This is a genomic window from Neptunomonas marina (genome assembly GCF_004005935.1).
In the GTDB taxonomy this organism is placed as follows: domain Bacteria; phylum Pseudomonadota; class Gammaproteobacteria; order Pseudomonadales; family Balneatricaceae; genus Neptunomonas; species Neptunomonas marina.
In genome coordinates this window covers 228,566-342,263 of sequence record NZ_SACQ01000002.1, presented here as the reverse complement: position 1 = coordinate 342,263, position 113,698 = coordinate 228,566, and the positions used below count along the sequence as shown (strand labels likewise).

The following is a 113,698-nucleotide window of genomic DNA, read 5'->3' as shown; positions in this document are numbered from 1 at the left end:
GACTTTGGCGTGAGAATAGCGTTGCCTAGCGCACTTCCGAGTGAGATATCACCCATCGCAAAGCTCACCGTGCTGCCCTCTGGGTAGTAGAAACGGCCTTCATTATCAGTGTAACCGGTCATGTCGCCAGCAGTGTAGTAAAGCCCTTCTACCGGAGAGTCTAGGAAAACCCCCTCTTTTGTCAGTACTTCGTCAGTGGGTGGTGGAGCGTCATCACCCCCACCGCCACCACCACACGCAGTCAGAAGAGAGGCCACAACCACATAAGCGCCCGAGCGAAGTCCTATCATTACAATTCCTTAACCTGTTGATTTATTGCGTGCGGGCCTCGTCTGTATCGTTTGAGATAACCAGGCTGTTTGCAACGCGTTGCGAATATTGAACATTAGTTTAGAAGCTTTCTAGATAGGATGCATCTGCTGCGATCTATCACGATTTCATAACATAGTCAGTATATTTGGAACTATGTAACCCCGCGTCTATCTTCTATATATCGATTGCAGAATGGTGCTTGGTTACGAGCTTCCAACCAAGGCTAAAACTTTTTTGAAATTTTTTTTAAAAAAGTTGTAAGGAATCGTGACCGGGCGCGACTAACCCAATAAGAGAAGGAAATACGCAGGCTTTAAAAGAAAATAAAAAAATTTTCAAAAAAGCTGTAAGGATTCTGAAACCCAAACGACTAAGTGAATAAGAACCCAGTAAATGATGTGCTCATTCACTCAACGAACCGTGTAACTCAACTAAAATTTTAAGGTGACAACCATGAATAAGACAATCAAACCTATCGTAGCTTCTGTTGGTACAGCTTTTCTTCTTGGTGCGGCAGCTGCCTCTGTTCAAGCAGCAGAAAACCCATTCGGTGCTCAACAGCTGAGCACAGGTTACGAGCTAGCGGGTAGCCACAAAACTGAAGAAGGTAAGTGTGGTGAAGGTAAGTGCGGCGGCTCTAGCAGCAAGTCTGAAGAGGGTAAGTGCGGCGAAGGTAAGTGTGGCGGCGCTAAGAAGTCTGAAGAAGGCAAGTGCGGCGAAGGCAAGTGCGGTGGCTCTAGCAGCAAGTCTGAAGAAGGTAAGTGCGGCGAAGGTAAGTGCGGCGGCTCTAGCAAGTCTGAAGAAGGTAAGTGCGGCGAAGGCAAATGTGGTGGTACTAAAAAGCAAGGCTAATCGCTAATTAGCAGCTTTATGTTCTACCTACGGGCTCTACTTTAGAGCCCGTATTGTTAAGGGGGCTTCAATATGATGACACAAAGCTTAGAAGGTGCTGGCTTAGGCTTCCGGCGCTGCATGCTAAATGATCTTCCACCGCAGGGGGCTGATGGCCCGGCTTTTTTAGAAGTTGCACCGGAAAACTGGATGCGGATGGGTGGCCGTTTAGCGCGCCAGTTCAAAGACTTGACCGAACAGTATCAATTTGTAACGCACGGCTTGTCGTTATCTGTTGGAGGCCCTGAGCCCTTAGATCGAAACTTTTTATCCGATCTAAAGCAGTTTTTAGATAGCCATAACATCGATACCTACACCGAGCATCTGAGCTATTGTTCAGATGATGGGCATCTTTACGATTTGATGCCTATCCCGTTCACTCAAGAGGCTGTGCGCTACGTCGCTGAGCGGATTAAATCGGTGAGCGAACAGCTTGAGCGTCGATTGGCGGTTGAGAATGTCTCTTTTTATGCGATGCCTGCTCACGATATGACAGAGCTAGAGTTTTTGTTGGCAGTGCTTGAAGAGGCTGACTGCGACCTGCTCTTGGACGTAAATAACATCTACGTCAACAGTGTGAATCATCGCTTTGACGCGGCAGAGTTTTTAGCAGCGATACCCGGTGAGCGAATTCGCTATATCCATGTTGCAGGCCATTATGATGAAGCGTCTGACCTGATTGTTGATACCCATGGTGCTGATGTTATTGACCCTGTGTGGGCACTGCTCGAGCAAGCGTATCGACAGTTTGGTGCGGTTCCAACGCTGTTGGAGCGTGACTTCAATATCCCACCCATGGCTGAGTTGATGGAAGAGGTCCATAAAATTCAACGTATGCAAGCTGATGCGCCAAGTGTACCGGCCTACCAAGGAGCATCGAATGTCCTACGCCTCTGAAACTTCTGATTTTAAGGCGCTGCAGCGCCAGTTTGCCGCGCATATCCGTGATCCACAGGTCCCGGTGATTGAGGGCATTGAAGATCGGCGCATGAAGATCTATCGCGACCTGTTCTTCAACAATGTGAGCAACTTTACTACGACTGCATTTCCCGTTGCTTTTAGCATCATGGGTGAGACATGGTGGCACGCTGCCGTGCGGGATTTTCTGCGCGATTATCGTTGTGATAGCCCCTACTTTCACTCTATCAGCCAAGCCTTTTTAACCTTTTTGACGGAAGTGCGCGGCAGTACAGGTGATGAACCACCTTTCCTACACGAGCTAATGCACTACGAATGGGTGGAGTTGGCGCTCGAAATTTCAGAGAGCGATCCAAGTCAAACCGCATCAGAGCTTACCGCTGACCTCTTAACAGGGCACCCGGTACAGTCGCCACTGGCTTGGTCGTTAAGTTACCACTATCCGGTACAGCAGATCAGCGCTGATTATCAGCCATCGGAGGTACCAGATCAGCCAACATGGATGATGGTACATCGCGATGCTCAAGATCGCGTCAAGTTTACCGAGCTCAACGCACTGACCGCGCGTCTGCTCTATCTGTTAGATCAAGATGAACAGTTATCGGGCAGAGCGGCATTGGCGCAAATCGCAACAGAGTTGGGACAAGAGGACCCAACCGCCATTATTGAAGCAGGTGCGCAAATTTTAACCCAGTTTTACGACGCAGGAATCTTGTTAGGCGCTCGTCCACTCGAGGAATAAAACCTATGAACACAATAATAAATCTATATCGACATATCGACGCGGTGTTTGCACGGATTCGTGTGGCGGATGGTGTTGCGCCGCTACTGCTGCGCTTGTACTTGGCGCCCGTACTGATGCAAGCGGGCTATAATAAGCTGTCTCACTTTGAGGACACCGCAGCATGGTTTGGTAATCCCGATTGGGGATTGGGCTTACCTATGCCGGAGGTGATGACTGCGCTGGCGGCTGGCACCGAGTTCTTTGGTGGAATCGCACTGATCTTTGGTTTTGCAATCCGTTTGATTAGCATTCCCCTTATGGTGACGATGCTAGTGGCGGCGTTTGCGGTGCACTGGGAAAATGGTTGGTTAGCCATTGCCGATGCCAACAGCTGGTTAGCCAATGACCGTGTGCTTGAAGCGGCTGAGCGTTTGCAGCGTGGTAAAGAGATTCTAGAAGAGAATGGTAACTACAGTTGGTTAACCGGTCGTGGGTCGTTTGTGATCCTCAATAACGGTATTGAGTTTGCCATCACCTACTTCATTATGTTGCTCAGCTTATTCTTCACGGGAGCTGGGCGTTACTTTAGCGTCGATTACTGGTTGGCGCGTAAGTATATGGACAAGCATGACATTGCGGTCTTTATTGATAAAATACAAGGCTAGTAAGCAAATAGAACTTCCAAGCAGCGTAAGCTGTAAACAAAAAAAGCAGCCAATGGCTGCTTTTTTTATATCTTCAGGTTGGCGTTGCTACGGAACTGCGAAGCAGTTTAAATCGTTCGCAAAATGCACTAGGCCTTTGTAGCTGTCGCGAATGAAACGCTCAGTTTCCTCTTTGCGCTCAAGCGTACGTAACATGCGATGGGAGATCACTACCTCTGTCACAGACGCTGCGTTTGCAATCGTACCAATAACGGATGGTGGCATATGCAGCCGTCTTGCCACACCTCGCGCTGATTCTGGCACCGCATTGTGCGCAACCAGCAGATCGGCGTGCTGCGCGAGCTTCTCTAGTGTGCCGCTACGGCCACTCATATCCCCACTAAATACAATGGATTTACCGCCAATGTCAGCGCGCCATGCGATGGCTGGCAAGGGGCCGTGATTAACCCCCACGCCGGATAACTTGGCGCTCACCCCTTCCCAGACGGTCGTTGGTTGAGTGCTATTACTTGCTAGCTCGTGTGGGATGAGCGGGTAGGCGCCGTTTCCAGAAAGGTGATCACTCAGGTAGGGCCAAACCCCACTGCTCTCATTAAAGAGTCGCGTGACGAACTGTTCGGTTGACGGTAGCAAGTGATTTCCAGAGGGGCCTAAAACGGGCAAAGGTGCTGTTCGCGGTGAGAAAAAGCTCGCCTTCACCAGCGCGGGAAAGTCGCCACTGTGGTCAACATGAAAGTGAGTAAAGGCCACCGCCGATAGGTCTTCTATCTTCGCCTGTGCCTCTTCAAAACGCAGCAGGGCGCCTGAGCCAAAGTCGACTAGGATGCGTGCTTTGCCGTTGTGCCAAATTAAATAGCTGCTTGAGGCGCGTTGGTCACCAACCTCCGGACCGCCTGAACCTAAAACTTGCAACCAAACACCTTGGTCGCCACACGTGCTGGCAGCTGCGGGCAAACTGGCCGATAGTGCCAATGTGGCTAGCCATTTGATAGAACGCTTCGTCACGAATACTCCTTCGTTATCCATTGCAGGCTAACACAGAGCAAAAGGGGAGAGTTTCACAAAAGTTAATGCTTTCGATAGGGGATATTGCAGTACGCGGTGCCGCGTGCAGGCACGATACGGTGCTTTTTGAGAAACATCTTCAGTGAGTTCATCGATAGTTGAGCATTGGGGGTTGGGCCTAAAAATATATGCTCAACTTTCAAGGGTGCATCGCAAGGTATTTGTAGCGGAAACTCAAGAAATGGAACCAACATGGAGTTGCCCTCGCGATAGCGTATCGCCTGGTGGCTATAGTCGCTGATGATCGGCGACACAATACGCCACTCCGCTTCCTCTGCAAACGAGGGGTGCTTAAGCAGCGCGCCAATACGCAATAGCTCGTTTTCTACCTGCTCAAACACGTGCTCATAACAGGGTTCAGCTCGGCCACTGGTGCCTCTCTCCTGCTGGCTGGCTAGGTCTTCGATAATATCCACCATTTGATGGATTAAGTCCTGCTGGCGCTGAGGCTCATAAATACAGCGGCCCACCATAAAGCCACTCTGTTTGGCACATTGTAAAATATGGCTAGGATTGAAGCCGATGCTCACGCCTTTACCCAAAATGCTGTAGCCACGCCATTGGCTGAGTAAGTTGCCGTTTTCGCGAAATGAGCCTGTAAAGAGCAGGTGCCCATAGCTGACGCGCCCGCGCAGCCAGCCGGTTAACTGGCTGAGTAACGCTGGGTTGGGGTGGCCGAGTTGGATGCGCTCGTTGACCTCATCATTGATCAAGTTAACCATATGGTTGAGCTCGGCTGAGTCGTTCATATACCGGATATCGCTGGTCCAGAGCATGCGGCTCTCAACAATACCCATAAACCCACTAAAGGACGTGTAGTGATAGATGGTCTCTTTTGGGGCTTGAGAATACAGCTCGCGCGTCAACTGGTGCAGCATCGATAACTCCCACTCATATCCGGTGTTTCATCAGTAAAGCACAGATACAAAAAAGCCTCCAAAAGAGGAGGCTTCTTGGTAACGCTACACTCGCTTATTGCGCGCTGTCTAGCATGTGTTGGATAGCAGCTTTTAGCTCGTCATCGCTACAGTCAGCGCATGTACCTTTTGGTGGCATTGCGCCGATACCGCTGATTGCTGTTTCTAGCAATGCGTCTATACCTTTCGCGCCACGGTCAGTCCACTCGCTTGAACCATACTTAGGTGCGCCAGCAACGCCGATTGCGTGACATGCTGCACAGCTTGCGTTGTAGACGTCTGCGCCAGAGCGAGCACCGCCTGCAGCTGCTGCAGCAACCGCTACCGCGCCACCACAGGAATCATCGCCTTCTACACACACTTGGCTAAGTGGCTTAATGCGCTCAACAATTTTCTCTTCAGCTGTTGCCGCACCAACCGTTGTTGATAGCGCAACGCTCAAACCCAGAATGCTCAATACTGAAGCAGCTTTAGCAGTCAATTTCACAGTGGTGACCTCATACGGTTTCTGGTGATGCATGAAAAAATGCATCGTTATAATTAATTTGCGCAGAATTATACCGGCAAAAGCACGTAACGAAAATGGGGTTTATCTGCGCCTTAAGGTTTAGATCAAAAAACAGCCAACTATTTGCTCTGCTTACGCGCTTGATTAGCTTTCAGATTATGCTGAATATCCAAAACCTTCATAAGGTCTTCGTTCTATCTTGGCAAAAGCCTGATTCACCCGTATGATTGTCGCCCTGAAAACTTCCTGATTTTGCGCCTGTAGCTCAGCTGGATAGAGTAGCAGGTTCCGATCCTGTTGGTCGGGGGTTCGAATCCCTCCAGGCGCGCCATTTTTTACCCTAGCGATCTCCTTGTATTCCCAACCTTATCCATCTGAGCACAGGCGCACCCAAGAACCGTTTGCGGGGGCGTACTCACCGGTGGTCACAATATGGTCAAAGTGCCGGAGGATGGTGTTGTTGTGTTTGTAGACCCGCCTCCGGAGGAAACACTATTATTCTATACCGAAGTCATTAATGAACTGACGTTAAATGGGGGCGTGAAAACGGGTACTGAAATCGACTAATTAGTTGAAATCGCAGACCTTTCGTCATTGTCGTCCCCATTCCTTTCCACCCATTTCTACCAATCGAGACACGGCACGTCGAAAGGAAAATGCGAGATCATTGGCGCCCGATAACTGTGCCAGTGACACGCCGTTTAGACCCGTCGCCGACCACTCAAATTGCTCACCCTCTTTGGTGCAAATCATGGTCGTCGCAAAGGAACTCGAGTTTCCTCCCTTCTCACTTACAAATAGTTCTTCATTTCCATCACTACTGTCGATTTGCGCTTCAAAATCGACAAATAATTCATCGAGCGGGACTTTTGCCGCCAGTACTAACCGGGTGCGAGATTCATAACACACGTCAATGAGGGTCACGAATCGTCGTGCTTCGTCGAGGTGATTGGCATCTAATTGCGGTACACGGTCTATGATGAGGACCGGAAATCGGTCGCAGAGGGAAATATAATCGGCCGCGCCGAGCGGTTGGTAGCATAACTCGAAAAAATCAAACCAGGCGCATCGGTCATTCGATCGGGCGACCTGGACGGTGCGACCGAAGAGTACATCAATGACCTCGGCCTCAGTTCCAGATGCAGTGTCACCAAATATTTCTTTCAACAGCGCCTGTATGTTGTTGCTATTATTATCGCTTTGAACGTCATTGCTTGACCAAAAATAGGATTGACCATCCGCTCGAGCTTCGAGCCGATAATCCTTGGCGGAATCCTCCATGGAGATAATGTCGAACCTGTGTTTTAACATGTCTATGAATGGCAAAAAGAGGGATCGGTTAATGCCGCCCTCATACAACGCATCTGGGGCGCGATTCGAGGTGGCCACCACCACGACATTCAAATTCAATAACAATAAAAAAAGCCGTTTCAAAATCATGGCATCGGCTACGTCTGTTACTTGAAACTCATCGAAACAGAGAAGTTGGGCTTCATGTGCCAATTGTTGTGCAATGATGGGGAGCGCATCATCTGTTGGGTGTTTTTCTTTGTAAACAAAAATTCGATGATGGACGTCTAGCATGAATTCATGAAAGTGGACGCGGCGTTTGGTAATTTTTGCGTGTTTGAGGCTGTGGCCATCATGCTTACAGCAAGAATCATCATCAGGAACATTAACCGACGCGTAAAAGAGATCCATTAGAAAGCTCTTACCGACCCCGACCGGTCCATGAATGTAAATGCCTCGCGGTGGTGGACCAAAAGACCGCAAATGGAACCTCTCTCGAAGAGAGGAGTGAGCGGATGCCAAGGATCGCGCCAGTAACAGTAACGGCGGACTGCTGCTTGTAGAGCTATTTTTTGTCGGTTTGTTGGTGCGCACGGGTGCTAGCGGAAGCGAGGTTAAAGACTCGTGCAGAGCATCGAGCTTTGCCGCCAGAGCGAGTTGAGCGTCATCTCGTTGCACCTCCCTCGCATCCACCTTGCGTTCATACGCCGCTGTCACGGGGCCTGGCGGGAGGGACCTCCGATCGATGCGATGTTGTGCTGCCATATTCTTCATCACCGTCTTCATCAGATTGCTCTATTCTTGAGACTCGCCAACAACCTGTTTCTAAATTCGAAAGTATCAGTGATGCGGTCAACCAAATATTTGATTTGTTCGCGGTGACTCACTCGCCAGTCCTCCAGCTTGGTAAACGGACGTATACGCCTGTTGATACAGTCCAGATCAAAAGAGAAATGTCGCTTTTGGGTCGTTGTGAGACTTCGTGAGAGATACTGTGGGCATGTTGACCAACAGGCTGTAGTGACGATTGGCTTTCGATCCGGTTGGTCGGGGGTTCGAATCCCTCCAGGCGCGCCATTTTTTGGAACTTGTAAGTGTTTGTTATCGGAGTGTGCTACTCCATCCACCTGAGCCACAGGCACTGCGGAAGTGTTTGCAGGGCGCTGAGGAGTGGATGGTCACAGTGCCGGTATAGCTCAGTTGGTAGAGCAGTAGACTGTTAATCTATTGGTCGCTGGTTCGAGTCCAGCTCGAGGAGCCATCCTGATGCGGAGCGGTAGTTCAGTTGGTTAGAATACCTGCCTGTCACGCAGGGGGTCGCGGGTTCGAGTCCCGTCCGTTCCGCCACTTATCTTCATCGATTCTGTGAACCTCACACCTTAAAGCTACTAGTCAGGCTCCTTGTTCACTGATGAATCATATCCTGAGTTCTGCGCTGCAGAAAACGCAAGAGCCGGCGGGAGAAATCATCGGAAATCTTTTCTTAGTTAGACAAAAGAAGAATTCGGAGCTTTCTCTTTTGTTTTCATGGTGTTATGGCTTTTGTTCTATTTCTTGAACAAGTTTTCTTGCTTTAACGAGTTGATTTGTGTACCAAATTGATACAGATTTATATTGAATTCTGAATAACACCTCAGATAGAATCACGCAACTTAAAAAATACTTAGTGGGTTTGTGTTATGACATTTGACGACTTGATCGCTGAAGCAAACTCTTTGGAGGCTTCAGCCTCTCCGCTAGAAGTAGACTTTTACAAAGAATCTATCGAGACCAAGGAAGAGGCTTTCGAGGAAGAGATGCGCGCACAGGTTACAGACGAGGCATTTATGGCTCGTACGTACACTCTTTAACATCCCAAAATGGACTTAACAAAGCGACCTCTGAGGGTCGCTTTTTTGTAGCGATAAAACATGTTCCCATATCTTGTCTGTGAGTTTGCCAAAGAAACGTTAGGTAATTTGGTAAAGGAATGCTTTGGCTCAAATTTTCCAGATATTGTCAAAAAAGATCAGGTAAATTACATATTTAATTACCTGGGTGATTTAGATGCTGAGAGTATCCTTCTTGAGGCTGATTATGTCGATAAAGACTATTTAGAGGATTACTCAAACTATTACGTTAAGTGCTTTAATGGTTATGGGCCTAGATGTGCTCGCCTACATTTTTTTGATAAAAAGATTGATCATTCAGTTATTGATAAGGTTATCGATAGTAACTGTGAAGATAAAGTACGTCTTCTTCAAGAATCGTATTTAGGATTTATTGTAGTTAAGCCTCTTCCAAAAACTTTTATAGGGAAAACTTGTCTCAAGCAATACCCTGCATTTAAGGAAGAGGAAAACATAAGGTGTATCCTGTCAAAGCCGTATGAGGTGAACTTGTTTGGAGTGCGGCTGAGTATAGATTCGGTTGCTTTTCAAGAGCAAGACAGAGTTTTGTCAGCTTGTGCAACCACCGCTATTTGGTCTTCGTTGCATGCCCTTTCTTGGTCAAATGTTCGAGATATTCCTTCGTGTGGTGATATTACTGCGAATGCGATAAATCATGTTGCTGGATCTTCAAATCGTTTTCCTAATAACGGATTAACTAATAAACAAATTCTTCGGGCATTAGACGTAGAGGGCTTGAGACATCATCGTGTGGATGTGCACAACTTAAGCATTGATGTATTTATGCGATCTATTCGTTACCATCTTGATAGCGGACTGCCAATTATTCTAGGTGCTGAAATTTACTCGATTGGAGATGAGTTAAAGCATATCGGCGGGCATGCTGTATCGGTGCTGGGTTACAATCGCTCTGAAAACAGGCGGTCTCTTTACATTCATGATGACAGAGTAGGCCCTTTTGCCAGAGCTGCTATACAGCCCTTGTCTGATTTTGGTGAGATCAAAGATCATAAAGGACGAGATTGGTGCCTAGTTCTCCAAAGAAAAGATGATGAGGGTAACTGGGTTGAGCCTCATCAGATTATAATGCCTGAAAGTATCATAGTACCTTCACACAAGAAGAACCGTATTCCAGAATTTTACATTAGGAATACGTGTGATTGCATACTTTCCACATTTGATGCTTTCAAGAAAGCCCTTGAAAATAAAGGGAAAAGTGCCTCTCAGGAATTTGATTATTCAATTAAGATAGAACAGATCAGCGATATTAAAGAGCGGGTCATGCAAAGAAGTGTGGTGAATAAAAGGCAGGTATTGCTCAGCAGCTTGGCTAGGTTCCAGTGGGTTGCCAGCTTCACTGCAGACGGCAAGGCGGCTTTTGACATTCTCTTCGACGCAACAGATATTCCGCAGGGAGATGCCGTGTCGGCGTTCATAAAGTACGACGATAAAGCGTTTAGTTTTATTCGGAGTATCCTTTTGAGGCACAAGGATCATTCTGAGTTGGAAAATAGTTTCAACGGTAAAAACTTCTGTAACTCTTTGTTGTTAAGCTTAGCGCCCGCATCAGAAGATTATAATGCTTTTTTGGATGAAATGTATGGTGAGCTAAGGGCTCCAAAGTATATAAATAAGGAAGAGGCTCAGCTCTATAACAGTGAGGAGTTTGATGTTAAAAAGTACTACGGTTCGACTCAATCTTCATTGGAGAATGCTTTCGATATATCTGTCGGGGATAAATTGATTTGGGCTATCTCTCATGAGGGAGCGCTTCTCATTGGCCAAGAAGTAGAAGGGGAGTTAGGCCACCCTAGTATCACAGGGATGAAGCCGGCTAGGATTTCGGGCGAACTGTGTAAAGAGTCTGCCGGCTGGGTTATCAATGCAAAGTCGGGACGGTACAGTTCAAACTATCAAAATGCCAACACTCTACTTGAGAATGCATTGGTAAGGTTCCAAGAGATCTTTCCTAAGTCTTCTGAATGTATTAAACATAAACCGTACCACCCTAAGCCGCACTGAATACATTCTAAGACAAGTGACCGGCGGATCCTGAATAGGTCGACTAAAAATACGAAAGGGAGTCTGCAATCATACCGGCTGCCTTTCTGTTTGTTAGTTGCGTGGAAGTCTCTTTTGGGATGAGTGATCACATCCGATGTTCTTTCTGCAGTAAGATGTTTATCCAAGTCTCACAGCGGTCAGGGCGGCGATCTTCGGTTAACCATTGCTCCATGAGATGCACATTGCCCGTCTTGGCAATTACCTCTGCTATCAACCCCTCATTCATATCTGTGAAGTGACGGCTGATTTTTATATCAACAGATAGTCTCTATATTTGCACTGTCACAAGCGATATCGCAAATGTGATAATGTTAAGTTTTTCGAAGGATTTTATGTTTTGGGTTAGATAGAATGATTCGGGGGGAAGGTCACCTCCAGGCGCGCCATTTTTTAGATCCCATCCTTTTATCTCGTCACAACAAGGCGTATCTATTCGCTTATGAGCTCGCGCTGTTTGAAGCGTATGAACTACTCATCTTGGTATGTCGTACTACTGTTGTAAGACGAAACTCTTCTCTTAACCCTCAAATGCGAGGATAGGAATATGCTCAAGCTTCCTTTGCTTCTTAGTTTTGCTCTAATGTCATGCTCTCTCTCGATTAAAGCGTATGCCGGCGATGTAGTGAATTATCAGGTTAACGGTGCCGATTATGAGGGCTACTGGGTCAGCCCGGCCGATGATGCTCCGCTGGTGGTGCTGCTTCATGACTGGGATGGTCTGACCGACTACGAAATTAAACGTGCAGAGATGCTCGCGCAGGAGGGGTATGCTGTTTTCGCTGCTGACCTGTTCGGTGCGGGTATCCGCCCCACTGAAGTGGTTGATAAGCGCCAGCATACTGGCGAGCTCTATAAAGATCGCTCCAAAATGCGCAGCTTAATGAATGGTGCACTCGCAGTGGCTGAGTCGCGTGGCGGTAACGTTGATAATGCCGTTGTGATGGGCTATTGCTTTGGTGGTGCAGCAGCCTTAGAGATGGCGCGCTCAGGCGCGGATATGAAGGGTTTCGTTACCTTTCATGGTGGCTTGCAGACTCCGCCAGATCAGAGCTACGACATGGCCAAGGGGCGGTTTCAGATTCACCATGGTAGTGCTGACACCGCCATCACGATGGAGCAGTTTGCGGGGTTAGCCAAGGAGCTAGAAGCCGCTAGTCTCCCCCATGAGATGATCAGCTATGGAGGCGCTCCACACGCGTTTACTGTGCTGGGCTCCTCCCGTTACCGAGAGGATGCCGATAAAAAGTCGTGGCGTAGCTTTCTGAATTTTCTAGATGAAACAGTGAAGTAGTTGCGCGCATAGTCGCCACTTAGTCGAGCACCGTCCCTTTGCTTATCCGCTTAGCGGTACAATAGCCGCCTTTGTAGAGTTGTTGTAAGAGGGTGCTCGACGGTGGGAGTGATGAAAGGGCCATCAAGCGGTGTTTGGTTGATGGTTGCCGCGATGCTGATTTTGCCGGCGGTCGATGTCTTGGCAAAGTTGTTATCACAAGATCTGAGCCCCATTCAGATCAGTTTTTTGCGCGTCACTGTTCAAGCGGTGTTACTAATGATCGTAATGCGTAAACTCCCTCGTTTGCACTACCCGTGGCCGTTAACTCGGCGTCTGGTCATTTCCGCTTGCTTGGTAAATATGGCGATCACGGCGATGATTTGGGCGCTAGCTTATTTGCCAGTCGCGAATGCCGTCGCGCTATTTTTTGTTGAGCCGCTGCTCGTGATGTTGCTCTCAGCTGTTATTTTGAGAGAACCTTCGAGCTTGGTGAAGTATATGCTCGCCTTTACTGGGTTGGTCGGCGCTATGATTGTGATTCGGCCAAACTGGGTGATTTACGGTTGGCACACATTGCTGCCGGTATGCGCAGCATTGTGCTACGCACTGTATCTAGTGCAGATCCGCGCATTAGGGGGGCAAATTGCACCGGTGCCCCTGCAGGCTTATCTAAGTTTAGTGGGTGCAATTTTACTATTGTTGACGCTATTAATCGGCCAAGGTAGCGGTATCAAAGAGCTGAGCTGGCTATCAGTATCTGCGGCACACTGGCGTTATATCTTGGCGCTGGGGGCCGTATCGGCGTTGACATATTGGCTGATTAGTTGGGCTTTTACATTGAGTCAGGCAAGTGTGCTAGCGCCGTTTCGATATCTCGAAATCATTGGTGCGACTATGCTGGGCTATTGGGTGTTCGATGAGTATCCCGACGCACTCACTTGGGTGGGTTCAGGTGTTATTTTAGTGTCGGGCTTTGCAGTCATTTTTGTTGATCGGCATAGGGTTTCCGCGCCGACTCGTTCTTAGAAATGTAGCTATACAGCAGCAATAAAAACGAGCGCAAAAAATTATGCGAGAAACGCGATTAAATACTTGCAGTGGTTAAAGTTTTTCGCTTTAATACGCGCCCATCACGATGTGCCGGCATAGCTCAGTTGGTAGAGCAACTGACTTGTAATCAGTAGGTCCCGAGTTCGACTCTTGGTGCCGGCACCACCTCTCTTCTTCCTTCTTAATACTTGTCTTTTCAGTTACTCAAAGTCTGTATTTCTATTCTTCTGGTTTGTAGCGTGCAGCGCTAATAATAGCGATCAGGTGCAGAATGGCTGCGAAAACGGCAGGGATAATCAAAAAGTAAAGCGCGTAACCAACCGTGATCGATACGAAGAAAAATAGGGCCGCTAGCAACCTGCCTTGAATCAGATGCCCTAACCCTGGAATAAACACGTTACAAAGCGCAGCAATAACATTACCTGAGCTACCTTGTCCGCTCATAGTGGTCTCCCTAGAAATAACAGCTTCAAAGCGCCTAGACTAACAGTTCATACATGAAGCTTCCCTAAATCTTTCTTTATTTTTCTTTGACTTGAGTCCAAACAATTTTGTGCTGAAGGCGTAGCATCGTCTCTTTCTATTGATTCGGGAGGCGGCTATGTCAGGCCAGTTTGATGTCATTGTTATCGGTGCAGGGCCGGCAGGCCTGAGTTTTGCTCACTCGCTTTCCCACACAGAGTTATCGGTGCTACTGCTTGATCAAGTGCCACTATCCCAGTTACAAGCACCTGAAGAGGATGGCCGGGAGATTGCGCTGACCCACCTATCGCGCAACCTCATGCAGGCATCGGGCGCGTGGCAGCGCATTGATGAGGCAGAAATAGCGCCAATCAAGGCCGCTAAAGTCTTTGATGGTGACTCGCCAAAGAGCCTCGACTTCGAACGCCAAGATGACTCACTTGATGCTTTGGGTTATCTCGTACCGAATCATCTTATTCGTCAAGCTTGCTTTGAGAATCTTGAAGGGTGCAGCAACATTACGCTAAAAGCTGGCACGCGCGTAAAAGAGGTGCTTGCGGGTGATCAAGCGACGACAGTTATACTCGATAGCGGCGAGAAACTAAGTGCAGCGCTAGTTGTGGCTGCCGATACGCGCTTTTCAGAATCGCGCCGCCAGATGGGGTTGGCGGCTTCGATGCGAGATTTTTCGCGCGTGGCGATCGTTTGCCGGATGTCGCACACATGTTCACATGAGCAAACGGCCTTTGAATGCTTCCATTACGGGCGCACAACCGCCATTCTTCCGATGAATGGAAACTGCTCTTCGGTGGTGGTGACGGTGAACCGGAGACAGGCAGAGCAGTTCCTCAGCATGTCTGACGCCCGCTTTAGTAAAAACATTCAAGACCAGTTGCATGGGCAGCTTGGCGATATGACATTACTCGGTAAACGCCAATCCTATCCGTTGGTGGGTGTTCACGCCCATCAGTTCGTTACTGAGCGCTTTGCATTGATTGGGGATGCAGCGGTCGGTATGCACCCTGTAACAGCACACGGCTTTAATCTTGGATTGCGTGGGCAAGCGTTACTTGCCGAAAAAGTCGCGCAAGCACACGCGTGTGGCGAGGATATTGGCCAGCTCACACTTCTGAAAAGCTATGAGAAAGAGCAGATGCAGGTTTCTCGGGTGCTCTATCACGGTACAAATCTGGTGGTAGGTTTGTTCACCAATGAAAGTTTGCCGGGCCGACAACTGCGCAAGGCGGTGCTGGCTGCCGCTGAGCACTTACCCCCCGTCAAAAAACTGATCACTAATAGTTTAACAGACCGCGAATTGAAGCCGCTTGTGCCTCTACCTCCAATACCGGCAGCGCTGCCGCGTCCACGCTTACCTCGTTTATTTAGCGTGTAAAAACTAAAATATCTCCTTAAGAAATCGCTGATATTGGCGATATCTAAAGCGTCCTGCGGCCTAGCCATAGGGCGCTTGGGTCGAGTAAGCTAGGGTTCAGAGCTCCGGCTTAAGATCATAATAAGAGCGCGCTTTCTCGCGCATGGAGATTTTAGTGACAAGTTTAGACTCAATCCTCGATGGCGATCACCAGCTAGATGTGTTGATGGCGCGTCAGCCTATCTACTCGAAGAACCAAGATGTTGTTGCGTTTGAACTGCTGTTTCGCGGAGATGACCCGCACGCGATGTCGCCGCAAAAGGATGAAGTCGCTACCTTCGATGTGGTTATGAACACCTACGCGAGTGTTGTGGGTGATGGTGGTGAGCAGCGCTTACCATTCTATTTGAAGGTCACCGACAAGGTGCTGCTGTCGGGTACGCTTCCGGCTTTGCCGCCCGCCTTGTTTGCGCTGGAGTTGCTAGGGCGTTCGAATGTAACGCCTGAGTTAGCCGCAGCTCTGCAAGAGAAAGCAAAAGAGGGGTACAAGATAGTACTGGCTGACTATGATCCAAACGATGTGCGTTTGCAGCCATTGCTCAATATCGCTCATGTGGTGAAGCTAGATATCCAAGCGCTGGGCATGGCCCGCCTACCTGAGGTGATTCAAAAGCTGAGACCTCATAATTTGGATCTACTCGCAGATAAGGTCGAGACAAAAGAGGAGTTCAGGCAGTGTCTTGAGATGGGCTTCTCGCTTTATCAGGGTTTCTTTCTGAGTCGACCAGAGCCGATCAAAGGCAAGCGTATCGCGGGTAACAAAGTTTTATTGTTGCAGTTGTTAACCGAATTAGATCGAGAAACGGCAACAGGGGCCTCTTTAGAGCAGATTGCCGTGAACGACCCTGCGCTCACGTACAAAATCTTAAAGGTGGTGAATTCAGCTGCCTTCAAGGTGCCGCGTGAAGTTGAGTCTTTATCGCATGCGATTACGCTACTTGGGCTTGATCAGATCCGCCGCTGGATTTTGTTGTTTTTAACCACCGGTGTGAACGGTAGCCCGACTGAGTTGACCCGCAATATGCTGATCCGTGGGCGTATGTGTGAACTGATCGCAGAGCTATCAGGCTATCAAGGGGCGATGAACTACTTTATGGTTGGCCTCTTGTCGCAGTTGGATGCGTTGTTTGATATCGAAATGGCGGAGCTACTTGAGCAAGTGCCGCTGAACAGTGAAGTTAAAAACGCCCTGCTGCACTACACCGGCTCGTTAGGCGATACGCTGCGGGATGTTGAAAATTATGAACGAGGCCAGTTTGACCTGCTGATGGCGCGAATCCCGCGTAGCTATTATGAAGTCGCTTATCGCCATAGCTTGAACTGGTCTGACACCGTAATTAAAGCCCTGCGTGGCTGATTAAGGTGGCCATTATGCAATGGTTAGGAGAGCTTAGAATTGATCCGACTTGTGTCGAAACATGTGACGTTAATGGCGGTGTGTTTAGTTGTAGCAATTGTGCTCAGCGAAACACTGTTATTACCGCACCAAATCGATACGCAAGTTGAAGCTCGCCTAACCGAGATTCGCGATGACCTGCAACGCCTTTCAGTGGTTGAAGCGGCTCAGGACAGAGCGCTCCTAGCCCAATATGCGGAGGTCCTTAACCTCGCAGACCCTGATCACGTTTTCTTTTCCACCGATGCTTCAGCGGAAGCGCCGGCCTCAGAGGTGCTGCAACTTTACCCTTCTGAGTCCTCCTCCGCACTTGCGGCGAGTATTAAACTCCCCTCGTTGCGCGCCACAATTACAGCAGACCTGCGCAAACATAATCTCGGCTACTTAGCAGCGCTGTTTGTTGGTTTGCTGTTGGCAGGGTTACGTCGCTCACCATCTGAACAGCCCAAAGAAGAGGTTGAGTCGCGCTCTATCGCCCAGGCAGATGTGCCGATGATGGTTAGGCGCAGTGATGGAGCCTTCGCTTCGTGCCATGAGCTGGCTCAGTTTGGCTGTTGGGAGTGGTGTGCGCACAGTGGTATGTTCTGGTGCTCACCAAGTCTTGCGGCTGTTATGCGCAATACATTGGCTGAGCAAGTCGATCAAGAGACGTTTTTTCAGAGCCTTTACCCTGGGGATCGCACGATGGTGCTCAAGGCCGCTCAAGCTATGTTGCACGAAGGCTCGGAGGGGGAGATCGATTTTCGTGTATCAACGGCGTCTGGTGAATGCCGACATATTCACTTAGTTAGCCGTGTGCTGCGTGATGATGAGCAACGTGTCGTCAAAGTGGTAGGTACGTGCCAAGATATTACTGAGCGTAAAGCGGTTGAAGCACGGTTGCGTAAGCTCTCTAGCGCTATTGTCCAGAGCGGTTCAAGTATCATGATTATCGATATTCTGGGCGCTATCGAATACGTTAATCCCAAGTATAGTGAAGTGACCGGCTTTGCTCTTGAGGAGATTGAAGGTAAACAGCCAGACCTGCTCAGCCGCAAGTGGCTCAATAGTGAACGTTATGAGCTGCTTTGGAACACTATTATGAGTGGCAATAACTGGCGCGGTGAGCTGCAAAACCGGAACAAAGATGGCTCGCTGTTTTGGTCGCTTGCATCGATTTCGCCCGTTTATAGTGAGTACGATGAGCTCACCCACTTTGTCATTGTTTGTGAAGATGTCACTGAGCTGAAAGACGCGCACGCCCGTATGGAGCGTTTGGCGCTTTATGATGAGCTGACAGGGCTACCGAATCGACGCCTGTTCTTTAAAGAGCTCGCTGAGCTGTTTGATCCAACCACTGAAACTTCGACAGCGGCTGTTATGCTGCTGGATCTCGATTTCTTTAAGGCTATCAATGATACCCAAGGGCATGGCACTGGGGATCAGTTGTTAGTGGAGGTCGCAGAGCGGCTCGTTAGCTGTATCGGAGAGGGGGATATTGCAGCGCGCTTAGGTGGCGATGAATTTGCCATCTTGATTCGCAACGCGCACAACGTTAACCATATCGAGGCGGTGGCTGAGGCAATCTTAGACGCTATCGCAAAGCCCTACTATATCAATAGCTACGATATTCAAATCAGCACGAGTGTAGGGCTGGCTTGGCTGCCAAAAGATGCAGATACACCGGAAAGCCTTCTTAAGCACGCTGATCTTGCCATGTATCAGGCGAAGGAGAAGGGGCGTAATCAGTACCGCTTCTTCAATGAAAACCTGCACCGTCAGCTACAGACATATGTACAGTTTTCCCGAGAGATGCCGCGTGCTTTAGATGCCGGTGAGTTTATCCTGCAGTACCAACCCCAGCTTGATCTCACTAGCAGCAGAGTGGTGAGTGTTGAAGCATTGTTACGCTGGGAGCATCCGAATAAAGGTTTGGTCAGCCCTGATGCGTTTATCTCGGTGGCTGAGGAGACGGGCTTTATCGTCTCTTTGGGGCGTTGGGTGTTGGAAGAGGCCTGCCTGACGATTCGTGAGATGGCCGCGCTCGGTTTTGATGATGTGCGCGTTGCGATCAATCTGTCGTCGCGGCAATTTCGTGATCCACAGTTACTGAGTATGATTCAGCAGACCATTGCTGAGTTCGAGATTAATCCCGCCAATCTTGAGCTTGAGATCACCGAGTCTTTATTGATGCAGGATGTAGAGGTGGCGATTGAAACCTTGCAAGCTCTGCAACACTTAGGTGTCACTGTAGCGATTGATGATTTTGGTATTGGTTACTCCTCGTTCAATTATTTGAAAACCCTACCGGTCGATGTGTTGAAGATCGATCGTGAGTTCATTAAAGATATTCCCGACCATCAAGACGATATGGAGATCACGGCGGCGATTATCTCGATGGCACATCGCTTGAGTATGCGTGTTGTTGCTGAAGGCATCGAAACGAAAGCGCAGCATCAGTTCCTTGCTGAGCAAAGTTGTGATGTTGGCCAAGGCTTCCTCTTTAGCCAGCCGCTTAACTTCCCTGAGCTATTAAGCTTTCTCTGTCGGGAGCTGGGTGAAGAGTGATGTGGTTGCCGGAAAGTATCGTTTGGCTAGATGTCGGCTGGCTGATGATGTTAAGCGGCTTGACCTCCTTCATTACCGCCGCGCTGGGCATCGGCGGGGGTGTTCTTTTGCTTGCGGTGCTGTCGCAAATGCTGCCGCTCGCGGCATTAATTCCAGTGCATGGGTTGGTGCAGTTGGGCTCGAACGGTAATCGCGCTTGGATGACGCGCCGCCATGTTGATTGGCAGGTGGTTGGTTTGTTTTTGGGTGGGGCAGTTTTAGGGGCTGTGGCGGCCTCTTTTGTTGTTGTACAGCTGCCCCTTGACCTACTTCGAATCAGTGTGGCGCTATTTATTATCTACTTAGTGTGGGGGCCTAAGCCGGCAAAAGTATCCTTATCATCAACTCAGCTTTTTGCGGCAGGTGGGCTGACAACGCTGTTGTCTGCGTTTGTTGGTGCGACCGGGCCGCTTGTGGCGGCGGTTCTGCATCGCCGTAAGCTCTCTAAATTACAAACAGTGGCAACATTCGCAACCTGCATGTCTTTTCAACACCTCTTGAAAGGTGTGGTATTTAGCGTGGTTGGATTTGCTTTCAGTGAATGGTTGTGGGTGATTCTGCTGATGATTGCAGCCGGTGTGGTTGGTACATGGCTAGGCTTGAAAGTGTTGAATCGTATACCCGCCGCTATGTTCTCGTGGGTATTTCGTGGGGTGGTCACTTTGCTTGCGTTACGTTTACTCTATCAGGGGCTGACATAAAAAAGCCCGCTATCGCGGGCTTTGCAGATCTAGCACTTAGTCCAGCTGGCTAAGGTCGCGTACGGCACCCTTGTCCGCTGAGGTTGCGAGTTTCGCATAGGCTTTCAAAGCAGCAGAAACTTTACGAGGGCGAGCCTCCACAGGTTTCCAGCCTAGCTTATCCTGCTCCACTCGGCGTGCAGCTAGCTCTTCATCAGAGAGTAGTACATCAATGGTGCGGTTCGGGATATCGATGCGAATCATATCGCCATTGCGTACTAGGCCAATAGCGCCACCGGCTGCTGCTTCAGGCGATACGTGTCCGATCGATAGACCTGATGTACCACCAGAGAAACGGCCGTCGGTGAGCAGGGCGCACTCTTTGCCTAAGCCTTTCGACTTGATGTAAGAGGTTGGATATAACATCTCTTGCATACCTGGTCCGCCGCGCGGGCCTTCGTAACGTACGATGACAACATCACCTGCTTTGACCTTATCATCAAGGATATTGGCGACGGCTTCGTCCTGAGACTCGGTAATGTGCGCAGGGCCTTCAAATACCAGAATAGACTCATCCACCCCTGCTGATTTTACAACACAGCCATCCAAGGCAATGTTACCTTTGAGTACAGCAAGGCCTCCTTCAAGGGAGAAGGCGTTTTCGAGCGAGCGGATACAACCGTTTTGGCGATCACCATCCAGCGTTGGCCAGCGGCTTGCTTGGCTGAACGCTTGTTGAGTTGGAATGCCTCCAGGGCCTGCTTTGTAGAACTCCACGACTTCTGGTGACGGGTTACGCATGATATCCCACGCATCCAGCGCGTCTTTCATGGTCTCGGTATGTACCGTTGGCACGTCAGTGTGGAGTTTCCCAGCACGATCAAGCTCACCCAAAATACCCATGATGCCGCCGGCACGGTGTACATCTTCAATGTGGTATTGCTGGGTGTTTGGCGCGACTTTACACAGCTGCGGAACGGTACGAGACAGACGATCGATGTCGTTCATACCGAAGTCGATCTCAGCTTCTTGTGCGATAGCAAGCAAATGCAAGATGGTGTTGGTTGATCCGCCCATGGCGATATCTAGCGTGATGGCATTTTCAAACGCTTTGAAGCCGACAGAACGCGGTAGTACACGCTCGTCTTCCTGTTCGTAATAACGTTTTGCCATCTCAACGATACTGCGGCCAGCGCGCAGGAATAGTTGCTCGCGGTCTGCGTGAGTCGCCACAACGGTACCGTTACCCGGCAATGCTAAGCCAAGTGCTTCTGCGAGGCAGTTCATTGAGTTGGCGGTAAACATGCCCGAGCATGAACCACAGGTTGGGCATGCTGAGCGCTCCACGGCATCGACAAGCTCGTCAGACGCAGTAGGGTCAGCTGCTAGTACCATCGCATCCACGAGGTCTAGCTTGTGCTCGGATAACTTGGTTTTACCGGCTTCCATTGGGCCGCCGGAGACAAAAATAACCGGTATGTTTAGTCGCATTGCTGCCATCAGCATCCCCGGTGTGATTTTGTCACAGTTGGAGATGCAGACTAAGGCGTCCGCACAGTGAGCGTTCACCATATATTCTACAGAATCGGCAATAATATCGCGGGATGGCAGAGAATAGAGCATCCCGTCGTGACCCATGGCGATACCATCATCAACAGCAATTGTGTTGAACTCTTTGGCAACGCCACCCGCTTTTTCGATTTCACGAGCGACCAACTGCCCCATATCTTTTAGATGGACATGCCCAGGAACAAACTGGGTAAAGGAGTTAGCGATCGCGATGATAGGCTTGTGAAAGTCCTCGTCTTTCATGCCGGTGGCACGCCACAGTGCGCGCGCGCCTGCCATATTACGGCCGGCAGTAGAGGTTTTAGAGCGGTAAACTGGCATGAGTCAATCTCTCATTGGGTTCTGTTTCACGGAGATCCGAGTATACCAAAAATAACGGCGATGGGATGATCAACCCAAAGTGTTAGGTCAGGTGCCTTTACTTTCTGGCGTTGAAATGTGAATTTGAAGCCTCGCTAATGACTATGAGTATGAACATGACCGATCGAAAGGCAATTCGCCAAGATAAATGGCTACTGCGGCTAATGAAGGCTGGTTTACCTGTGGCGCTGATCTGTGTTGCGAGCTTGTGGGTGGGCCACCTTTATAATGATTCAGCCTTTGGGAAGCTGTTTCTAGTCACTTTGCCTATCGCATTGATTTTGGGTTTTGCCTACAACATCCGTTATGTAATGTTGCTGGCACGCGCTAAACGAGAAGCGTCGTCTGAATGAACGACCAGAGCGCCATACCGCTGAGTGCCCCCATTGCGCACATCATTGAGACGCATGCACAGCGCCTTCACGCCGCGGATGGTCAGGTGTTGGCTCGCGCAGGGCAGGACTGCCAAGGCTTTATGGTGGTGGTTACAGGCTGTATCCGTGTGTTCGCGCGCTCTAGCGCGGGGCGAGAGATCGATATGTATCGCATCCATCCTGGCGAAACCTGTGTATTAACCACGTCCTGTTTGATGGCGGGTGAAGGCTTTCCTGCAGAAGCCATTGCAGAGGAAGACACCGAGCTCTGGGTGCTGCCAGTGGTGCAGTTTCGTTCTTTAATGGATCAGAGTGACGTCTTTCGGCACTTTGTGTTTTCCAGCTACGGAAGCCGTCTAACACGCTTACTTCAGCTCGTTCAGTCGGTGGCATTCGATACTATTGAGCAACGCATAAACGAGTTTCTACTGGGTGAGTGTCGCCACGGATTGGTGATCAGTATGTCGCATCAACAGATAGCTGATGCGTTGGGCTCTGCGCGTGAGGTAATCTCTCGCCAGCTCAAAACTCTCGAAAAGAAAGGGGTTGTTGCGTTGGCGCGTGGTCAGGTGGTTATTCTTGATTATCACGCCTTGGTGGCAGCACATAAAAAAAGTAAAAATGCCGTGTGACTTGAGTCACTGAGAATGTGAGGCACCAGATGGATACTAAGTGCTGAATTCTTCCAGAAGGAGTTGAACCATGGAAAAGAATATCGGTACTGTCGATAAAATCATTCGTGTAGTAGTAGGCTTGGTGCTTATCGCTCTAGTGTTTGTTGGCCCACAAACCCCTTGGGGCTGGATTGGTGTGCCAGTGGTTTTGATAGCGCTATTTGGTTGGTGCCCGCTTTATAAAGTGCTCAACGTATCTACCTGCCGCCGCTGCGAGTAATTCGCGAAGGTGGTGTCTTTGAAAGCCACCACCTTTCCTCTTTGCCCTACGTTTATTAGCAGTTAATGTCTTCTATGGCGGACATTTTTACCCTCCCAATAGGCGTTTGTTAACCTTTTATTAACCCGCATCTTGTCAGTCTTAGCGCGCTATTTATCAGGTCCGTAGTTAAGAAGAGAAGTTTGTCTATCCCCTTCCTGACGCAGTTGCTACGATATGATCTATTAACGTCTTTAATTCAGGACGCGATAGCAAATACAGCCAAGGTGGCTTGTTAGTCAATATGGACGTGTTTGGTTCACAATGTCAGAGGAATCAGCGTCACGCTGGGTACTTAACCGTCAGCGTATGACCTGATATCGATCAGACAAGTATGGGTCTGATGATAGGAAATAGGAGAGCAGGATGAAGCTTTTAGTCGTAGAGGATGATGCAGATCTGCGTCGTCAGCTAGTAACTGGCCTTGAGTCGCGAGGCTATACAGTAGAAGAGACTGCAGATGGGCAAGAAGCGCTTTATCTGGGATCAGAATTTGCATACGACCTAGCCATTGTGGATTTAGGTTTGCCATCACTATCCGGTGTTGAGTTAATTCGAGAGTGGCGAGCAAACAAGCGTAATTTTCCTGTGTTGATCCTAACTGCGCGCAGCGATTGGCAAGACAAAGTGGAAGGCCTTGAAGCGGGCGCAGATGACTTCCTCGTGAAGCCGTTCCATATGGAAGAGCTCTCCGCGCGCCTGAACGCGCTATTGCGCCGTGCGGCAGGACATGCCAAGCCGGTACTGAACTTTGGGCCGCTCAGCTTGGATACAACAGGCCGCGTTGTCTCGTTCGAGTCGCGCCCTGTTAAGTTAACCAGCTACGAGTATCGTACTCTTGAGTATTTGATGCTGAACGCAGGTAAGACGGTTTCCAAAGCTGAATTAACAGAACACCTGTACCATCAAGACTTTGACCGCGACAGTAACGTCCTTGAAGTGTTTATTCGTCGTTTGCGCCAAAAGCTGGACCCTGATCAACAGCTACAGCCGATAACCACTGTTCGGGGCTTAGGCTACCGCTTCGATCTGCCTGCTTCCTAAAGCTTTGCTAATGAAAGCGGCGCTTTGCAGGCTGCCCACCTCTCTCAAGGCGCGACTCCTCGTAGCTTCCTTTATCTTGCTACCCCTGATGGTGGGGGTAGCAGGTGTTGCTCTGCAAAACTCGTTCTATGACAACCTCGAGCTCTCTTTAGAAGAGCGTATGCGGCTTAAAGTCTATCTGGTCATTAACGCAACAGCTGAAAATGACAAAGGGCGTTTGGCCGCAGTTTCGCTTAGTGCCGGTGTGGGTGAGCAGCTACCGATATATATCCATGATTACCAAGGTGAGCTGCAGTGGTCGAGTTCAGCAGCGCGGCCCTACGGTGACGGTTTATCCTATGCGTTGGCTGATCGACCGCTGGAGGTTGATCAAGTGCGCTTTGAGCATTGGCAAAACGAAGCGCTATTTATATATCAATATCCCGTTCAGTGGCGCGGTAAGGGGGCTGCCGGACGTTATCTCTTTACTATCGTGCAACCTGATTCAGAGCTGAAGTCTGCCATGACTGCATACAAGTTGCAGTTATGGGGGTGGTTGGTAGCGGTTATTCTGCTCTCGCTGGTCATTCAGGCAGTGATTACACGCTGGGCGTTAAGTCCTTTGCAAGCGATGGTGGATGATCTCGTCAATATTGAGCGCGGTTACGCCACGCGTTTGGCGGGTGAATATCCGAAAGAGGTACAGGGCGTAACAGATAGCTTGAACCACTTACTGCATGTGGAGCGCAAGCAGCGCGAGCGCTATCGCAATACGTTGGGTGATTTGGCGCACAGCTTGAAAACCCCACTCGCCGTTATTCGTGGAGCGGGTAATGAACAGCTGCCGCCAGAGGGTTATCGCTCGGTGGTGGATGAGCAGGTCCGCCGCATGGATCAAATTGTGCAATATCAGTTAGCGCGTGCTGTACGTAGCCAAAGTAAGAGCATGGCGCAGTCAACAACAGCCATTGCGCCGATGATCAAGCGGATCACCTCTGCGCTTGAGAAGGTCTATCGTGAAAAAGGTGTGCGCCTTGATCTGGACCTAGATGAATCGGCGGCTTATGCCGCAGACGAGCGCGATCTAATGGAGCTGCTAGGCAATATGCTTGAGAACGCCTTCAAGTATGGCCACTCTCATGTCAGTGTCACGCTGGCGACTAGCCAAGATGCAATTCAGCTTGATATCGAGGACGATGGCCTCGGTGTTTCACCCGAGATGCGTCAGGTGATTCTTGAGCGGGGAGCGCGTGTCGATACATCAGCGGCTCCCGGACAAGGTATCGGTTTGACCGTTGCTGTGGATATCTTGAGCAGTTATAACGGCCAGTTAGAGGTGGGCGAATCCTCGCTCGGGGGAGCGAGTTTCCGCATCACATTCCCGCTGGGCTAAAGTGGTTTACTGAACACTTTCGAGTTACGTTGGAAGTTATAGCGCGCCTGCTTTTCTCCCGGTAGCTGCTCCAGTGAGGTTTCGGTAAAACCGTGCTCAATAAACCAATGCGCGGTGCGCGTGGTGAGTACAAACAGAGATGAGAGTCCCATCTCGCGTGCCCGAGCTTCGATAGCGCCAAGCAGCAGTTCGCCACGGTCGCCTCCACGGTACTCGGGCGATATCGCTACACATGCCAACTCAGCTGCGCGCTCTTCCTGAAATGGATAGAGCGCAGCACAGCCAATCACAACGCTATCGCGCTCAACCACAAAGAAGTTATCAATTTCAGCCTCAAGCAGTTCACGTGAGCGGCGCACCAAGGCCCCGCGCTCCTCTAACGGTTTGATCAGCTCGATAATGCCGTTGATATCGCTACCTTCTGCCTCGCGCACTTTCTCGTAGGACTCCTGCACAACCATGGTGCCTGAACCATCGCGAGTAAACAGTTCGGCTAGCAACGCGCCATCATCCTGATAGCTGATTAAGTGGCTGCGGGGAACCCCACCTGAGCAAGCTTGTGTGGCCATTAATAGCAGGCGTGCGAGTTCGGTATGGCTCTGCGTTGGATCGTCGAGCTGCGCAAGATATTGGTTGAGGAAGCGCTCTGCCGTGCGCACCAGCAACTCGCTACGGGTGCTGCCTTGGCTGTCGATAATACCGCTCTGTGCACCAAACAGAATGAGTTTGTCAGCTTGCAAAGCGATAGCGGTTTGCGATGCAACCTCTTCCACCGGTAAGTTGAAAATCTCGCCTGTGGTGGAGTAACCAAGATTCGAGAGCAGTACGATATTGCCAAGGTCAAGTTGCTGGCGAATACCGTTATGGTCGATTTTGCGTACTTCACCGGTGTGGCAGAGATCGACTCCATCTTGCACACCCAATGGGCGTCCTTTGACGTAATTACCTGATGAAACGCGCAGCTCGGCACCGTGCATCGGTGTGTTGATCAGCCCCATTGAGAGTTTTGATTCAATCTTCGTGCGCAACACGCCAATCGCCTCGATAACCGAGGCGAGTGTCTCGCTATCGGTGACGCGGAGGTGGTGGTGCAGTTGCGAATCAACCCCTTTCTCGTCCAAGCGTTCTTGGATTTGTGGGCGTGCACCATGAATCAATACGAGTCGTACGCCAAGGCTGTTCAGCAGTGCGATATCGTGAATAATATTTTCGAAATTGGCGTGGTCGATCGCTTCACCGCCTAACATCACTACAAAGGTTTTGCCCCGATGTGCGTTGATGTAGGGGGATGAGTGACGGAACCATCCAACATAGTCTGTACTCGAGTCAGACACTTAGGAACTCTCCTTGTGCGGCGCTAGGCAGTAACGTTGGATTAGCTGCTGGAGTAGGTCAATGGTCGGTTGTATCTGATCAAAGGCGAGATACTCGTCCGGCTGGTGGGCTTGGTCGATACTGCCAGGGCCCAGCACAATCGTCTCCATGCCTAGCGATTGTAAAAACGGCGCTTCGGTTGCAAACGCCACGGCCTTCGATGCTTGGCCGGTTAATCGTTCTGCCGTGGCCACTAAATCAGCGGTTTTTGCCGTCTCGAAGGAGGGGACGCCGGGAAATAGCGGCTCGTGCGTTAATTCAACACCGAACTGATCCGCGATAGGCGCGAGGCGCTTATCAACCTCTTCGCGCAGGTTGGCAATATTCATGCCCGGTAGCGGGCGTAAATCATACTCTAGATCGCACTGGCCACAAATTCGGTTTGGGTTATCTCCGCCATGCACACAACCGAGGTTGAGCGTCGGTACGGAAACATCGAACGCGCTGTTCTGATGATTCTCTTGTAGCTCTTGGCGAAATGAGAGTAGCGTTCCAAGCGCACTATGCATGGCATCGAGCGCGCTTGCACCGAGAGCAGGATTCGACGAGTGCCCGGCACGGCCTTTGATGCGCAGCGATTCCATCATGATGCCTTTATGCATCCGCACGGGTGTCAGGCTAGTGGGTTCTCCGACCACAGCATACCGAGCGCGCGGATAGCCACTGTTTGCCAGCGCCCGAGCACCTGACATTGAGCTTTCTTCATCGGCGGTTGCCAAGATGATGAGCGGTGCGTTGAGATCGCGGGTGTCGAGGGCTTTAATAGCTTCGATCGCAAGGGCGAAAAACGCTTTCATATCGCAGCTACCCAAGCCGTAGAAGCGCTGATCGCGCTCGGTCAGCGTGAATGGATCACTCTGCCAAAGTTCAGCGTTGAAGGGGACGGTATCGGTATGGCCGGCTAATACGAGGCCGCCATCGCCGCTGCCGCGTGTGGCAACCAGATTGGCTTTACCCGGATAGTCAGGTACCGGGAGTACCTCGCACTGGAAGCCTAACGGTTCTAACCAACTTGCCAGCAGCTCAATAACACCGAGATTGCTTTGGTCCCATTCGGGCAGGGTGCAACTAACGGAAGGCTCACCGATAAGGCGAGTCATCATCTCTAATAAGGTGGGCGTTTGCATAAGCGAAAACCTGCACGTTAGTTATTCATCACTATTGTGCAGGCTTTCGAGGGAGAGGTCGAGGTTAGGTGAACATGCCTTTAAACATAAAGAAGAACATGATCGCCAGAATCGCGCCTGCTGGTAGTGTAACGATCCAAGAAGCGAAGATCGTACCGACAACACGTAGGTTTAATGCTGCTAAACCGCGAGCAATACCAACACCCAAAACTGCACCCACAAGCGTGTGTGTTGTCGAAATGGGTAAGCCTGTTCCTGAGGCCACGACCACTGTTGTGGCTGCTGCCAATGTCGCGGCGAAACCACGGCTCGGTGTTAGCTCAGTAATGTTGTTACCCACCGTTGCGATAACCTTGTGGCCATACATAACGAGGCCAGCCACGATACCTGCACCACCTAGCAGCAGAATCCATGCTGGCATTACCGATTTCTGTACAACTTCACCCCCAGAGTTAACCACACCGACAATCGCTGCTAATGGACCAACCGCGTTCGCCACATCGTTTGAGCCGTGCGCAAATGCCATGGCACATGCGGTGAACATCATCAGGACGCCAAATACTTTCTCAACGCTGGCGAAGTGGTAATCTTTATCGGCTTCTGGGTCGGCTTTCACTTTCTTGAGCATCGCAATACCCAGCATCATTGTAAGCGCCGCCACGCCAACAGAGATCAGAGCGCTCATGCCCCATGACAGATCAAGACCGATATGCTTCAAACCCTTGGTGAAGGTCACCATGGAAACAATGAAACCTACCAAGAAGATGTACATTGGTACGTAGCGCTTCGCGTTTTCGAATGGGTTAGCCGTGTCCAAAATCAAGCGTTGGACGCTTCGGAAGAGGAAGAAGGCTATAAAGCCTGCCGTGACCGGCGAGACCACCCAGCTCGCAACAATCTTAGATACCTTACCCCAGTTAACCGCATCGACTGATATACCAACTGCTGCGAAGCCGACGATAGCACCGACGATCGAGTGCGTTGTCGATACTGGCCAGCCAAAGTGTGTAGCGACCAAGAGCCAAATACCCGCTGCCAACAAGGCTGACATCATGCCGAACACCAGTAGTTCTGGATTGCCTGACAAAATGCCGGGATCGATAATCCCTTTACGGATCGTCGAGGTAACCGCCCCACCCGCTAGATAGGCACCGGCAAACTCGAAGAGAATCGCGATCATGATCGCTTGTTTAAGGGTCAGGGCTTTGGAGCCGACGGAGGTGCCCATGGCGTTTGCCACATCGTTTGCACCAACACCCCAAGCCATGAAAAAGCCAAAGATACAGGCCAAAATAACGATAATATCGCCGTACTGCGCAATAATACTCATGATTATGCCTTTCGTAAGTTAGAAATTTAGCGAGCTAGCAACAGCTGTAGACGGCTGCCGACTTGTTGAGCGCGGTCGGCAAGGTCGCCGATCCAGTTGATTACCTTGTACAAGAACATGGCATCAATCGGGTGCAATTGGCGCTCAATTTCAAACAGTTGGGAGCGGATCTCGCGCTCAAGCTCATCGTTCTTGTGCTCAAGCTCGTCCAGCTCAATGATCATATTTTCAACAATCTCGACCTCACGACCGCGGAAGCCAGTACCCACCAGCTCATCCAGTTCATTGAGGGATTTGAGGGCTTGCTCAGAGGTGGCAAGAGCAGAGCGAACAAAAGCGAGCATCTGCGGTTGGATAGGCTCTGGAATCGGCATTTCGCGGCCTAGCATGATGCCGGAAATATCTTTTGCGCGATTCGCTATCTTGTCTTGCATGCGCAATAGTTCTAAAAGGTCCGAACGTGGTACCGGTAGGAACACGCTGTTGGGCAAGTTTTGACGAACATCCTTTTTCAGTGCGTCTGCTTCGCCTTCCAAAACCGCGATGCGGTGCTGAATGTCCTTGGCTTTTGTCCAGTCATCAGCGATAACTGCTTCGAAGAATGGCAGTAGCTCACGAGCGCAAGTATTTGCTTTCGCAATATGCTCTTGCATCGGTTTGAAAGGTGAGCGGGCGAACATTTGCAAAATAGGATTATTGGTAACCATAACCTTGGGCCTAATTGAAATTTTTTCGGGCGCAAGTATAAAAGCCGGTGTCATTTATTTGTAGCGAAAATGACATGAAAAGGTAAAAAAAGTGTCATTTGTTGCGTCGAATCAGTCTGTTTTGTTGTAATAAAAATGTAATAAATCGCGACTGTATATGATGCGTAAATGAGAGCGATATACATTGTAAATCATATGGCTTTTGAGCCACTTTTTGACGTTGGGGAAGCGTGTGGCGACTGAAACTGAATTGAAAATGCTGGTTCCTGAAGAGGATATCGAAAGACTAAAAAGCGAGTTGAGCGATATGGCAGGAACCGCAGGCGAGCATAAAATGCTGCAAAACCAGTACTACGACACCCCTTCGCTTACATTAAGTGGTGCCAAGGTCGCGTTGCGGATTCGCCGTGATGGTGAGGCTTTTATCCAAACCTTCAAAACCCAAGGGCGCAGCATCAACGGACTGCACCAGCGTCAAGAATGGGAGTGGGCACTGGCAACACCACAGTTGGACCTGCAAAAGCTCACTGAAGTGGAGTGGCCTGAGGCGTTAGATAAAACCCAACTACAAGATCAGCTACTTGCTATTTTCAGTACTGATTTTACGCGCACCCTTTGGGATATTCAGTGGCAAGGAAGTGAGTTAGAGGTGGTGATCGATCAAGGCTGTGTTGTGTTTGAGGACCCAGACACTGAGCAGCGCTACCAAGAGCCCATTTGCGAAGTGGAGATTGAACTCAAGCGCGGTGCTGAAGCAGCCATCAACAGTTTTGCCCAGCAGTTGCAACAGCAGATCCCCTCCTTGGTGCCCAGCGATATAAGCAAAGCTCAGCGTGGCTATCGGCTTTTCGATTGTGCTCGCAACGGCTGATAAAGATCATCCCCACGGGCGGCAACCTTTGATAAGCTGAGACAAAATCGATTGAGCGGATGGAGTCTTAAATGTTGCAGCCCGATTACAGCCAATTTCCTGCTGAACTGCATGACCTTCTCAAACAACAGCTAACGCGCTTGGAAGACCACCATGAGCTGATCGCGGCGGCGCTCGATGATGCGCTGCTACCCGAGCTGTATCAGGTTTTGATTGGCAGTGACTTTGTGACCGAGCAACTGCAACGTCGCCCGGAGTTTCTCACCGAACTCACGGCTCGAAACGCGTTAACCGAACCCTACACGGCCGCAACGTATCGGGCGCTTATCCAAGATGCCACCCAAACGCTCAGCAGTGCTGAAGCGCTGATGCCGGTGCTGCGCCGCTTGCGTCAGCAAGAGCAGATCCGTTTGATCTGGCGCGATCTCACGCGGCGTGCTGATATGGCAAGTACCACTCAAGAGCTGAGTTGGATGGCTGACGCGTTTATCGATGTCACACTGGAGCATCTCTATCGGTTCCATTGTGAGCGCTTTGGTACACCGCACGGGCCTGCTGATGAACAGGGCGAGCGCCAACCGCAGCGGATGGTTGTGATCGGGATGGGCAAGCTCGGTGCCAATGAGTTGAACCTCTCCTCCGATATCGATTTGATGTTCTGCTTCCCTGAAAATGGCGAGACAGTGGGCGGGCGAAAGTGTCTGGCTAACCAAGACTTTTTCATCCGCCTTGGACAAAAGCTGATTCAAACACTCGATACTCTCAATGGCGAGGGATTCGTCTTCCGCGTGGATATGCGATTACGCCCGTTTGGCTCTGCAAGCCCCTTAGCGATCAGCTTTGCGGCGATGGAGCACTACTATCAAGATCAAGGCCGTGACTGGGAACGCTACGCCATGATCAAAGCGCGTATTGTCGCTGGTGATCAAGAGAAAGGGGCTGAACTGCTCAAAGAGCTACGCCCGTTTGTGTATCGCAAATATATCGATTTCAGCGCGTTTGAGTCACTGCGCGATATGAAAGAGATGATCAACCGCGAAGTGCGCCGCAAAGGTCTGGAAGACAACGTCAAACTCGGCTCTGGCGGTATTCGTGAGGTGGAGTTTATCGCACAAGCTTTTCAGCTAATCCGCGGCGGACGTGATCTGCGGCTGCAGCAGCGTGAGTTGCGCAATATTCTTCCGCTCCTACCTGAAACGGTGGGTATGCCCGAACATGCAGTCACCGAACTGTTGGATGCATACACCTTTTTGCGTAACACCGAACACGCCATTCAAGCGCTCGCTGATAAGCAAACTCAGGAGCTACCGCAGGATGAACTTGGCCGAGCACGGCTGGCATTTGTGATGGGCTTTTCTGATTGGCAGGCCTTTGTAAATGAATTAGACGCGCAGCGTGACGCTGTGCGTCGCCACTTTGCGGATGTCATTGCGCCGGCTGAAGAAAGCACCGGTGATGAGGCGAGTACCAATAACTGGCTAACCGTCTGGACCGATGAGCTATCCGACGAAGAGGGCGCTGCGGTGATGGCGGAGCAAGGCTTCGATGACCCAGCACGCGCGTTTAAGCTGATTAACGATCTGAAGCACTCGCGCACAGTACAGATGCTGCAGCAAACCGGTCTTGAGCGCTTAAAAGCGGTGTTACCGCAGCTACTTGAACAGATCTCTGCGGTGGATAACGCCACCGAAACCTTGAGCCGCGTCTTAACGCTGGTGCAAGCGGTGTTGCGCCGCTCGGCATATCTGGTGTTGCTCGCGGAGAATCCCGCTGCGATTCAGCAACTTATCAAGCTATGTTCGTCATCGGTGTGGTTTGCTGATCAGTTGGCGAAAAAGCCAGTGCTGCTCGATGAGCTGATTGACCCACGCACCCTCTACACACCGCCGGACAAAGCCCAGCTTGAAGCGGAGCTGCGTCAGCAGTTGCTGAGGATTCCACAAGAGGATACTGAGCAACTGATGGAGGCGCTGCGTTACTTCAAAAGCGCCCATATGCTGCGGGTTGCGGCCTCAGACATTACCGGTGTACTGCCGCTGATGAAGGTGAGTGATTACCTCACATGGCTGGCGGAGGCGATTCTGAAAAGCGTTTTGGAGATCGCTTGGGGCTTGATGGTTGAAAAGCATGGCCGCCCGCTCAAAAGCGCAGGTACTCCCAGCGAGCTGGATTTTATTGTTGTTGGCTACGGCAAGCTCGGTGGCATTGAGCTGTCTTATGGCTCGGATCTGGATCTGGTCTTTATCCACGACTGCGACCCGAACCTCTTTACCGACGGTGAAAAGTCCATCGCCAACTCAGTGTTCTTCACCCGCTTAGGGCAACGCATCATCCATATTCTGAACACCTTTACCGCCGGCGGTCAGCTTTATGAGGTAGATATGCGCCTGCGGCCTTCCGGTAACTCGGGGTTGTTGGTGTCATCGTTGAGTGCCTTTGAAGAATATCAGCATAAGGAAGCTTGGACATGGGAGCATCAAGCGTTGGTAAGAGCACGCGTTGTGGCAGGTCCAAGCCAGTTGGCTGAGGACTTTGAGGCCGTGCGTGCACGTGTGTTAGCGAAAACACGGGAACTGCCAGCGCTGCAACAAGCGGTGGTTGAGATGCGCGAAAAAATGCGTGAGCATCTAGGGACATCGGAGCATGAGGCTCAGTCTGAGGGCTTGTTCCATTTGAAACAGGATCAAGGCGGTATCGTAGACATTGAGTTCTTAGTGCAGTACCAAGTGTTGGCTCATGCCATCAGCTACCCAAGTTTGTATCGCTACTCGGATAACATTCGTATTTTGGATGCCTGTGAAGGGGAGGGGTTACTGAGCGCAGCAGAAGCGGAGCAGCTGCGTGAAGCCTATAAGGCGTATCGTGCGACTGGCCATCGATTGTCGTTGCAAGAGCAGTCAAGTGTGATCAAAGAAGCGGAGATGCGCGAGCTGCGCGACCAAGTTAGAACGATCTGGCAACGCGTGATGCAAACGAGCCATTAAGGCGCAACGCTGAAATAAAAAACCACCTGCATAGAGGTGGTTTTTTTTGCGATCAAAGATGCTTAGATCGATGTAAGCCAGCCGTGCTTATCTTCAGCTTGGCCCCACTGAATCGCATTCAAAGCTTGGCGCAGTTTCACTGTGGTTTCACCCACACCGCCGTTGCCGACTTTGTATTCTTGGCCTTTGTGGATCAATGTACCCACCGGTGTTAATACCGCAGCTGTGCCGGATAGTGCTGCTTCACAGCCCGGTTTAGCAGCGCGCTCGAGTAGTTCGTCTACTGTGAGCTGGCGTTCAGACACCTTCATACCTAAATCTTTTGCGATCGTCAGGATTGAGTCACGCGTCACGCCGTGCAGGAAGCTCTCATCGAGTGCTTTGGTGATCACTTCGTCGCCGTCGATCAGTAGGAAGTTCGCTGCGCCTGTTTCTTGCACATCACCGCCTGGGCAGAACAGTACTTGATCAGCCTGTAGCTCTTTCTTCGCCTTTAAAATAGGGTTCAACGCGCTGGCGTAGTTACCACCGCTTTTGATCATTCCCATGTGTGGTGCACAGCGCATGCCGGTATCGTCTAGCAGCAGGCGCAAGGTGGTGTCGCCACCAGAGAAGTAATCCCCGACAGGAGAGAGCAAAATGTATTGGCACGAGGTTAGCGATGGCGCAGCTGCTTTACCGATGGCAGGCTCCGTACCGAAGTGCGTTGGGCGGATATACATAGAACCCGGTGGCTCAGGTACATCAGCGGCGAAGTGCTTGACGATATCAAGGATCATCGCTTCAGTTTGTGCCGGATCGATCGCAGGCAACGATAGCAGCTCGCTACTTTGAGCAAAGCGGGCAATATTACGATCCATACGGAAAATTTTGATGGAACCGTCTTGATGGCGGAAAGCTTTTAAGCCCTCGAAGCAGGTGCTGGAGTAGTGAAGAACATGCGCTCCGGGGTGAAGCTGGATGCTGTCGCTTGCGACGCGCTCAGCTGTGCTCCAACCTTCGCCGTCAAACCAAGAGATCGACATCTCTGGCATAAAAACAGTACCAAATGCTGCCATGCGGGTTACCTCAAAAAACTAACAGTTAGGTGAGTCAACCAATAAGCAGAGTGGGTGGAACAGGGTCCGTATAACACGTGTTGGCGACTCGGGATATGGCTCAGATTGTAATACAGTGGGGCGGTAAAAGGGAATGCGCAAACCGCCTGAAAGCGTTTGGTAATTGGGAGTTTCGCCATACTCTAGTATGATGAAACGCTTGATATTTTGCTTTTCACTCAGCTTTGGAATCCCTTGTGTCAGATATTTGCATCATCAGCGATGGTAAGCCCGGACATGTGAATCAGTCGCTTGGCTTGGTGGATGCATTGCGCCGCGCTGCGCCACAGCTTTCGTGCACTGAGCATACGATCTTGAGTTGGCGCGCTATCTTTGCCCTTATCGCGGCCCGAGTTACCGGTAAACAGCACGCATTCAGCCATGTAAAGCTGGTGGTGGGCACGGGGCGCCGCACGCATCTATCTTTACTGGCGCTGCAATGGATAGTGGGTTGCAAAGCGGTGGTATTGATGCGCCCTTCGCTACCGAGCGCTTGGTTTAGTGCCGCTATTATCCCAGAGCATGATCAGCCGCCGGAGCTACCCAACACGTTAGCTACATTGGGCGCCTTAAACCGGATGCAACCGGGCACCAAGCAGGTTGATCAAGGCTTGATACTTGTGGGTGGGCCATCGAAGCACTTTGACTGGAGTGATGACCATATCTGGCAGCAGATTGATAGTTTATTAGAGGACACCACACAGCAGTGGTTGCTGACCACATCGCGGCGCACGCCCGAGAGTTTTTTACAGCGCGCAGCAGATTATCCGCAGCTGTGTGTGATGCCGTTTGAAAATACCTCGCGGCACTGGCTGCCTGAACAATTAGCCAGTGCCAGTGCGTGTTGGGTAACCGAAGATAGTATCTCGATGGTGTATGAAGCGCTGAGTGCCGGTTGTGAAACGGGCGTATTCGAGTTGCCAATCAAATCTGGAGGTTCGCGTGTAACACGCGGACTGGCGCGCTTGAAGGCTTCAATGCGCGTGATGACATTAACGCAGCGCCAGCGATCCACCGATGCTCCCTTGGCAGAAGCCGATCGCGCAGCCGCTTGGATTATGAAAAAGGGCTGGCTATGAAAGTGGTACAAGTCCTTCCCGACCTTGATGGCGGTGGTGTCGAGAAAGGGACGCTGGAGGTGGCACAAGCACTTGTGGCCGCGGGTCACGAATCGGTTGTTGTCTCTGCAGGCGGGCGGCTCGTGGCGCCGCTGGAAGCCGCAGGAAGCCGCCACTATCGCTGGGATTTGGGGCGTAAATCATTACTGACTTTTCGGCATATCTGGGCGGTACGCCGTTGGCTGCAGAAAGAGCAACCGGATATTTTGCATCTACGCTCGCGTATGCCTGCTTGGGTGATGTGGCTTGCGTGGCGTGGGCTGCCATCTGGAAGCCGCCCCCATTTAGTGACCACAGTGCATGGGCTGTACTCAGTTTCGGCATATAGCGCAATCATGACCCGCGGCGAGCGTGTCATTGCCGTTTCTGACACCATTGCAGACTATATTCGCACGAGCTACCCCCAAACACCGGACCAGAAGATCACGCGGATTTTCCGAGGTGTCGACCCTGCTGACTTTCCCTATCAATACCAACCCAGCGAGAGTTGGCTGGCGCAATACCATCAGGACTTTCCGCAGTTAGCAGGCCGTAAAGTATTGATGTTACCGGGGCGTTTAACGCGCTTAAAAGGGCATCATGATTTTATTGAGCTTATCGTACGGCTGCGTGATAAAGGTGAGCCCGTGGCTGGGCTTATTGTGGGTGGAGAGGATCCAAAACGGCAAGCCTATGCCCAAGAGCTGCGCCAGCTTGTGGCAGATAAAGGGCTTGAAGAGGTGCTATTTTTTACCGGAGCACGTGCTGATATTCGGGAACTCTACAGCTGCACTGATGTGGTGCTCTCGCTATCGACCAAGCCTGAAGCGTTCGGCCGCACCGTCGCGGAAGCGCTCACTCAAGGTGTGCCGGTGGTTGGCTATGATCATGGTGGCGTTGGTGAAATTCTGCGTGCGTTATATCCGCAGGGTTTGTCTCCGTTGAGCGATCTGGATGCGCTCGAAGCCAACGTGACCGCGCTGCTCGATACACCGGTAGCGCCAAAACCTAATCAACACTTTCTCAAAGCTGAGATGCTGCAAAGCACACTCGCACTCTACAAGGAACTCGTGACATGAAGATACTGATGTTCTTAGCGTCTAGCCTAGATGGCGGCGCGGAGAAAGTGGTGGCAGATCTCAGTAATGAGTTGGCGCGGCAAGGGGTATCGGTAACGGTTGCTGCGTTTACTGGCAGTCGATGGTTAGCACGGCTGTCGGATCAGGTAGCTGTTGTGCGCCTGCCGGCCAGTGAGTCAGCTTATAATCCGCGGCTCTACTTCAAACTGCGCCAAACCATTGCCCAGTTGCAACCGGACGTTGTGCACAGCCATGGCGCGAAAGCATCAAAGATTATTGCGCGATTGGGTCGTGTGGTGCGTTTTACGCAGGTCGCAACCAAGCACAACTCCCGTAAGGGCAGGGTTTTTAACCGCTTACCCTACGTCACTGCCGTATCGGGTAAGGTCCAGCAGTCCATTACTCAGCCTGCACGGGTGATCTTTAACGGTACTCATATTGATCCAGCGCTGCGGCCGCGAATACTCAGTGAGCAGGTTCGACTGCTGGCGGTTGGGCGGTTAGATCCCATAAAGCGTTTTGATCAATTAATTGAGGCGATGTCCCATCTGCCGGAGCACGTAAGTCTTGATGTGGTCGGGGATGGGCCGCAGCGGCAGGCGCTTGCGGCACTGGTTGATCAGCTATCGCTTGGGGAGCGCGTACAGTTATTGGGGCAGCAAAACGATGTGCCACGGCGTATGACACAAGCGCACGCTGTGGTGATCGCATCACGCAGCGAGGGTTACAGCCTCGTCATGGCTGAAGCGCTTTTTTATGGCAATGTGTTGTTATCGACTGAGGTGGGTGCAGCGCCCGAGATACTGCCGGCGAAGTTTTTGATCTGCGAGGGTGCGTTGGTCGAAAAACTGACAGATATGATCACTCATCACGCGGACTATCGTGCTGCGTTTCGCCAGTTTGCCGATGCCAATGCTGAGACCTTTACGTGGCCACGCATCGCCCATCAGTATCAAGAGTTTTACCAAGCTGCCTTAGCGGGTAATATCGGCGCATGATCTATCTACTTCTTATTATTCTGTTTTTGGTTGGCCTTTACCTGTCGGCCCATTACAACTGGTGGCGCCCTTCTGTGGATGCGCTGGCGCCGCGGGTGCTGATGTATCACAGCGTGCAGGAGCAGCCTGGCGATACGCCTGCGGAGCTTGTGGTAACACCGCAGCGCTTTGCTGAGCAGATCGATTACCTGATCGGTAAGGGCTATCAGTTTTGTACAGTCAGTGAGTTGATAGCCGTGCCTGAGGCCGCGCACAAGCGCGTTGCGCTAACCTTCGATGATGGTTTTCGCGATAACTATCAGGTGATGTTTCCTATTTTGAAAGCTAAGGGTGCGAAGGCAACAATCTATCTTGCGCCAGAGATGGAGCAGATCGAGAAACTTAGCGCAGATGAAATACGTGAAATGGATGCTTCTGGTCTGGTGGAGTTTGGCGCCCACACCATGACCCATATTAATGTCAGCCAGACCCCTTTAGAGCAAGCAGAGGCTGAAATTTTGGCATCTAAGCGTTGGGTTGAAGCGCTGCTGAAAAAGCCATGTGATGCCTTTGCTTACCCGTATGGTCGCTTTAACGATGCGAATGTCGAGCAGGTGAAGAGGGCTGGGTTTACCTCCGCTGTGACCGTTAAAAAGGGGATTGAGCCACTGACAGACTACCATCGCATTAAGCGCGTTTCAGTGCTGCGTAGTACCAATCGTTGGCAGTTTGCCATCGCATTAGCTAAAGGGCGATATCGCGTATGATCAGTGTATTTTTGGTGGTACAAAACGAAGAAAAAAATATCGCACGCGCGCTGGAAAGCGTTAAAGATTTTGCTGAAATTGTGATTGTTGATAGTGGCAGCACGGATAAAACCCTCGAAATTGCACGCCGCTATACCGACCGTATTTACCATCAGGCATGGCTGGGCATGGCGCGCCAAAAAGCGTTTGCGAAAGAGCTCTGTACCCACGAATGGGTGCTTAATCTCGATGGGGATGAGGAGCTGACGCCAGCACTGCGTGAAGAGATTCAAACGCTGGTGGCGCAGAATCAGTTTGTGGGGGCATCGTTACCTTTTCAGGAGTATTTCCTCGGCCGCAAAATTCACCCGAAAACAAAGCAGAATCGCCACCTACGTCTGTTCCGCAAAAGCTTGGGCGAATATGGCCACGAGCGCGACCACGAAAGCCTAACGATTAATGGACCCATCGCGAAGTTGAAGGCGCCGGTGAACCATTATGGTGAGTTTTCGATCGCGGTTAAGGTGGACAAGATCAACCGCTATTCCACCAGCAAAGCGTTGGATAAGTTCGAAGCGGGTAAGTCGAGCAGTTTAGCGAAGCTGTTGTTGGTGTTTCCGGTGATGTTCTTTAAGTCTTACGTACTGAGGCGAAACTACTTAAACGGTCGGCGCGGCTTTATTGGAAGTGTGGTGAACGCTTTCTATGCCTTCCTAAAAGAAGCCAAGCTCTACGAGCAAAACGTGGCCCGCGATACGGAGTCCAAATAGCGCTGTGAATATCGCTGTTGTATTGGTGGCGTTGGCGGTGTTCGCTCAGCCGTTTGGGGTGAGCTTTGAACTACCGACACTTATTATGGCGTTGCTAGGGATCTATGACCTGGCAACAAACCGCGAGCGCCTTCGCCAGCGCAGCAGTTTGCATATCTTTAGCGCCTTTTTTCTCTGTTTCTGGCTACCTGCCGCAATATCGCTACTTGACGCTACTTATCTTGAGAAAGGGGCTAAAACCGTTATTAGCATGTGGCGGTTCTACTTTGCCGGTGTATTCGTTATTTCACGCCTAAACAGTGCTGAGAGCCATGCGCAGCTTGCCAAGTGGTTAGCTATCATTTTGCTATTTTGGGTGGCGGATGCGTGGTTTCAGTTCGCGGTGGGGGTCGATATCTTCGGCCAAGCTTCCGCAGATCCAGGGCGCATCAGCAGTGTGTTCGGTGAAGACCCTATGTTTGGTTGGATGATGATTCCATTCACCACGGTTTTGCTGTGGTGGGCGCAGCGCCAATTTGGGTTGGCTGCGCTTTATCTTTTGGTCCCTGTGTTGGTGCTCTCGTACTTTATTAGCGGCAATCGTGGCGCGGTGGTCTCGCTGGTTTGGATGGTGCTGGCGGGTGTGGTGATGCTGCATGTCTGGCGCTTCAGGTTGCCAAAAGCCTTAATGGTTAGCTCGATCCTTGTCTGTGGGTTGGCGGGTGCGCTCGTTGTGCAAAATGATGCGGTCCAGCAGCGTATTGGGCACTCGCTGAAATCGACAGAGGGCTCATTCGCGGCTTGGGATGAGGCCAGCTCCTACCGGTTGACGCTCTGGGCGACCTCGCTACGGATGATTCAAGACAACCCCATTAACGGTGTGGGGGTGCGCGGTTTTCGTTACGCATACCCGAGTTACGCGCAACAGGGTGACTTCTTTCTTCATACGGATACCAAACGTGGCCAGCCTGCTGGGGCGTTCCACGCACACCAGATTGTTCTGGAAGCGCTAACCGATATGGGTCTGATTGGTCTGATTGGCTTGCTGGTGGCATTTGCGCTGCTTGCTGAACGCCTGAAAGCGATTCTTGCGGCTCGTAACTATCTGGCTGGCGCCTATTTTATCGGCGCGGTTGGGGTGTTGTTTCCGCTCAATACCGGAATATCGATCTACAGCAGCTACTGGGGGCAAGCGGTATGGCTACTTGTGGCGCTGCTCTTTGCCGCATCATTTAGCCAAGCCTTGGCTAAGCCATCTGCTGCAGACGGTTAGTCGGTTTTGCGGTAGAGGTAGTTTTTGCCTTTTGGGTGCGTTTTAAAGCGGCGGTGAACCCACATATATTGGCAAGGGTCTTTACGAATGGCCCGTTCGATTTCGGCGTTAATACGGCTTGCATCAGCCATCTCATCTCCACTTGGAAAGTCCTCTATGATCGGAAAAAATTCCAACTCATAGCCCTTATTATCTGGGTTGCGGTGCTGAGAGAACATCAAAATAGGTGAGTTGTTGAGCTTCACCAAGCGTGACGTGGCGGTGATTGTTGCGGCATCTTGGCCAAAAAATGGCGCATAAACGGAGTATTTTGGCCCAAAGTCCTGATCCGGCGCATACCAGACCACACGGTTCTTGCGCAGCGCACGTAGCACCTGACGTAGGTTCTCGCGTTCAATGGTGCCAAGGTGGTTCCCACGTCCCTCACGGATCATTTTATCCATCAGAGGGTTATTGTGCTGGCGGTACATCACGTCGGCTTCGAAGTAACGTGAGAAGAGACGCCCACCAAGGTCAAGCGTTGAAAAATGCCCACCTAACAGAATAACTCCGCGCCCTTGTGCTAGGGCTGCTTTCAGGTGCTGCTCGCCTTTGAGGGTGATCGGCATATCCAGTTTGCTGTCCGGCGCCCACCAACTCATACTGCTCTCAAAGAGGCCTATCGCGTTGTGGATAAAGGTTTGTTTAACCCATGCTTGGCGCTCGGTATCCGATAGCTCTGGAAAGCACAAACGTAAGTTCACATCCGTAATGTGACGGCGGCTGGCGAATAGGTGGTACATCACTATGCCGAGCCAGCGCCCAAGCGTGATCTGCCAGCTGTAGGGTAATTTACAAATGAGCTTCAGTAACCCCATGCCCATCCACGTTGGCCAGTAACGTGGTGCTAAAAAACTCGGCTCGGGGGCTTGATTGGAACTCATTGGGGCCTCATCTAGGGGAATAACAGTCACGTCATTAACGTCGAGCATCGCGCTGAGATTATCAGCTCAGGCTCAAAAGTGAGTATAATTGACCATTTTTAAGGAAACAGCAATTCATGAAGCCGACGAGCGATGACAGCGACGCGGGCCAAGGTTGGTCTGTTTACAAACGGCTACTGACCTATTCTGCAGCCTATTGGCCGGCTTTTTTAGTCTCTTTTGTCGGCTTCGCGATCTATGGTGCGACGCAGTTTCTAGCAGGTAAGTGGTTAGAATCGGTTATTGATGCCGTTAAAGAGGGCGCGCTGGATCAACGGTTATGGCTGGCGCTGGCGGTGCTGGTCATCTACGCGGGCCGCGGTATTGGCTCGTTCCTTGGTAATTACAGCATCAACTATGTTGCGCGCTTTGTAATCCACCACCTGCGTACGCAACTGTTTGATCGTATGTTGCTGCTCCCCGCGGATTATTATCATCACCACACCTCGGGTGAGATGCTGGCACAGCTGACATTCAATATCGAACAAGTGACTGTGGCAGCCACCGACTCTGTCAAAGTGTTCCTGCGCGAAGGCCTCACGGTGGTGGCGCTACTGGGTTACCTTTTTTACACCAACTGGAAACTCACGCTGATCTTTATTGCGGTGGCGCCACTGTTGGGCGTGGTTATTAGCGTTGCCTCGAAGCGGATGCGCAAACTTGGCCATCGTATCCAGAAGTCGGTGGGAGATATTACCAGTGCTGCATCTGAGTCGATCAAAGGCTATCAGGTGGTGCGTGTATACGGCGGCACCGAGTTCGAGCGTGACCGTTTCCATAAAGCCAGTGATCTCAACCGTCGCCAGTACATGAAGTTGGTAGTCGCTGAGTCGATCAATACGCCGGTGGTACAGTTTTTGGTGGCGATGGCGCTAGCGACGCTGATGTATATCGCGATGTCGCCTGCGGTGATGGGAAGTATGACCACCGGAGAGTTTGTAGCATTTATCACCGTTGCGGGCATGATCACCAAACCACTGCGGATGCTGACCGAGATTAACGCGACGATGCAGAAAGGGCTGGCAGCAGCGAACGCCGTTTTCACCACGATGGATCAAACCGCTGAGCAAGACCATGGCTCGTTGGCGCCGACGCAGGTATCTGGTGAGCTGTGTTTCTCGGATGTGACGTACCAGTATCCAGAAGCGTCGGTGGCATCGTTACAGCACTTCTCCCTCCAGTTACACAAAGGGCAAACGGTCGCATTAGTGGGGCGCTCCGGTAGCGGTAAATCCACGGTGGCAGGGTTGATACCGCGCTTTAATGACGGCTGGCAAGGCGAAATTTTACTCGATGGGCAGCCGCTACAGGATTACAGTCTTGCGGCATTGCGCCAACAGATCGCTATTGTGAGTCAGCATGTGGTGCTGTTTAACGGCACCATTGCTGAGAATATCGCGTACGGAGCGCAAGCCAATGCGACACTTGCCGAGATCGAATCCGCAGCGCGTGCCGCCCATGTGATGGAGTTTGCGGAGCGCTTGCCTGATGGTTTGCAAACTCAGGTGGGTGAGAGCGGCGTGCTGCTCTCGGGCGGACAGCGCCAGCGCATCGCCATTGCGCGTGCCATCTTGAAAGATGCACCGATTCTTATCTTGGACGAAGCAACATCGGCGCTCGATACTGAATCTGAGCGCCATATTCAGGCGGCGTTGAACACCGTGATGCAAAATCGTACCACGCTGGTGATCGCTCATCGTCTCTCGACCATCGAGAATGCAGACCTGATCGTCGTGATGGATCAAGGTCACATCGTTGAGCAGGGCACACATGATGCGTTGATCAACCGTAAACAACACTACGCCAGCTTGTATAACATGCAGCGAAATGAGGAGTCGGATGGCTAACGTCCTGCGTTTTATCTACAGCGTTATTTTTACGCTACTTATTCCGGTTTTATTGGTACGTTTGTTTTGGAAAAGTACCAAGGTAAAAGGTTATCGAGCGCGTTGGTGGCAGCGTTTTGGTTTTGTGCCGCGCATTGAAGGGCGTCCTTTGTGGGTTCATGCGGTATCTGTGGGCGAAACCATGGCGATAGCGCCACTGGTGGAGCGTTTGCTGCAAGAAAACCCAGAGCTTCCTATTGTGATGACCAGCATGACACCAACAGGTGCTGACCGGGTGCGTGCCCTCTTTGGTGATCGCGTTCAGCATCTCTATTGTCCATACGACCTGCCGTTTGTGATTCGGTTATTCCTTGCGCGCGTGCAGCCGCGTGGTTGTATGGTGGTGGAAACGGAACTGTGGCCCAATATGATCGCCGGTTGTAAGCATGGCGGCGTCCCTCTGTTGATCGCCAATGCGCGGCTATCGGAGCGCTCGGCAAAAGGCTATGCGCGCTTTGGCCGTCTAAGCCAACAGATGCTCAACGATATCGCATTGCTAGTGGCACAGCACCCAACGGATGCACAGCGCTTTCTCTCTTTGGGGATGGCGCCATCTAAAGTCATTGTATCCGGCAGTATCAAATTCGATATTGATATTACCGATGCACAGCGCCGTGTTGCGCGCCAGCTAAAAGCTACGTTGGGCGGGCGCCCTGTGGTTGCGTTATTGAGCAGTCACGCTAATGAAGAGAAACAATTTCTGGAGGCGATGAAGCCGCTGTGGCAGCAGCATGAAGATGCCATCGCGATGGTTATTCCGCGTCATCCTGAACGTTTTGTCGAAGTTACGCGCATGGCTAAAGAGCTGGGCGAGCAACCCGTGCTGCGCTCGAGTGGCGATGAGTTTAGCCGCGATCATCGCGTGTATATCGCGGATACCATGGGTGAGATGTTAACGCTATGTGGCGCTGCTGATGTGGCGGTGATGGGGGGAAGCTTTGTGCCGGTAGGTGGCCATAACCCTCTAGAGCCTGCTCTGATGCGTGTTCCCGTTGTGATTGGGCCTCACCATCATAACTTTGCCGCTATCACCCAAGGTTTGGTGGATGCGGGCGGTGCCGTGTGTGCAAGCGATATGGCCGAGGCGGTGGCTCAGAGTGCAAGCTGGCTTGCGCAGGAGCATGTACGAGAAACGGCGGGTGATGCAGGCTGCTGCTTTGCTGAATCGCAAAAAGGCGCGTTGAACCGCCTATTGCAAGCGGTTCGTGCACGGCTGCTCGCTTAGCTTAAAACACGAAGTCGAGCGTTTCTCCGGCTTGTTCAGTGAAGGCATCTCCAAAGATCTTTTTGAGAGGTGCCTGATCACTATCACGTAACCACCCCTCCCCTTCAACATAGTCAAAATGGAAACCACCCCCGCGTGTTGCTAACCACAGCTGTTTCACAGGTGTTTGACGTGTGAAGATGATCTGCGAGCCGTTTTCACATTTGATGGTTAAAACTCCACCGCTGATCAGGTAGTCGAGATCGGTCTCGGCATCATCTAGGCACTCTTCAATTTGGGTGAGTGTCTCATCAACTAGGTTGTTAAATTCTGTTTCAGTCATCAATTTGGCCCATAGTTTCATTAGCGGACGAAGGCGTGTGAGTATATCAGGTTTTACGTGGTACTCATCCGACCGGTTTCATGGGTATAATTTGCGCATAATTCACCGATTAGAGAACTGTATTGTGAAATTGAGCTGGTTGATTTTGTGCGCAGGTATGTTGCTGGTATCCGGTTGTGGCCAGAAAGGCCCCCTATATCTGCCTGATGAGTCTACGCAGAGCGAAACAGAGCAAACACAATAAGTTCGTATTTGAGGCAAAAGATGGACAGTTTTGAGTACCGCAATGGCCGTTTGCATTGCGAAGATGTAGCGCTTGAGCGTATCGCTGACGAGTTCGGCACCCCGGTTTATGTATACTCCCGCGATGCACTAGAGCGTGCCTATTTGAGTTATGCGACCGCCCTTGAAGGGCACAACGCGCTGATCTGCTATGCAGTGAAAGCCAATAGCAACTTAGCGGTTTTGAACGTGCTGGCGCGTCTAGGTGCAGGGTTCGATATTGTATCGCTGGGTGAGCTTGAGCGGGTACTGCGTGCCGGTGGTGATCCAAGCAAAGTGGTGTTCTCGGGCGTGGGTAAGCAAGCTCACGAGATCCGCCGTGCCCTTGATGTGGGTATTCACTGCTTCAACATTGAGTCTGAAGCTGAGCTTGAGCGTGTGAATCAAGTGGCTGGCGAGCACGGCAGTGTTGCAGATATCTCTTTCCGTGTGAATCCAGATGTTGATGCGGGTACGCATCCCTATATCTCGACCGGCCTGAAAGAGAACAAGTTCGGTATTGCTATTGCCGATGCGCAGCGTATCTATCAGCGCGCGGCGCAGATGGAGCACGTCAATGTGGTGGGCATGGACTGCCATATCGGTAGCCAACTAACGGAAGTTGCACCCTTTATGGATGCACTGGATCGCCTGTTGGCATTGGTGGATCGCCTTGCCGAGCAAGGTATTGCCTTGCGCCATTTGGATATGGGCGGTGGCTTGGGTGTGTGCTACACCGATGAACAACCACCATCGGCACAAAGCTATATCGAAGCGGTGCTTGAGAAGATGTCTGGGCGCGAGCTTGGCCTGATCTTTGAGCCGGGCCGCTCAATTGCTGCTAATGCCGGTGTCATGCTGACACAGGTTGAGTTTTTGAAGCTCAACGAAGGCAAGAGCTTCGCAATTGTTGACGGTGCAATGAATGACCTGATTCGTCCCTCTCTGTATAGCGCGTATCAAGAGATCATCCCTTGCTCAGTGCGCGAAGCGGGCGAGACGCGTAGCTATGATGTTGTTGGCCCAGTATGTGAGACTGGCGATTTCCTTGGTAAAGATCGTGATCTCAATATCGAAGCCGGTGACTTGCTAGCAGTATGCTCCGCGGGTGCGTACGGCTTTGTGATGGCATCCAACTACAATACACGCCTGCGTGCAGCTGAGGTCATGGTTGATGACAATCAGGTTTTTGAGGTGCGTGCACGCGAAACCTATCAGGATTTGATGCGCGGCGAAAAGCTGCTGCCTGCTGAGTAAGGGGGCTACATGCTTGTTCGCTTTACCAAAATGCATGGCTTAGGTAATGACTTTGTTGTTATCGACCTCGTTACGCAACGTATCAAAATCACGCCAGAGATCGTTAAGAAATTAGGTGATCGTAATTTTGGTGTGGGTTTTGACCAGATGCTGTTAGTTGAGCCGCCTAGTGATCCCGATGTGGACTTTCGCTACCGGATCTTTAATGCTGATGGCTCTGAAGTTGAAAATTGCGGCAATGGCGCGCGCTGTTTTGCCCGCTTTGTCCGCGATAAGCGCCTCAGCAGCAAAGATGAGATCGCGGTTGAAACGGCCAACGGCAAAGCGGTATTGAAACTGCGTGAGCAGCGCATGGTTGAGGTTGATATGGGCGCGCCGGTGTTGGAACCGGCTCAGGTGCCTTTTGTGGCGGAGCAGTTTGCAGCGACTTATCCCATCGATGTGGATAATCAAACCTTAGATATCACGGCCGTGTCGATGGGTAACCCACATGGTGTGCTCGTGGTTGATGATGTGGATAACGCACCGGTGGATAAACTCGGTGCATTGCTAGAGCCCCATGAACGCTTCCCAGCTAAAGCGAATATCGGCTTCCTAGAAGTGATCTCGCGCCGCGAAGCAAAGCTACGTGTTTTTGAGCGCGGAGTCGGTGAAACGAAAGCGTGCGGTACCGGCGCGTGTGCTGCGATGGTGGCAGGCCGTTTGCGTGGCCTACTAGACGAAACGGTCACGCTACACCTGTTGGGCGGTGATCTTGAAATTAGCTGGTCGGGCGAGGCGCACGACGCCGTCATCATGACCGGTCCAGCAACCACAGTATTTGAAGGACAGATCTTCCTATGAGTGATACTCAGCAACCCGCGAATGGAGTCAGCGCCAAACAGGTTGCTGATTATCTCGCTAGCCATCCCGACTTCTTTAATGATCATCAAACGTTGTTAGAGGTACTGCATGTACCTCACGACAGCGGACCTGCGACCTCCTTGGTTGAGCGCCAAGCCACGATGCTGCGCGACCGGAACCAACAGCTGACGATCAACCTCTCGGACCTACTCGAGATCGCCCGTCACAATGATATGCAGCTACAAAAAACGGAGCGTATGGTGCTGTCATTGTTGGATGCACTAACGCTTGATGAGCTGATGGTGGCGTTGGAAGAGAGCCTTTGCCAAGACTTTGCGGGTGACCATATTGCCGTGTTGCTGTTCAATGATCGCTCGCTAGATGTGAATAACTTACGCGTGCTGCCCCGTGATACAGCGGGAGTGATCGAGCCTTTGATCAAGAGTAACTTCCCCACCTGTGGACAGTTACAACCGATCGAGAACCGCTTCCTATTCACTGATAATGCACCTGAGGTCGGCTCAGCAGCAGTGGTGCCGCTGGTGAAAGGTGAAACTATCGGTGTACTGGCGATTGGCAGTACCAACCCTAGCTACTTTCATAGCAGCTTAGGGACGATGTTCCTAAGTTATGTGGGCGAGGTATTGAGCCGCGTTGTCAGCCGCATCTTGCATGAGGAGCTATCTTAAACGATGCTCAACCAGCGCTTCTTCGATTTACTAAATGAGTCGGTGCAGGCGTTTTTGCAGTTCTTAGCTACTGAACGTGGCTTAGCAGCCAACACCTGCGCAAGTTATGGGCGTGATCTCGATAAGTTCTGCGCCTTTATCGCCGATTGGCGTCTTGCCGCTTGGCAAGAGGTAGAGGATAAACACATTCGCGGCTTCGTTGCTGAATTACATCGTGACGAACTCGCGGCTAAAAGTATCCAGCGCCATCTCTCGGCAATTCGCACCTTCTACCAGTTCCTCATTGCTGAAAAGTGTGTCACGCACAACCCCGCAGCTGGGGTAAAAGCGCCGAAAGCCCAGCGCCATTTGCCCCAAACGCTCGATGTGGATCAGCTTAACGGCCTGCTATCGTTTGCAGTTACGGATGCGCTATCGGCACGCGATAAAGCGATGCTAGAACTGGTGTATTCGTCAGGGTTGCGGGTATCTGAGTTAGTGAGCCTTAACCTCTACGATATCGACTTTCCTGGTGCTAGCTTAGTGGTTACCGGCAAGGGCAATAAAACGCGTATGTTACCCATTGGGCGCGTTGCATTAGAGGCGCTGCGTGTGTGGGTGAAGTACCGTGCGCAATCGGCACCGCTGGATGAGGAGGCGTTGTTTCTCTCTAAGCAGGGGCGACGCTTAAGTACGCGCAGCGTACAGCAGCGGTTTGATTACTGGGCAAAGCGTATGCATACCGAAGGGAAGGTTTATCCACATAGGCTCAGACATAGTTTTGCCAGCCATATGTTGGAGTCCAGCGGAGACTTACGAGCCGTACAAGAGTTGCTGGGCCACGAAGATATATCCACAACGCAAGTTTATACACATCTCGACTTCCAGCATCTTATGTCGGTGTATGAATCTGCGCATCCACGAGCAAAGAAGCAAGATGATTAAGTGCATCACTTTCGATCTAGATGACACCTTATGGGCGGTTGATCCCGTTGTTAAAGCAGCAAATCAGACGTTATTCGATTGGCTCTACGAGAACGCTCCGCTATTTCATCAGCAATTTACGCTGCGTGATCTCGGCACGTTGCGCCAGCAAGCGTTGGCGGCAGAGCCAGAGATTAGTTATAGCGTCACGCGTATTCGCAAGGCGGTATTGAAGCTAGGCCTGACCCAAGCGGGCTATCCCGAGCAACAAGTGGCAGAGCTGAGCGATGCGGCGTTCGATGTGTTTTTACGTGCCCGTCAGAATGTAGTCTTTTTCGAGCATGCACTTAAAGCGCTCGCTGATTTAAAAACCGCAGGATACCAGTTAGGTGCGATCACCAATGGCAATGCAGATATCCACAGCACCGGGCTATCATCCTATTTAGACTTCCAGTTTAGTGCGGATCACGTGGGTGTGGAAAAGCCTGATGCGAAGATATTCACAGCGATGCTGAACCACACAAAGCTCAAACCGGAAAATGTTATCCACATTGGTGATAATCCACAGCATGATGTACTGGGTGCCAAAAGCGCCGGATTATGGGGTGTGTGGGTAAATCTTTATCAACAGCCGTGGCGCGAAAATGTGGCCCCAGATGCAACGGTCACGAGCTTAGATCAGCTGGTGGGCGCTGTGGATAAAATAGCCGCATGCAAGCGCGCGCGTTTATAACGGCTCATCTAAAAACTACTCGTCTAAGAAGAGTCCCAGCAAGTCGTTTAAGAACAGCTGGCCTTGCGGTGTGGCTTGCAGCCTGTGGGGATGCAACAGACCTTTCTCTCTGGCTTGTTGGAGTACCGCGGCCATCACCTCAATAGGCTGCCCGGTGCGTTCATGAAAGCGCTCTGTTGGTACGCCATCAATAAGGCGTAGTGCGTTCATCATAAACTCAAAGGGTAACTCGTCGGGTGCGAGGATGCGGCTACCGCCGAGTGGATCGATATGAGTCATGTAAGCTTTTGGTGAGCGCTGCTTCCAGCGGCGGTGGATCTCGTGGGTGCTAAGGTCCGTGACCTTGCCGTGTGCACCGGCACCGATACCGATGTAATCACCAAACTCCCAGTAGTTCAGATTGTGGCGAGCCCGCGCCGTTGGTGCTTTGGCGTACGCCGAGACTTCGTATTGTGTGAAGCCTGCTGCGTGGATACGCGCTTGCCCTTGTTGCTGTATCTCCCAAAGGGCATCGTCTTCTGGGATCTGCGGAGGGCGCTGGTAGAACTCAGTATTCGGCTCAATCGTTAGCTGGTACCAAGAGAGGTGGTCAGGCCCCAGTGCGAGGCCTTGCTCGAGGTCCGCCAGTGCTTGCTGTGGTGTTTGATCGGGCAAGCCATGCATAAGATCGATATTCAGGCGCTTAAAGCCTAACTGGTGAGCGGCGGCAATCGCCCGCTCTGCCTCTTGGCCGCTATGGATGCGTCCCAGTGCTTTTAAGTGGTGAGTGTTGAAACTCTGTACCCCAATAGAAAGCCGGTTGACGCCAGCCGCTAAAAAGCCCGCGAATTTATCTTGTTCGAAGGTGCCGGGGTTCGCTTCCATCGTAATCTCGATATCGCTGGCGAACGGTACGATACGGTTGGCGCTATCGAGCAGTTTGGCGATGCTTTGCGCTGAAAACAGGCTAGGTGTACCGCCTCCAATAAAGATCGATTGGATCTCGCGGCCCTGTGCCCAGCGTGCCTCGTGGCGCAGATCTGCCAAAACTGTATCGATATATGTGGCTTCAGGCAGCTCATCGCGGACGGCGTGGGAGTTGAAATCACAATAGGGGCATTTACGCACACACCATGGGATGTGTACGTAAAGAGAGAGCGGTATGGACATGGCGGTTATCGTAGGTACTGGCCGATCTGATCGATGAACTGCGCAACCGCTTGGCCGCGGTGGCTAATGGCGTGCTTCTCAGCGGGTGTGAGCTGAGCGGCGGTTTTATCGAGTTCAGGCAATCGAAACAGTGGGTCGTAGCCAAAGCCGTTATCACCCTCTGGCGCGGTACCGATAAAACCCTCGAGTGTGCCTTGGCAGATCAGCGGCATGGGATCGTCTTTATGGCGCATAAACACCAGTACACAACGATAGCGTGCACTGCGCTCTTCGTGCGGTAACCCTTCCAGCGAGCGCAGCAGCTTAGCGTTGTTGTCGCCATCGCCACTGCCCTCGTTGGTGAGTCGCGCAAAACGCGCCGAATAGATACCGGGTGCGCCGTTCAGCGCGTCAACTTCAAGGCCTGAGTCGTCTGCTAGCGCAGGCAGACCTGTCGCTTCGCAAGCATGACGGGCCTTGAGGATGGCGTTCTCAACAAAGGTCAGGCCTGTTTCATCGGCATCGCTGACGTCAAATGCCCGCTGGGGTTTGACCGTAAAGGCGAACTCGCTCAGGATCTCGCCAAACTCCTGTAGTTTACCGGCATTACCGCTGGCCAAGACTATGGTTTTACTCATCGTTAGTCCGTATAAAATTTTTGATCAAAGCGAATTTTTACGTCCGACTTCGCACCCTCTGGGCGCACATCCAAGGTGACATGGAGCACCTCTTCATTGCCGAAGTTAAAGCTGCCGATGTAGTACAGGGCGTCGCCCTCTTTTATGGGTTTGAAAGCGAGTGTTTGTGATTGCTGGATCAAGTTTTGTACTTTTCCAGAGATCGTTGCTGGAATCGCCTTTTGCCCTGCGTCGGTTTTCTCAAATACGGCAACATTGAGCATCGCGCTATAGCGGCTACGCTTGAGACCGTGGCGTTGTGCAACCTCTGGTGCGACCACGGTGCTGTTGAATGCGTTGTAGTGAACGATGTATTTATCGTTCTCTAGCAACTGTTCTGCCATTGCCATCGGCGCAAACGCCATTAGCAGTAGTAGTGAACGTAGTATTTTCATGGAACACCCCCTAGGTATTAGCGTGTGATGCGATAGATCGCGATCTCACCGAGCATATTGGGCCATAAATTGGTCCACCAACTATGTTGATGCGCATTATCGACAACAGTTCGATTTAGGATGTCGATATTACGCTCAACACAGAGACGCTCGAAGTCTTTAAAGGTACAAAAATGGATATTCGGTGTGTCGTACCATGTGTAGGGTAGAAACTTGGAAACCGGCATTAAACCGCGAAAAGCAAGGTAGCCTCGCGCCCGCCAGTGGCCGAAGTTTGGGAAGGTGACGATACACTCCTTACCGATACGCAGCATCTCGTCGATGGTTTGATCAGGACGGTGCATCACCTGCAGGGCCTGCGTCATAACAACGGTATCGAAGCTGTTATCCTCAATGGAGGCGAGGCCTTCGTCGATATCCTTCTCGATGACATTCACGCCTTTGCGGATGCACGCGGTGATATTGTCGTGATCGTTTTCGATGCCGTACCCCGTGACTTGGCGATGTTCGGTCAGGTGGCGCAGCAGCTCACCGTCACCGCAACCGAGATCGAGGAGGCGAGTATGGGGTTGGATCCACTCTTGGATAATCTCAAGATCGGCGCGCATTACACATCTCCTGTTGTCGAGCGAGGAATATCATCAGCGATACGTTGCATGTAGGCGCGGAAGGTATCCATATAACGAGGAATAGGGATCAAAAAGGCATCATGCCCCTGAGGTGAGTCGACCTCGGCGTAGCAAACGGATTGGTCTGCCTTAACGAGCGCGTCGACAATTTCGCGCGACCGTTCAGGCGAAAAGCGCCAGTCCGTGGAGAAGGAGATGATCATGAATTTTGCTTGCGCACGTTGCAGCGCGGTTGCCAGATCATCGCCGTACTCTGCCGCAGGATCAAAGTAGTCGAGCGCTTTGGTCATCAACAGGTAGGTGTTGGCGTCGAAGGCGGTAGAGAAGCGCTCGCCCTGATATTGTAAATAGGATTCCACCTCAAACTGCGGATTGAAGTCGAAGCTAAGTTTGCCGGCTTTCATCTCACGGCCAAACTTCTCGCGCATCCCGTCATCGGAAAGGTAGGTGATGTGGCCCACCATCCGTGCCAGCATCAAGCCCGTTTTTGGTACATCACCTTGCGCATAGTAGTGCCCATCGTGAAAAGCAGGGTCTTTAGAGATCGCCTGACGTGCGACCTCATTAAACGCGATATTCTGTGCCGATAACTTGGGCGCTGAGGCGATCACAACACAGTGGCGCAGACGTTCAGGGAAGCGGATCGACCACTCGAGCGCTTGCATGCCGCCCAAACTACCGCCAATCACCGCAGCCCACTGTTGGACACCGAGTCTATCGGCTAGGCGGGCTTGGCTCTCAACCCAATCTGGTACCGTCATCAGTGGGAAGTCGGGGCCAAAGGGTTCACCTGTTGCGGGGTTGATCTCTTGCGGTCCGCTTGAGCCGTGACAGCCGCCTAAATTGTTCAGCCCAACCACAAAGAATTTGTTGGTATCGATCGGTTTGCCCGGGCCTACTGCAGAGTCCCACCAGCCCGGTTTGCGGTCGCCTTCGTAAAAGCCCGCCACATGATGGTGGCCCGTTAATGCATGGCAGATCAGTACGGCGTTTGAGGCATCGGCGTTGAGTTCACCGTAGGTTTCTACCATTAAGGTGTAGCGCTCTAGTGTGCGGCCACAGGCGAGCTCTAACGGGGTATCAAATTCAAGTTGTTGTGGCGCTACTAAGCCAACGGAATCTTCAGGGTAAGTCGACATTGTTTGGTGCTCCGAAAGTTACAAAGTTATGGGGCTTGTATAACGGTGAGCATCACATCTCGTAGAGAAGCAGCACGAGCCAGAAGAGCTTGGCAAGACGGTGGTTTAAGTCGCGTGCGAACAATGTGGGTAAACTCCAATAGTTTAAGGGCCAAGATGAAGGCTTTGGCGTAGCCCGCACACCAACCGGTGTCGGTATGCGTCGAGTATGGAGGTATTCTAAAAGATGTCCCGCGGCCTTTCCAACTATGGATGACCCTATCTAAGCGGTATCGAAGACCAAGGTATTAGATAATAGCGAGGAGAGGGCTCTCCTCGCTATTGAGTATTAAATCACGAAAGGTGCCAGTTGCGCCTGAATGATCTGAATCGCCAAGAAGATCAAAATAGGTGAGAGATCTAGGCCGCCAAGAGGTGGAATCACTTTCTGCGCTAACTTAAACAGAGGCTCGGTGAGCTGCTGGATAATTTGCGGCGCTGGGTGATAACTGCCAGGTGCCACCCAGCTAATAATGACGGAGGCTAAAACCGCCCAGAAGTAGAGTGTCAGCACACTGTTGAGCAGACTTGCAGCCGTGACGACCAGCAAGGTGATGATATCTACTTGAATACTGCCCTGATGCATCGCAATCAAAGCCATGCTCAAACCAAACTTGAGGACAAACGCGAGTACCAGCGGTGAAATATCCATCCGCCCAATTTTGGGCAGTAGACGCTGCAACGGCGCTAGGGGCACGGCTGTCAGGCGAACCACAGACTGGGAGATCGGGTTGTAATAGTCGGCACGCGCTAACTGCAAGAGAAAGCGGAACGTAAGAATAAAGATGTACAGATCTCCAAGGGTGCGGAGAATCAATGCTAGCGGATCTTGTTCCATAGTCAGGACCAGTCCTTTCGTAAGGTTAATATCATCAGCAGTATAGTGGCTTTATTGGGGCGATGGCACCGCCAATCAAGCCTCGCCTAACTCCTTGGCCATCTCCTCAGAGCGGGCATAGCAAGCTTGCATCGCTGTCTCGACGTCGGCTTCCAGCTGATTCGCTTGAAACGAAAGAATCGCTTGCTCGGTTGTGCCGTTCGGTGATGTCACGCGGCGGCGTAGCTCTGCTGGCGGCACATCGCTTTGGAACGCCATCTCTGCTGCACCCCGCGCAGTTTGCAGCGTCAGCTGTGTGGCTACTTCGGGGGTGAGTCCCATCTTTGTACCCGCAGCGATCATCGCTTCCATAAAGAGGAAGTAGTACGCAGGGCCTGAGCCTGAGACAGCGGTAATGGCGTGTAACTGCTCTTCATCATCCACCCAGAGTGCAATCCCCGTCGCGCTAATGACTTTCTCAGCTTGAGCTTTCTGCTCCGCTGTAACCGCGCTATTCGCACACAGACCATTCGCCCCCATCTGCACAAGGGCAGGGGTGTTGGGCATGCAGCGTACAATAGCGTGTTCGCCGCCTAACCACTGGTTGATACTGTCTGATGTAATACCGGCGGCCACAGAGATAAATAGAGGGCGGTTTTGCGCTGCGCTAGCGGCAAGATCAGTACAGACCGGCTTAAGTATTTGTGGCTTAACGGCGAGCACCACGATATCAACCTGCGCGACGGCTTGGTTGTTGTCGGTGGTGACCTGTAAGCCTTGATCAGCCAAATCTTGGAGCCGTTCGGCTTCCGGTTCACATGCCCAAATTTTCTCTGCCGGATAACCATTGTTGAGCAGGCCGCCGATAATAGCGCGGGCCATGTTACCTGCACCGATAAAAGCAAGTGTTGGAAATTGAGTCACGATAGTGTCCTTATGTTGGTTCGTTGCAGGTGTTAGTTATTCGCATAGTTACGCGGGCCAAATAACGCTGTACCGATACGGACGATGGTCGCACCTTGCGCGACCGCTTCCTCCATATCGCCAGACATCCCCATCGATAGGGTGTCTAGGTCAGGCACCTGTGTTTTAGCCGCTTGAAATAGCTGTTGCATCGCATGAAGAGCTGCTCGCTGCTCGGCTGGATCATCCGTGGCAGCAGGGATCGCCATCAAGCCGCGTAGTCTAATACCGGGTAATGCTTTGACTGCATCAATCAGCGCGGGTAGCTCGCTAGGCAGGCAGCCGGATTTACTTTCCTCTTCGCTGATATTCACCTGAAGACAGATATTCAGCGGCGCCGCGTCTGCTGGGCGTTGCTCCGATAGCCGCCGAGCGATCTTCTCCCGATCAACGCTGTGCACCCAAGCGAAACGCTCAGCAATGGGACGCGTCTTATTGGATTGAATGGGGCCGATAAAGTGCCAGACAATCGCTTGATCGTTGAGCGCATCGATTTTATCGAGCGCTTCTTGCAAGTAGTTCTCGCCAAAATCCCGCTGGCCAAGCTGATGCAGTGCGAGCACCTCTGCGGATGATCGCGTCTTACTGACGGCAAGCAGCAACACCTCATCAGGAGAGCGGTGCGCTTGTGTCGCTGCCTGCTCAATCTGCTGGCAAACATGCCGATACTTCTCTGCTATGCTAGTCATATGTTTTTACACTGGTTAGTCACAATAGGTTCTCCTATTCTGAAGTAACTGCCGACTTAAAGTAAGCCCTGAGTATTTGCATTATGGATATTACAGAACTCCTCTCTTTTACAGTTCAGCAGGGAGCATCCGACCTGCATATCACCGCAGGTATGCCACCGATGATTCGTGTTGATGGCGATGTACGCCGTATCAAGTTGCCAGCGCTAGAGCACAAGCAGGTGCACTCGCTGATCTACGACATCATGAACGACAAAACCCGAAAAGATTTTGAAGATACGTTAGAGGCTGACTTTTCGTTTGAAGTACCGGGGCTGGCGCGTTTTCGTGTAAACGCATTTAACCAAAACCGCGGAGCCGCTGCCGTTTTCCGTACCATTCCAAGCAAGGTGCTCTCTATGGAGCAGTTGGGGATGGGCAAGGTGTTTCAGGATCTCTCTTTGAAACCGCGCGGCTTAGTGCTGGTAACAGGGCCAACCGGCTCGGGTAAAAGTACCACGTTGGCGGCTATGATCGACTTTATCAATGATAACCGCTCAGACCACATTCTCACGATTGAAGACCCGATTGAATTTGTTCACGAGAGTAAAAAATGCCTTGTGAACCAGCGGGAGGTGCACCGCGATACCCAGAGCTTCTCTAATGCATTGCGCTCGGCGTTGCGTGAAGACCCTGACGTGATCCTCGTCGGTGAGATGCGTGACTTAGAAACCATTAGCCTCGCGCTAACGGCAGCCGAAACCGGTCACCTTGTTTTTGGCACGTTGCACACCACATCGGCGGCTAAAACCATTGACCGTATTATCGATGTATTCCCAGCAGCCGAGAAAGATATGGTGCGCTCGATGTTATCAGAGTCACTACAGGGCGTTATTTCACAGACGCTGCTGAAGAAAGTGGGCGGTGGCCGTTGTGCGGCGCACGAGATTATGTGCGGTACCCCTGCTATTCGAAACCTAATTCGTGAAGATAAAGTCGCCCAGATGTACTCGGCGATTCAGACCGGTGCAGCCTTTGGTATGAAAACCCTTGATCAGTCCCTGACCGAACTACTGCAAAAGGGTATGATCACCAAAGAAGCGGCTCGCGAAAAAGCGAAGAACCCGCAAGGTTTCTAACGATAACAACGCAGTCGAGCTGGCGATGAGGAGAGTATAACAGTGGAGTTTACCCAGCTACTGAAAGTGATGGTGGAGCGCGGAGCGTCTGACCTATTTATAACCGCAGGTGCTCGCCCTAGCATCAAAGTCGATGGCACGTTAAAGCCATTAACCAAAGAGCCGCTTAAACCGTCTCAGGCACGTTCCTTGGTTTATTCAACCATGAACGATAAGCAGATCGCCGAGTACGAAGCGACGAATGAGTGTAATTTCGCCATCAGTGCCCCAGGGCTTGGTCGTTTCCGTGTGAGCGCCTATTTGCAGCGTAACTCTGCTGGCATGGTGCTGCGTCGGATCAATATGACGATTCCGGGCTTTGAGGAGCTCAACCTGCCACCGGTGATGAAAGATCTGGCCATGACCAAGCGTGGCTTAATCCTGTTCGTAGGGGGAACCTCAACGGGTAAATCCACCTCGTTGGCATCGTTGATCGATTATCGTAACCGCAACAGTCGCGGCCACATCATCACCATCGAAGACCCAATCGAGTATATCCACGAGCACAAAGAGTCGATCATCACGCAGCGTGAGGTCGGCTTGGATACCGACTCCTTCGAGGTGGCGTTGCGTAACACGTTGCGACAAGCCCCCGACGTTATCTTGATGGGTGAAATTCGAACACGTGAGCTGATGGGGTACGGCTTAACCTTTGCCGAAACTGGCCACCTATGTTTGGCGACGTTGCACGCTAACAATGCCAACCAAGCATTGGACCGGATTATCAGCTTCTTCCCGCCTGAGCATCATGACCAGCTCTGGATGGAGTTGTCGCTCAACCTGAAAGCCATTGTTGCACAACAGCTATTACCTACCACCGATGGTAAAGGGCGCCGTGCTGCAATCGAGGTGATGATCTGTACGCCGTTGATCCAAGATCTTATCCGTAAGGGTGAGGTGCATGAGATCAAGGACGTGATTAAGAAATCAACGAACTTGGGTATGCAAACCTTCGATCAGGCGCTGTTTGAGTTGTATAAAGAGGGTGCGATAACTTACGAAACGGCGCTGGCTCATGCGGATTCTGCGAACGATCTACGCTTGATGATCAAGCTGAGCGCAGAGACCAACCCTGAGTTAGCGAAAGGCTTTGAGTCTTCGGATAGCCTCTTCCTGCAAGATGAAGAGGATAGCTTGAACATTGAGGGCGATTTAGATATCCACAAAATGTAACAAGCTTGAATGTAAAAAGCCGCCTCATCAGGCGGCTTTTTTAGTGCGGTTCACGGCGTGTTTTTTAACAGCTAGCGATGGTATTACGCGTTGAGCTGATAAACTTCGCGGCCAGCCACCCACGTGCTCGTAACGCGGCCTTTGAGGGTCATACCCAAGAACGGTGTGTTCTTACCGGTTGAGCGCAAAGTCTCTGGCAGTACTTCCCATTGTGCCTCCGGATCAAAGATACAAAGGTCCGCTACCTCACCCACTGCTAGAGAGCCAGCAGCCAGTCCCAATATATTCGCAGGGCCTGCCGTTAGCTTTTCAACGAGCTGTGGCAGTGTAATGAGCTCCTGCTCCACCAGTAATAGGCCAAGCGGCAACAACGTTTCAAGGCCAGAAATACCCGGTTCTGTCGCGGCAAAGGGGGCTTGTTTGGCAGCTGGGTCATGTGGCTGGTGGTCTGAGCAGATGGCTTGAATACCATCATTCAGCAGTGCATGGCGTAAGCCTGCTCGGTCGAGCTGACCGCGCAAGGGTGGAATGACATGGAACATGCTGTTGAAACCATCAACGTTCTCATCTGAAAGTAACAGATGATGAATCGCAACATCTGCGGTGACATTCAGGCCGCGATTACGCGCATCCATCACCATACGTACCGAGCGCTCACACGATAGTTGGCCAAAATGTGCGCGCACATCGGTCTGCTCAACGAGCAGCAGGCAGCGGGCGACCTCGATGGTCTCGGCGGTTTCTGGGATACCTGCCAAGCCCAAGCGCGTGCAGGTGGTATCGTCATGCATACAGCCGTTAGCGGCGAGCTGAGCATCTTGAGGTTGGAAGATCACCAGAAAGTCATGAGTGCTGGCGTACTCTAGGCAGCGCATCAATGTCAGACTACTAGGAATTGCAGCGCGTGCATTTGTGAACGCCACACAGCCAGAACGATGCAGCGCATGCATGGGGGCCAGTTGCTCGCCTTCGAGCCCTTTCGTGAGTGCGCCCATGGGTAATACGTTGGCTAAGCCCGTGGCTTGGGCGCGGTCAACAATGAGTTCAGCGACCGCAGGGTTGTCCACGACGGGGCTGGTAGTTGGTGGGGTGAGTAACGTGGTGATGCCACCTGCCACCGCAGCGGCTGACTCGGAGCTAATTGTGCCTTTCTGGGTATAGCCCGGCTCGCGAACATGCGCGGCCATATCGATCAGGCCGGGTGTCACCACCAGACCTGTGGCATCGATGCGCTGGGTGATCTCGCCGGCTGGTGGTTGGCCAATGGCGACAACTTTTCCGTCTTGTAGGTAGATCGAGGTGACCTCGTCACGTTGCTGTTTAGGGTCGATCAGGCGGCCATTTTCGATTGCGACGATCATTGTGCAGCCTCCATACGGTTGTTCTTCTCGGCCACTTGTCCGCTCATCGCCATCGACATCACAGCCATACGCACAGCGATACCGTTGGTAACTTGATCAAGAATCAATGAGCGTGGCCCGTCTGCTACGGACGACTCAATCTCTACACCGCGGTTGATTGGGCCGGGGTGCATCACCACCGCATCGGGTTTAGCGAGCTTGAGTTTCTCTTCGGTCAAACCGTAAAGGCGGTAGAATTCCGATTCGCTCGGCAGCAGAGCACTTTTCATACGCTCTTTTTGCAGACGCAGCATCATCACAACATCGCAGTCTTTGAGGCCTTCATTCATATCGGTATAGACCTTCACGCCTAGCATTTCGATATGACGTGGGAGCAGCGTTTTGGGTGCGATAAGACGGACCTCAGCGGCCCCTAAGGTGCGCAGGGCATGGATTTGGGAGCGCGCAACGCGTGAGTGCAAAATATCGCCAACGATGGCCACCACCAGCGGCTCGAACGCGCCTTTGTGGCGGCGAATGGTCATCATATCCAGCATCGCTTGGGTCGGATGCGCGTGGCGTCCGTCGCCGGCGTTGATCACCGCAACATCGGGAGAAACATGCTGGGCGATAAAGTGTTGTGCACCGCTGTCGGAGTGGCGCACGACAAACATATCGGAATGCATCGCTTCTAGGGTTTGCAGGGTGTCCTTGAGCGTTTCGCCTTTGGATGTCGAGGAGGTGCTGATATTAAGATTCAACACGTCGGCTGAGAGGCGTTTCGCCGCCAACTCAAAGGTACTTAAGGTGCGCGTACTGGCCTCAAAAAAGAGGTTTACGACAGTTTTACCACGCAGCAGCGGGACTTTCTTAACCTGCTGCTCACTCATATCGATAAAGGAGTCGGCGGTGTCCAAGATCTCTGTTAGGAGTGCTTTAGATAAACCTTCGGTAGTAATAAAGTGCTTCAGCTGCCCATTGCTGTTGAGCTGAATACGGTTGGGGTCTTGTGGCTCAAACATAATCGCTCCAGCGGTTAGCTCGTTTTGGTGCTGATCTCGAGAGTTAGTGGGTTAGGGCCGTTGAGTTTGACCTGCTGGTCGGTATCCAGTGTCAGCACACCGCCGTTCACATCAGCTTGAATCGGTAACTGACGGCGTTGCAAGTCAACCAAGGTTACCAGCGTAACAGACGCTGGACGGCCATAATCGAACAGCTCATTTAGGGCCGCTCGTATGGTGCGGCCACTCATGATCACATCATCGACCAAGATGATGTCACGGCCTTCGGTAGCACAAGGGAGTTGTGAGGGCTGAACACTCGGATTGAGTCCGATCTGCGAAAAATCATCACGATAGAACGAGATGTCTAGCGTACCCAGCGGGCTTTGAATATCCAGCGCTTGATGTAACTGCTCGGCGATCCAAACGCCGCCGGTGCGGATGCCAATAATGAATGGGTCCTCGATTTGGCGATGTTTCATTAGTACCGAGAGCTCGGCTGTCATCTTTTCAAGTAGTGACTCGACGTTAAGCGTGCCCGTTACCATAGAGGTCCTCCAAACGGGTGTGGCTGGGGATACGTTGTTCATCCGTAAACCAGCTATCTAGAATGATTTGTGCAGCCAGACCATCAACCGACTCATCGCGAAAGTTATCACTGCCGCCGTGCGCAAAATGGATCTCTTTGGCCTCTGCGGATGAGAGCCGCTCATCGACAAGAAAGCAGTCACAGCGGTAGCGGTCTTGGATACGGTTGGCAAATTTACGAGCACGCCGTGCCATTTCGCTGATGGTGCCATCCATATTTAGGGGGATGCCGACCACTAATGTGTCGGGTTGCCACTCGGCAATGACCCGATCAAGGGCCTGCCAGTCAGGGATGCCATCTTTTGCAGAAATTGGGGCCAGCGCAGTAGAGGTGCGAGTTAATGTCTGGCCTGTGGCGATACCAATACGGCGCGTACCAAAGTCAAAGGCCAGCACTTGTTGGCTGGTTGATGTCATTAGGGGTGTCTTGCGTTGTGATCAGGCGCGGCCAGATTGTGCCGTAAGCTGATTCAGGTTAAAGCCCATTCCAGCAGCAGCGGCTTGCATGCGCTCCTCTGCTGGCAGGGAGAACATTATATCTGAATTCGCAGGACAGCTTAACCAAACGTTATCACTAATTTCTTGCTCCAACTGGCCCGGCCCCCAACCGGCATAACCGAGCGCAATAAGCGCATCGGCTTGGCTTGTTTGGCCAATGGCTTCAAGGATATCCAGCGAGGTCGTCAGAAAGAGGTTGTCAGTGATCGCATGTGTGGCAAGCCACGGGTTACCAAGAAACTCACGGTGTAGCACGAAACCGCGATCACTCTGCACAGGTCCACCGGCATATACGGGAATTTCCGCCGCTTGAGGGTTTTCGGGTAGGTCGAGATGACTCAGCATGGCATCTAAGTGCATCTGCATCGGGCGGTTGATCACCAACCCCATAGCACCGTATTCGCTATGGTCACAAATATAGATAATGGACTGCGCGAATGCATCGTCATCTAAATGGGGCATAGAGATAAGAAATTGGTCGCGCAAACTGGTCTGACTTCTCGACATGACAAAACCACACGTGGAAAGATACTGACACTCTATTTCTAGTACAACTGTGCCGTATTCTCAAATTCTAGCGTGCGAATAATTTCTAGCATATCGGTGGTTTTGCGCATCTCTACCGAGAACGGCTGGAAGGGCGCTGCGAGTTGGACAATCCGTATTGCGGCATCATCTAAGATACGATTTCCTGATGTTCCGAGCACTTCTACTTTCTGCAAAGCGCCATCAGGCGTGATAACGACCAACAAGCGTAGACGGCCTTTGAGATCGCGTTTACGGGCTTCCTCTGGGTAGTAGAGGTTGCCGACTTGTTCGATACGGCGGCGCCAGTTATCCAGGTAAGCGGCATCGCTAGAGGCGGCTGTTGAAACTGAGGTTAAGCGGCGAATGCGCGGCTTTTTTGCGAGCTCTTGCTGGCGAAAATCGATCTGTGCCTCAAGGTTGGCGATCTCTAGGCTGCGAGCAAGCAGCGAGGTTGATTGGCCTGCCGCCGGTGTTGCTGTTGCGGTTTTAGGCTTATCTTCGCGCTTTTTAGCGACTTTCTGCGTTGCTTTTTTACTGCTAATCACCTCTTTCTTAGCTCGTTTGGGCGCTACTTCTTGGCTTTTTTGCGCCACCTCTGCAATCGGCTTTGGCGGTGTTGGAGGGAGTGGTTGATTCGTTGGAACCGCCGCAGCGGCCGCTTGGTTGCGGATACGATTGTCGGTGAAGTTGGAGGCCTCTGTGGTAGAGAGCGTACGGGCTTCCTCTTCCGTGCCGCTACCCAGTTGATTATGTTGCGCCAGAAAATCAGACTTCTCCGGCGCCTGCTCCGACTTGTGCTGCGCTAACGTAACCTCGACTGTTTGGGTCGGAGGCGATTTTTGCTCCTGCCCAAACGTAATCGAGAAGATAGCGACGCCATGCAACGCAATAGCAAAAAAGAGCGTATAGCCCAGCCGATCCATGGTTGAGAGCGCACCTGCTACTAATGAGCTTGCGTTGCTTTGATACACCTTAGCGTGGCTTCCATGCTGATTCGATTGCATCCATCAACTGCATACCGATATCTAAGCCGAACTGGTTATCAAGCTCGCGAATACAGGTCGGGCTGGTGACATTGATTTCAGTAAGATAATCGCCGATCACATCCAGACCCACGAAAAAGAGCCCTTTTTCGCGCAGTGTTGGACCGACTTGTTCGCAAATCCAGCGATCACGATCTGTTAGTGGGCGGCCCTCACCACGGCCACCTGCGGCTAGGTTACCGCGCGTTTCACCCTGTGCAGGTATACGCGCCAAGGCATAGGGTAGTGGCTCACCGTTGATCATCAAAATACGCTTGTCGCCATCGATGATCTCAGGCAGATATTTCTGCGCCATAATTGTCTCTTCACCATAGCGCGTGAGCGTTTCAATAATAACACCTAAATTAACGCCATTAGGTTGGATGCGGAAGATCTGACTACCGCCCATCCCGTCCAGTGGTTTGAAGATGACATCGCTATGCTCGGCGTGGAACTCGCGTAACAGGTCTTCTCGGCGGGTGACGAGCACCGGCGGGCAGCATTGCGGGAACTCAGTTGCAAACAGCTTTTCATTGCAGTCACGTAGTTGCTGCGTTGGATTGACCAGCATGACACCGTCGCGCTCTGCCATGGCGAGCAGTTGGGTGGTGTAGAGGAACTCGCGGTCGAACGGTGGATCTTTACGCATCAAGATAACGTCCAGATCCGCCAATGGACGGCGCTGGTAGTCGCCCCGCTCAAACCATTGCTCTGGGTCCATCGCGACTGAGAGGGGGGCCATATCGGCTTGTACAACACCATCACGGGAGAACAGGTGCTGAGGCTCCATATACCAGATATCCCAGCCTTTACGCTGTGCAGCCCAAAGCATAGCCAGTGAGCTGTCTTTCTTGAAACTGATCTGATCGATCGGGTCCATCACGATGCCGATTTTCAATGTCATTACTTATTGTCCTCTATGATCGGATAAGGACCGGGTGTCAGCCGGCGTGACCCAAGTCGCCCCACATATATTGCAGGATTGCTTGAGCGGCTACAGGAGCCGTTTCTGTTCTCATTACTCTGGGGCCAAAGGCGACCGGTTTAAAGCCTGCAGCGATCGCTTGTTCCACTTCTGCTTCGGTTAAACCGCCTTCTGGGCCAACCAGCAGCGCGACACTTTGGGGTGCATCAAGCGCGGCCAAGGGTTGTTCGGTGTGATGATGCAACACGAGTTTTAGTTCCGCATCACACTGTTGCACCCAGTCGGTTAGCAGACACGGTGCTGCAATCTCTGGAATCTCATTGCGTAGCGATTGCTCGCATGCGCTGATCGCTACCTGTTGCCAGTGCTGAATTCGTTTTCCTTGGCGTTCTGCTGAGAGTTTCACCTCGCTACGCTCGGTAAAAAGCGGCGTCATCGAGGTCATGCCCATCTCAGTGGATTTTTGCACAGCATAGTCCATTCGCTCACCGCGTGAGAGCGCCTGACCAATATGCACTTTGAGGGCACTGGAGCGCGATAGCTGAGTCACTTCACGCACCTGTACGTTGGCGGAGCGTTTAGCAACGTCAACTAGCTCACATAAGTGTTCATTGCCTTGGCCATCAAATAGGGTGATCAGTTCGCCGCTTTTCATACGTAGTACGCGGCACACGTGTTGGACAACATCGTCACTCAGTGACACGGTTTCGCCGCAGGCAAAGTGTTCGGGCTGATAAAAGCGGGGTATACGCATGGGATCTTCTGAGGTTAAAAAATGACATTATGCCATCTTAGTCGACCTCGACAACGATATTTTGGTCTTCCAACATCTGTTCAAATTTATCCACCGGCAGTGGCTTGCTGAGAAAGAAACCTTGGACGATATCGCAGTTCATATGGCGCAGTTGGCTGAGTTGCTCCAGTGTCTCGACACCCTCGGCGACAACCTCGAAGCCTAAACCATGAGCCATATGGATAATCGCTTCAACGATCTTTTGATCACCGATATTTTCATCAAGCTCGTCGATGAAAGAGCGGTCAATTTTGACTTTATTGATTGCTAGATTACGAATGCGGCTCAAGGATGAGTAACCGGTACCGAAGTCGTCGATGGACAGGCTGATGTGGCGAGCCTTGAGTTGCTCTATCTTCTCTTGGAGTACCTCGATTGATTCGATGAGTACTCCTTCGGTGAGCTCTAGTTCCAGCGCGTGTGCAGGGAAGTTGTAGGGCTCGATAGCGCTATCGATCACTTCGCGCAGGTCGCTGCGGGTAAACGTAATTCCCGATAGGTTGATCGCGAGTGTTGGTGCGTCTAAGCCATCCTGACGCCACGTATCGAGCTGCTTGGCAGCTGCGGCGATAACCCATTTGTCGAGCCGTGATACAAGCCCGCTCTGTTCCGCAAAGGTGATAAAACTGGCTGGTGAAACAAAGCCTCTACGCGGGTGCTGCCAGCGCAACAGCACCTCTGCTGAAACGAGCTTGTTAGTTTTTAAGTCAAACAGCGGTTGAAAGACAAGGTGAAACTGGTCCTGCTCAATGGCTTCTTGGATATCTTTCCACATCGCTAAACGCTCATCGACCGCAAGCGTTTTAAGCTGCTCAAACAGCATGTAGTCCAGTTCAAGCCTACGTGCTTCACTGAGTGCCTCTTCAGCATGGCTGATGAGCAGTAGCTCTTGGTCGCCATCATTGGGTGATATGCTAATCCCGATACGCGAGTTAAATGCCAGTGATTGGCTATCGGCTTGTGGATCCATAATGGATTGTTGGATCGCAGCCGTTAAATTGCGCAGCTCTTCATTGGTCGAAAAGCGCGGGCGCACCACAGCAAAGCTATCATCGCCGTGACGGGCAACGAGGTCGTCGGATGCGACGCTTTGGCATAGGCGCTCTGAGATATTAGTGACAACTGCGCGGCTGGCGTTGGCCTCCCACTGGGATAAGATATCGCGTAGCAACGGAACTTTGATAACGAGAATAGCCGTGCGGTCGCCAGGGTGGTTGTTTTTCAAGATATGTGAGAGCTGATCACCGAGCGCTTTGCGGCTGAGCAGTTGTGTGGTGGGATCGAAAGCTTCTAAGTATTTGGCGTATTCTTGCGCATCTTTGAGCTCTCTATTTTCGTGGCTTTGCTCTTGGAAGTGGGCTAGAGCACGGGCGATGGTGCCGAACTCATCTCGGCGCATCGTATCGGTAATTAAAATATCGAGGTTGCCACTGGCGAGCTGATCAATCTGCTTAACGGTTCGGTGGGCCGGTAGGCTGATACTACGTGCGATAACGCCAGATAAGATAAAGGTAAAAATCGCTGTGATCGCTAGCAGAGTGACATACAGCGTATGCTGGTCATTGAGCATCCCTTCGATATCTTCAGTGAAGTAGCCGCTGCCAATGACCCAATCGGTGCCTGCTACGTGCATGGCATAGCTGAGTTTATCGGTGGGTTGGCTATCGCCCGGTCTGAGCCACTGATACGTCCAGTAACCGTTCCCTTCGCTGGCGGCTTTGCTGATCATCTCTTTTAACAGCGAGGTATCGATGGAGTCTGACAGCGAACTTAAGGGTTGGCCTTCGATATCGGGGCGCAGCGGGTGGGAGATGCTGATGCCTTGGCTGGTAAAGAGGTAGAGGTAGTTACCTTCGCCGTAACGGAAACCTTTGATTAGATCGCTGGCTAACTGCATCTGTTCTGCTGGGGAGATGTCGTTACGTTCGGCGACGCTTTGCAGCTGATTGGCGGTGCCGGTAACCACGCTGCGCAGCACCTCTTTGCGTGATTCATAGAGCGCGTCTTTGAAAAACTGCTGCGACAACAGGTGAATCACAGAGACACTCACCAGCAGCACCGAAACAAGCAGGAACAGTTTCGAGTGTATGCTGAAGTTCTCTAAGTTGGGCAAAAGGCGTTTTGGTGAAATCACACTACAAACTTCCGGCATATCCTTTGCGCGACGGATCGTAAAGTTAATTAAGTAATTTATATTTATAGTGAAAGTTTGATTTTTTACCAAAAAAAAAGCGCCTAAAGGCGCTTTTTTTCATACGAGCGTTTTAACTAGAGACCTGCGTCAGCTTTTAACGCTTCGACTTTATCGGTGCGCTCCCATGTGAAGGCTGTGAAGGTGTCATCACCGACAGTCATCTCATATGGCTGGCGGCCAAAGTGGCCGTACGCTGCCGTTGCTTTATACATTGGGTGCAACAGATCAAGCATACGAGTGATCGCGTGAGGGCGCAGATCAAAGTGGCGCTTAACAAGCTCAATGATCTTCTCATCGGAAATCTTGCCGGTACCGAACGTGTTGATAGAAACAGAGGTCGGTTCAGCAACGCCAATAGCATAAGACACCTGGATTTCACAACGATCAGCTAGACCCGCAGCCACGACGTTTTTCGCAACATAGCGGCCTGCGTAAGCGGCGGAGCGGTCAACTTTCGATGGGTCTTTACCCGAGAACGCACCACCACCGTGACGAGCCATACCGCCGTAGGTATCAACAATAATCTTACGACCCGTCAGGCCGCAGTCACCGACAGGTCCGCCGATCACGAAGTTGCCTGTTGGGTTGATGTGGAATTTGGTTTCGTTTGTGATCCACTGTGCTGGGATCACATGTTTGATGATCAGCTCCATAACAGCTTCGCGCAGATCGGCTTGCGATACATCAGGGTTGTGCTGCGTCGAAAGAACGATCGCATCAATACCAGCAGGTTGGCCGTTTTCGTAGCGGAAAGTGACCTGTGACTTCGCATCTGGACGCAACCATGGCAGCAAGCCTGATTTGCGCGCTTCAGCTTGGCGCTCAACAAGACGGTGAGCGTAGGTGATCGGTGCAGGCATCAGCACGTCTGTTTCGTTGGACGCATAACCGAACATCAAACCTTGGTCACCAGCACCCTGATCTTCTGGCTTAGAGCGATCAACGCCTTGGGCGATATCGATAGATTGCTTACCGATAATATTGATTACGCCACAGGTATCGCCATCGTAACCTACCTCAGATGAGGTATAACCGATATCGTTGATAACAGTACGTACCAAATCTTCAAGGTCTACCCAAGCCGATGTGGAGATCTCACCGGATACAACTGCTACACCCGTTTTTACCAAGGTTTCACAAGCAACACGTGCATATTTATCTTCGCTGATAATGGCATCTAGCACAGCATCGGAAATTTGGTCGGCGATTTTATCCGGGTGCCCTTCGGACACGGACTCAGAAGTAAATAGGCTGTATTCGCTCATCGCGTGTAAATACCCTCTTAAAGAATCGATATTAAGGAAGCCAGAGATAGGTTTTCGTACGGGCGAAGTGTCTCTGAAGTATTGAAGTAGCCAGCTATTCTAGCCTTGTTGCCGCACTATTGCATGAAATTCGATGGCCGGTTAGATGAAAATTTACGCGTAAAACATGAAATTCGTTCACTTTTACGTGAATTATCGGTTTTTTATTGAAGCAGAGGCCTATCTGCGCGAAAATTGCGCGCAGTTTTTCCTTCCTTTTTTACCGGTGCTGGCGGGTATCAAAAATGATGCTGACCAGCCTAGAACTAATTGGGTTTTTCCCAGGAGTTGATTGAATGTCCTCTCGCAGAGAACTAGCGAATGCTATTCGTGCACTAAGTATGGATGCGGTTCAAAAAGCAAAATCGGGCCACCCTGGCGCGCCTATGGGTATGGCGGATATCGCCGAGGTGCTGTGGAACGATTTTATGAAGCACAATCCGACGAACCCGCAGTGGTTCGATCGTGACCGCTTCGTTCTATCCAACGGCCACGGATCTATGCTGATCTACTCTTTGCTGCACCTAACAGGCTACGACGTTTCGATCGACGATCTTAAAAACTTCCGCCAGTTACACTCTAAAACGGCAGGTCACCCTGAATACGGCTACTGCCCAGGTGTTGAAACAACCACTGGTCCGCTAGGCCAAGGTATCTCCAACGCCGTTGGTTTTGCGGTCGCTGAAAAAACGCTTGCAGCGCAGTTCAACCGTGAAGGCCACGAGATCATCAACCACTTCACTTACGCATTCTTAGGTGATGGTTGCATGATGGAAGGCATCTCACACGAGGTGTGTTCACTGGCAGGTACGTTGGGTCTTGGTAAACTGATCGCGTTCTGGGATGACAATGGCATCTCCATCGATGGTGAAGTTGAAGGCTGGTACACCGATGACAACGTGAAGCGCTTCGAGTCTTACGGCTGGCAAGTGATTCCAAATATCGACGGCCACAACCCTGATCAGATCCGTGCGGCTATTGAACAAGCGCAAGCGAACACAGAGCAGCCAACGCTGATCTGCTGTAAGACGATCATCGGCTTTGGCTCGCCAAACAAGGAAGGTAAAGAGGACTGCCACGGCGCACCACTGGGCGACGACGAGATCGCTTTAACACGTGAGCGTCTGGGTTGGAACCACGGTGCCTTTGAAGTACCAGAAGATATCTATGCTGACTGGGATGCTAAGAACGCGGGTTCTGTCTCTGAAAACGAATGGAATGAGCGTCTCGCAGCGTATCGCGCGGCTCATCCTGAGCTTGCTGCTGAACTGCTGCGCCGTATCTCTGGTGATCTGCCAGCGGATTTCAGCGAGAAAGCAGACGCTTGGATCGCAGAAGTCGCTGAGAAAGGTGAAACTATCGCCTCGCGTAAAGCGTCACAAAACGCGATCAACGCTTACGCACCGATGCTACCAGAGCTGCTTGGCGGTTCTGCTGACTTGGCGGGTTCTAACCTAACGCTATGGTCGGGTGCGAAGGGCATCTCTAAAGATGATGCATCTGGTAACTACCTATTCTACGGGGTTCGTGAGTTTGGTATGTCTGCCATCATGAACGGTATTGCGTTGCACGGTGGCTTCGTTCCTTACGGCGCTACGTTCCTTGTCTTCATGGAGTACGCGCGCAACGCTCTGCGTATGGCCGCTTTGATGAAGCAACAAGCGATCCATGTATACACGCACGACTCAATCGGTCTGGGTGAAGATGGTCCTACGCATCAACCTGTTGAGCAGGTTGCTAACCTACGCCATACACCAAACATGAGCACATGGCGCCCATGTGACGCTGTGGAGTCTGCAGTGGCATGGAAAGCGGCGTTGGAGCGTAAAGACGGCCCAACAGCGATGGTATTCTCTCGTCAAGGTTTACCGCATCAAGCACGCAGCGCGGAGCAGATCGCTAACATCCAGCGCGGTGGTTATATCTTACAAGATACGGATGGTCAGCCTGATGCCATTCTTATCGCGACAGGTTCTGAAGTGGGCCTTGCGATGGATGCGGCGAAAGCGCTGGCGGCAGACGGTATCAAAGCACGTGTTGTGTCGATGCCAGAGACGGGTCTGTTCGACAAGCAAGATGCTGCATACCGTGAGTCGGTGCTGCCAGCGGCTGTTACTGCTCGTGTGGCGGTTGAAGCGCTGCAAGCAGACTTCTGGTACAAGTATGTTGGCCTGAATGGCGCTATCGTTGGTATGACAACCTTCGGTGAGTCTGCGCCTGCTGGCGAGCTGTTTAAGCACTTTGGCTTCACGGTCGACAATGTTGTCGATACGGTTAAGTCAGTACTTTAATGTCACCCTCGGAGCCGCATCTCTTTGCGGCTCCTGCGTTTTAGCGTAATCACTCATATGACCTATCGTGTTGCAATCAATGGATATGGCCGTATCGGGCAGTGTGTCTTACGGGCAATCTATGAATCCGGTTTGCATAAGCAGCTGCAGGTTGTAGCGCTTAACGAACTATCAGATATCGATACTGTTACCTATCTGACGCGTTACGACACCACCCATGGCCGCTTCCCTTTGCCGGTTGAGAATGACTCTAAACACCTCTTAATTGGAGAGGATCGCATCCGAGTCATCAATCAATCGGACCCGTCGCAGTTGCCGTGGGGGGAGCTTGATGTTGATATGGTCTTTGAGTGCTCTGGCTCTTTCAGCGACCGTGAAACGGCTCAATTGCACTTGGACTCTGGCGCGCAACGGTTGTTGTTTTCACAGCCCGCCAAGCCTGATGTCGATGCCACGATTATTACCGGTTTGAACAGCCACCTGTTACGTCCAGACATGACAATCGTTTCAGCGGCGTCTTGTACGACCAACTGTATCGTACCTGTGCTGGACCTGTTGCACCGCCAATATGGCATCGTTCATGGGCTAACAACGACGATTCACTCGGCGATGAATGACCAGCCGGTGATCGATAGCTATCACCAAACCGACTTGCGTCTGACGCGCAGTGCTCTGCAGTCAATCATCCCTGTTGATACGGGACTTGATAAGGGAATTGATCGTCTTTTGCCTGAGTTATCAGGACGCTTTGAGTGTCTGCACCTGCGGGTTCCGACAATCAACGTCTCAGCGATGGATGTCAGTTTACAGGTTGAGCAATCCGCAAGTATCGATGAGGTTAATAGCCTATTAAAACAGGCTGCGCATAATGAGCTGAAAGGACTATTGGGGTATACCGACGAGCCACACGCTTCAGTAGACTTTAACCGCGATTCGCGCTCAGGGATCGTTGATGGTACCCAAACACGCGTCAGCGGTGGCAAGATGATCAAACTACTTTGCTGGTTTGATAACGAGTGGGGCTTTGCAAATCGTATGCTTGATGTGGCACGCGATTGGTTGGCGAGCAGCCAGCCGAAGAACTGAATTTTTGAATTATCAACTTACAGAGTAGGACACGCCAAATGAGTGTATTAAAGATGACAGATCTGGATCTGAGCGGTAAGCGCGTTTTGATCCGCGAAGATCTGAATGTTCCCGTAAAAGATGGTCAGGTAACATCGGATGCCCGCATCCGCGCATCTTTACCAACTATTGAGTTTGCCCTAAAAGCGGGTGCAAAAGTGATGGTAATGTCTCATTTGGGCCGTCCGACAGAAGGCGAGTATGAAGAAAAATTCTCTCTGGCACCTGTAGCGAGCCACCTAGGTAAGTTGCTTGGCCGTGAGGTACCACTGGTTAAAGATTGGCTAGAGGGTGGCTTCGATGTGGCAGAAGGTGAACTCGTGTTGCTTGAGAACGTGCGCTTTAACGCAGGCGAGAAGAAAGACGATGCTGAGCTTTCTCAAAAAATGGCAGCGTTATGTGATGTGTATGTGATGGACGCGTTTGGCACGGCGCACCGTGCACAGGCCTCTACACATGGTGTTGGTAAGTTAGCGCCAGTTGCTTGCGCGGGCCCTCTGTTAGCAGGTGAGCTTGACGCGCTAGCAAAAGCATTGCAAACGCCTGCTAAGCCAATGACTGCAATTGTCGGTGGCTCAAAGGTTTCTACCAAGCTGACTGTATTAGAAGCGCTATCCGACAAGGTTGATCAACTGATTGTCGGCGGTGGTATCGCTAACACATTCCTTGCAGCAGCAGGCAAGCCTGTAGGTAAGTCACTCTACGAAGCTGACCTTATCCCGCAAGCTAAAGCGTTGATGGAGAAGGTGAACGTGCCAATCCCAACGGATGTTGTTGTGGCGACGGCGTTTGCTGAAGACGCAGAAGCGACGATCAAGGCGGCGGATGATGTGTCTGAAGACGACATGATTCTGGACATCGGCCCTGATTCGGCGGCTGCGCTGGCGGCACTATTGCAAGACGCGGGCACGATCATCTGGAATGGTCCGGTTGGTGTGTTTGAGTTTGACCAGTTTGGTGAAGGTACGAAAGCCCTGTCTATGGCGATTGCAGAGAACCAAGGTTTCTCGATTGCTGGTGGTGGTGACACGTTAGCAGCAGTGGATAAGTATGAAATTGCTGATCGTGTATCCTACATCTCAACAGGCGGCGGCGCTTTCCTAGAGTTTGTTGAAGGAAAAACACTGCCAGCGGTTGCGATGCTCGAGGCACGCGCTGCACAATAACCGGGCGGGTTAAAGAGTTGTACAGATCGCCTAGTTGCGCGTTTATGCACAGTGTACTAGGCGGTTAGATATCAGATTCGACTCAGCCATGCTGGGTCACTTTTTTGAAAACTTAAAATAACAGGGCAAAATAATGGCTTTGATCTCAATGCGTCAGTTGCTGGATCATGCAGCTGAACACGGCTATGGCATTCCAGCTTTTAACGTAAACAATCTTGAGCAGATGCGTGCCATCATGGAAGCGGCTGACAAGACTAACTCACCTGTTATTGTTCAAGCATCTGCAGGTGCACGTAAATACGCAGGCTCTAACTTCCTGCGTCACATGATCTTGGCATCGATTGCTGAGTTCCCGCACATTCCTGTTTGTATGCACCAAGACCACGGTACATCTCCGGCAGTTAACCAGCGCTCAATCGCAATGGGCTTCTCATCCGTTATGATGGATGGTTCATTGATGGAAGATGGAAAAACACCATCATCTTACGAGTATAACGTTGATGTTACGCGCCGTACGGTTGAAATGGCACATGCATGCGGTGTTTCTGTTGAAGGTGAACTAGGGTGCTTAGGCTCACTGGAAACAGGGCAAGCGGGTGAAGAGGATGGTATCGGTGCAGAGGGCATCTTGTCCCACGACCAGATGCTAACTGACCCAGATGAAGCGGCAGACTTTGTCTCGAAAACGAATGTGGATGCACTCGCAATCGCGTGTGGTACTTCGCACGGTGCTTACAAGTTTACGCGCCCACCAACAGGTGACATCTTGGCGATCGACCGTATCAAAGCGATCCACGATCGTATCCCGAACACTCACTTGGTGATGCACGGATCCTCTTCTGTTCCACAGGAGTGGTTGGCTGTGATCAATGAGTTTGGCGGTGAAATTCCAGAAACGTACGGTGTGCCCGTTGAGCAGATCGTTGAAGGTATTAAGTACGGTGTGCGTAAGGTTAACATCGATACGGATCTGCGTTTGGCATCGACAGGTGCTGTGCGTCGTTTCATGGCGGAAAACCCAGCTGAGTTTGATCCACGTAAATACTTGAAGAAGACTATCGAAGCGATGAGTGAAATCTGTATCGCTCGCTACGAAGCGTTTGGTACAGCAGGTCACGCATCGTCTATCAAGGTGATCTCTCTTGAAGCGATGGCTGATCGATATACAGCTGGCGAGCTAGACGCAAAAATTGCCTGATCTAGTGTGTTGATTTTAAACAAAACCGCCTTTATGGGCGGTTTTTTTTTGGCGCTAGCTCTCCCTATTTATGGGGAGTTACACTAAACTGAAAGTACGTTGTTCAAACAGAGACATGATTATGAGAACAATCAGCTATCTGGCTGTTTGCGTCTTACTGTTGAGCAACCCCGTCGCTGCAGATGAACTACCGCGACCGCTAGGGACGGTTATTTTAACGCTAACAGGACAGCTCACGCTTGGTAACTCTCACAACGGGGTTGAGCTTGATATGGCGTTGCTTCAGGCGTTGCCTACCCACCGCATAGAGACGGAAACGCCTTGGACTGAGGGTAAGGTTGCTTATCTGGGCGTTTTGCTCAGTGACTTGTTGCGTTGGGCTGGGGGTGAGGATGCTAGGAAGGTTAAGCTGGTTGCCCTGAACAACTACTCTGCTACCGTCCCTATCCAAGAAATCCGGTCCTATCCTGTCTTAGTGGCTTTCAAAGCTGATGGGAAAATGATGCGCGTGCGTGACAAAGGCCCTATCTGGGTGATCTATCCGCTCAGCGATTACCCAGAGCTAGATACGCCGAAGATCCACAGCCATATGGTTTGGCAGTTACGGCATATCGAGGTGCGCTAATGCGCTCCCCGTTAGTGCGCCTTCTGCCCCTATTGATCATTGTGGTCGTGTTTGCTGTCTCCTCTGTGGTGAGCTTACAACGCAACTCCGAAGCGTCCCAACTCATAGCGATCTCAATGAAAAACGGTGCATGGAGTGCCACTGAACTTGAGAGCGAAATGCAGCATTTCTTGTATTCGTTGGAGCTATTGCCTGCTGGCTTACGCAACTGGATGGATGTAAAGCTACGTTATGATCTTTTTTGGTCGCGTGTGCGGGTGCTATCGAAGGGGGAGGAGAATCAGGAGTTTCGTACACGAGCCCATGTTCAGTCGGTGTTGGACGTGCTAGAGGCACTTTTCGAGAAATATGATACTTACTTTAAGCAAGCAGTAGCGCCAAAGCCTGAGATTCTCGAAGCCACCTATGATGATTTCTCAGAGCTGCTCCCTGTGATTCGAGAGATTAATGTCCAAAGCTTTAATGGCGAAAGTACGTTTCTACGCTTAGAGCGCATTCAAAGCTTGCACCAAGAGATCAGCGTTTTTCTCTTGGGTTTATTAAGCAGCGGTACGGCTCTGATCCTCTTTATTGCTCGCCAGAGTGCTAGAAACCGTCGACTGGCTTTACATGACTCCTTAACAGGGTTGCCGAACCGAAGTTACTTCAATGAACAGCTTACAAGTGCGGAGGCGCGCGCTTTTCGGTCGAGTACACGCATGGCGATACATGTTGTGGACGTGAATGATTTTAAGTTAGTAAATGATCAATATGGCCATGCAACAGGAGATCAGTTGCTGATAGAGGTGGCTAATCGTTTATCTCACTGTGTGCGTCGCTCTGATACTGTTGCGCGGATAGGAGGGGATGAGTTTGCCATTATTCAAGAGGACTTGGAGGGGGCAGAGGCCGTTGCTCAGCTCGGTGAGCGTATCTGTAGCGAGATGCAGGCTCCTATCACGATAGGCCATGAAAGCCTTCATATTGCGGTTAGTGTTGGAGCGAGTATTTACCCGGATGATGCGGCCAATGCAGCGCAAGTGATCGTTAATGCTGATCAGGCGATGTATCAGGCGAAACTACGAAAAACGCTGCGCTTCCAGTTCTTCGACCGCTCTATCAATGATCGGTTGGTGCGCAAGCAGATGCTGGTTGCTGATTTTAGCTCTGCGCTAGAAAATGGTGAGCTAACTTTGCTTTATCAACCTATCGTTGCACTGAGCACCCAGCAGGTGAAGGGGGTTGATGGGCAGGTTTATTGGTATCACCCTGTGTTTGGACGCTTAGAGGCAGAGGAGGTGAGCCAAATAGCTGAGTATGCAGGGCTCGCTCATGCTTATATTGAGTGGCTAATGAGCACGGCCTGTGAGGCGTGCGCCTCTTGGTATTGCTCAGGTTTAGCACTGGCACCGATATATATCGACGTTACACCGCTTTGCTATATCGACAGTCATTTAGCACAGACGGTTGAACACGCTTTACGCTCCTCACAGCTACCCAGCGAGGGTTTGGTGATAAAAGTCTCAGAAGCGGTTGTCGTTAAACATCTCAATGCAGCACGAACAGCATCTGCTAGCTTAGATCGGTTAGGTGTTGGGATAGCGTTGGATAAATTTGGCTCGGGCTTTGCCTCGATTAAGCATCTGCATGAGCTGCCGATTCAGCTACTGAAGGTTGATCGAAGCCTAACCCATGCTATTCAGCGTGATACGCGACTTCTTTATGTGATAGCGCAGCTGTTGGCAGGTTTGAACCTTAAAGGCGTTGTAGAGGGGGTTGAGGCTGAATCGGAGTGTGCGGCGTTAGTGGGCTTGGGTTTTGCTTGGGGGCAAGGTAGTTTGTTCTGTAAACCTGTCGAGCTTTCTGCACTAATTTACTTTCTCGGCGGCAGCTTACCGCAATCCCGCTAAATTAATGATGAGTTCATCGCACTCTACTTAATGTCCTAACAGAAAATAATCTGGAGACGTTACCATGGATCTACTTAAAGTTGCATCAGACCTCTTTTTACAACAGCTTGAGGGCCAAGGCTTAGACGCGGATGCGGTCTCTTCTGCGCTTGGTCAATTGCTAGGAAGTGGCGACGGTAATATTGATCTAAGCGGCTTGTTAGAGCAGTTCAACAGCGGGGGCTTGGCGTCCGTTGCGCAGTCGTTGTTGCAAGGCGGAGCGGGCGAAGGTTTTTCTGTCGAGCAGTTAACTCAAGTGTTCGGTGAGAACTCCCTGAGCGATTTTGCTGCCAATATAGGGCTTGATAGTGCGGACTCTACCCCGGCGCTTGGCCAAATGCTGCCACAGCTGCTTAATGAAGGTGGAGCAGATGGTTTGTTGGATGCGGTCGGTGGCGTGGAAGGCCTTGCGGGTATGGCCTCGAAACTATTTCGTTAGTCTCCTTGTCCATTTGTGCGGTATTAAGCGTGAACGCTGTTATCTGGCTTAAATAGTCGGATAATCCACCTATCGGTCGCCTTTATGACCGGTCATTAGGCCTCCAAAAGAGGCCTATGATTCATTCTTACACCAATAGGTCACAAGCCTGTTGGTCGGAATAGTAGGTATCAAATGAACCGTACTCATTACTGGCTCTCCTTGCTTGAGGGCTGTTTTCTTGTTGCGCTGGGTGTGCATGTGCTGAGCGCGTCACAGCTACTTATTAGTGGCACAGCGGGCGTGGGCATCTTACTACAGCCGCTATCTGGGCTATCGTTTGGGCAGCTCTTTTTCGTGTTGAATTTACCATTCTGCCTACTTGCATGGCGTTATCTAGGTGCCGCTTTTACGCTGCGTACTGGTATTTGTGTCACGCTACTGGCCATCTTTTCTGAGGTGCTGGCCCGTTATGCGTTCATCGATGTGGCTCCAGTGGTCGCCGCTATTATTGGCGGTACCCTGATTGGTTTTGGGTTGATGGTGTTGCTGCGTCAGCAGGCTTCGTTAGGCGGAATCAACGTGCTCGCTGTTTTCTTGCAAGAGCACTTTGGTATTCATCCTGGAAAGACGTTGTTTGTCAGCGATTTGCTATTGGGCGCATGTGCACTACTAGTGATGCCGCCCACACAGGTCATGCTATCTGTAGTTGCTTTTGTTTTGATGAGCCAAGTCGTCGGGCGTTATCATCAGTCAGTTGCACAGGCGGGCAGCGAGGCATAAAAAAAGCAGGCAAAGCCTGCTTTAGTTACGACGACCTGTGCTGCTTAGAGCGGAGTCACCTGGTCTGCCTGAGGGCCTTTCTGGCCTTCGACCTCAACAAAAGATACTGATTGACCTTCTACGAGGGTTTTGCGGCCTTGACCGACAATTGAACGGAAGTGAACGAACAGATCCGCACCGCTGTCACGCTTGATGAATCCGTAGCCTTTTTCGTCATTGAACCACTTAACGGTTCCTGTTTGTGTATCAGACACGATATAGCACTCTTTCTTATTGAACGTTGGTTTCCCACTCTTTACTAGCAGCAAGGAGCTTTGCGTCACTGCACCCAAGCAAGCAAAGCGGCTGGAGCAGGTATCATCTGAAAGAGTCGTGCTACTTCAACGCAAAGAACTTGATCGTGGATACAGATCAGTTTTGAGTGTATCCATTCAACCGACACAACGCAAAAAAAAAACGCCGTTTTTTTGAAAAAACGGCGAATGTTACTATCTTGTCATCTTAATGTCTAGCGCTAGGGCAAAAAGCCCTGTGCCAAAATAACTTAAACTTTGAACCGCTTCACGAGTGTGTCGAGATCGCCTGCTAGTCGCGATAGCTCCGAACTTGAAGCAAGTATTTGCTCAGTCCCTGTCGCTGAGGAGTTAGAGGCATCGTTAATAGACACAAGTGATTGGTTTATATCCTCTGCCACGGCACTTTGCTCTTCAGAAGCGCTAGCGATCTGTGAGTTCATGTCGGTAATGCTGGACACTGCTTGCTGAATTGAGTTGAGTGCATCACCTGCAGAGGTGGCTTGCTCCCCTGTGGCTTCTGCACGCTGGCGGCTTTGTTCCATCGCTTGCACGGCTGCTTTTGTGCCCACCTGTAGGCGTTCTATAGCTTGTTGGATCTCTGCGGTCGACTGCTGCGTACGCTGAGCAAGTGTCCGAACTTCGTCAGCAACAACCGCGAAGCCACGTCCTTGGTCGCCAGCACGAGCGGCCTCAATCGCGGCGTTTAAGGCGAGCAAATTAGTTTGTTCGGCAATTCCCTGTATGACCTCGATTATGGAACCGATGTTGGTGCTGTCAGTTTCGACAGAAAGAATTTTATCGGAAACTTTCTGTACTTCGTTGATGAGCTCATTGGTGGCAGAGACGGCGCTCGCTACGATAGTGTTGCCCTCCATCGCCTGATGAAGCGTGTCTTGTGCCGCTTGATCTGCTAACTCTGCACTCTTGGCGACCTCGGTGACGGTAGCCGCCATTTCATTCATCGCTGCGGCAACTTGCTCGACCTCTTGGTTTTGGTAGTTGATGCTCGCTTGGGCGTTGGCGCTGACACCGTTTAGCTCAATAGCTGAGTTAGATAACTGCTTGGATGATGTATTGATCTGAGTAACCACCTGGCGCATTTGCGCGATCATATGGTTAAAGCTTTCGGTGATTGACGCGAGTTCATCCTTACCCAAAACAGGGACGGTTTGAGTTAAGTCGGAGTTGTCGCGAACGCTTTCCATCGCGTTCTTCAGATTATCCAAAGGCTCTCGAATAGAGCGATAAACCCAGAACGCGAAAACAGCCATAGCGGAGATTAAAATGACGATCAGTACGCCGGTTGTGATCTTCTCTGAGTTGTAGCGGTCATGAAGCTCTTCAATAGATGCATGAGTATAGGTTGTTTGTAGATTGAACAGTTCCGTGATCTTCTCGCTGATAGGGTCAATGGTTTCATAGAGTGGGCCATCGAACGCTTGCAGCTTATTGGCGGTTGAACCTTGAATATTGCGCAAAGCAGCGGAAAACTCGGCTATCGATTGGTTAGCGGGTTTGAACAGCTGCTCAGCTTCTTTAATTAGGCGTTTTTCATCGCTGTTAGGATGATCTACCTCTAAGTAGCTGCGCCAGTTTTCCTGAATATTGCGAGCGGCGGAGTTGATGTTACTGAGAGCATCAGTGGCTGAAATTAAGCCGGAGTTGGCTTTATTCGCCGTATCGATCACCAGAACGGCGTAATCATCGGCGATGAGTTTTAGTTTCTGTATCGGAATGATACGGTCTTTATATACCTTATCCATGCCGTCATTGGCGTCTTTAAGCGCTACCATGCTGTTTGTTACCATAAAAATTAGAGCAACAATTGGAAGAATAGAAAGCAAAAGGAGTTTTGAGCGAATGCTCAAAGAAGATAGCAGCATAGGGCGTCACCTCAAGAACGACTAAAGCTTAAAGGGCATACATGCCTTTTTCGGCTGTTTTTTACGGGAATGTAATGGCTAAAAATCAGGGAAGGTATTTAGCTATTTTCAAGTATAGACGGACTTTGATATATCGGTGGCGGGTTATGTAATACTTTAGCCCCCTTTTGGTGCACTCGGCCTTCAAGGCTGGCTAGCTGTGCTTCGGCAAGCGAGCAAACGTGTCAGGGATGGGAGCATTGAGTTTTAGCGTGAGGAGCTCGTCTGCACGCGTTTTACCCAGTGTTAAGGCCGCGATAGGGATACCCCATTCATGAGCCCGTTTACAGAAACGGTAGCCAGAGTAAACCATCAGCGAGGAGCCTATGACGAGCAAAGCACTGGCGTCTTTGAGGTGCTGCAAGCTCGTTTCAACAGTATGACGTGGCACATTGTCACCAAAGAACACCACGTCAGGTTTTAGAATACCCCCGCACTCTGGGCAGTCGGATATGATGAAACTGTCAAAATCAACGCCCTCTAAATCGGCATCACCATCCGGTGCCGCAGTTGCTGAGAACGCCAGAAAGCTGGGGTTAGCATATGCCATCATCTGATGCGCTGCGTTTCTAGAAAGGCTGTGGTGGCATTGAGTACAGATAACGCGGTCAGAGCGGCCATGTAAGTCGATCACCGCTTGGTGGCCAGCTTGTTGATGGAGGCCATCGACGTTCTGCGTGACTAGTAGGTCGATGTGACCTTGTTTCTCCCACTCAACTAGATGCTTATGTGCCACGTTAGGCTTAGCATCCCGCATGATTGGCCAGCCGACTAAGCTGCGTGCCCAGAAACGTTGTCGAGTTGCGCGTTGTGACATGAAGTCATGGTGCTGGACTGGCTGCTTGCGTTTCCACTCGGCATTATGATCGCGGTAATCTGGAATACCCGACGCCGTGCTGATACCCGCACCAGTGAGCACCACAAGTTGCGGGTGCTGTTCAATAAATAGCTGCAGTTTCTCAGCCGCTTCACAAGGTTGCTGGTTTTGATTCATGTAATGTTGATTCAACGGTATCCACTAGCTCCAACGATAATAACAGCCAGTCTACGCCAATTTCGTTTTGTATGCCGGGCGTTACGAAGTGCAGATGCTTGTTCGGATCGAAAACCGCGAGTAGCTCTCGGTTACCATCATGGGCTTCGCGCCACTGCTGAAACGTATAGTCACTGGTCAGTTGGGTTGTACGGATTGCTGCGCCTTTAGCGATCAGTTTGGCAAGCTGTTGAAAACCCAATGCGTGTTCGCCAATTACCTGACCTTGGCGTTTCTCGGCAACTTCGGCACGTTCCTGCAGGCTACCGTTGCGTTCGGTTTTGATACTAAAGATAAAACGCTCAGCAAATTCGCTTTTAAAATGTAAACAGGCCAAAGCGTTGGTCTCATGCTGCGGTGTTGCCGCCAAAACATAGCGAAAGCGGCCCAATGCTAGATGTTCCTCGATGTGCCCTGACAGTGGGTTACCTAGTAGAGTGCTAAGGCCTTCCATGCGCGCTGCGCGAATATTGTCATAATGAGGATCAACCAGCGTACAGGCGATATCGTGTTTTTCCAGTGCTTTAGCGATCGCGCGGGCCACTAAATTGGCACCAATAATTAACACACCGCGCGGCTCTGGTTCCGTGACACCCAGCCGTGTTGCAAGAAAGCGTGCTGTGGCGCTCTGGAAAATAACGGTGCCGATAATAATAGAGAAGGCTAGCGCCGTAAGCAGCTGCGCCTCTTCATAACCGGCTTGCTCGAGCTTTAACGCAAATAACGCCGACACCGCTGCCGCGATGATTCCACGCGGGCCAACCCAAGCGATCACAGCTTTTTCTTGCCAAGAGAGATCGCTACCCAGCGCACAAGCAAATACCACTAGCGGGCGAATAATGAACTGGATACAGGCTAGTAGCATCAGGGCAGGAATGCCCAGCTCTAACAAAGCTTGCAGATCCATGCGGGCGGCTAAAATAATAAAGAGTGCTGAAATTAACAGCACAGTGAGGTGTTCTTTAAACGTAAGTATCTCTGCAACATGCACGCCGCGTGCGTTTGCGAGCCAAATGCCCATCACCGTTACAGCCAACAGACCGGATTCGTGCGCGACTTGGTTTGCGAGCGTAAAGGTAATTAACACTACCGATAACGTCCCAAACGCGTGTAGATACTCCGGTAGCCAATAGCGCCGCAACGCTACGGTCATTGCAGCTGCTGCCACAACGCCGAAGACTGTCCCTACCAGGGCGATCTCGCCAAACAATAGTAAGTGGGAGGGCAGTGATGCTTCCATATGGCCTGACGCGATCCATTCATAGATCACTACGGCCATCAGCGCTCCAACAGGATCAATAAGAATGCCTTCCCAGCGGAGTGTGTTTGCAATGCGCTCTGTTGCGCGCAGGGTGCGTAGCATAGGCACAATTACGGTTGGTCCGGTCACCACAACTAAAGCCCCAAAAAGTGCTGACAAGGGTGGCGACAGGCCGATGAGTGTATGTGTTGCAAATGCGATCAATCCCCATGTGAGCACTGCTCCGATCGAAACCAAGCGCCACACGACACCGCCCACATCACGTGTTTGATTGAAATGCAGCGTTAGACTGCCCTCAAATAAGATAATGGCGATAGCCAGTGAAACAAAAGGGAATAGTAAGTCACCTAACAATTGGTCGGGGTTCAAAATACCGCTGACAGGACCTGCGAGAATACCGGCGAGCAAAAGAAAGACGATTGCTGGGAGTTTGACTCGCCATGCGAGCCATTGGCAACCTAGCCCCGCCAACGCAATCAGGGCGATCATAAGAGTGTCTGAAATCGACATAGCACATTCCTTCCTAGAATAAGCAGCGCTTTAACGCGGTGCCTCCCCTACACAAAGAAGGCTGGCAATAGAATCGTTAAACTAATTCTGCTTGTTTGGGTTTATTTGCGTTAAGCGTACTCGTGCAGCTTGCCCAGACACGATTCTTCCCTTGAGTTTTTGCGGTATACAGCATTTGGTCCACATGCATCATAACTTCACGTGTACTTAGGGAGGGCGTATCTACCACGACAATTCCAATGCTGGTGGTTACGCTCACGGTATCGCCGCTATCGAGGTCGACGCGCATGGTTGCTACTTCGGAGCGTACGCGTTCAAGAATCGATGTCGCTTGTTGTAAATTGGTATGGGGTAACAGAATCGCAAATTCCTCACCGCCTAGGCGGCCAATGATGTCGGGTCCGCGTGTCAGTTGATTGCAACGACTCGCGAATGAAATCAATACTTTATCGCCTGCGGGGTGGCCAAAGCGGTCGTTGATACGTTTGAAGTTATCTAAGTCCAGCATCGCGATAGCGAAATGGTTACCCTCTGGACCGTTGCGCAAGTGGCGTAACTCAAGTTTCAGGTTGCGATAAAACTCGCCACGATTAATGAGGCCGGTTAAAGAATCGGTCACAGCCATCATCTTCAATGCTTGCGTGCGCTGCTCAACACGTGCTTCTAACATGCTGTGTTGTGAACGTAGTTCTTGAGATAGCTTTTGTCGCTCACGATAGAGAAAAAATAGGGCCGTGGAGGCGAGTATAAATCCAACGGAGAGCCAACTTGATGTGCTGTCTGCCGCGTGAGCTACGACCGGTTTGGCTGAAATAAGCTGCGCGTTGAGTGGTAGTTGGGCGCGATCAATTTCATGTTCTGCGAGCGCCTCAGCATCGAAACGGTAGCGATTAGGCAAAATAACAGTGCTAAAACGTTTTTTTCCAGCTTCCAGTGAAGCGAGTGTCTTTTTCATAGCCAAATATGCAGATTCTCTGGCATTGAAAAGATCGCCTCCTATCACCCCTGTGCCTAATAACGGATCGATAATGGCATACATGGGCAGCGATGTTTTATCCAACACTTGCTTCGCTATCGCGGGCGTGTTGTAGGCAAGCCCAGCGGGTGAGCGCAGGTAAGTGGTGATGAGAATGGCGGCATCGTCAGGCTGATTCGCAAGGGCATCAATAAAAGCCTGAGGCTCCAATGGAGGTAACACCTCAATCTCAAGCTGAGGATACTGCTCATGCGCTAAACGTAGCGCGTTTTCGCGCAGCCAGTTGGCGGTATGGCCTGCCCCGCCTGCAATCACAACTTTCTTCACATCGGGATGAAGGGATTGAATGAGTGCCACATTGTTCTGCAAAAGGTTGCGCTTCACAACATAAGAGAAGGGTTCAACAGGAGCAATGCGTTGGTGATCTGTGCCGACAACGACCACAAGCTTATCTTCGAGCAGGTGAGATGTATTGTGGATGAGCATCTGCTCAGCAGTATCTGGCTCCATGAAAACAGCGGATAGGGGGGTGTCTCGATATTTGTCGATCAGATAGCTATGCAGCTGCGCGGGTGTAAAGCGAGATTCGAGGCGCTTTGTGTCGAGATATTCAAAGTAGAACTCGACGGGAACGTCTGATTCTTGTTGGGCATCACGTAAGCCGCTAATCAGTGCTTGTGTCCAGTACAGATCGATGCGGTAGGCGAGTAAAACTAAGATGTGGCGTGATGTCTCTGTTGAGCTAGCTAAGGCTACTGGGCTCGAAATAGCACACATAAGTGCCAAACTGATTAAAAAGTGGCGCAAAAAGTGCCCTTTCATGACTTGTCCCTCTCAAAGCTTGGGAGTTCCCACCCCTATTGTATACCTTCCAAGCTTGTGCGTGTTGCTTAGCGTCAAACCCTCCTAGGGAAACTAAGGGGTTGCACGGCGAATGTAACGAACTTTCTGATAGTTTTTTGTTATCAGTTGTAGAAATTATTTTTAATTGGACACTCGCCAGCTCACCAGTGCACTCTATGTTGATCATAAAAGATCATATTTTAGACGGTTTAGAGGCACTGCTATGGATGCAAATATCTCCCCTTATGAACTTCGCCAAGCGATTCGACGTGGTGACTTCACCACTAACACATCAGGCTACGCGCAGGGCTTTGTGCAGGGCAACCTAGCGATTATGCCAAAGGAGTGGGCCAACGAGTTCTTGCAGTTTTGCCAACTAAACCCGAAACCTTGTCCGATTGTCGGTATGTCAGCGTCCCCTGGCGATTACATGATTAACACGCTGGGTAAAGATATCGATATCCGCACAGATATTCCCAAATATCGGGTCTATCGTGATGGCCAACTGACAGAAGAGGTTGCAGATATCACCTCACTGTGGACGGACGATATGGTGGCTTTCGTACTGGGCTGTTCCTTCTCGTTTGAAGAGGCACTGATTGCTGATGGCCTAGAGGTGCGCAATATCACTGAGGGTGTGAACGTGCCTATGTACCGCACCAATATCGAGTGCCAGTCGGCAGGCCGATTCAGCGGCACCACCGTGGTGAGTATGCGCCCAATGAAACCAAAAGATGCGATCCGCGCGATCCAGATCTGCACGCGCTTCCCATCCGTTCACGGTGCACCCTTGCACTTTGGCGACCCTGCTGAGATTGGTATCAGCGATATCGCCACGCCTGATTTTGGTGATGCCGTCACCATCCATCCGGGTGAAGTCCCTGTCTTTTGGGCATGTGGTGTCACGCCACAGGTAGCGATCGAAGCTGCACGTCCGCCGCTGTGTATTACCCACAGCCCAGGCCACATGTTGGTTTCAGATGTTCCTAACAGCCGCTTGGCCATTCTTTAAACCGATTGCAGGAGAACGACGATGTCACTGAAGCTAAATTGTGACCTAGGTGAAAGCTTTGGCTCTTGGAAAATGGGCATGGATGAGGCGGTGATGCCGCATATCGATCAGGCGAATATCGCGTGTGGCTTTCATGCCGGCGACCCGCTGGTATTGCAAAAGACGCTGACACTAGCAAAAACGCATGGCGTTACGGTAGGCGCGCATCCCGGCTATCCTGATCTTGTTGGGTTTGGGCGTCGCTCTATGAATGCCACACCAGCTGAGATCAAAGCCATGATGCATTATCAGATGGCTGCAGTTGATGGCATGGCGGCGATTCAGGGACTTGAGCTGAGCTACGTAAAGCCCCATGGCGCGCTCTACAACGACATGATGAAAGATAGCAACGTGCGCCGCGCAATTATGGAAGCTGTCGCAAGCTACCATAAACCGGTTGTATTGATGTTACAGGGAACACCTGAAGCGGAAACCCATCGCGCAGAAGCGGCGGAGTTTGGTCTAACGCTTTGGTTTGAAGCTTTTGCTGACCGCTGCTACGACGACGATGGCAAGTTGCTGGCGCGTACCCGCGAAGGCGCGGTGCACAGTCGCGATAAGATGCTCGCGCAGGTTAAACAGCTGAAAGAGAGCGGCACCGTAACCAGCGTGAGCGGCCATACGCTCAACCTGCACGCGGATACGTTGTGCGTCCACGGAGACAACCTTGAGGGTGTTCAAGCGATTGCTGAAATCCGTGCGCTGATCAACGGAGAAGCAAGCTGATGCGTGTTGAAATCGCGGGCGAAAACGCCCTGATTATCTACTTTGGTGAGCAAACTGACCCGCGTATCTCCGCCCAAGTCCAGCAGGCCGAGCGTCTGCTGCGTCGCCAACTTGGCGGCGATTTGATCGATATGGTTGCCTCTTACGCCTCATTGCTGGTGATCTATGACCCGCTACGTACCGACCATTTTGCTGTACGCAGTGCAATCCGCCAAGTGGTGGATGGGCTTGAGGAACACGATGCACAAGCGGGGCAAGTGGTTGCGCTACCCGTTTACTACAGCGAAGAGTCAGGCCCTGATCTGGCGGACTTGGCCAAGAGTGCTGGGCTTTCCGTGGAGGAGGTGATCCAGATCCATAGCAGCCAAGAGTACCGTGTCTACGCCATTGGCTTTGCGCCGGGCTTTGCTTACCTAGGTGAAGTTGATCCGCGTATCGCCGCACCGCGGCTCAGCACGCCGCGCCTCAAAGTGCCCCGTGGCGCAGTGGCGATCGCTGACCAGCAAACTGCGGTTTACCCAGCGGTATCACCCGGCGGCTGGAACTTAATTGGTCTATGCCCAACACCTATGTTTAATCCTGATGCCGATCCAACCATGCCTGTGCAAGTGGGCGATCGGGTGACGTTCCGCCCGATTGAGCGGGAAGAATTTATCGCATTGGGAGGTGAGCTATGAGTGGATTTAACGTTGTTCAACCGGGCTTGCTGACACTAATACAAGACGCAGGACGCTTTGGCTACCATGGTATCGGCCTGACAACGGGCGGCCCGCTGGACCGTGAAGCGTTCTTCTGGGCAAACCGCTTGTGCGAAAACGCGTTGGAAGCAACGGCCTTAGAGGTCAGCTTTGGTGGTTTAGTACTCGAAGCGCAGGTTGATACCCGTATCGCGGTAACGGGCGCGCAGATGCCCCTGAAAATCGCGGGCCAAGAAGCGGCTGCGTGGGAAACACACGCCGTTAAAGCGGGCGATAAGATCGAGCTGGGGTTTGCCACCGCAGGCTCGCGCGCCTACTTAGCCGTTGCTGGTGGGTTCAATGTTGCAGCCCAGTTTGGTAGTACAGCGACCGTGACCCGTGAGGGTATTGGCGGCTTAGCCGGTGAAAAAATACAACAAGGCGATCAGTTACTGTGTGCGGCCAGTGGCAGTGAGCCTCGCTGGCAGGTGCCGGTGGCAGCGCGCCCGAACTACGGTAAGTTCGCTGAGCTGCGGGTGATCTTGGGATATCAACAAGCCAGCTTTGACTCTGTTCAGCAAGCACTGTTCTTCAGCAGCGAATACACCTTATCTGACCGTGCCGATCGCATGGGCTTTCGCCTTGAAGGACAACCGGTGAAATCAACATTGGATGGCATTCTCTCAGAAGGTATCTGCCACGGAGCGATTCAGATTCCAGCGGATGGCCAACCGATCGTGCTACTCAACGACCGCCAAACGATTGGTGGCTATCCCAAAATCGGCTCTGTGATCGCACGCGATACGGCGCGCCTTGCGCAACTGATGCCGGGTGCAAAAGTGATGTTTACGCAGATCAGCATGGAAGAGGCACACAACATCAACTGCCTTGAAACACGCCGCTTTATGACAACCGAACTTGTGGCGCTGCACTAACCGAACTGAATAATAACGCGCGCCAGCGCGGGTGGAGATAAACGTGAATAATAAATTGATTGATGCTGCACTGAGTAAGCAGATTGAAGATGCGCTTGTTGCACGCAATCTACGTGGTATGAAGACGGTACAGCCAGCGTTACAGAGCGGCTACTATCAGCGTGCTGCGCGTGTTTTGAATAAGTGTAAAGGCCACGTGCTGATTGGTACTGGGTTTCCCGTGGTGGATACCTTTGAAACCGATGGGCCGGTGGGTGCTATTGCGCTATACAACGCACTCGAGAAGCTGGGTGCAACGCCGGTACTTGTGTGCGGGCCGCCGGTGTCTCAAGCGCTAGCGAAGGATTTCCGTGTTCACGAAATCCGTGTTGGTGAACACCAAGAGCGCGCACTGGAAGCGTTTCAGGCGCTGTATCGCTATCATCCTGATGCGATTGTCTCGATCGAGCGTCCGGGTCAGGCTGCGGATGGCGGTTACTATAATATGCGTGGTGAATCGATCAGCCCTCGTACTGCATGTTTCGACACCTTTGTTAACCATGCCAAGTGTCCAACGATTGCGATTGGCGATGGTGGTAACGAGATCGGCATGGGTAACATCTCCGAAGCACTAAAAGATCTGGATATCGTCTCTTCGGCAACACAGGTGGATGAGCTGCTGATCGCGGATGTTTCCAACTGGGGTGCTTATGGCATCTTGGCGTATCTAAGCATCTGGAATGAGTGTGACCTGCTAGCCGATGTGAAGCCTCTAGAAATCCTTGAGTACCTATCAAATCTGGGTAGCGTTGATGGCGTCACGCGCTTGAATGAACTCACCGAAGATGGCCTCGACCCTAAAGAGGGTGAGGCGGTGCTACTCGAATTACGTCAACTGATCGGTATGGCTTAAGCGAGCGATACATCAATGATCGAACGGCCGCTTTCTGCCAGCAATCGCGGTAGAATGCGGTCGTCATCCAGCCGCCAGCTGTAGCAAAAACTCAGCTCTGGCGGTGTTTCTTCTGTCTTTATCATCACCAAACGGCCTTGCTCCAGCGGCTTTTTCACTAGCGGCTCTGGCAAGAACGTCACTCCCAAGCCTTGTTCCGCCATCATCAACAACCCTGCAACTGCGCTGCATGTGTGCACCACCGGTGGCTCCTCACACTTGCTAAATAGCTGTTGTAGGTAATGCCACGGATGGGTGTCGCGTGGGAAGCTCAAAATAGGGAAAGTTGCGAGCGTATCCAGTGTCAGGTGTTGTTGCTGACCCACCAGCGAAGGAGCGGCAACCCAGCACTGCGGATAACTGCATAGTGGCTCAACGACAAGATCAGGCGCGAGTGTTTCGTTTGCGACCATCAAAGCCAGGTCTATTTGATGTTGCTGCAGTTGGTGGGTGAGCGTGGGTGTCACATCATTGGTGAGCTCGAATGAGAGCAGCGGGTGGTTACTCTGCCAAAGCTGTAGCAGCGGTGATAACCAAAGATAGGCCAGTGTATCTGCAATTCCCACCCGAAAAGTGCCGCGTTCGGGTTTATCTTCGCTGACTTGCTCGCGCATCTCTTGGCTGATCGCCAGCAGCTTTTCTGCGTAGGGTAGCAGCTGTGCGCCACGGGCAGTAATGCGAGTGCCGCTCTTATCACGCTGAAAGAGCTTAACGCCTAACTCCTCTTCAAGTGCCGCGATACGCGCTGAAATAGCCGGTTGGCTGGCGTGGAGCTGTTGCGAAGCGGCATGGAAGCTACCAAGGTGCGCGACTTTAACAAAGGTGGCGAGATTTCTGATACGCATGAGGCTGATGTCGATGAGGTTTTGCGGCAGTATAGGGGCAATTTCATCTAAAGAGAAAGCATCGGTATAGACGCGTCCTGAGCCTTGCTTGGCTGGCATCATACTTCTGGCTAATACGTCGGTTTTATTTTATCCTGTTTTTTGTTTGATTTTTGGGTATTTTATCTATTTGAGTGTTTAATTTGGGTTATTTTTATTTTGTTTGATTGTTGGTTGAACAGATTTTACTTTTTATACTATAACTTCGCTCCCGCTCTGAACTCGCTCAGGTATCTGTGGTTTTAAAGATATCCCACATAGCGATAGAGATTTTGCAGGAAAGCCCGGCTAAGCCAGCGTAACGCAGTACGGTATGCGCGTCGGTACCTGCCCTAGTTAAGAGGAATTTAGTTGATGAGCATCGCATATCTGAACGGCGAATACATGGCACTTGAAGAAGCGCGTATTTCGCCACTTGACCGTGGTTTCCTATTTGGTGACGGTATCTACGAAGTTATCCCTTACTACGGTGGTAAGTCTGTAGGTTTGATCCCACACATTGAGCGTATGATTGACGGCCTTGGTTCTATCGAGATCAAGTGCAACAAATCTGTCGATGAGTGGAAAGAGTTGCTAGATGAAGTTATCGCTCGCAACGACGGCGCGAACCAAAACCTAGGTGTTTATGTTCATGTATCACGTGGCGCTGACACAAAGCGTTTCCACGCGTACCCAGAGAACGTTGAGCCGACTATCTTCTGCTTTACCTTCGCTATTAAAGATCCAGAGCCAGTCGACCGTGAAAAAGTAACGGCTTACTCTGTGACAACAACACAAGATTTGCGTTGGAAGCGTTGCCACATTAAATCTACAGCACTGCTGGGTAACGTGATGCACTTCCAACAAGGTTACGCATCAGGTAACAACGAGTGCTTGCTGTACAACGATAAGAATGAGCTAACAGAGGGTAGTTCTGTTAACGCGTTCATCGTAAAAGATGGTGTGGTTATTACGCCAATTCAGGACAATCAAATCCTGCCGGGTATCACTCGCCGCATTATCATCGACAGCCTGAAGGCGGACGGCTCTATCCCTGTTGAAGAGCGTACCGTGACAATGGACGAAGTTCTAAACGCTGATGAAGTTTGGATCAGCTCTTCGTCTAAAGAGATCGCACCGGTTGTTAAGATCGACGACAAGCCAGTGGGTGACGGTAAAGTTGGCCAAGTCTGGGAAAAGGCGTTTGGCATCTACACAGCAGCGAAGTTCGACCACTCATAAGGTCAGCTGCAACAAAAAAAAGGCGAGCATCGAGCTCGCCTTTTTTGTATCTAAAACGTGTTATCCGGCGATATAGCTTAACGGTATCACCGTGCTCCAAAGGATCACGCTGGTGACGATCAAGCCCACCAGTACGCACAAACCAACGGTTAGCACCGACGTCGAAAACATAAATGCCCGCTCTTCTGGAATATTCATAATGATCGGCACACCGGTGTACAGCAAATATACGCTGTAGCAGACGGCCGCTAGCCCCACCATCACATTGAGCCAAAGCATTGGATACAAACCAACAATACCGGCCAAGAACATTGGCGTTGCGGTGTAGGTGGTCAGTAGCAAGCAATCCTCAAAGGAGATGCTACCGCCGTAGGTCTTCTCCATCCAGCGGATCGAATAGGCGATAAAGCCACACGCTGCCCACATCGCGAAGTAAAACGCGACGGCTGCCATAAATGCGCTGCTGCTCTGGAGCTTGACGAATTCGCCACCGGCGATGCTCCAACCAATCTGGGTTGTGCCGATGTAGAGAGATACCGCTGGAATGGCGGCAAGTAGGCTGATCTGTTGTAGAAAAACGTGTGCTGTACTGTAGTGCTCGTTTTTTATCTGATTCCACTCAGCTTTCGGGTGGTAAAGGATGCCCATCATGTGTTGAAAAAACATAATATTTCTCCTCCAGGCGCCCTGACCTCCAAGGACGAACGCCTAATTTTTGTGTGAGTTCAACTGCTTTCCTTCTATCGGTGTTGTCCTTTTCGTTACGAAAAGTGCTTCGAAACGGATGATTAATTTTTAACCTGCTCTATTTCAGACCCATAAAATGACGTAATGATCCACAAGTAGCACCACAAACAGCAGCATGATGTAGGTAATGCTGTAGCGGAACATCGCCATGGACGTTGCGGGCGAGGCATCGCGATAGACCCGTAACGCCCACATCAGAAAACGAAGATTGAGCAAACACACACCTATCAAGTAGGGCAGGCCGCTCATTTGGCTCAAATAGGGTAAGGCTGTGGTCGTGATCATCAGTAAGGTATAGAGCACGATATGGAGCTGGGTGTAATGATCGCCATGGGTGACGGGTAGCATGGGTACTCCTGCTTTGCGGTAGTCCTCTTTGCGGGCTAGACAAAGCGACCAAAAGTGCGGTGGTGTCCACGCAAAGATAATCAGCATCAGCAGGAGGCTATGAGGTTCGAGTGTGCCGCTCACAGCCACCCATCCCAACAGCGGCGGAGCAGCACCGGCGATACCACCAATCACGATATTCTGAGGCGTGGCGCGTTTCAGCCACAAAGAGTAAATGATGGCGTAGCCGATTAAAGAAGCCAGCGTCAGCCATGCGGTGAGCGGATTAACCAACAAAGCGAGCATCGCGATGCCACAGGAGCCAACAATCGCTGCAAAGCTGAGCGCTTGAAGGTGGGAGACTTTGCCCCGTGGCAGAGGGCGATAGCGGGTGCGGGCCATCTTCTCATCAATGTGGCGATCCACCACATGGTTGACTGCCGCCGCTGAAGAGGCCGCCAGCCCAATACCCAGTAGCCCCCAAAATACGGTAGCCACTGGGGGGAGTTGCACGGTGGCAAGGCACATCCCTACGGCTGCGGTAAGCAGCATAACAGCCACAACTTTCAGTTTGCACAGCCCCAAATAGTCACGCCAATGGGTCACAAAATGCCAGTGTTTGGGGTTGCTTGCTTTCACGGTGACGGTTTCACGCAGCTGCATAACGTACCTCCCGTACGGATAGGGTCGAAGGGGCGAAGTAGAGCCACAAAAAACTGAGTAACACCGCAACGGCTCCAATATGGTGAGCCATCGCTAGCGGAAGAGGTACCGCCAGTAAGCTCGCTGAGAATCCGATGATCGCTTGCAACGCCGCAATGCTGGCGCAGCACCACGCTCGTGTTGCTTGGCTTGGGCTGTGTCGAAGCTGCAGTGCAGCGGCCAATAAAGTGATTATCAACACCAGCCCGACTGCGCGATGAGTCATCTGAATTGCAGCGCGGGCTTCGAGTGGTAAGGTGCCGCCCTCATAATTCGTGTTGGAGTCGTAACTGATGGTGAAGCCTGTGGAAAAGTCGAGCGAGTGGTTTAGGTTATTGCATTGCACCAGTTTGTCACAGGCCCAGCCGGCATAGTTAGCACTCGTCCAGCCACCCAGTAGCAGTTGAGTTATCAACAACAGTGCCGCAAGGTGCAGCACCCGTGGTTTGGTGTGTGTCGATTGGGGTTTCCCATGCGAGACCCGCCGCTGCATTAAGAAGAGCAGGGTCACTGTGGTCAGGCCGCCCAAGAGGTGCGCAGTGACAATGGCGGGTGTGAGCTGTAGTGTCACTGTCCACATACCAAACAGTGCTTGCACAATCACCACTCCTAAGAGCAGATAGGGCAATGGCCCCAGCGTTGCGACGGCTGTGTTGTTCTCTGGACGAGTGCGGTGATAAAGCACTGCGATGGCTAACACCAACACGCCGAGCAGCCCCGCTACATAACGATGCAACATCTCTAACCACGCTTTGTAGGCATCAATGGGTTGGCCGGGATAGCTTGCTTGTGCGGCACTGATCGCCTGTGCACTGTAAGGCACCACGAGCTCTCCATAACAGCCCGGCCAATCAGGGCAGCCGAGTCCTGCATAGTTGATACGCGTCCAACCGCCGAGCAGCACGACCACTAAAGAGAGTAGGAAAGTGATGCGAATAAGCCGAACGATCATCGCTGCTGCCTCCTACCCGATACGTGACACTTTTAAGAGCCGCTTTAGATCCTTTAAAAGGTCTTTAGCAGGCTGATCAAACTGATAGTGCAGCACCAGATTGCCTAGAGGATCAGCAATCCAGATGCCATGGCCGGAACTTGCCGTGGCCAGCTCGCGGTTCGGGCCAACAATTTGCCAGCGCACTCGCGGCTGGTCTTTTCCCAACGCTGTAACAAGGTTCGGCAGTTGCTCTATCCAGCGCTGGCAAGCGTGATCACAAGAGGCATCGGCACTTAGCACCAACTGCCAGCGGCGCTCAGGCTGCCACGGTTGGTTATCCGGCGTGGTGATTGAAAGCTCAGCTAGGGTTCGCCCAGGCTCGACAAATTGGCCGCGCTCATTGGAGGTCAGCGGAACAGTTTGGCTTGTGTAGAGCACGATCGCGATCAGCAGTGGTCCTGCGCCCCATAACCAGATCAGCCAGAAGTTAAGGTTTTTCATGGTGCTCCTCCCGCGCTGATAACGCACGTAACCAGTAGATTGAACCGATGCACCAGACCACTGCTAAACCAAACCACTGCACGGCATAGCCTTGGTGGCGCTCCGGTGGCAGCACAACCGGTTGCCAGTTGGGTATGGTGTTAGCCACCACAGCTTCGCTTGCCCGTGCTAACCAAGGTGAAAGCGCGATATCCAGTTGTGATTCGATGCGTTCGATATCCACCTGCTGGATACGTTTTGGCCAGCCTACTGCCCAATGGTCAGCACCTAACACGAGATGGTCTGAGGGGCGATCGGCCCGTGCAGTGAGTGTTAACTCACCGGCAGGTAAAGATATTTCGGGGAGTTGCTCACGGTGCAACGGTGCTTTTGTCCAGCCTAAGTTGACCAATTGGTACTCTGTTGAGGTGCGCATGACTGCAATGACTTCATATCCGCTAGCGCCGTGACGGGTGCGGTTATCGAGTAAGAAGAAGTCGGGCAGAAAGTGGCCGCTTAGGGTAACGTTGGCGTAGCGTGTCCAGTAACGGCTATCTTGGCGAGTCATGGGGGCTTGCTCAAACCGGTTAAGCATTTGGGCTTTTTCAGTGGCGCGCTCAAGCTGCCAAACGCCCAGTGAAGCGAGCAGCGCAACGATCAGCACGCCCTGTGAGAGCACCGCGAACTTGAAGCCAGTGCGCTTAGCGTCTTTACTGAAAGCTATCTGATAGCGGAGGTATCCCATGGTCAAACTCCTGCTGCTACTCTTGTTTGCCGCTGCGGTGGTTAGCCTGTTTTGCGGCTTGTTTTTCCTGCTGCGTGACCCCGGCAATCGCCAACGTATTGTGGTGTCGCTCTACCTGCGGGTGGGCTTTTGTGTCTTAATCGTACTGTTGTTGTTATGGGGGTTTTACACCGGTGAGCTCGCCTCACAAGCGCCGTGGTTAACGCGTTAGTTCAAAAGACATACACAAATAGAAACAACCCGATCCAAACCACATCCACAAAGTGCCAATACCACGCCACCGCTTCATACCCGAAATGTTGCTGGGGCGAGAAATGGCCTTTCAACACCCGCAGCCAGATGATGATCAGCATGACTGTACCCAAAGTGACGTGAGCACCGTGGAAGCCTGTCAGAATAAAAAATGTGGAACCATAGATGCCTGATTGCAGCGTAAGGCCCAGCTCTTCATACGCCTCGACATACTCTGCTGCCTGCAGCGCGAGAAAGATGAGTCCTAATATCACAGTTAAAAGATGCCAAAGAATCAAAGGCTTACGCTGATCACGTTTTAAGGCATGGTGTGCCAAAGTTAAAGTGAAACTGGAGGCGATTAGGATGACCGTGTTGAGCAGAGGAAGGTGCCAAGGGTCGATGATATTACTCGGTGGCGGGAAGAGCGCGGAGTCAGGGTTGCTTAGCAATGGCCACGCTGGCGTAAAGCCCTCCCAAAGCATCTGGCTAACCCCCTTATCACCCTCGCCGCCTAACCAAGGTACGGCGAACACTCGGATGTAGAAGAGCGCGCCAAAGAAGGCCGCGAAGAACATCACCTCCGAGAAGATAAACCAGCTCATCCCCCAGCGGAACGAGCGGTCCATCTGTGCCGAATAGAGCCCTTTCATGCTCTCAATCACCACATGGCGGAACCAGCCAAACATAATCATCAGCATAAGTGCTGTGCCACTGAGTAAAAAGTAGAGCCCGCTACCCGACTCTTGGCCGAGGGAGTTCATCAGGTTCGCCGCGCCAAATGCCATTAAAAAGAGGGCGATGGAGGCCAAAATAGGCCAGCGGCTCTGTTCGGGAACGTAGTAGGTGCCTTGGCTCATAGTGTGTTCCTCCCGATCGTGTCAGTGGTATAGCGGTGGCTGGCGTTGGTGGCTCTGGGAGTAATGTCGAATAATGTATATGAGAGCGTAATAGTGCGGATATGGTCTGGCAGTTCTGGATCAACGACAAAGAGCAGCGGCATTTTTCGGCTCTCAAGGCTATCCAGCGGCTGGCGCTCGAAGCAGAAGCAGTTCACCTTATGTAGATATTGTGCCGCCTCTGATGGCGAGACCGAGGGAACCGCTTGGCCAATCATATGCTCTTGGGTTGGATTAAACGCGACATAGGCTGTGTGCCGGGACTCACCCAGCGCAACTTTAATGACGGGCTGTTCAGGCTGGAATGCCCAAGGCATGCTGGCATTGTTGGTGGCGAGCAGCTGTACGCTGATAGTGCGCTCGTTTGTTGCGGCTTTGCCCTGATAGGGGCCGGTGTTGGTCACCTTGCCATTCAAACCGGTCACTTCGCAAAACACATCGTAAAGTGGCACCAGTGCAAAACCGAATCCAAACATCAGCACTGAGCCGCCAATCAGCTTGATCAGCGTGGTGCGGTTTTTCTGTTCTAGCGTATTCATAGCGGCCTCCTACTTTATTTCGGGAGGGGTTGAGAAAGTGTGATAAGGCGCTGGCGAGGGAATCGTCCATTCCAGCCCTTTCGGTTCATCCCAAACCGCCGGTGGTGCTTGAAGCCCGCCGCGTATCGTTTTTATCACCACCGTTAAGAAGATCAGTTGCGAGAAGCCAAAGATAAACGCGCCAATTGACGCAATCATATTGAAGTCGGCGAACTGCAATGCGTAGTCAGGGATACGCCGTGGCATACCGGCAAGCCCGATAAAGTGCATTGGGAAAAAGGTGAGGTTGACGCCAATAAAGCTGCACCAAAAGTGCAACTTGCCGAGCTTCTCGTCGTAGTAGTGCCCAGTCCATTTCGGCAGCCAGTAATAGACTCCAGCAATGATGGCAAAGACGGCTCCCGGTACGAGTACATAGTGGAAATGTGCCACCACGAAGTAGGTATCGTGATACTGGAAATCTGCCGGTGCGATGGCGAGCATCAACCCTGAGAACCCCCCGATGGTGAAAAGCACCACAAAGGCGATGGCAAATAGCATGGGGGTCTCAAAGGTCATGGAGCCATGGAACATCGTCGCTACCCAGTTAAAGACTTTCACACCGGTTGGAACAGCGATCAGCATGGTGGCGTACATAAAGAACAGCTCACCGGCCAGCGGTAGGCCGACAGTGAACATGTGATGCACCCAAACGATAAACGAGAGCAGTGCGATGGATGCGGTGGCGTACACCATGGATGCGTAGCCGAACAGAGGTTTGCGCGCGAACGTCGGTAAAATCTCACTGATAATGCCGAAAGCTGGCAAGATCATGATGTAAACTTCAGGGTGCCCGAAGAACCAAAAGATATGCTGGAACAGCACCGGATCACCGCCGCCAGCGGCATTAAAGAAGCTGGTGCCGAAGTGGATATCCATCAACATCATGGTGACGACACCCGCCAACACCGGCATCACGGCAATCAGCAAAAAAGCGGTGATAAGCCACGTCCACACAAACAACGGCAGCTTCATCATGGTCATACCGGGTGCGCGCAGGTTGAGAATGGTCGCGATAATATTGATGGCCCCCATAATGGAGCTGATGCCCATCATGTGGATAGCGAAAATAAAGAAGGTCACGCTCGGCGGTGCATAAGTGGTGGATAGCGGTGCGTAGAAGGTCCACCCAAAGTTGGGGCCACCACCCTCCATAAAGAGTGTGGATAACAGCATGGAGAAGGCGAAGGGCAGAATCCAGAAGCTCCAGTTGTTCATCCGTGGCAGCGCCATATCTGGCGCACCGATCATGATTGGCAGCATCCAGTTGGCCAGACCAACAAAGGCTGGCATGACCGCACCAAACACCATGATGAGGCCGTGCATGGTGGTCATCTGGTTGAAGAAGTTAGGTTCGATCAGTTGTAGGCCGGGTTGAAACAGCTCGGCGCGAATCATCAGCGCCATGCAGCCACCGGTGAGTAACATCAAAAAACTGAACCAGAGGTAGAGCGTGCCGATATCTTTATGATTGGTGGTAAATAGCCAGCGGCTTAAACCGCGCGCTGGGCCGTGGTGTGGTGCAATGCTGTCGGTGGAGCTGAGAGTGGCCATTTAGCACCTCCTACTGACCGTTGGCGGCCTTGAGTTTTTCGATCTCAGTGGGTTCAACCTTGTCGCCACGATTATTGCTCCACGCGTTACGCTCGTAGGTGATAACCGCAGCAAGATCGACTGCACTGAGCTGGTCGCCAAATGCTTGCATGGCGGTGCCGGGCTTACCGTTCAGCACAATATCGATATGTGCCGCGATATCGCCCATGACGATAGGACTGTTTTTGAGGCCGGGGAAAACGTTAGGGAGGCCTTCGCCATTGGCTTGGTGGCAGGCGGCACAGGCTTGGTTGTAAACCACTTCACCGCGCTGCATCAGGGCTTCCATACCGAGCTCTTGCTGTGCTGCGGCGGCCTCGGCTGCTTGCTCTGCGCGAACTTGCGCAAGCCAAGTGTTGTAGTCTTCGGCGCTACGGACATCCACCACAACGGGCATAAAACCGTGATCTTTACCGCACAGTTCGGTGCATTGGCCGCGGTAGATACCGGGCTCGTCGACACGGGTCCATGACTCATTGATAAATCCGGGAATGGCATCTTTCTTAACGGCAAAGGCGGGAACCCACCAACTGTGGATAACATCCGCCGAGGTAATTAAGAAGCGAACTTTTTTTCCAGCGGGGATAACAAGCGGGTTATCCACTTCAAGCAGGTAGTTTTCACCCTTGGCTTCGCTGTTGTCGATCTGCTCACGCGGTGTGGATAAGTTTGAGAAAAAATCGATGTTTTCCCCAAGGTACTGATAACGCCACTTCCACTGATACCCGGTGATCTGGATATCCACATCGGCGTCGGATGTGTCGTACATCTTAATCAGCGTAGCGGTGGCGGGAACGGCCATGGCGATCAGAATCGCGAAGGGGATCAACGTCCAGATCACTTCAACGAAGGTGTTCTCATGGAAGTGCTTGGCTTTGGCTCCGCGTGACTTGCGGTGATGAAAGATCGACCAAAACATAACACCAAACACCAGCACTCCGATCGCTACACAGATCCAGAAAATGATCATATGCAGATCGAAGACCGAGCGGCTGATATCTGTCACGCCGCGTGGCATATTGAGCTGCCAATCAGCAAACGTGTGTTGTGAGGGGCTCGCTAAAAGCAGCAGAGCACCGATGACCGTTATTTTTATTTTCATCGCAGGCTCCCCTTTCGGAGGGCAAAACCTGTACGAAGTCCTTCATCACTATGGCGCTGTATAGAGCAAGCCGTCAGCAAGGTGTTGGCGGGGTGCTGGAACTACTGCAACGTCGGTAGCCTAGGGCTTCAGTCAGGCAAAACATGCCTAAAATCCTTCCCAGTGGTCTTACCCATCCGTTTGAGTGTTTTCAGTATAGCAGTGGCGTGTTGGGAAAAGTCAACCGCAAATTTCTCTAATAAAGGTATGGTTTTTATTGTTCTCTTTATGCTGTTATTTTCTGCTAATTTCTTAAAAAATGATGCTTAAGTGGCTAAATAGAGAGCAGCGTTAACCAGCCCAATAACCAGGATAATGAACAGGGCGGTAGAAAAAATCGCGATAAAAACATAGGGGATTATGCTTTTTGATTCAAAGTCTCGGGTGCGATTTCGTTCCGATTGCACACCAAAAAATGCCGCGAGGGTTGAACAAAATACTTGCCAAAGCGTCGGTTTAGTCGCCATAACGGGCCTCCTTCTGCATTGGGTGAATATGCTCTAACTTTTAAGACGCTACCTATGCTAAGAGGTTCGGTTTTTTTGCTTCACTAACGTTATCACGCTGTTTAAGCTGATCGCGCCTAGAATCAGTGTACCACCGAAAAGTGTGTTCTCTGGCACCGCTTCATTGACGGCAAGCCAAACCCACACCGGCCCAAACACGGTTTCGATGAGTAAAAACAGGCTCACCTCCGCTGAGGGTAGTAGGCGCGTTGCCGACATCAGCAACCACGTTGCCAATGGGATCTGAATAGCGCCCATAATTAGCAGCCATTGGGCTTGTTGCCAGCGAATATCCAGCGGCGCAACCTCGATGTTCAGCAGTGCTAACACGGCAGCCACCACGCCGGATAGCGCAATAATCGGGAACAGTGGTAGAGACGCGAAGCAACGTAGTGCGGTAAGGACGGCTCCCATCGATATGGCCAACGCCAGTGCTGCCAAATCGCCGTTTAAGTGGCCGCTTCCTAACGACTGATACACAATGCTGACCACGCCAACAAACGCGACAGCAATGGTCAGTAATGTGCGCAGCGCGAGCCGCTCCTGTAGAAAGAGCCGCGAAAAAAGTGCCGCAAACAGTGGCGAGCTGGCAAGAATAACAACCGTATTAGCTGTACTGGTATGGCTAACCGCATAGACAAATAGCGTGGTATTAAGGCCATACATCAGTGCTATCGCGAAGATGGCAAACCATAAGTGCGGCTGGCTAGGGTAAACAATACGCTGCTTAAAAAGCCATGTTAGGATACCAAACGCAATGGCGATCAATCCGCCGCGCCAAAACAGTACCTGCCACTCGCTGGTATCTGCCAAGCGGATGAGCATGGCATCGAAGCTCAACACCAATGCGCCAAAAAACGCGAATAAAAGCCCTTGTTGGTGTGCTGACATCTCACCACCTATCTGAAGTCAAGCGAACGGAAAACGCCTAGGATAAACGATGATCCAAACCCACTACAGCAATATCAACGGTGCTAACACGCTGGTGGCCCTTGGCGCGGACGAGCCCATCATTGTGTTATACACAGCCACTTTACCGCTACTACCAGTTGAACCCAGCCAAGGTGACCAGTTGAACATTGCCGAACTTATCGCTCTTAATGGAAACCACTGGCGCAAGATCTTTTCAATCTACGCCAAGCTGCTCGCACCGTTGGCAGATGATTGGCGTCACTATCGGGATCATCACCTCATGCATCGCGCTGCACAAATACGCTTGGCCAGTGCGCCGACCGGCTCTGAACTGCGCATTGTGGCCGGCAAAGCGAGTTGGGAGGTGCTAGCCTGCAACACCAAAACGCTAGAAGTGATCGACAAGCATGCGAAACTGTTTGTGGATAACCAGACGCTTTGCACGCCATATTTTGATTATCGCCAGTTTCCCAATAGCTTGGTAACAAGCGCGCGCGAATGGCTGCAACCGCGTTTGCAGAATCGCGTATGAACATACAGTTACGTACGCTTCGACCAAGCGATGCTGCAGCTATGCAGCTGCTCTTTTGTGCAGCAATCAACGCAATAGACCAATCGCTTTACTCGTCTGCTGAAAAACAAGCATGGATCGGCCCTCAGCCAAAGGGCTGGTGCACCTTACTTACCGCAGAAAAAGGGTTAGGCCTTTTTTGTGGTACCCAGCTACTGGGTTTTATCATCTATCAACCGCAAGGATATTTAAATTGCCTATACATTGATCCTGCTTACCAAGGGCAGGGCATTGCCAGCGAGCTACACCGTGCCTTTCTTAGCGCGGTAAAGGCCAATAAGGTGGAGCAGGTGTGGGTAGAAGCATCGCTGGCAGCAGAGCCTGTTTTCCGCCACTGGGGATATAAGGCAATCAAGCGCCAGCACATTGAGCGCGCTGGTGAGTTTCTGACCAATAGTGTGATGGTGAAGGCGCCAGTGTAGTGCATTCTTCCTATCAAAGGCTCACAACAAATTTTCAATATGCTCTTCGCGGTCTTTAGAGGCGGGGTGGCTGGATAGGATACTGCGTTTGCCTCCGTCCATTTTGTAGAACTTCTGCATAACCGATAGGCCTGCGCGCGGATCAAAGCCATGCTTTTTCATGAAGCTAACGGCGTAGGTGTCGGATTCAGTCTCTTGGGTGCGAGAAAACTTTGAGTTCACCAGCTGCTCGCCTAAAGCGCCGAGCTGTGATGCCGAGAGCTGCCCAGCAAGGCCGCCTTGGCTTGCTAATCCTTTACGTACAGCTGATGTTGCGTAGGCGGTGCGCATCGCTTTGAGTGAGTGGCCCAGCTTCACATGACCAATCTCGTGGCCGATCACAAAGCGCACTTCATCGTCGGTGAAGTTGTCTAACAGGCCGCGGTATACGCGTACGGTGCCGTTGGCCATCGCAAATGCGTTGACTTGTTTAGCATCGTAAACCTTAAAGTTGAGTGCAAGGCCATCTTCATTTTTGAAAGGCGCTACGATTTTCGCTAACCGGCGGCTATAGGGGTGGTTTGCCGGTAACACAGGGTTCTTTTTGTCCATCTGTACGGTGGCTTGTGCCGCCATCTCTTTGGCTGCGCTATCGGTTAGTGTTGCTGCTTTGAAGGCATCTCCGAGTGCGGCAACGGATGTTTGGTTCATACAGCCAGAGAGTGGTAAAGAGAGGGCAACCCATGTTGCGATGGTAACGGCGATCCGTTTCATGGCTAGTTCCTTCGTGCTAGTGAATAGCTGCTACGATAGCGAATTTTCTCTGCAGGCCCAAGCGGTGCAATAGCTTGGGCGCATAAAAAAGCCCCGCGAATGCACTCAGACATTGCAGGGCTTGATTACGTGCTTAAAAGATTAAGCGCCGAACTTCTCTTTTGCCTCTAAACGGCGACGGTGCAGCACCGGCTCGGTATAACCGGCAGGTTGTGCACAGCCTTCAAAGACGAGTTCACATGCGGCTGCAAATGCGACACTGCCTTCAAAATCTGCCGCCATTGGACGGTACTCCGCATCACCAGCGTTTTGCTCGTCCACGACAGCCGCCATACGCTTGAGGGTTTCCATGACCTGCTCTTTTGAGCAAATGCTGTGGTGTAACCAGTTGGCGATATGTTGGCTGGAGATACGCAGCGTGGCACGGTCTTCCATTAGGCCAACGTTATTGATATCTGGCACTTTCGAGCAGCCAACACCTTGGTCGACCCAGCGCACAACATAGCCCAGCAGGCCTTGTGCGTTGTTGTCGAGCTCGGCTTGGATCTCTGCGGCAGACCAGCTAGGGTTCTGTTCAACAGGGATCGTTAGGATGTCGTCTAGGCTCGCACGCGGACGGCTACGTAGCTCGGCTTGGCGCGCAAACACATCGACCTTGTGATAGTGCAGTGCGTGCAGTGTTGCTGCCGTTGGCGATGGTACCCATGCGGTATTTGCGCCCGACAACGGGTGGCCGATCTTCGCTTCTAGCATGTTGGCCATCTGGTCAGGGATCGCCCACATACCTTTACCGATCTGAGCACGCCCACTTAGGCCGCACATCAGGCCAGTGTCTACGTTCCAGTCTTCGTAAGCTGAGATCCACTTAGCGCCTTTCATTTCGCCTTTGCGGACCATTGGGCCTGCTTCCATTGAGGTGTGGATCTCATCACCGGTACGATCAAGGAAACCGGTGTTGATAAACACCACGCGCTCTTTGGCGGCCCGGATACACTCTTTGAGGTTCACCGTAGTACGGCGCTCTTCATCCATGATGCCCATCTTGAGGGTAAAGCGCGCAAGGCCAAGCGCATCTTCTACACGGCCAAATAGCTCGTTCGAGAAGGCTACTTCTTCAGGGCCATGCATCTTCGGTTTTACGATGTACATAGAGCCTGTTGTGGTGTTGCGGAATTGACCCAAACCTTTCATATCGTGCAGCGATACCAGTGTGGTCATCATGGCATCCATAATGCCTTCTGGTACTTCGTTGCCTGCGCTGTCGATGATTGCGCTGTTTGTCATCAAGTGACCCACGTTACGCACGAACATCAGGCTGCGGCCTTTTAGCGTCAGTGCTGAACCATCGAGCGCGGTGTATTCGCGATCAGGGTTCATCACGCGGGTAAAGGTTTTACCACCTTTGCTGACCTCTTCCGCTAGGTCGCCTTTCATAAGCCCTAGCCAGTTGCGATAAACCACAACTTTGTCGTCGGCATCTACCGCAGCAACGGAGTCTTCACAGTCCATGATAGTGGTCAGTGCAGATTCCATCAGTACGTCTTTAACGCCAGCCGCGTCGTCTTTGCCGATTTGGCTGTCGCGATCGATCTGGATCTCGAAGTGCAGGCCGTTGTTCTTCAACAAAACACAGGACGGCGCTGCTGCATCACCTTGGAAGGCCACCAGCTTTTCAGGTTGAGCTAGACCGGTTTCACTGCCATCTGCTAGTGCTACGACGAGTGCGCCGTTCGCCACACGGTAGCTGGTGGAGTCCTTGTGGGAACCCTGTGCTAGTGGTGCGGCTTCATCCAAGAAGTTACGCGCAAATGCGATGCATTTCGCGCCGCGTGCTGGGTTGTACGTTTTGCCGGCTTCAGCGCCACCTTCGTCAGAGATCGCATCGGTGCCGTAAAGTGCATCATACAAGCTACCCCAACGCGCATTGGCTGCGTTCAGGGCAAAGCGTGCATTCATCACAGGAACAACGAGCTGTGGGCCAGCCATCGTTGCCATCTCTGGATCAACGTCGGTGGTTTCAGCGGTGAAGTCCTCGCCCTCTGGCAATAGGTAACCGATAGAGGTTAGGAAAGCCTTGTATTCAGCCATATCCAGCGGCTGCCCTTTACGGGCGAGGTGCCACGCATCGATCTGCTGTTGCAGGTCGTCCCGCTTTGCGAGTAGCTCGCGGTTGCGCGGTGCCAAGTCGTGAACGATGGCATCTAAAGCGCTCCAGAACTGTTCGCTAGAAACGCCAGTGCCTGGAATAGCTTCGTTATTAACGAAATCGAAAAGACCTTGTGCGACGTTTAGGCCGCCAGTCTGTACCCTTTGACTCATAGTAATACTGCCTCAATTAGTATGTGATCCGGTCCGGAGCGAGGCATCCGTGGCCGGTCGTTTTTTATAAACACAATTGTGCAACGCAAAAATAGCGTAAGGGCAGCGTGCTGTCGCCCCCTCAGGGGCGCTTTCGAGCCTAAAGTATGAGAGGGTTTGTCGGCCTTATGATGGGGTTATTTGAGCTCTTATCGCCTCGGGAAGTGGCACAGATCGACCGGTGTGGTGATCCATCCAAACGACTTTGGCATAGCCCTCGCCAACCGGCTCGTCAGGCTGGCGAGTGTCGAAAAGCTGATAGGTGGTCATAAAACTGGAACGGCCAGGGTCTTTCACAAAACAGTCGATACGCAGTGTGGCTGGATACACAACGGGTTTTAAAAAGGTGCAACCCACGTTGATAACCACCGGATCGATGCCGCTACCATCAAGGTTTGCGCCCATCTTGACGAGCATCTGAACGCGAGCTTCCTCAAGATAGCGTATATAGACGGCATTGTTCACATGCCCATATGCGTCCATATCCCCCCAGCGCACGGGTAGCTCACATTGATAAATTAACGTGCCTTGCTGATTTTCCATCGTCTCATCCTGTGTTGCATGGCTTCCCCTGCTAAGCCCCTTTAGGCGAGGGGGTATCCGGCGATTGGGTTTGCGGGTAGAGGTGCACGTCCAGCTGCGGGAAGGCGATCTCTAATCCGGCCTCTTTGAATTGTCGGTCAATGATCTCATTTAATTCATGCGTCACCGCGAGGCGGTCGCTGAGGGAGTTAACGTACAGACGCAACTCCATATCTAAAGAGCTTGCACCAAAAGCGAGGAAGTAAGCTTCTGGCGCGGGGTCTTTTAGAACGCGCTCATGTTGGTTGGCGGCTGCCAGCAACAGCTCGCGAGCGTGGCTGGTGTCTGAGCCGTAAGCTAGCCCAACTTTAAGCACCACACGAGTGATCGGATCAGAGAGCGACCAGTTAATCAGTTGGTCTGTGATAAAGGTCTTATTGGGGATGATGATCTCTTTACGGTCCCAGTCAGCGATGGTTGTGGCACGCATTTGAATATTCGTGACGGTACCGCTGTAGCCACCGATGGTGACCGTATCACCAATGCGAATCGGCTTTTCGAACAGGATAATCACACCGGAGACGAAGTTCGCCACGATCTCCTGAAGACCAAAACCTAGACCAACACCCAGTGCTGCGATGAGCCACTGTAGCTTCGACCATTCGAGCCCCAGTTGGCTGGAGCCTGCAATGATGCTGATCACGATCAACAGATACTTACTGATCGTAGTGATCGCGAAAGAGGTGCCGGGGCTAAGCGTCAGATGACGTAACACCAGTAGCTCGAACACGCCGGGTAAGTTGTACGCTGCAACGATACACAGCGTAATCGTGGCGATGCCGAAGAGGAGGTTCTTCAGCGTGATGGTCTCTGGGATTACGCCATTGGCGGTGGTGATGTCATTGCTCCAAAGCGTAACTTTATCTAATACATCCAGCGTTGGCAGTGCGTTTTTCAGCAGCAGCCAAACCAGTGATAAGAAGATGATCAGCGTGGCCGCTTTTAAGAGTACTCGTGCTTGTTCCGAGATGGTCTGTAGATCGATGTAGTTCTCGGTTAACGGCGGAACATCTTCGTTTTTCTCGCGCGCTTCCAGAATCTCATTGCGGCGCGCTTTCGCGCGGGAAAATGCTAAACGGCGCTCCTCAATCAGCAGCCAGCGTGTCCCCAGCTTGAAGAACAGGAACGTTGTGAACAAGATGCCGACCAGTACTCCCAGAATGACCATCATCGCCACGCCAGTGAATACGTACCCTAAGAGTGCGCCGACGATCATCGCTAGGTGAAGCCCGACCATGGAGGCCAGCCAGAGCCGCGCATTTTGCCACCATGCGTTTCGTTGTGTTGCTTGGTCAATTTGCGGCGCGACTTTCCACAACGCTGCCCAGAAGAAGGTCAGTAGTAGCGCTAAGCCGATAAAGAGCAGTCGACCGACGCCAGAGCTTTGCTCCGGTGCACCGCTTTGATCGGTCAGTAGCAAAAGGCTCAGCAACGGTGTGCTGATCCAGTAGAGCGGGTGCAGTAAACGGCGTAGCGTATCCGCTAGCTTCTCTGGCACACCGAGATGGGAAACGAGCAGCCCATTTGGCGTACTTAGCCACAGTATCATCAGCAGATATGCGCCGGTGATAGCGGCAAGCAGCGGCCCGAGCGATTCAAACGGGATCACCCAAGCACTCTGGTTAATCACTTTTTTGGTCACCAACCAAACCAGACCTACGATAGGGAGTGCAATCGCGATGGGCATCCACACGAGGTTAAAGGTGTGACCGAAACGGTCGTGCATAACATTACCAATCTGCTCACCCCATTTGCGACTCTTGCGTCGGTAGCGGCGCAAGATGGTGGCAGACAAAATCGTCAGAGCTAACAGCGCACTAAGCTTGGGCAGCCATTTTGATTGCTCTTGGAACAAAGGGGTTTGTGCTTTCGGTGCTAGCATCGAAAGCAGAGGGCCAACGCTTTGCGTGATCTCAGTAAACCAGTTGGTGCTGACCGGACGAATGCTCGGCACCCAGAGCAGGTCTTGCGTGATCAGCCGGCGGCCTAGTTCCGCTTGTTTGTTGATCTGCTCTTGCACACTCAATAGCTGCGATACTTCGTCGAGTGCGCGGGCACTGGATTCGCGCAGCCGCTGCAGCAGCTCGGTTTTGTCCTGTTTGAGGGCGATGTATTGCTTGCTTTGGGGCTCATCAAGTGCAGCGGGTGGCCGTGCGGTAATTTTGCGTGACTCGATAAACGCATTGCTGATCTCTAGGTTCAGCACGCGCAGGTCATTGATGCTTTTCTGGGTTTCTGCCGTATCAATCGGTTTGGCTAAATTGCGCGTAAAGCGCCGTAGTTCGGTGCCAACCGGTTGCGAGCTCAACTGCAAGTGCTGCTGGATGGTGGTGTAGCTTTGCGACACGATAGAGAGCTTTAACTCCAGCTCACTGCGTTTGCCGAATGCATCCTCAGATTTGGTGTTCACCCATAGCAAGCGCTGGCCTAACTGCTTATTCTCTTCGGCGAGCGCGGCCAAAAGTGGGTGCTGGTTGGCGCTGCTATCTGCCGGCAACGTTGCACCGGCGGCCTCTTCTGCATCGGCACGACGCTTGTCTTGGATCAGAGTGCGCAGTGTGGTGATCAGCGTTTTCTGGTGTTGTATCTCGCGTTCTAAACCGTCCAGCGTTAAACGGTCGATCTCGTTTTCACCCGGCAGTGTGAGCAGCTCTAGCTCGATTGCCGAGACGCGGCTGTTGCGGCGTGCAAACTGAGCTTCGTTTAGCTCCGATGTGCGGTTTTCGTTGTCGGCAATGGGTGTTTGCTTGAGCTCCACTAGGCGTTCGCGGCGGGAGATGAGTGTTTGATCGGCAGCGTTGATCCTTTTTTGCAGTAAACTGCGTTTCTGTTCGAGCTCAAGTAGTTTGGCTTTTGCAAGGGTGTGGCGCTGCTCGAGTTGGTCGACATCATCACGGCTCAAGGCTTTTTGATCCACACTGGGTGTCGGCTGTTGGATCTGTTGCTCCAGCGTGGCGATCAGTTGAGGTTGCTCTTCTAGTCGCGCTTTGAGCTGCTCAGCTTTGCGGTCTGCATCAACGGCTTCTTGGTAGACCGTAACAATCTGCTGGAACAGCTCACGCTGTGCTTGTGTCGCGGGGGACTCATCCTGTGGGAGTTGCGCTATTTTGCTTTTGTACTGCTCAATGGCGTCAATATTTGAGGCCAAAGCCCAGTTGCTGAAAAGTAGAAGGAGGGCGAAGATAATGCGGCTGAGATATCCCATAAAATCCTGTTGGTTGGTGCAAGCACGATAGTAATAGCAGATCATAGCTTGTGTGACGACTAAAGTAATAGAAAGTGCCTGTGTTTATGCGAGTTTCATTGTGAGTGATTTTAACCCTGCTGTACTGATCAACCAATTGCCCGCGGCGACGGCGGGGTGGCAACCGGCCAACCCAGATGTCTGGCGTAGCTACTGGTCTCTCTACGGCTTCCTGCCGTGGTTAGATGAGGTGCAATGTGATGTGCAGTGCTTGGTTGAGAATGGTGAACGCGTTGCGGTGCAGCGCTTTGCAAAGCCGGGTAAGTGCCGTGCCAATGTGGTTGTTTTGCACGGTTACATGGACCATGTGGGTTTGTATGGCCACCTAATCAGTGATCTATTGGCGCAGGGCTTTCAAGTCTACAGCTTTGACCTTCCCGGTCATGGACTCTCTGGTGGCGAGCCTTATGCAATCGATACGTTCGGCCATTATGTGGACGCTTTAGAGCGGGTGTTGGGCCAAGTATCCCCAGAGGGGGCTTGCACCTTGATCGGCCAAAGCACGGGCGGCGCCATCATACTGGAACATCAGCGCCGCCACCGTGAACCGGCTCGTAAGATTGACCAGCGTATTTTGCTCGCACCACTGATTCGCCCCGCAGGCTTTCAGAGTATTCGCCTGCGTTACCAGCTGATGCATTTATGGCTGAAGCGCGTGCGCCGTTTCTACAGTGAAAACAGCCATGATGAGCGCTTTTTACCCTTTGTGCGTGATCAAGACCCGCTTGCCAAACATTGGATTTCAGTACGCTGGATTGGGGCGATGCTGGATTGGATTCGTGAATTAGAGGGCGAAACACTGACGCTTGAGAACGGCTGCGTTATTCAGGGAACAGGAGATAAAACAGTGGATTGGCAGCACAACGTACTGCGTTTGCGTACCTGTGTGCCGGCAGAGGCCATCCACTTGGTCGACGGCGCACGACATCATTTGGTCAATGAGGCGCCACTGTGGCGTCAGCAAGTGTTTGCACATATTCGTGCTCGGCTTGCAAATGTGCAAGCTGAGGCGGAAAACACACCATAAAAAAGGGCGCCTGAGGCACCCTTTCTTCGATCTTATCGCCTAGAGCATATTTACCCTAGCGCATGGCTACCTTAGAACAAGCGGCGGCAGCGAATAGTGCCATCGATGGTTAGGAGCTTTTCAAGAGCAACATCTGAGCAGTCTGCATCAACGTCGATCACCACATAACCGACTTTATCGTTGGTTTGTAGGTACTGACCAGAGATGTTGATATTGTTCTCAGAGAACACGTTGTTGATCGCCGATAGTACACCAGGGATATTGCTGTGCACGTGCAACAAGCGGTGAACATTCGGGTGCTCTGGAAGCGCTACTTCTGGGAAGTTAACAGAAGTAATAGATGAGCCGTTATCGCTGTACTTAACCAGTTTCTCAGCAACTTCGTAACCGATATTCTCCTGCGCTTCCATCGTAGAGCCACCCACGTGAGGCGTCAGGATAACGTTGTCAAACTCGCGCAGCGGCGAGATGAACTCATCGTCGTTAGAGCGTGGCTCAACTGGGAATACGTCGATAGCTGCGCCGTGCAGTTTACCTGCGCGCAGTGCATCGCAAAGATCATCGATCACAACAACAGTACCGCGAGCGGCGTTGATAAAGATGGCTCCATCTTTCATCTGTTCAAACTGAGCTGCGCCCATCATATCTTTGGTGGAATCCGTCTCTGGAACGTGCAGTGTGACGATGTCACAGGTGCGCAGTAGCTCGTTAAGGTCGGCTGTCTGCTTCGCATTACCCAGCGCCAGCTTGTTGACGGTGTCGTGGAAGTAAACCTCCATACCCATCGACTCAGCAAGGACGCTCAGCTGAGAGCCGATGCTGCCGTAACCAACAATACCTAGCTTCTTACCACGAATCTCATAAGAGTTTTTCGCAGATTTTAGCCAAACACCGCGATGTGCTTTGGCATTTTTCTCAGCCACACCTCGCAATAACAGAATCGCTTCTGCCAGCACAAGCTCAGCCACAGAGCGTGTGTTTGAGTACGGTGCGTTAAAGACGGCAACACCTTGGCGTGTTGCTGCCGTTAGGTCGACTTGGTTGGTACCGATACAGAAGCAACCAACAGCAACGAGTTTTTGCGCCGCAGCGAAAACCTGCTCTGTTAGCTGAGTACGGGAACGAATACCGATGAAGTGAACATCTGCGATTCGCTCAATGAGCTCCTCTTCCGGTAACGAGCCGGTGTGAAATTCGATGTTGGTGTAGCCTTGGGAGTTCAGCGTGTCGATAGCGGACTGGTGTACGCCTTCCAACAACAGAATTTTGATTTTGCTCTTATCCAGGGAAGTAACTTTGCTCATTTCCTGCAACTCTTCGTTTTTTACCAGACGTTGGTCGCTTATACGAAAGTATTAGGCAACCTTAATTTATGTAAGGAGCCGTATCTTAGCACAGCAAATGGCGAAAATGGGGGCTTGAGGGGGCTCGGTAGGCAGAAAATAATTCACGCAAAGGTGAATAAATTTAAACCTAACGGGGAGGGAAATTGCGCCCAAGCGCATGGCTTTCGGCGGGCGCAGGAGTCATCTAGCTTAGCTATAAATGCAGATGTAAGCTGTTGCTTGTTCGACTTTCAGCTGAAACTTTGCACCTGCAGCAACACGGAACTCAGTGCCAGCCGGGTAGTTTGAGAAATCACTTTCGTTTGGCAGCTTAACGATCAGTTCACCGCTGACCACCTTCATCAGCTCGTTCTGACTTGTGCCAAATTCGTATTCGCCCGGTGCCATGACGCCTGCCGTCACTTGCCCTTCGTTGTTTTCAAAGCCGATAGATTTTACTTGGCCGTCGAAGTACTCATTTACATTTAACATCAGGTTTCTCCTTATCTAATGGGGGCATCATAGGCAGTTGCTCAGGCCTTGGCTACTTATTTGCGCAGCTGTGCTCCAAAACAAAATCTAGGAAGGTTTGGTTAGCGACCGACAGATGCCTATCTCGGCTCCAAGCAAGTGATAGGTCAAGAATCACTGGTTCGGCGAAGGGTAAGGCAACAAGGTCTTGGTCATCGTCAACTGCCATTCCAAGGAGTGTGGAGATGCCAAACCCCTGTTTGACGATCGACTTAATCAACGGAACAAGGTTGGTTTCAAAGCTGATCTTCGGCGTAGCGCCTGTCTGGTTGGCGAGTCGGTCAACGACTTTACGATGAAAATAGCCCTCTTTAAACATGACTAACTCTTGCTCAAAGAACTGTTTGGCGGTGACCTGTTGCTGGGCGGCGAGTGGGTGCTCGCGGCTAACAGTCACCATCACCTCTTGCTGCAAAAATACCGTTGCACAGAGCGAGTCGGGAACGAGCTCCGCAACGATGACACCCAAATCCAGCTCACCCCGTTCGAGCTGTTGTTGGATCTGCCATGTACCTCCTTCTATCACCTCGAGGTCTAGTTCGGGGTAGCGATGTTTGAAAGCCATTAGAATCGGCGGAAAGTGATAGGAACCTAACATGCTGGGGATACCCACACGCACAACGCCCCGCTGTATGCCGCGTAGCTGCTGCATGGCGTGCTCGGCGTCGGCCATGTTGCGTAGGATTACGCGTGCATGGCGCAGTAGTTCGTTGCCCTCATCGGTGAGGCTGATTTTACGATCACTACGGTGAAACAGTGTGAGCGCTAGCTGCTGCTCAAGTTTCTTGATCGACATGCTGAGCGCAGGTTGGGCAATATGTAGATGCTCGGCCGCTCGCGAAAAACTGAGGTGTTTAGCCACCGCCTCGAAGTAGCGGAGTTGTTTAATATCCATATCAATATTTTTGATGACTTTGATAATAACTATATATTTTACTGATTTTTGGGTGTTGTCTATCGTTACTGCATATTTTCCTAATGCAGAGAACCACCATGATTGATGCTGGCAGCCGTGAGTTTTGGCG

The 113,698-nt window shown here is 51.6% G+C and carries 110 protein-coding genes and 3 tRNA genes (2 of these 113 cut by a window edge); 57 read left to right on the top strand and 56 right to left on the bottom strand.

Annotation, left to right across the window (positions count from 1 at the left end; translation table 11 throughout):
- Positions 1–290 carry the beginning of a hypothetical protein gene (locus tag EOE65_RS06285; protein WP_127693440.1) on the bottom strand. The gene continues 1,144 nt to the left of window position 1, outside the view, so 290 of the gene's 1,434 nt are visible here — the first part of the coding sequence; the start codon lies at positions 288–290; its stop codon lies beyond the left edge, outside the window.
- A gap of 475 nt (positions 291–765) precedes the next feature.
- Here EOE65_RS06285 and EOE65_RS06280 point away from each other — a divergent pair, with 475 nt between their 5' ends.
- The 4 genes from EOE65_RS06280 (at position 766) to EOE65_RS06265 (ending at position 3,510) form a co-directional block, all read left to right on the top strand.
- Positions 766–1,164, top strand: coding sequence for an HvfA family oxazolone/thioamide-modified RiPP metallophore (locus EOE65_RS06280; RefSeq protein WP_127693439.1), 399 nt, complete (start codon positions 766–768; stop codon positions 1,162–1,164).
- A 72-nt stretch (positions 1,165–1,236) separates the two neighbouring features.
- A complete protein-coding gene (locus EOE65_RS06275) occupies positions 1,237–2,100 on the top strand; it encodes an HvfB family MNIO-type RiPP peptide maturase (RefSeq protein ID WP_127693438.1) in 864 nt (287 codons plus the stop codon).
- Positions 2,084–2,863 (top strand): HvfC family RiPP maturation protein, encoded by a 780-nt coding sequence (locus EOE65_RS06270; protein WP_164847029.1) that lies wholly within the window; start codon positions 2,084–2,086, stop codon positions 2,861–2,863. Before EOE65_RS06275 ends, EOE65_RS06270 begins: the two co-directional genes overlap by 17 nt.
- Positions 2,864–2,868: 5 nt before the next feature.
- Complete coding sequence (locus tag EOE65_RS06265; RefSeq protein WP_127693436.1) at positions 2,869–3,510, top strand: HvfX family Cu-binding RiPP maturation protein; 642 nt, start codon at positions 2,869–2,871, stop codon at positions 3,508–3,510.
- A gap of 87 nt (positions 3,511–3,597) precedes the next feature.
- Here EOE65_RS06265 and EOE65_RS06260 read toward each other — a convergent pair whose 3' ends face one another.
- From EOE65_RS06260 to EOE65_RS06250, 3 genes are all read right to left on the bottom strand, one after another.
- Complete coding sequence (locus EOE65_RS06260) at positions 3,598–4,515, bottom strand: MBL fold metallo-hydrolase (RefSeq protein ID WP_164847028.1); 918 nt, start codon at positions 4,513–4,515, stop codon at positions 3,598–3,600.
- A 62-nt stretch (positions 4,516–4,577) separates the two neighbouring features.
- Complete coding sequence (locus EOE65_RS06255) at positions 4,578–5,453, bottom strand: DUF2971 domain-containing protein (protein ID WP_127693434.1); 876 nt, start codon at positions 5,451–5,453, stop codon at positions 4,578–4,580.
- Positions 5,454–5,547: 94 nt separating this feature from the next.
- Positions 5,548–5,979, bottom strand: a complete 432-nt coding sequence (locus EOE65_RS06250) for a c-type cytochrome (protein WP_240656927.1) — start codon at positions 5,977–5,979, stop codon at positions 5,548–5,550.
- 275 nt (positions 5,980–6,254) lie between these two features.
- On the opposite strand from EOE65_RS06250, the gene EOE65_RS06245 reads away from it, so the two are divergent.
- Positions 6,255–6,331 (top strand) — tRNA-Arg (locus EOE65_RS06245).
- A 260-nt stretch (positions 6,332–6,591) separates the two neighbouring features.
- On the opposite strand, the gene zapE is transcribed toward EOE65_RS06245, so the two are convergent.
- Positions 6,592–8,076 (bottom strand): cell division protein ZapE, encoded by a 1,485-nt coding sequence (gene zapE, locus EOE65_RS06240; protein WP_127693432.1) that lies wholly within the window; start codon positions 8,074–8,076, stop codon positions 6,592–6,594.
- 484 nt (positions 8,077–8,560) lie between these two features.
- On the opposite strand from zapE, the gene EOE65_RS06230 reads away from it, so the two are divergent.
- The 6 genes from EOE65_RS06230 to EOE65_RS06210 all read left to right on the top strand — a co-directional run bounded on the left by EOE65_RS06230 (position 8,561) and on the right by EOE65_RS06210 (position 13,731).
- A tRNA-Asp gene (locus tag EOE65_RS06230) sits at positions 8,561–8,637 on the top strand.
- A 332-nt stretch (positions 8,638–8,969) separates the two neighbouring features.
- Positions 8,970–9,140: a hypothetical protein gene (locus EOE65_RS18015; protein WP_164847027.1), complete on the top strand. Its 171-nt coding sequence runs from the start codon at positions 8,970–8,972 to the stop codon at positions 9,138–9,140.
- A 60-nt stretch (positions 9,141–9,200) separates the two neighbouring features.
- The gene (locus tag EOE65_RS06225; RefSeq protein ID WP_127693431.1) at positions 9,201–11,201 is read left to right on the top strand and encodes a hypothetical protein; all 2,001 of its coding nucleotides are present in this window, start codon (positions 9,201–9,203) and stop codon (positions 11,199–11,201) included.
- 586 nt (positions 11,202–11,787) lie between these two features.
- Positions 11,788–12,534 carry a dienelactone hydrolase family protein gene (locus EOE65_RS06220; RefSeq protein ID WP_206052628.1) on the top strand — a complete coding sequence of 249 codons (747 nt, stop codon included), beginning with the start codon at positions 11,788–11,790 and terminating at the stop codon, positions 12,532–12,534.
- A gap of 111 nt (positions 12,535–12,645) precedes the next feature.
- Positions 12,646–13,542: a DMT family transporter gene (locus EOE65_RS06215; protein ID WP_127693430.1), complete on the top strand. Its 897-nt coding sequence runs from the start codon at positions 12,646–12,648 to the stop codon at positions 13,540–13,542.
- A 113-nt stretch (positions 13,543–13,655) separates the two neighbouring features.
- A tRNA-Thr gene (locus EOE65_RS06210) sits at positions 13,656–13,731 on the top strand.
- Between the two features lie 54 nt (positions 13,732–13,785).
- Here the strand turns inward: EOE65_RS06210 and EOE65_RS06205 are convergent.
- A complete protein-coding gene (locus EOE65_RS06205) occupies positions 13,786–14,010 on the bottom strand; it encodes a DUF6677 family protein (RefSeq protein ID WP_127693429.1) in 225 nt (74 codons plus the stop codon).
- Positions 14,011–14,167: 157 nt separating this feature from the next.
- Between EOE65_RS06205 and ubiM the strand changes: the two genes are divergently transcribed.
- The 4 genes from ubiM to EOE65_RS06185 all read left to right on the top strand — a co-directional run bounded on the left by ubiM (position 14,168) and on the right by EOE65_RS06185 (position 20,143).
- Complete coding sequence (gene ubiM, locus EOE65_RS06200; RefSeq protein WP_127693428.1) at positions 14,168–15,421, top strand: 5-demethoxyubiquinol-8 5-hydroxylase UbiM; 1,254 nt, start codon at positions 14,168–14,170, stop codon at positions 15,419–15,421.
- 154 nt (positions 15,422–15,575) lie between these two features.
- Positions 15,576–16,817 (top strand): EAL and HDOD domain-containing protein, encoded by a 1,242-nt coding sequence (locus tag EOE65_RS06195; protein WP_240656926.1) that lies wholly within the window; start codon positions 15,576–15,578, stop codon positions 16,815–16,817.
- Positions 16,818–16,889: 72 nt separating this feature from the next.
- Positions 16,890–19,403, top strand: a complete 2,514-nt coding sequence (locus EOE65_RS06190; protein WP_127693426.1) for a putative bifunctional diguanylate cyclase/phosphodiesterase — start codon at positions 16,890–16,892, stop codon at positions 19,401–19,403.
- Positions 19,403–20,143 (top strand): sulfite exporter TauE/SafE family protein, encoded by a 741-nt coding sequence (locus EOE65_RS06185; RefSeq protein WP_127693425.1) that lies wholly within the window; start codon positions 19,403–19,405, stop codon positions 20,141–20,143. The genes EOE65_RS06190 and EOE65_RS06185 overlap by 1 nt, the downstream gene beginning before the upstream one ends.
- A gap of 36 nt (positions 20,144–20,179) precedes the next feature.
- Here EOE65_RS06185 and ilvD read toward each other — a convergent pair whose 3' ends face one another.
- Complete coding sequence (ilvD, locus tag EOE65_RS06180; RefSeq protein WP_127693424.1) at positions 20,180–22,012, bottom strand: dihydroxy-acid dehydratase; 1,833 nt, start codon at positions 22,010–22,012, stop codon at positions 20,180–20,182.
- Between the two features lie 155 nt (positions 22,013–22,167).
- On the opposite strand from ilvD, the gene EOE65_RS06175 reads away from it, so the two are divergent.
- The 5 genes from EOE65_RS06175 (at position 22,168) to EOE65_RS06155 (ending at position 25,774) form a co-directional block, all read left to right on the top strand.
- On the top strand, positions 22,168–22,404 hold the full coding sequence (locus EOE65_RS06175) for a hypothetical protein (RefSeq protein ID WP_127693423.1): 237 nt from the start codon (positions 22,168–22,170) through the stop codon (positions 22,402–22,404).
- A complete protein-coding gene (locus EOE65_RS06170; protein ID WP_127693422.1) occupies positions 22,401–23,057 on the top strand; it encodes a Crp/Fnr family transcriptional regulator in 657 nt (218 codons plus the stop codon). Before EOE65_RS06175 ends, EOE65_RS06170 begins: the two co-directional genes overlap by 4 nt.
- A 70-nt stretch (positions 23,058–23,127) precedes the next feature.
- Complete coding sequence (locus EOE65_RS06165; protein ID WP_127693421.1) at positions 23,128–23,319, top strand: YgaP family membrane protein; 192 nt, start codon at positions 23,128–23,130, stop codon at positions 23,317–23,319.
- Positions 23,320–23,724: 405 nt separating this feature from the next.
- Positions 23,725–24,402: a response regulator transcription factor gene (locus EOE65_RS06160; protein WP_127693420.1), complete on the top strand. Its 678-nt coding sequence runs from the start codon at positions 23,725–23,727 to the stop codon at positions 24,400–24,402.
- A 10-nt stretch (positions 24,403–24,412) separates the two neighbouring features.
- Positions 24,413–25,774: an ATP-binding protein gene (locus EOE65_RS06155; RefSeq protein ID WP_127693419.1), complete on the top strand. Its 1,362-nt coding sequence runs from the start codon at positions 24,413–24,415 to the stop codon at positions 25,772–25,774.
- Here EOE65_RS06155 and argA read toward each other — a convergent pair.
- From argA to EOE65_RS06135, 4 genes are all read right to left on the bottom strand, one after another.
- Entirely contained in the window at positions 25,771–27,108 is a 1,338-nt protein-coding gene (gene argA, locus EOE65_RS06150; RefSeq protein WP_127693418.1) for an amino-acid N-acetyltransferase, read from the bottom strand. The genes EOE65_RS06155 and argA overlap by 4 nt on opposite strands.
- Positions 27,109–28,275, bottom strand: a complete 1,167-nt coding sequence (gene argE, locus EOE65_RS06145; protein WP_127693417.1) for an acetylornithine deacetylase — start codon at positions 28,273–28,275, stop codon at positions 27,109–27,111.
- A gap of 64 nt (positions 28,276–28,339) precedes the next feature.
- Positions 28,340–29,605 (bottom strand): inorganic phosphate transporter, encoded by a 1,266-nt coding sequence (locus tag EOE65_RS06140; protein ID WP_127693416.1) that lies wholly within the window; start codon positions 29,603–29,605, stop codon positions 28,340–28,342.
- Between the two features lie 26 nt (positions 29,606–29,631).
- Positions 29,632–30,312, bottom strand: a complete 681-nt coding sequence (locus EOE65_RS06135) for a TIGR00153 family protein (RefSeq protein ID WP_127693415.1) — start codon at positions 30,310–30,312, stop codon at positions 29,632–29,634.
- A 232-nt stretch (positions 30,313–30,544) separates the two neighbouring features.
- On the opposite strand from EOE65_RS06135, the gene EOE65_RS06130 reads away from it, so the two are divergent.
- Both EOE65_RS06130 and glnE read left to right on the top strand, forming a co-directional pair.
- Complete coding sequence (locus EOE65_RS06130; protein WP_127693414.1) at positions 30,545–31,183, top strand: CYTH domain-containing protein; 639 nt, start codon at positions 30,545–30,547, stop codon at positions 31,181–31,183.
- Between the two features lie 71 nt (positions 31,184–31,254).
- Complete coding sequence (gene glnE / locus EOE65_RS06125; RefSeq protein WP_127693413.1) at positions 31,255–34,167, top strand: bifunctional [glutamate--ammonia ligase]-adenylyl-L-tyrosine phosphorylase/[glutamate--ammonia-ligase] adenylyltransferase; 2,913 nt, start codon at positions 31,255–31,257, stop codon at positions 34,165–34,167.
- Positions 34,168–34,229: 62 nt separating this feature from the next.
- Here the strand turns inward: glnE and EOE65_RS06120 are convergent, their stop codons facing one another.
- Positions 34,230–35,225 carry a branched-chain amino acid aminotransferase gene (locus EOE65_RS06120; protein WP_127693412.1) on the bottom strand — a complete coding sequence of 332 codons (996 nt, stop codon included), beginning with the start codon at positions 35,223–35,225 and terminating at the stop codon, positions 34,230–34,232.
- 236 nt (positions 35,226–35,461) lie between these two features.
- On the opposite strand from EOE65_RS06120, the gene EOE65_RS06115 reads away from it, so the two are divergent.
- The 6 genes from EOE65_RS06115 to EOE65_RS06090 are packed head-to-tail and all read left to right on the top strand — an operon-like array spanning position 35,462 to position 41,185.
- Positions 35,462–36,343, top strand: coding sequence for a mitochondrial fission ELM1 family protein (locus tag EOE65_RS06115; RefSeq protein WP_164847026.1), 882 nt, complete (start codon positions 35,462–35,464; stop codon positions 36,341–36,343).
- Positions 36,340–37,440, top strand: coding sequence for a glycosyltransferase family 4 protein (locus tag EOE65_RS06110; RefSeq protein ID WP_127693410.1), 1,101 nt, complete (start codon positions 36,340–36,342; stop codon positions 37,438–37,440). The genes EOE65_RS06115 and EOE65_RS06110 overlap by 4 nt, the downstream gene beginning before the upstream one ends.
- A complete protein-coding gene (locus EOE65_RS06105) occupies positions 37,437–38,438 on the top strand; it encodes a glycosyltransferase (protein ID WP_127693409.1) in 1,002 nt (333 codons plus the stop codon). Before EOE65_RS06110 ends, EOE65_RS06105 begins: the two co-directional genes overlap by 4 nt.
- Entirely contained in the window at positions 38,435–39,184 is a 750-nt protein-coding gene (locus tag EOE65_RS06100) for a polysaccharide deacetylase family protein (protein WP_127693408.1), read from the top strand. The genes EOE65_RS06105 and EOE65_RS06100 overlap by 4 nt, the downstream gene beginning before the upstream one ends.
- Positions 39,181–39,933: a glycosyltransferase family 2 protein gene (locus EOE65_RS06095; RefSeq protein WP_127693407.1), complete on the top strand. Its 753-nt coding sequence runs from the start codon at positions 39,181–39,183 to the stop codon at positions 39,931–39,933. Before EOE65_RS06100 ends, EOE65_RS06095 begins: the two co-directional genes overlap by 4 nt.
- Positions 39,934–39,937: 4 nt before the next feature.
- Complete coding sequence (locus tag EOE65_RS06090; RefSeq protein WP_127693406.1) at positions 39,938–41,185, top strand: O-antigen ligase family protein; 1,248 nt, start codon at positions 39,938–39,940, stop codon at positions 41,183–41,185.
- Here the strand turns inward: EOE65_RS06090 and lpxL are convergent.
- Positions 41,182–42,108, bottom strand: coding sequence for an LpxL/LpxP family Kdo(2)-lipid IV(A) lauroyl/palmitoleoyl acyltransferase (gene lpxL / locus EOE65_RS06085; protein WP_127693405.1), 927 nt, complete (start codon positions 42,106–42,108; stop codon positions 41,182–41,184). The genes EOE65_RS06090 and lpxL overlap by 4 nt on opposite strands.
- Before the next feature lie 116 nt (positions 42,109–42,224).
- Between lpxL and msbA the strand changes: the two genes are divergently transcribed.
- The gene (gene msbA, locus EOE65_RS06080) at positions 42,225–43,994 is read left to right on the top strand and encodes a lipid A export permease/ATP-binding protein MsbA (RefSeq protein ID WP_127693404.1); all 1,770 of its coding nucleotides are present in this window, start codon (positions 42,225–42,227) and stop codon (positions 43,992–43,994) included.
- Entirely contained in the window at positions 43,987–45,258 is a 1,272-nt protein-coding gene (waaA, locus tag EOE65_RS06075) for a lipid IV(A) 3-deoxy-D-manno-octulosonic acid transferase (protein ID WP_164847025.1), read from the top strand. Before msbA ends, waaA begins: the two co-directional genes overlap by 8 nt.
- 1 nt (position 45,259) lies before the next feature.
- Here the strand turns inward: waaA and cyaY are convergent, their stop codons facing one another.
- Positions 45,260–45,580: an iron donor protein CyaY gene (gene cyaY, locus EOE65_RS06070; RefSeq protein WP_127693402.1), complete on the bottom strand. Its 321-nt coding sequence runs from the start codon at positions 45,578–45,580 to the stop codon at positions 45,260–45,262.
- 121 nt (positions 45,581–45,701) lie between these two features.
- Between cyaY and lptM the strand changes: the two genes are divergently transcribed.
- The 6 genes from lptM to EOE65_RS06040 are packed head-to-tail and all read left to right on the top strand — an operon-like array spanning position 45,702 to position 50,266.
- Entirely contained in the window at positions 45,702–45,824 is a 123-nt protein-coding gene (gene lptM, locus EOE65_RS18380) for an LPS translocon maturation chaperone LptM (RefSeq protein WP_206052633.1), read from the top strand.
- A gap of 20 nt (positions 45,825–45,844) precedes the next feature.
- The gene (gene lysA, locus EOE65_RS06060; RefSeq protein ID WP_127693401.1) at positions 45,845–47,098 is read left to right on the top strand and encodes a diaminopimelate decarboxylase; all 1,254 of its coding nucleotides are present in this window, start codon (positions 45,845–45,847) and stop codon (positions 47,096–47,098) included.
- Positions 47,099–47,107: 9 nt separating this feature from the next.
- Positions 47,108–47,941, top strand: a complete 834-nt coding sequence (gene dapF / locus EOE65_RS06055; RefSeq protein WP_127693400.1) for a diaminopimelate epimerase — start codon at positions 47,108–47,110, stop codon at positions 47,939–47,941.
- Entirely contained in the window at positions 47,938–48,630 is a 693-nt protein-coding gene (locus EOE65_RS06050; protein ID WP_127693399.1) for a DUF484 family protein, read from the top strand. The genes dapF and EOE65_RS06050 overlap by 4 nt, the downstream gene beginning before the upstream one ends.
- Before the next feature lie 3 nt (positions 48,631–48,633).
- Positions 48,634–49,554: a tyrosine recombinase XerC gene (xerC, locus tag EOE65_RS06045; RefSeq protein WP_127693398.1), complete on the top strand. Its 921-nt coding sequence runs from the start codon at positions 48,634–48,636 to the stop codon at positions 49,552–49,554.
- Positions 49,547–50,266 carry an HAD family hydrolase gene (locus EOE65_RS06040; RefSeq protein WP_127693397.1) on the top strand — a complete coding sequence of 240 codons (720 nt, stop codon included), beginning with the start codon at positions 49,547–49,549 and terminating at the stop codon, positions 50,264–50,266. Before xerC ends, EOE65_RS06040 begins: the two co-directional genes overlap by 8 nt.
- A 15-nt stretch (positions 50,267–50,281) precedes the next feature.
- Here EOE65_RS06040 and hemW read toward each other — a convergent pair whose 3' ends face one another.
- From hemW to EOE65_RS06000, 8 genes are all read right to left on the bottom strand, one after another.
- Complete coding sequence (hemW, locus tag EOE65_RS06035) at positions 50,282–51,415, bottom strand: radical SAM family heme chaperone HemW (RefSeq protein WP_127693396.1); 1,134 nt, start codon at positions 51,413–51,415, stop codon at positions 50,282–50,284.
- Positions 51,416–51,420: 5 nt separating this feature from the next.
- Complete coding sequence (gene rdgB / locus EOE65_RS06030; RefSeq protein WP_127693395.1) at positions 51,421–52,032, bottom strand: RdgB/HAM1 family non-canonical purine NTP pyrophosphatase; 612 nt, start codon at positions 52,030–52,032, stop codon at positions 51,421–51,423.
- Between the two features lie 2 nt (positions 52,033–52,034).
- Positions 52,035–52,466: a DUF4426 domain-containing protein gene (locus tag EOE65_RS06025; protein ID WP_127693394.1), complete on the bottom strand. Its 432-nt coding sequence runs from the start codon at positions 52,464–52,466 to the stop codon at positions 52,035–52,037.
- A 17-nt stretch (positions 52,467–52,483) separates the two neighbouring features.
- Positions 52,484–53,074 (bottom strand): methionine biosynthesis protein MetW, encoded by a 591-nt coding sequence (metW, locus tag EOE65_RS06020; RefSeq protein ID WP_127693393.1) that lies wholly within the window; start codon positions 53,072–53,074, stop codon positions 52,484–52,486.
- Positions 53,074–54,234 (bottom strand): homoserine O-succinyltransferase MetX, encoded by a 1,161-nt coding sequence (gene metX, locus EOE65_RS06015; RefSeq protein ID WP_127693392.1) that lies wholly within the window; start codon positions 54,232–54,234, stop codon positions 53,074–53,076. The genes metW and metX overlap by 1 nt, the downstream gene beginning before the upstream one ends.
- Positions 54,235–54,562: 328 nt before the next feature.
- Positions 54,563–55,111: a YggT family protein gene (locus tag EOE65_RS06010; RefSeq protein WP_127693391.1), complete on the bottom strand. Its 549-nt coding sequence runs from the start codon at positions 55,109–55,111 to the stop codon at positions 54,563–54,565.
- Between the two features lie 75 nt (positions 55,112–55,186).
- A complete protein-coding gene (proC, locus tag EOE65_RS06005) occupies positions 55,187–56,014 on the bottom strand; it encodes a pyrroline-5-carboxylate reductase (protein ID WP_127693390.1) in 828 nt (275 codons plus the stop codon).
- Between the two features lie 32 nt (positions 56,015–56,046).
- Positions 56,047–56,742 carry a YggS family pyridoxal phosphate-dependent enzyme gene (locus tag EOE65_RS06000; protein ID WP_127693389.1) on the bottom strand — a complete coding sequence of 232 codons (696 nt, stop codon included), beginning with the start codon at positions 56,740–56,742 and terminating at the stop codon, positions 56,047–56,049.
- An 83-nt stretch (positions 56,743–56,825) separates the two neighbouring features.
- Between EOE65_RS06000 and EOE65_RS05995 the strand changes: the two genes are divergently transcribed.
- Together EOE65_RS05995 and EOE65_RS05990 are read left to right on the top strand one after the other, a co-directional pair.
- Positions 56,826–57,860: a type IV pilus twitching motility protein PilT gene (locus EOE65_RS05995; RefSeq protein ID WP_127693388.1), complete on the top strand. Its 1,035-nt coding sequence runs from the start codon at positions 56,826–56,828 to the stop codon at positions 57,858–57,860.
- A 36-nt stretch (positions 57,861–57,896) separates the two neighbouring features.
- Positions 57,897–59,072: a PilT/PilU family type 4a pilus ATPase gene (locus EOE65_RS05990; protein ID WP_476739123.1), complete on the top strand. Its 1,176-nt coding sequence runs from the start codon at positions 57,897–57,899 to the stop codon at positions 59,070–59,072.
- Between the two features lie 83 nt (positions 59,073–59,155).
- On the opposite strand, the gene EOE65_RS05985 is transcribed toward EOE65_RS05990, so the two are convergent.
- The 10 genes from EOE65_RS05985 to metK form a co-directional block, all read right to left on the bottom strand.
- The gene (locus EOE65_RS05985; protein ID WP_127693386.1) at positions 59,156–60,433 is read right to left on the bottom strand and encodes a dihydroorotase; all 1,278 of its coding nucleotides are present in this window, start codon (positions 60,431–60,433) and stop codon (positions 59,156–59,158) included.
- Positions 60,430–61,434: an aspartate carbamoyltransferase catalytic subunit gene (locus EOE65_RS05980; protein WP_127693385.1), complete on the bottom strand. Its 1,005-nt coding sequence runs from the start codon at positions 61,432–61,434 to the stop codon at positions 60,430–60,432. Before EOE65_RS05980 ends, EOE65_RS05985 begins: the two co-directional genes overlap by 4 nt.
- 14 nt (positions 61,435–61,448) lie before the next feature.
- Complete coding sequence (gene pyrR / locus EOE65_RS05975; protein ID WP_127693384.1) at positions 61,449–61,961, bottom strand: bifunctional pyr operon transcriptional regulator/uracil phosphoribosyltransferase PyrR; 513 nt, start codon at positions 61,959–61,961, stop codon at positions 61,449–61,451.
- Positions 61,942–62,418: a Holliday junction resolvase RuvX gene (ruvX, locus tag EOE65_RS05970; protein ID WP_127693383.1), complete on the bottom strand. Its 477-nt coding sequence runs from the start codon at positions 62,416–62,418 to the stop codon at positions 61,942–61,944. Before ruvX ends, pyrR begins: the two co-directional genes overlap by 20 nt.
- A gap of 21 nt (positions 62,419–62,439) precedes the next feature.
- Positions 62,440–63,006: a YqgE/AlgH family protein gene (locus EOE65_RS05965; RefSeq protein WP_127693382.1), complete on the bottom strand. Its 567-nt coding sequence runs from the start codon at positions 63,004–63,006 to the stop codon at positions 62,440–62,442.
- 38 nt (positions 63,007–63,044) lie between these two features.
- Entirely contained in the window at positions 63,045–64,031 is a 987-nt protein-coding gene (locus EOE65_RS05960) for an energy transducer TonB (protein ID WP_240656925.1), read from the bottom strand.
- A complete protein-coding gene (gshB, locus tag EOE65_RS05955; protein WP_127693381.1) occupies positions 64,000–64,953 on the bottom strand; it encodes a glutathione synthase in 954 nt (317 codons plus the stop codon). The genes EOE65_RS05960 and gshB overlap by 32 nt, the downstream gene beginning before the upstream one ends.
- 37 nt (positions 64,954–64,990) lie before the next feature.
- Positions 64,991–65,728, bottom strand: a complete 738-nt coding sequence (locus EOE65_RS05950; RefSeq protein WP_127693380.1) for a 16S rRNA (uracil(1498)-N(3))-methyltransferase — start codon at positions 65,726–65,728, stop codon at positions 64,991–64,993.
- Between the two features lie 37 nt (positions 65,729–65,765).
- Positions 65,766–67,901, bottom strand: coding sequence for an EAL domain-containing protein (locus tag EOE65_RS05945; protein ID WP_164847024.1), 2,136 nt, complete (start codon positions 67,899–67,901; stop codon positions 65,766–65,768).
- 134 nt (positions 67,902–68,035) lie between these two features.
- Positions 68,036–69,226: a methionine adenosyltransferase gene (gene metK / locus EOE65_RS05940; RefSeq protein ID WP_127693378.1), complete on the bottom strand. Its 1,191-nt coding sequence runs from the start codon at positions 69,224–69,226 to the stop codon at positions 68,036–68,038.
- A gap of 335 nt (positions 69,227–69,561) precedes the next feature.
- Here metK and tkt point away from each other — a divergent pair, with 335 nt between their 5' ends.
- The 8 genes from tkt to EOE65_RS05900 all read left to right on the top strand — a co-directional run bounded on the left by tkt (position 69,562) and on the right by EOE65_RS05900 (position 78,799).
- The gene (gene tkt, locus EOE65_RS05935; RefSeq protein ID WP_127693377.1) at positions 69,562–71,556 is read left to right on the top strand and encodes a transketolase; all 1,995 of its coding nucleotides are present in this window, start codon (positions 69,562–69,564) and stop codon (positions 71,554–71,556) included.
- 57 nt (positions 71,557–71,613) lie between these two features.
- Complete coding sequence (locus EOE65_RS05930; protein WP_127693376.1) at positions 71,614–72,642, top strand: type I glyceraldehyde-3-phosphate dehydrogenase; 1,029 nt, start codon at positions 71,614–71,616, stop codon at positions 72,640–72,642.
- Between the two features lie 38 nt (positions 72,643–72,680).
- Complete coding sequence (locus EOE65_RS05925) at positions 72,681–73,847, top strand: phosphoglycerate kinase (RefSeq protein WP_127693375.1); 1,167 nt, start codon at positions 72,681–72,683, stop codon at positions 73,845–73,847.
- A 133-nt stretch (positions 73,848–73,980) separates the two neighbouring features.
- Positions 73,981–75,045: a class II fructose-bisphosphate aldolase gene (gene fba / locus EOE65_RS05920; protein WP_127693374.1), complete on the top strand. Its 1,065-nt coding sequence runs from the start codon at positions 73,981–73,983 to the stop codon at positions 75,043–75,045.
- 121 nt (positions 75,046–75,166) lie between these two features.
- Positions 75,167–75,670 (top strand): putative pterin-binding protein, encoded by a 504-nt coding sequence (locus EOE65_RS05915; protein WP_164847023.1) that lies wholly within the window; start codon positions 75,167–75,169, stop codon positions 75,668–75,670.
- Positions 75,670–77,559 (top strand): putative bifunctional diguanylate cyclase/phosphodiesterase, encoded by a 1,890-nt coding sequence (locus EOE65_RS05910; RefSeq protein WP_127693372.1) that lies wholly within the window; start codon positions 75,670–75,672, stop codon positions 77,557–77,559. Before EOE65_RS05915 ends, EOE65_RS05910 begins: the two co-directional genes overlap by 1 nt.
- Before the next feature lie 64 nt (positions 77,560–77,623).
- Entirely contained in the window at positions 77,624–78,037 is a 414-nt protein-coding gene (locus EOE65_RS05905) for a YidB family protein (protein WP_127693371.1), read from the top strand.
- Positions 78,038–78,211: 174 nt separating this feature from the next.
- Positions 78,212–78,799 (top strand): YitT family protein, encoded by a 588-nt coding sequence (locus tag EOE65_RS05900; RefSeq protein ID WP_127693370.1) that lies wholly within the window; start codon positions 78,212–78,214, stop codon positions 78,797–78,799.
- A 44-nt stretch (positions 78,800–78,843) separates the two neighbouring features.
- On the opposite strand, the gene EOE65_RS05895 is transcribed toward EOE65_RS05900, so the two are convergent.
- The 5 genes from EOE65_RS05895 to EOE65_RS05875 form a co-directional block, all read right to left on the bottom strand.
- On the bottom strand, positions 78,844–79,053 hold the full coding sequence (locus EOE65_RS05895) for a cold-shock protein (RefSeq protein ID WP_127693369.1): 210 nt from the start codon (positions 79,051–79,053) through the stop codon (positions 78,844–78,846).
- Positions 79,054–79,343: 290 nt separating this feature from the next.
- The gene (locus EOE65_RS05890) at positions 79,344–80,978 is read right to left on the bottom strand and encodes a methyl-accepting chemotaxis protein (protein WP_127693368.1); all 1,635 of its coding nucleotides are present in this window, start codon (positions 80,976–80,978) and stop codon (positions 79,344–79,346) included.
- 193 nt (positions 80,979–81,171) lie between these two features.
- Entirely contained in the window at positions 81,172–82,011 is an 840-nt protein-coding gene (locus tag EOE65_RS05885; RefSeq protein ID WP_127693367.1) for an NAD-dependent protein deacetylase, read from the bottom strand.
- Positions 81,986–83,821: a cation:proton antiporter gene (locus tag EOE65_RS05880; protein ID WP_206052627.1), complete on the bottom strand. Its 1,836-nt coding sequence runs from the start codon at positions 83,819–83,821 to the stop codon at positions 81,986–81,988. The genes EOE65_RS05885 and EOE65_RS05880 overlap by 26 nt, the downstream gene beginning before the upstream one ends.
- A 76-nt stretch (positions 83,822–83,897) precedes the next feature.
- Entirely contained in the window at positions 83,898–85,619 is a 1,722-nt protein-coding gene (locus EOE65_RS05875; protein ID WP_127693366.1) for a GGDEF domain-containing protein, read from the bottom strand.
- A 244-nt stretch (positions 85,620–85,863) separates the two neighbouring features.
- Here EOE65_RS05875 and EOE65_RS05870 point away from each other — a divergent pair, with 244 nt between their 5' ends.
- The 5 genes from EOE65_RS05870 to EOE65_RS05850 are packed head-to-tail and all read left to right on the top strand — an operon-like array spanning position 85,864 to position 89,921.
- Positions 85,864–86,652, top strand: a complete 789-nt coding sequence (locus EOE65_RS05870; protein ID WP_127693365.1) for a putative hydro-lyase — start codon at positions 85,864–85,866, stop codon at positions 86,650–86,652.
- 21 nt (positions 86,653–86,673) lie between these two features.
- Entirely contained in the window at positions 86,674–87,417 is a 744-nt protein-coding gene (locus EOE65_RS05865; protein ID WP_127693364.1) for a 5-oxoprolinase subunit PxpA, read from the top strand.
- Positions 87,417–88,094 (top strand): 5-oxoprolinase subunit PxpB, encoded by a 678-nt coding sequence (gene pxpB / locus EOE65_RS05860; RefSeq protein ID WP_127693363.1) that lies wholly within the window; start codon positions 87,417–87,419, stop codon positions 88,092–88,094. The genes EOE65_RS05865 and pxpB overlap by 1 nt, the downstream gene beginning before the upstream one ends.
- Positions 88,091–89,029, top strand: coding sequence for a 5-oxoprolinase subunit C family protein (locus tag EOE65_RS05855; protein WP_127693362.1), 939 nt, complete (start codon positions 88,091–88,093; stop codon positions 89,027–89,029). The genes pxpB and EOE65_RS05855 overlap by 4 nt, the downstream gene beginning before the upstream one ends.
- 43 nt (positions 89,030–89,072) lie before the next feature.
- Complete coding sequence (locus EOE65_RS05850) at positions 89,073–89,921, top strand: DUF4392 domain-containing protein (RefSeq protein ID WP_127693361.1); 849 nt, start codon at positions 89,073–89,075, stop codon at positions 89,919–89,921.
- On the opposite strand, the gene EOE65_RS05845 is transcribed toward EOE65_RS05850, so the two are convergent.
- Positions 89,918–90,907 carry a LysR family transcriptional regulator gene (locus EOE65_RS05845; RefSeq protein ID WP_240656924.1) on the bottom strand — a complete coding sequence of 330 codons (990 nt, stop codon included), beginning with the start codon at positions 90,905–90,907 and terminating at the stop codon, positions 89,918–89,920. The genes EOE65_RS05850 and EOE65_RS05845 overlap by 4 nt on opposite strands.
- A gap of 291 nt (positions 90,908–91,198) precedes the next feature.
- On the opposite strand from EOE65_RS05845, the gene EOE65_RS05840 reads away from it, so the two are divergent.
- Positions 91,199–92,065: an aminotransferase class IV gene (locus EOE65_RS05840; RefSeq protein WP_127693360.1), complete on the top strand. Its 867-nt coding sequence runs from the start codon at positions 91,199–91,201 to the stop codon at positions 92,063–92,065.
- Between the two features lie 60 nt (positions 92,066–92,125).
- Here EOE65_RS05840 and EOE65_RS05835 read toward each other — a convergent pair whose 3' ends face one another.
- The 5 genes from EOE65_RS05835 to EOE65_RS05815 all read right to left on the bottom strand — a co-directional run bounded on the left by EOE65_RS05835 (position 92,126) and on the right by EOE65_RS05815 (position 96,000).
- Positions 92,126–92,731 carry a Yip1 family protein gene (locus EOE65_RS05835; RefSeq protein ID WP_127693359.1) on the bottom strand — a complete coding sequence of 202 codons (606 nt, stop codon included), beginning with the start codon at positions 92,729–92,731 and terminating at the stop codon, positions 92,126–92,128.
- A 144-nt stretch (positions 92,732–92,875) separates the two neighbouring features.
- A complete protein-coding gene (cyoE, locus tag EOE65_RS05830) occupies positions 92,876–93,802 on the bottom strand; it encodes a heme o synthase (protein ID WP_127693358.1) in 927 nt (308 codons plus the stop codon).
- On the bottom strand, positions 93,789–94,793 hold the full coding sequence (locus tag EOE65_RS05825; RefSeq protein WP_127693357.1) for a COX15/CtaA family protein: 1,005 nt from the start codon (positions 94,791–94,793) through the stop codon (positions 93,789–93,791). The genes cyoE and EOE65_RS05825 overlap by 14 nt, the downstream gene beginning before the upstream one ends.
- A gap of 12 nt (positions 94,794–94,805) precedes the next feature.
- On the bottom strand, positions 94,806–95,276 hold the full coding sequence (locus EOE65_RS05820; protein ID WP_127693356.1) for a hypothetical protein: 471 nt from the start codon (positions 95,274–95,276) through the stop codon (positions 94,806–94,808).
- A complete protein-coding gene (locus EOE65_RS05815; protein ID WP_127693355.1) occupies positions 95,263–96,000 on the bottom strand; it encodes an SURF1 family protein in 738 nt (245 codons plus the stop codon). The genes EOE65_RS05820 and EOE65_RS05815 overlap by 14 nt, the downstream gene beginning before the upstream one ends.
- On the opposite strand from EOE65_RS05815, the gene EOE65_RS05810 reads away from it, so the two are divergent.
- Entirely contained in the window at positions 95,999–96,211 is a 213-nt protein-coding gene (locus EOE65_RS05810; RefSeq protein ID WP_127693354.1) for a twin transmembrane helix small protein, read from the top strand. The two genes, EOE65_RS05815 and EOE65_RS05810, sit on opposite strands and share 2 nt — an antisense overlap.
- Position 96,212: 1 nt before the next feature.
- Here the strand turns inward: EOE65_RS05810 and EOE65_RS05805 are convergent, their stop codons facing one another.
- From EOE65_RS05805 to EOE65_RS05780, 6 genes are all read right to left on the bottom strand, one after another.
- Complete coding sequence (locus EOE65_RS05805) at positions 96,213–97,091, bottom strand: cytochrome c oxidase subunit 3 (RefSeq protein WP_127693353.1); 879 nt, start codon at positions 97,089–97,091, stop codon at positions 96,213–96,215.
- The gene (locus EOE65_RS05800) at positions 97,088–97,669 is read right to left on the bottom strand and encodes a cytochrome c oxidase assembly protein (protein ID WP_127693352.1); all 582 of its coding nucleotides are present in this window, start codon (positions 97,667–97,669) and stop codon (positions 97,088–97,090) included. Before EOE65_RS05800 ends, EOE65_RS05805 begins: the two co-directional genes overlap by 4 nt.
- Positions 97,670–97,678: 9 nt before the next feature.
- Positions 97,679–99,262, bottom strand: coding sequence for a cytochrome c oxidase subunit I (gene ctaD / locus EOE65_RS05795; protein ID WP_127693351.1), 1,584 nt, complete (start codon positions 99,260–99,262; stop codon positions 97,679–97,681).
- Positions 99,263–99,272: 10 nt separating this feature from the next.
- A complete protein-coding gene (gene coxB, locus EOE65_RS05790; RefSeq protein ID WP_127693350.1) occupies positions 99,273–100,403 on the bottom strand; it encodes a cytochrome c oxidase subunit II in 1,131 nt (376 codons plus the stop codon).
- 305 nt (positions 100,404–100,708) lie between these two features.
- Positions 100,709–100,909, bottom strand: a complete 201-nt coding sequence (locus tag EOE65_RS05785; RefSeq protein ID WP_127693349.1) for a DUF2970 domain-containing protein — start codon at positions 100,907–100,909, stop codon at positions 100,709–100,711.
- A 57-nt stretch (positions 100,910–100,966) separates the two neighbouring features.
- On the bottom strand, positions 100,967–101,839 hold the full coding sequence (locus EOE65_RS05780) for a DMT family transporter (protein WP_127693348.1): 873 nt from the start codon (positions 101,837–101,839) through the stop codon (positions 100,967–100,969).
- A gap of 49 nt (positions 101,840–101,888) precedes the next feature.
- Here EOE65_RS05780 and EOE65_RS05775 point away from each other — a divergent pair, with 49 nt between their 5' ends.
- On the top strand, positions 101,889–102,392 hold the full coding sequence (locus EOE65_RS05775; RefSeq protein WP_127693347.1) for a DUF6942 family protein: 504 nt from the start codon (positions 101,889–101,891) through the stop codon (positions 102,390–102,392).
- Positions 102,389–102,853, top strand: a complete 465-nt coding sequence (locus EOE65_RS05770; protein ID WP_164847022.1) for a GNAT family N-acetyltransferase — start codon at positions 102,389–102,391, stop codon at positions 102,851–102,853. The genes EOE65_RS05775 and EOE65_RS05770 overlap by 4 nt, the downstream gene beginning before the upstream one ends.
- Positions 102,854–102,874: 21 nt before the next feature.
- Here the strand turns inward: EOE65_RS05770 and EOE65_RS05765 are convergent, their stop codons facing one another.
- The 4 genes from EOE65_RS05765 to EOE65_RS05750 form a co-directional block, all read right to left on the bottom strand.
- Complete coding sequence (locus tag EOE65_RS05765) at positions 102,875–103,606, bottom strand: M48 family metallopeptidase (RefSeq protein ID WP_127693345.1); 732 nt, start codon at positions 103,604–103,606, stop codon at positions 102,875–102,877.
- A gap of 141 nt (positions 103,607–103,747) precedes the next feature.
- Positions 103,748–105,925: a malate synthase G gene (locus EOE65_RS05760; protein ID WP_127693344.1), complete on the bottom strand. Its 2,178-nt coding sequence runs from the start codon at positions 105,923–105,925 to the stop codon at positions 103,748–103,750.
- A gap of 165 nt (positions 105,926–106,090) precedes the next feature.
- Positions 106,091–106,507: an acyl-CoA thioesterase gene (locus tag EOE65_RS05755; RefSeq protein WP_127693343.1), complete on the bottom strand. Its 417-nt coding sequence runs from the start codon at positions 106,505–106,507 to the stop codon at positions 106,091–106,093.
- 31 nt (positions 106,508–106,538) lie between these two features.
- Positions 106,539–109,751 (bottom strand): mechanosensitive ion channel domain-containing protein, encoded by a 3,213-nt coding sequence (locus tag EOE65_RS05750; RefSeq protein WP_164847021.1) that lies wholly within the window; start codon positions 109,749–109,751, stop codon positions 106,539–106,541.
- Positions 109,752–109,851: 100 nt separating this feature from the next.
- Between EOE65_RS05750 and EOE65_RS05745 the strand changes: the two genes are divergently transcribed.
- Complete coding sequence (locus tag EOE65_RS05745; protein ID WP_127693341.1) at positions 109,852–110,817, top strand: alpha/beta hydrolase; 966 nt, start codon at positions 109,852–109,854, stop codon at positions 110,815–110,817.
- A gap of 71 nt (positions 110,818–110,888) precedes the next feature.
- On the opposite strand, the gene serA is transcribed toward EOE65_RS05745, so the two are convergent.
- The 3 genes from serA to EOE65_RS05730 all read right to left on the bottom strand — a co-directional run bounded on the left by serA (position 110,889) and on the right by EOE65_RS05730 (position 113,568).
- Positions 110,889–112,121 carry a phosphoglycerate dehydrogenase gene (gene serA / locus EOE65_RS05740; protein WP_127693340.1) on the bottom strand — a complete coding sequence of 411 codons (1,233 nt, stop codon included), beginning with the start codon at positions 112,119–112,121 and terminating at the stop codon, positions 110,889–110,891.
- Between the two features lie 231 nt (positions 112,122–112,352).
- On the bottom strand, positions 112,353–112,634 hold the full coding sequence (gene ppnP / locus EOE65_RS05735) for a pyrimidine/purine nucleoside phosphorylase (RefSeq protein WP_127693339.1): 282 nt from the start codon (positions 112,632–112,634) through the stop codon (positions 112,353–112,355).
- Between the two features lie 52 nt (positions 112,635–112,686).
- Positions 112,687–113,568, bottom strand: coding sequence for a LysR family transcriptional regulator (locus EOE65_RS05730; RefSeq protein ID WP_127693338.1), 882 nt, complete (start codon positions 113,566–113,568; stop codon positions 112,687–112,689).
- Positions 113,569–113,666: 98 nt separating this feature from the next.
- Here EOE65_RS05730 and EOE65_RS05725 point away from each other — a divergent pair, with 98 nt between their 5' ends.
- Positions 113,667–113,698, top strand: partial view of an MFS transporter gene (locus tag EOE65_RS05725; protein WP_127693337.1) — the beginning only. It continues 1,177 nt past the right edge of the window; the window shows 32 of its 1,209 coding nt (coding positions 1–32); the start codon lies at positions 113,667–113,669; its stop codon lies beyond the right edge, outside the window.

Bases quoted from the DNA above. Each gene is read 5' to 3' on its own strand.
- EOE65_RS06280 (WP_127693439.1), top strand. From the start codon at position 766: ATGAATAAGACAATCAAACCTATCGTAGCTTCTGTTGGTACAGCTTTT.
- EOE65_RS06275 (WP_127693438.1), top strand. From the start codon at position 1,237: ATGATGACACAAAGCTTAGAAGGTGCTGGCTTAGGCTTCCGGCGCTGC.
- EOE65_RS06270 (WP_164847029.1), top strand. From the start codon at position 2,084: ATGTCCTACGCCTCTGAAACTTCTGATTTTAAGGCGCTGCAGCGCCAG.
- EOE65_RS06265 (WP_127693436.1), top strand. From the start codon at position 2,869: ATGAACACAATAATAAATCTATATCGACATATCGACGCGGTGTTTGCA.
- EOE65_RS06255 (WP_127693434.1), bottom strand. From the start codon at position 5,453: ATGCTGCACCAGTTGACGCGCGAGCTGTATTCTCAAGCCCCAAAAGAG.
- zapE (WP_127693432.1), bottom strand. From the start codon at position 8,076: ATGAAGACGGTGATGAAGAATATGGCAGCACAACATCGCATCGATCGG.
- EOE65_RS18015 (WP_164847027.1), top strand. From the start codon at position 8,970: ATGACATTTGACGACTTGATCGCTGAAGCAAACTCTTTGGAGGCTTCA.
- EOE65_RS06225 (WP_127693431.1), top strand. From the start codon at position 9,201: ATGTTCCCATATCTTGTCTGTGAGTTTGCCAAAGAAACGTTAGGTAAT.
- EOE65_RS06220 (WP_206052628.1), top strand. From the start codon at position 11,788: ATGCTCAAGCTTCCTTTGCTTCTTAGTTTTGCTCTAATGTCATGCTCT.
- EOE65_RS06215 (WP_127693430.1), top strand. From the start codon at position 12,646: ATGAAAGGGCCATCAAGCGGTGTTTGGTTGATGGTTGCCGCGATGCTG.
- EOE65_RS06205 (WP_127693429.1), bottom strand. From the start codon at position 14,010: ATGAGCGGACAAGGTAGCTCAGGTAATGTTATTGCTGCGCTTTGTAAC.
- ubiM (WP_127693428.1), top strand. From the start codon at position 14,168: ATGTCAGGCCAGTTTGATGTCATTGTTATCGGTGCAGGGCCGGCAGGC.
- EOE65_RS06190 (WP_127693426.1), top strand. From the start codon at position 16,890: ATGGCGGTGTGTTTAGTTGTAGCAATTGTGCTCAGCGAAACACTGTTA.
- EOE65_RS06185 (WP_127693425.1), top strand. From the start codon at position 19,403: ATGTGGTTGCCGGAAAGTATCGTTTGGCTAGATGTCGGCTGGCTGATG.
- ilvD (WP_127693424.1), bottom strand. From the start codon at position 22,012: ATGCCAGTTTACCGCTCTAAAACCTCTACTGCCGGCCGTAATATGGCA.
- EOE65_RS06175 (WP_127693423.1), top strand. From the start codon at position 22,168: ATGACCGATCGAAAGGCAATTCGCCAAGATAAATGGCTACTGCGGCTA.
- EOE65_RS06170 (WP_127693422.1), top strand. From the start codon at position 22,401: ATGAACGACCAGAGCGCCATACCGCTGAGTGCCCCCATTGCGCACATC.
- EOE65_RS06165 (WP_127693421.1), top strand. From the start codon at position 23,128: ATGGAAAAGAATATCGGTACTGTCGATAAAATCATTCGTGTAGTAGTA.
- EOE65_RS06160 (WP_127693420.1), top strand. From the start codon at position 23,725: ATGAAGCTTTTAGTCGTAGAGGATGATGCAGATCTGCGTCGTCAGCTA.
- EOE65_RS06155 (WP_127693419.1), top strand. From the start codon at position 24,413: ATGAAAGCGGCGCTTTGCAGGCTGCCCACCTCTCTCAAGGCGCGACTC.
- argE (WP_127693417.1), bottom strand. From the start codon at position 28,275: ATGCAAACGCCCACCTTATTAGAGATGATGACTCGCCTTATCGGTGAG.
- EOE65_RS06140 (WP_127693416.1), bottom strand. From the start codon at position 29,605: ATGAGTATTATTGCGCAGTACGGCGATATTATCGTTATTTTGGCCTGT.
- EOE65_RS06135 (WP_127693415.1), bottom strand. From the start codon at position 30,312: ATGGTTACCAATAATCCTATTTTGCAAATGTTCGCCCGCTCACCTTTC.
- glnE (WP_127693413.1), top strand. From the start codon at position 31,255: ATGTTGCAGCCCGATTACAGCCAATTTCCTGCTGAACTGCATGACCTT.
- EOE65_RS06120 (WP_127693412.1), bottom strand. From the start codon at position 35,225: ATGGCAGCATTTGGTACTGTTTTTATGCCAGAGATGTCGATCTCTTGG.
- EOE65_RS06110 (WP_127693410.1), top strand. From the start codon at position 36,340: ATGAAAGTGGTACAAGTCCTTCCCGACCTTGATGGCGGTGGTGTCGAG.
- EOE65_RS06105 (WP_127693409.1), top strand. From the start codon at position 37,437: ATGAAGATACTGATGTTCTTAGCGTCTAGCCTAGATGGCGGCGCGGAG.
- EOE65_RS06100 (WP_127693408.1), top strand. From the start codon at position 38,435: ATGATCTATCTACTTCTTATTATTCTGTTTTTGGTTGGCCTTTACCTG.
- EOE65_RS06095 (WP_127693407.1), top strand. From the start codon at position 39,181: ATGATCAGTGTATTTTTGGTGGTACAAAACGAAGAAAAAAATATCGCA.
- lpxL (WP_127693405.1), bottom strand. From the start codon at position 42,108: ATGAGTTCCAATCAAGCCCCCGAGCCGAGTTTTTTAGCACCACGTTAC.
- msbA (WP_127693404.1), top strand. From the start codon at position 42,225: ATGAAGCCGACGAGCGATGACAGCGACGCGGGCCAAGGTTGGTCTGTT.
- waaA (WP_164847025.1), top strand. From the start codon at position 43,987: ATGGCTAACGTCCTGCGTTTTATCTACAGCGTTATTTTTACGCTACTT.
- cyaY (WP_127693402.1), bottom strand. From the start codon at position 45,580: ATGACTGAAACAGAATTTAACAACCTAGTTGATGAGACACTCACCCAA.
- lysA (WP_127693401.1), top strand. From the start codon at position 45,845: ATGGACAGTTTTGAGTACCGCAATGGCCGTTTGCATTGCGAAGATGTA.
- dapF (WP_127693400.1), top strand. From the start codon at position 47,108: ATGCTTGTTCGCTTTACCAAAATGCATGGCTTAGGTAATGACTTTGTT.
- EOE65_RS06050 (WP_127693399.1), top strand. From the start codon at position 47,938: ATGAGTGATACTCAGCAACCCGCGAATGGAGTCAGCGCCAAACAGGTT.
- xerC (WP_127693398.1), top strand. From the start codon at position 48,634: ATGCTCAACCAGCGCTTCTTCGATTTACTAAATGAGTCGGTGCAGGCG.
- EOE65_RS06040 (WP_127693397.1), top strand. From the start codon at position 49,547: ATGATTAAGTGCATCACTTTCGATCTAGATGACACCTTATGGGCGGTT.
- hemW (WP_127693396.1), bottom strand. From the start codon at position 51,415: ATGTCCATACCGCTCTCTCTTTACGTACACATCCCATGGTGTGTGCGT.
- rdgB (WP_127693395.1), bottom strand. From the start codon at position 52,032: ATGAGTAAAACCATAGTCTTGGCCAGCGGTAATGCCGGTAAACTACAG.
- EOE65_RS06025 (WP_127693394.1), bottom strand. From the start codon at position 52,466: ATGAAAATACTACGTTCACTACTACTGCTAATGGCGTTTGCGCCGATG.
- metW (WP_127693393.1), bottom strand. From the start codon at position 53,074: ATGCGCGCCGATCTTGAGATTATCCAAGAGTGGATCCAACCCCATACT.
- metX (WP_127693392.1), bottom strand. From the start codon at position 54,234: ATGTCGACTTACCCTGAAGATTCCGTTGGCTTAGTAGCGCCACAACAA.
- EOE65_RS06010 (WP_127693391.1), bottom strand. From the start codon at position 55,111: ATGGAACAAGATCCGCTAGCATTGATTCTCCGCACCCTTGGAGATCTG.
- EOE65_RS06000 (WP_127693389.1), bottom strand. From the start codon at position 56,742: ATGACTAGCATAGCAGAGAAGTATCGGCATGTTTGCCAGCAGATTGAG.
- EOE65_RS05995 (WP_127693388.1), top strand. From the start codon at position 56,826: ATGGATATTACAGAACTCCTCTCTTTTACAGTTCAGCAGGGAGCATCC.
- EOE65_RS05985 (WP_127693386.1), bottom strand. From the start codon at position 60,433: ATGATCGTCGCAATCGAAAATGGCCGCCTGATCGACCCTAAACAGCAA.
- EOE65_RS05980 (WP_127693385.1), bottom strand. From the start codon at position 61,434: ATGTTTGAGCCACAAGACCCCAACCGTATTCAGCTCAACAGCAATGGG.
- pyrR (WP_127693384.1), bottom strand. From the start codon at position 61,961: ATGGTAACGGGCACGCTTAACGTCGAGTCACTACTTGAAAAGATGACA.
- ruvX (WP_127693383.1), bottom strand. From the start codon at position 62,418: ATGACATCAACCAGCCAACAAGTGCTGGCCTTTGACTTTGGTACGCGC.
- EOE65_RS05965 (WP_127693382.1), bottom strand. From the start codon at position 63,006: ATGTCGAGAAGTCAGACCAGTTTGCGCGACCAATTTCTTATCTCTATG.
- EOE65_RS05960 (WP_240656925.1), bottom strand. From the start codon at position 64,031: ATGCAATCGAATCAGCATGGAAGCCACGCTAAGGTGTATCAAAGCAAC.
- gshB (WP_127693381.1), bottom strand. From the start codon at position 64,953: ATGACATTGAAAATCGGCATCGTGATGGACCCGATCGATCAGATCAGT.
- EOE65_RS05950 (WP_127693380.1), bottom strand. From the start codon at position 65,728: ATGCGTATACCCCGCTTTTATCAGCCCGAACACTTTGCCTGCGGCGAA.
- metK (WP_127693378.1), bottom strand. From the start codon at position 69,226: ATGAGCGAATACAGCCTATTTACTTCTGAGTCCGTGTCCGAAGGGCAC.
- tkt (WP_127693377.1), top strand. From the start codon at position 69,562: ATGTCCTCTCGCAGAGAACTAGCGAATGCTATTCGTGCACTAAGTATG.
- EOE65_RS05930 (WP_127693376.1), top strand. From the start codon at position 71,614: ATGACCTATCGTGTTGCAATCAATGGATATGGCCGTATCGGGCAGTGT.
- EOE65_RS05925 (WP_127693375.1), top strand. From the start codon at position 72,681: ATGAGTGTATTAAAGATGACAGATCTGGATCTGAGCGGTAAGCGCGTT.
- fba (WP_127693374.1), top strand. From the start codon at position 73,981: ATGGCTTTGATCTCAATGCGTCAGTTGCTGGATCATGCAGCTGAACAC.
- EOE65_RS05915 (WP_164847023.1), top strand. From the start codon at position 75,167: ATGAGAACAATCAGCTATCTGGCTGTTTGCGTCTTACTGTTGAGCAAC.
- EOE65_RS05910 (WP_127693372.1), top strand. From the start codon at position 75,670: ATGCGCTCCCCGTTAGTGCGCCTTCTGCCCCTATTGATCATTGTGGTC.
- EOE65_RS05905 (WP_127693371.1), top strand. From the start codon at position 77,624: ATGGATCTACTTAAAGTTGCATCAGACCTCTTTTTACAACAGCTTGAG.
- EOE65_RS05900 (WP_127693370.1), top strand. From the start codon at position 78,212: ATGAACCGTACTCATTACTGGCTCTCCTTGCTTGAGGGCTGTTTTCTT.
- EOE65_RS05890 (WP_127693368.1), bottom strand. From the start codon at position 80,978: ATGCTGCTATCTTCTTTGAGCATTCGCTCAAAACTCCTTTTGCTTTCT.
- EOE65_RS05885 (WP_127693367.1), bottom strand. From the start codon at position 82,011: ATGAATCAAAACCAGCAACCTTGTGAAGCGGCTGAGAAACTGCAGCTA.
- EOE65_RS05880 (WP_206052627.1), bottom strand. From the start codon at position 83,821: ATGTCGATTTCAGACACTCTTATGATCGCCCTGATTGCGTTGGCGGGG.
- EOE65_RS05875 (WP_127693366.1), bottom strand. From the start codon at position 85,619: ATGAAAGGGCACTTTTTGCGCCACTTTTTAATCAGTTTGGCACTTATG.
- EOE65_RS05870 (WP_127693365.1), top strand. From the start codon at position 85,864: ATGGATGCAAATATCTCCCCTTATGAACTTCGCCAAGCGATTCGACGT.
- EOE65_RS05865 (WP_127693364.1), top strand. From the start codon at position 86,674: ATGTCACTGAAGCTAAATTGTGACCTAGGTGAAAGCTTTGGCTCTTGG.
- pxpB (WP_127693363.1), top strand. From the start codon at position 87,417: ATGCGTGTTGAAATCGCGGGCGAAAACGCCCTGATTATCTACTTTGGT.
- EOE65_RS05855 (WP_127693362.1), top strand. From the start codon at position 88,091: ATGAGTGGATTTAACGTTGTTCAACCGGGCTTGCTGACACTAATACAA.
- EOE65_RS05845 (WP_240656924.1), bottom strand. From the start codon at position 90,907: ATGATGCCAGCCAAGCAAGGCTCAGGACGCGTCTATACCGATGCTTTC.
- EOE65_RS05840 (WP_127693360.1), top strand. From the start codon at position 91,199: ATGAGCATCGCATATCTGAACGGCGAATACATGGCACTTGAAGAAGCG.
- EOE65_RS05835 (WP_127693359.1), bottom strand. From the start codon at position 92,731: ATGTTTTTTCAACACATGATGGGCATCCTTTACCACCCGAAAGCTGAG.
- cyoE (WP_127693358.1), bottom strand. From the start codon at position 93,802: ATGCAGCTGCGTGAAACCGTCACCGTGAAAGCAAGCAACCCCAAACAC.
- EOE65_RS05825 (WP_127693357.1), bottom strand. From the start codon at position 94,793: ATGATCGTTCGGCTTATTCGCATCACTTTCCTACTCTCTTTAGTGGTC.
- EOE65_RS05820 (WP_127693356.1), bottom strand. From the start codon at position 95,276: ATGAAAAACCTTAACTTCTGGCTGATCTGGTTATGGGGCGCAGGACCA.
- EOE65_RS05810 (WP_127693354.1), top strand. From the start codon at position 95,999: ATGGTCAAACTCCTGCTGCTACTCTTGTTTGCCGCTGCGGTGGTTAGC.
- EOE65_RS05815 (WP_127693355.1), bottom strand. From the start codon at position 96,000: ATGGGATACCTCCGCTATCAGATAGCTTTCAGTAAAGACGCTAAGCGC.
- EOE65_RS05805 (WP_127693353.1), bottom strand. From the start codon at position 97,091: ATGAGCCAAGGCACCTACTACGTTCCCGAACAGAGCCGCTGGCCTATT.
- EOE65_RS05800 (WP_127693352.1), bottom strand. From the start codon at position 97,669: ATGAATACGCTAGAACAGAAAAACCGCACCACGCTGATCAAGCTGATT.
- ctaD (WP_127693351.1), bottom strand. From the start codon at position 99,262: ATGGCCACTCTCAGCTCCACCGACAGCATTGCACCACACCACGGCCCA.
- coxB (WP_127693350.1), bottom strand. From the start codon at position 100,403: ATGAAAATAAAAATAACGGTCATCGGTGCTCTGCTGCTTTTAGCGAGC.
- EOE65_RS05785 (WP_127693349.1), bottom strand. From the start codon at position 100,909: ATGGCGACTAAACCGACGCTTTGGCAAGTATTTTGTTCAACCCTCGCG.
- EOE65_RS05780 (WP_127693348.1), bottom strand. From the start codon at position 101,839: ATGTCAGCACACCAACAAGGGCTTTTATTCGCGTTTTTTGGCGCATTG.
- EOE65_RS05775 (WP_127693347.1), top strand. From the start codon at position 101,889: ATGATCCAAACCCACTACAGCAATATCAACGGTGCTAACACGCTGGTG.
- EOE65_RS05770 (WP_164847022.1), top strand. From the start codon at position 102,389: ATGAACATACAGTTACGTACGCTTCGACCAAGCGATGCTGCAGCTATG.
- EOE65_RS05765 (WP_127693345.1), bottom strand. From the start codon at position 103,606: ATGAAACGGATCGCCGTTACCATCGCAACATGGGTTGCCCTCTCTTTA.
- EOE65_RS05760 (WP_127693344.1), bottom strand. From the start codon at position 105,925: ATGAGTCAAAGGGTACAGACTGGCGGCCTAAACGTCGCACAAGGTCTT.
- EOE65_RS05755 (WP_127693343.1), bottom strand. From the start codon at position 106,507: ATGGAAAATCAGCAAGGCACGTTAATTTATCAATGTGAGCTACCCGTG.
- EOE65_RS05750 (WP_164847021.1), bottom strand. From the start codon at position 109,751: ATGGGATATCTCAGCCGCATTATCTTCGCCCTCCTTCTACTTTTCAGC.
- serA (WP_127693340.1), bottom strand. From the start codon at position 112,121: ATGAGCAAAGTTACTTCCCTGGATAAGAGCAAAATCAAAATTCTGTTG.
- ppnP (WP_127693339.1), bottom strand. From the start codon at position 112,634: ATGTTAAATGTAAATGAGTACTTCGACGGCCAAGTAAAATCTATCGGC.
- EOE65_RS05730 (WP_127693338.1), bottom strand. From the start codon at position 113,568: ATGGATATTAAACAACTCCGCTACTTCGAGGCGGTGGCTAAACACCTC.